The sequence below is a fragment of the uncultured Algimonas sp. genome, from assembly GCF_947498175.1.
GTDB lineage: Bacteria > Pseudomonadota > Alphaproteobacteria > Caulobacterales > Maricaulaceae > Litorimonas.
This window is the reverse complement of the sequence record NZ_CANMJB010000005.1, coordinates 111,818-225,055: the sequence shown is the minus strand read 5'-3', so window position 1 is coordinate 225,055 and position 113,238 is coordinate 111,818. Positions and strand designations below refer to the sequence as shown.

Annotated in this window: 111 protein-coding genes, 3 tRNA genes and 1 pseudogene (2 of these 115 only partly in view); 71 read left to right on the top strand and 44 right to left on the bottom strand. The window is 62.9% G+C overall.

Annotated features, from left to right (window positions below; all coding sequences use genetic code 11):
• From rplB to rimK, 21 genes are all read left to right on the top strand, one after another.
• Positions 1 to 215 carry the 3' end of a 50S ribosomal protein L2 gene (rplB, locus tag Q0718_RS10020; RefSeq protein WP_298917160.1) on the top strand. It extends 619 nt beyond the left edge of the window, so 215 of the gene's 834 nt are visible here — the last part of the coding sequence; its start codon lies off the left edge, out of view; it ends in the stop codon at positions 213 to 215.
• 14 nt (positions 216 to 229) lie between these two features.
• Positions 230 to 508, top strand: coding sequence for a 30S ribosomal protein S19 (gene rpsS / locus Q0718_RS10015; protein WP_298917157.1), 279 nt, complete (start codon positions 230 to 232; stop codon positions 506 to 508).
• Between the two features lie 5 nt (positions 509 to 513).
• Positions 514 to 897, top strand: coding sequence for a 50S ribosomal protein L22 (gene rplV / locus Q0718_RS10010; protein WP_298917154.1), 384 nt, complete (start codon positions 514 to 516; stop codon positions 895 to 897).
• Positions 897 to 1,646 carry a 30S ribosomal protein S3 gene (gene rpsC, locus Q0718_RS10005; protein ID WP_298917151.1) on the top strand — a complete coding sequence of 250 codons (750 nt, stop codon included), beginning with the start codon at positions 897 to 899 and terminating at the stop codon, positions 1,644 to 1,646. Before rplV ends, rpsC begins: the two co-directional genes overlap by 1 nt.
• A 12-nt stretch (positions 1,647 to 1,658) precedes the next feature.
• Positions 1,659 to 2,081, top strand: a complete 423-nt coding sequence (rplP, locus tag Q0718_RS10000) for a 50S ribosomal protein L16 (RefSeq protein WP_298917148.1) — start codon at positions 1,659 to 1,661, stop codon at positions 2,079 to 2,081.
• Positions 2,082 to 2,083: 2 nt separating this feature from the next.
• Positions 2,084 to 2,308 (top strand): 50S ribosomal protein L29, encoded by a 225-nt coding sequence (rpmC, locus tag Q0718_RS09995; protein ID WP_298917145.1) that lies wholly within the window; start codon positions 2,084 to 2,086, stop codon positions 2,306 to 2,308.
• Between the two features lie 4 nt (positions 2,309 to 2,312).
• Positions 2,313 to 2,543, top strand: coding sequence for a 30S ribosomal protein S17 (gene rpsQ / locus Q0718_RS09990; RefSeq protein ID WP_298917142.1), 231 nt, complete (start codon positions 2,313 to 2,315; stop codon positions 2,541 to 2,543).
• Positions 2,544 to 2,593: 50 nt separating this feature from the next.
• A complete protein-coding gene (gene rplN, locus Q0718_RS09985) occupies positions 2,594 to 2,962 on the top strand; it encodes a 50S ribosomal protein L14 (RefSeq protein ID WP_298917139.1) in 369 nt (122 codons plus the stop codon).
• A gap of 2 nt (positions 2,963 to 2,964) precedes the next feature.
• Positions 2,965 to 3,285 carry a 50S ribosomal protein L24 gene (gene rplX / locus Q0718_RS09980; protein WP_298917136.1) on the top strand — a complete coding sequence of 107 codons (321 nt, stop codon included), beginning with the start codon at positions 2,965 to 2,967 and terminating at the stop codon, positions 3,283 to 3,285.
• Entirely contained in the window at positions 3,278 to 3,832 is a 555-nt protein-coding gene (rplE, locus tag Q0718_RS09975; protein ID WP_298917134.1) for a 50S ribosomal protein L5, read from the top strand. Before rplX ends, rplE begins: the two co-directional genes overlap by 8 nt.
• Positions 3,833 to 3,920: 88 nt before the next feature.
• The gene (gene rpsN / locus Q0718_RS09970) at positions 3,921 to 4,226 is read left to right on the top strand and encodes a 30S ribosomal protein S14 (protein ID WP_298917131.1); all 306 of its coding nucleotides are present in this window, start codon (positions 3,921 to 3,923) and stop codon (positions 4,224 to 4,226) included.
• Between the two features lie 11 nt (positions 4,227 to 4,237).
• Positions 4,238 to 4,636, top strand: a complete 399-nt coding sequence (gene rpsH / locus Q0718_RS09965) for a 30S ribosomal protein S8 (RefSeq protein ID WP_298917130.1) — start codon at positions 4,238 to 4,240, stop codon at positions 4,634 to 4,636.
• A gap of 14 nt (positions 4,637 to 4,650) precedes the next feature.
• Positions 4,651 to 5,184, top strand: a complete 534-nt coding sequence (rplF, locus tag Q0718_RS09960) for a 50S ribosomal protein L6 (RefSeq protein WP_298917127.1) — start codon at positions 4,651 to 4,653, stop codon at positions 5,182 to 5,184.
• Entirely contained in the window at positions 5,184 to 5,537 is a 354-nt protein-coding gene (gene rplR, locus Q0718_RS09955; RefSeq protein ID WP_298917124.1) for a 50S ribosomal protein L18, read from the top strand. The genes rplF and rplR overlap by 1 nt, the downstream gene beginning before the upstream one ends.
• A 9-nt stretch (positions 5,538 to 5,546) precedes the next feature.
• Positions 5,547 to 6,128 (top strand): 30S ribosomal protein S5, encoded by a 582-nt coding sequence (rpsE, locus tag Q0718_RS09950; protein WP_366523861.1) that lies wholly within the window; start codon positions 5,547 to 5,549, stop codon positions 6,126 to 6,128.
• Positions 6,129 to 6,317, top strand: a complete 189-nt coding sequence (gene rpmD / locus Q0718_RS09945) for a 50S ribosomal protein L30 (protein WP_298917120.1) — start codon at positions 6,129 to 6,131, stop codon at positions 6,315 to 6,317. It abuts the gene before it with no gap.
• Positions 6,318 to 6,446: 129 nt separating this feature from the next.
• On the top strand, positions 6,447 to 7,298 hold the full coding sequence (gene rplO / locus Q0718_RS13720) for a 50S ribosomal protein L15 (protein ID WP_366523860.1): 852 nt from the start codon (positions 6,447 to 6,449) through the stop codon (positions 7,296 to 7,298).
• 237 nt (positions 7,299 to 7,535) lie between these two features.
• Positions 7,536 to 7,673, top strand: a complete 138-nt coding sequence (locus Q0718_RS09935; RefSeq protein WP_298917117.1) for a hypothetical protein — start codon at positions 7,536 to 7,538, stop codon at positions 7,671 to 7,673.
• A 40-nt stretch (positions 7,674 to 7,713) separates the two neighbouring features.
• Entirely contained in the window at positions 7,714 to 8,058 is a 345-nt protein-coding gene (locus tag Q0718_RS09930) for a hypothetical protein (protein WP_298917115.1), read from the top strand.
• Between the two features lie 110 nt (positions 8,059 to 8,168).
• Positions 8,169 to 8,618, top strand: coding sequence for a RimK/LysX family protein (locus Q0718_RS09925; protein WP_298917112.1), 450 nt, complete (start codon positions 8,169 to 8,171; stop codon positions 8,616 to 8,618).
• Positions 8,619 to 8,722: 104 nt separating this feature from the next.
• On the top strand, positions 8,723 to 9,607 hold the full coding sequence (gene rimK, locus Q0718_RS09920; protein WP_298917109.1) for a 30S ribosomal protein S6--L-glutamate ligase: 885 nt from the start codon (positions 8,723 to 8,725) through the stop codon (positions 9,605 to 9,607).
• Positions 9,608 to 9,663: 56 nt separating this feature from the next.
• Here rimK and Q0718_RS09915 read toward each other — a convergent pair whose 3' ends face one another.
• Positions 9,664 to 10,743 (bottom strand): DUF5694 domain-containing protein, encoded by a 1,080-nt coding sequence (locus tag Q0718_RS09915; protein ID WP_298917106.1) that lies wholly within the window; start codon positions 10,741 to 10,743, stop codon positions 9,664 to 9,666.
• A 336-nt stretch (positions 10,744 to 11,079) separates the two neighbouring features.
• On the opposite strand from Q0718_RS09915, the gene secY reads away from it, so the two are divergent.
• The 6 genes from secY (at position 11,080) to rplQ (ending at position 15,679) form a co-directional block, all read left to right on the top strand.
• Positions 11,080 to 12,453 carry a preprotein translocase subunit SecY gene (gene secY / locus Q0718_RS09910; protein ID WP_298917104.1) on the top strand — a complete coding sequence of 458 codons (1,374 nt, stop codon included), beginning with the start codon at positions 11,080 to 11,082 and terminating at the stop codon, positions 12,451 to 12,453.
• 46 nt (positions 12,454 to 12,499) lie between these two features.
• The gene (locus Q0718_RS09905; RefSeq protein WP_366523871.1) at positions 12,500 to 13,084 is read left to right on the top strand and encodes an adenylate kinase; all 585 of its coding nucleotides are present in this window, start codon (positions 12,500 to 12,502) and stop codon (positions 13,082 to 13,084) included.
• 215 nt (positions 13,085 to 13,299) lie between these two features.
• Entirely contained in the window at positions 13,300 to 13,668 is a 369-nt protein-coding gene (gene rpsM, locus Q0718_RS09900) for a 30S ribosomal protein S13 (protein WP_298917100.1), read from the top strand.
• 11 nt (positions 13,669 to 13,679) lie between these two features.
• The gene (gene rpsK / locus Q0718_RS09895) at positions 13,680 to 14,069 is read left to right on the top strand and encodes a 30S ribosomal protein S11 (RefSeq protein WP_298917097.1); all 390 of its coding nucleotides are present in this window, start codon (positions 13,680 to 13,682) and stop codon (positions 14,067 to 14,069) included.
• 118 nt (positions 14,070 to 14,187) lie between these two features.
• The gene (locus Q0718_RS09890) at positions 14,188 to 15,204 is read left to right on the top strand and encodes a DNA-directed RNA polymerase subunit alpha (protein ID WP_298917094.1); all 1,017 of its coding nucleotides are present in this window, start codon (positions 14,188 to 14,190) and stop codon (positions 15,202 to 15,204) included.
• A gap of 64 nt (positions 15,205 to 15,268) precedes the next feature.
• On the top strand, positions 15,269 to 15,679 hold the full coding sequence (gene rplQ, locus Q0718_RS09885; protein ID WP_298917091.1) for a 50S ribosomal protein L17: 411 nt from the start codon (positions 15,269 to 15,271) through the stop codon (positions 15,677 to 15,679).
• A 611-nt stretch (positions 15,680 to 16,290) separates the two neighbouring features.
• Here the strand turns inward: rplQ and Q0718_RS09880 are convergent.
• Genes Q0718_RS09880 through Q0718_RS09865 form a run of 4 tightly spaced genes read right to left on the bottom strand, consistent with a single transcriptional unit; the run spans position 16,291 to position 19,907 of the window.
• Positions 16,291 to 18,252: a DUF2207 domain-containing protein gene (locus Q0718_RS09880; RefSeq protein ID WP_298917088.1), complete on the bottom strand. Its 1,962-nt coding sequence runs from the start codon at positions 18,250 to 18,252 to the stop codon at positions 16,291 to 16,293.
• Entirely contained in the window at positions 18,249 to 18,803 is a 555-nt protein-coding gene (locus Q0718_RS09875) for a LemA family protein (RefSeq protein WP_298917085.1), read from the bottom strand. Before Q0718_RS09875 ends, Q0718_RS09880 begins: the two co-directional genes overlap by 4 nt.
• Positions 18,804 to 18,812: 9 nt before the next feature.
• On the bottom strand, positions 18,813 to 19,598 hold the full coding sequence (locus Q0718_RS09870; protein WP_298917082.1) for a sterol desaturase family protein: 786 nt from the start codon (positions 19,596 to 19,598) through the stop codon (positions 18,813 to 18,815).
• Positions 19,599 to 19,907 (bottom strand): hypothetical protein, encoded by a 309-nt coding sequence (locus tag Q0718_RS09865; protein WP_298917080.1) that lies wholly within the window; start codon positions 19,905 to 19,907, stop codon positions 19,599 to 19,601.
• 50 nt (positions 19,908 to 19,957) lie between these two features.
• Here Q0718_RS09865 and Q0718_RS09860 point away from each other — a divergent pair, with 50 nt between their 5' ends.
• Both Q0718_RS09860 and pyrF read left to right on the top strand, forming a co-directional pair.
• Complete coding sequence (locus Q0718_RS09860) at positions 19,958 to 20,779, top strand: SDR family oxidoreductase (RefSeq protein WP_298917078.1); 822 nt, start codon at positions 19,958 to 19,960, stop codon at positions 20,777 to 20,779.
• Positions 20,780 to 20,796: 17 nt separating this feature from the next.
• Positions 20,797 to 21,501, top strand: coding sequence for an orotidine-5'-phosphate decarboxylase (gene pyrF, locus Q0718_RS09855; RefSeq protein ID WP_366523870.1), 705 nt, complete (start codon positions 20,797 to 20,799; stop codon positions 21,499 to 21,501).
• Here pyrF and Q0718_RS09850 read toward each other — a convergent pair.
• From Q0718_RS09850 to Q0718_RS09840, 3 genes are all read right to left on the bottom strand, one after another.
• A complete protein-coding gene (locus Q0718_RS09850) occupies positions 21,498 to 22,010 on the bottom strand; it encodes a hypothetical protein (RefSeq protein ID WP_298917074.1) in 513 nt (170 codons plus the stop codon). The two genes, pyrF and Q0718_RS09850, sit on opposite strands and share 4 nt — an antisense overlap.
• 122 nt (positions 22,011 to 22,132) lie before the next feature.
• Positions 22,133 to 22,741, bottom strand: coding sequence for a hypothetical protein (locus Q0718_RS09845; protein WP_298917072.1), 609 nt, complete (start codon positions 22,739 to 22,741; stop codon positions 22,133 to 22,135).
• A gap of 89 nt (positions 22,742 to 22,830) precedes the next feature.
• Positions 22,831 to 23,040 (bottom strand): DUF1674 domain-containing protein, encoded by a 210-nt coding sequence (locus Q0718_RS09840; RefSeq protein WP_366523859.1) that lies wholly within the window; start codon positions 23,038 to 23,040, stop codon positions 22,831 to 22,833.
• A gap of 160 nt (positions 23,041 to 23,200) precedes the next feature.
• On the opposite strand from Q0718_RS09840, the gene Q0718_RS09835 reads away from it, so the two are divergent.
• The 8 genes from Q0718_RS09835 (at position 23,201) to Q0718_RS09800 (ending at position 34,700) form a co-directional block, all read left to right on the top strand.
• A complete protein-coding gene (locus tag Q0718_RS09835) occupies positions 23,201 to 24,811 on the top strand; it encodes a transcription antitermination factor NusB (RefSeq protein ID WP_366523858.1) in 1,611 nt (536 codons plus the stop codon).
• A 140-nt stretch (positions 24,812 to 24,951) separates the two neighbouring features.
• Positions 24,952 to 25,548: a hypothetical protein gene (locus tag Q0718_RS09830; RefSeq protein ID WP_298917066.1), complete on the top strand. Its 597-nt coding sequence runs from the start codon at positions 24,952 to 24,954 to the stop codon at positions 25,546 to 25,548.
• Positions 25,549 to 25,763: 215 nt separating this feature from the next.
• The gene (rpe, locus tag Q0718_RS09825) at positions 25,764 to 26,438 is read left to right on the top strand and encodes a ribulose-phosphate 3-epimerase (RefSeq protein WP_298917064.1); all 675 of its coding nucleotides are present in this window, start codon (positions 25,764 to 25,766) and stop codon (positions 26,436 to 26,438) included.
• Between the two features lie 11 nt (positions 26,439 to 26,449).
• The gene (locus Q0718_RS09820) at positions 26,450 to 28,147 is read left to right on the top strand and encodes a heparinase II/III family protein (RefSeq protein ID WP_298917062.1); all 1,698 of its coding nucleotides are present in this window, start codon (positions 26,450 to 26,452) and stop codon (positions 28,145 to 28,147) included.
• Positions 28,144 to 30,132: a nucleoside-diphosphate sugar epimerase/dehydratase gene (locus Q0718_RS09815; RefSeq protein ID WP_298917060.1), complete on the top strand. Its 1,989-nt coding sequence runs from the start codon at positions 28,144 to 28,146 to the stop codon at positions 30,130 to 30,132. Before Q0718_RS09820 ends, Q0718_RS09815 begins: the two co-directional genes overlap by 4 nt.
• 163 nt (positions 30,133 to 30,295) lie before the next feature.
• Positions 30,296 to 31,900, top strand: coding sequence for a bifunctional phosphoribosylaminoimidazolecarboxamide formyltransferase/IMP cyclohydrolase (gene purH, locus Q0718_RS09810; protein WP_298917197.1), 1,605 nt, complete (start codon positions 30,296 to 30,298; stop codon positions 31,898 to 31,900).
• 94 nt (positions 31,901 to 31,994) lie between these two features.
• Complete coding sequence (locus Q0718_RS09805) at positions 31,995 to 34,073, top strand: thioredoxin family protein (protein WP_298917058.1); 2,079 nt, start codon at positions 31,995 to 31,997, stop codon at positions 34,071 to 34,073.
• An 18-nt stretch (positions 34,074 to 34,091) separates the two neighbouring features.
• Positions 34,092 to 34,700, top strand: a complete 609-nt coding sequence (locus Q0718_RS09800) for a redoxin domain-containing protein (protein ID WP_298917056.1) — start codon at positions 34,092 to 34,094, stop codon at positions 34,698 to 34,700.
• A gap of 52 nt (positions 34,701 to 34,752) precedes the next feature.
• Here the strand turns inward: Q0718_RS09800 and hslV are convergent, their stop codons facing one another.
• The 6 genes from hslV to trxA form a co-directional block, all read right to left on the bottom strand.
• The gene (gene hslV, locus Q0718_RS09795; RefSeq protein WP_298917054.1) at positions 34,753 to 35,307 is read right to left on the bottom strand and encodes an ATP-dependent protease subunit HslV; all 555 of its coding nucleotides are present in this window, start codon (positions 35,305 to 35,307) and stop codon (positions 34,753 to 34,755) included.
• A 54-nt stretch (positions 35,308 to 35,361) separates the two neighbouring features.
• A complete protein-coding gene (locus Q0718_RS09790; protein ID WP_298917052.1) occupies positions 35,362 to 36,276 on the bottom strand; it encodes a D-Ala-D-Ala carboxypeptidase family metallohydrolase in 915 nt (304 codons plus the stop codon).
• Positions 36,276 to 38,165 carry a L,D-transpeptidase family protein gene (locus Q0718_RS09785; protein ID WP_298917050.1) on the bottom strand — a complete coding sequence of 630 codons (1,890 nt, stop codon included), beginning with the start codon at positions 38,163 to 38,165 and terminating at the stop codon, positions 36,276 to 36,278. Before Q0718_RS09785 ends, Q0718_RS09790 begins: the two co-directional genes overlap by 1 nt.
• 119 nt (positions 38,166 to 38,284) lie before the next feature.
• A complete protein-coding gene (locus tag Q0718_RS09780; RefSeq protein WP_366523869.1) occupies positions 38,285 to 38,434 on the bottom strand; it encodes a Trm112 family protein in 150 nt (49 codons plus the stop codon).
• Between the two features lie 51 nt (positions 38,435 to 38,485).
• Positions 38,486 to 39,163, bottom strand: coding sequence for an LON peptidase substrate-binding domain-containing protein (locus Q0718_RS09775; RefSeq protein ID WP_298917046.1), 678 nt, complete (start codon positions 39,161 to 39,163; stop codon positions 38,486 to 38,488).
• Positions 39,164 to 39,183: 20 nt separating this feature from the next.
• Complete coding sequence (gene trxA / locus Q0718_RS09770; RefSeq protein WP_298917044.1) at positions 39,184 to 40,080, bottom strand: thioredoxin; 897 nt, start codon at positions 40,078 to 40,080, stop codon at positions 39,184 to 39,186.
• 148 nt (positions 40,081 to 40,228) lie between these two features.
• Here trxA and Q0718_RS09765 point away from each other — a divergent pair, with 148 nt between their 5' ends.
• The gene (locus Q0718_RS09765; protein WP_298917042.1) at positions 40,229 to 41,998 is read left to right on the top strand and encodes an ATP-binding protein; all 1,770 of its coding nucleotides are present in this window, start codon (positions 40,229 to 40,231) and stop codon (positions 41,996 to 41,998) included.
• Here the strand turns inward: Q0718_RS09765 and Q0718_RS09760 are convergent.
• Complete coding sequence (locus Q0718_RS09760; RefSeq protein WP_298917040.1) at positions 41,981 to 42,499, bottom strand: prolyl-tRNA synthetase associated domain-containing protein; 519 nt, start codon at positions 42,497 to 42,499, stop codon at positions 41,981 to 41,983. The genes Q0718_RS09765 and Q0718_RS09760 overlap by 18 nt on opposite strands.
• Positions 42,500 to 42,595: 96 nt before the next feature.
• Between Q0718_RS09760 and Q0718_RS09755 the strand changes: the two genes are divergently transcribed.
• A tRNA-Gly gene (locus Q0718_RS09755) sits at positions 42,596 to 42,670 on the top strand.
• A gap of 293 nt (positions 42,671 to 42,963) precedes the next feature.
• A complete protein-coding gene (locus tag Q0718_RS09750) occupies positions 42,964 to 44,808 on the top strand; it encodes a gamma-glutamyltransferase family protein (protein ID WP_298917039.1) in 1,845 nt (614 codons plus the stop codon).
• A 25-nt stretch (positions 44,809 to 44,833) separates the two neighbouring features.
• On the opposite strand, the gene Q0718_RS09745 is transcribed toward Q0718_RS09750, so the two are convergent.
• Positions 44,834 to 46,273 (bottom strand): helix-turn-helix domain-containing protein, encoded by a 1,440-nt coding sequence (locus Q0718_RS09745; protein WP_298917037.1) that lies wholly within the window; start codon positions 46,271 to 46,273, stop codon positions 44,834 to 44,836.
• Between the two features lie 144 nt (positions 46,274 to 46,417).
• On the opposite strand from Q0718_RS09745, the gene aceB reads away from it, so the two are divergent.
• The 3 genes from aceB to Q0718_RS09730 all read left to right on the top strand — a co-directional run bounded on the left by aceB (position 46,418) and on the right by Q0718_RS09730 (position 51,095).
• Complete coding sequence (gene aceB / locus Q0718_RS09740; RefSeq protein ID WP_298917035.1) at positions 46,418 to 48,049, top strand: malate synthase A; 1,632 nt, start codon at positions 46,418 to 46,420, stop codon at positions 48,047 to 48,049.
• A 1-nt stretch (position 48,050) separates the two neighbouring features.
• Complete coding sequence (locus tag Q0718_RS09735; RefSeq protein ID WP_298917033.1) at positions 48,051 to 49,646, top strand: isocitrate lyase; 1,596 nt, start codon at positions 48,051 to 48,053, stop codon at positions 49,644 to 49,646.
• A gap of 339 nt (positions 49,647 to 49,985) precedes the next feature.
• Positions 49,986 to 51,095, top strand: a complete 1,110-nt coding sequence (locus tag Q0718_RS09730; RefSeq protein WP_298917031.1) for an alpha/beta fold hydrolase — start codon at positions 49,986 to 49,988, stop codon at positions 51,093 to 51,095.
• On the opposite strand, the gene Q0718_RS09725 is transcribed toward Q0718_RS09730, so the two are convergent.
• From Q0718_RS09725 to Q0718_RS09715, 3 genes are read right to left on the bottom strand one after another with little or no spacing between them, the layout of a single operon-like run.
• Positions 51,092 to 51,244, bottom strand: coding sequence for a hypothetical protein (locus Q0718_RS09725; RefSeq protein WP_298917028.1), 153 nt, complete (start codon positions 51,242 to 51,244; stop codon positions 51,092 to 51,094). The genes Q0718_RS09730 and Q0718_RS09725 overlap by 4 nt on opposite strands.
• Before the next feature lie 36 nt (positions 51,245 to 51,280).
• Positions 51,281 to 51,463 carry a CoA transferase gene (locus Q0718_RS09720; RefSeq protein WP_298917025.1) on the bottom strand — a complete coding sequence of 61 codons (183 nt, stop codon included), beginning with the start codon at positions 51,461 to 51,463 and terminating at the stop codon, positions 51,281 to 51,283.
• A complete protein-coding gene (locus Q0718_RS09715; RefSeq protein ID WP_298917023.1) occupies positions 51,460 to 52,212 on the bottom strand; it encodes a hypothetical protein in 753 nt (250 codons plus the stop codon). Before Q0718_RS09715 ends, Q0718_RS09720 begins: the two co-directional genes overlap by 4 nt.
• Positions 52,213 to 52,314: 102 nt before the next feature.
• Here Q0718_RS09715 and Q0718_RS09710 point away from each other — a divergent pair, with 102 nt between their 5' ends.
• Positions 52,315 to 53,349, top strand: a complete 1,035-nt coding sequence (locus Q0718_RS09710) for an enolase C-terminal domain-like protein (protein WP_298917020.1) — start codon at positions 52,315 to 52,317, stop codon at positions 53,347 to 53,349.
• Positions 53,333 to 54,343 carry a DUF1611 domain-containing protein gene (locus tag Q0718_RS09705; RefSeq protein ID WP_298917019.1) on the top strand — a complete coding sequence of 337 codons (1,011 nt, stop codon included), beginning with the start codon at positions 53,333 to 53,335 and terminating at the stop codon, positions 54,341 to 54,343. The genes Q0718_RS09710 and Q0718_RS09705 overlap by 17 nt, the downstream gene beginning before the upstream one ends.
• On the opposite strand, the gene Q0718_RS09700 is transcribed toward Q0718_RS09705, so the two are convergent.
• A complete protein-coding gene (locus tag Q0718_RS09700; protein ID WP_298917017.1) occupies positions 54,340 to 55,398 on the bottom strand; it encodes an esterase-like activity of phytase family protein in 1,059 nt (352 codons plus the stop codon). The genes Q0718_RS09705 and Q0718_RS09700 overlap by 4 nt on opposite strands.
• Before the next feature lie 118 nt (positions 55,399 to 55,516).
• On the opposite strand from Q0718_RS09700, the gene Q0718_RS09695 reads away from it, so the two are divergent.
• The 5 genes from Q0718_RS09695 to Q0718_RS09675 all read left to right on the top strand — a co-directional run bounded on the left by Q0718_RS09695 (position 55,517) and on the right by Q0718_RS09675 (position 64,264).
• Positions 55,517 to 55,591, top strand: a tRNA-Gly gene (locus Q0718_RS09695).
• Positions 55,592 to 55,928: 337 nt separating this feature from the next.
• Positions 55,929 to 59,615 carry a TonB-dependent receptor gene (locus Q0718_RS09690; protein WP_298917014.1) on the top strand — a complete coding sequence of 1,229 codons (3,687 nt, stop codon included), beginning with the start codon at positions 55,929 to 55,931 and terminating at the stop codon, positions 59,613 to 59,615.
• 57 nt (positions 59,616 to 59,672) lie between these two features.
• Positions 59,673 to 60,161 (top strand): sigma-70 family RNA polymerase sigma factor, encoded by a 489-nt coding sequence (locus Q0718_RS09685; RefSeq protein WP_298917011.1) that lies wholly within the window; start codon positions 59,673 to 59,675, stop codon positions 60,159 to 60,161.
• Positions 60,158 to 61,237, top strand: a complete 1,080-nt coding sequence (locus Q0718_RS09680; RefSeq protein WP_298917008.1) for a FecR domain-containing protein — start codon at positions 60,158 to 60,160, stop codon at positions 61,235 to 61,237. Before Q0718_RS09685 ends, Q0718_RS09680 begins: the two co-directional genes overlap by 4 nt.
• A gap of 84 nt (positions 61,238 to 61,321) precedes the next feature.
• Entirely contained in the window at positions 61,322 to 64,264 is a 2,943-nt protein-coding gene (locus Q0718_RS09675; RefSeq protein ID WP_298917005.1) for a pitrilysin family protein, read from the top strand.
• 20 nt (positions 64,265 to 64,284) lie between these two features.
• On the opposite strand, the gene Q0718_RS09670 is transcribed toward Q0718_RS09675, so the two are convergent.
• Complete coding sequence (locus tag Q0718_RS09670; RefSeq protein ID WP_298917002.1) at positions 64,285 to 65,934, bottom strand: iron ABC transporter permease; 1,650 nt, start codon at positions 65,932 to 65,934, stop codon at positions 64,285 to 64,287.
• Between the two features lie 113 nt (positions 65,935 to 66,047).
• Here Q0718_RS09670 and Q0718_RS09665 point away from each other — a divergent pair, with 113 nt between their 5' ends.
• The 3 genes from Q0718_RS09665 to Q0718_RS09655 all read left to right on the top strand — a co-directional run bounded on the left by Q0718_RS09665 (position 66,048) and on the right by Q0718_RS09655 (position 70,818).
• Positions 66,048 to 67,073 carry an ABC transporter ATP-binding protein gene (locus tag Q0718_RS09665; RefSeq protein ID WP_298916999.1) on the top strand — a complete coding sequence of 342 codons (1,026 nt, stop codon included), beginning with the start codon at positions 66,048 to 66,050 and terminating at the stop codon, positions 67,071 to 67,073.
• Between the two features lie 124 nt (positions 67,074 to 67,197).
• Complete coding sequence (locus Q0718_RS09660) at positions 67,198 to 68,286, top strand: Fe(3+) ABC transporter substrate-binding protein (RefSeq protein ID WP_298916997.1); 1,089 nt, start codon at positions 67,198 to 67,200, stop codon at positions 68,284 to 68,286.
• Positions 68,287 to 68,406: 120 nt separating this feature from the next.
• Positions 68,407 to 70,818, top strand: a complete 2,412-nt coding sequence (locus Q0718_RS09655) for a prolyl oligopeptidase family serine peptidase (RefSeq protein ID WP_298916995.1) — start codon at positions 68,407 to 68,409, stop codon at positions 70,816 to 70,818.
• 61 nt (positions 70,819 to 70,879) lie between these two features.
• Here Q0718_RS09655 and Q0718_RS09650 read toward each other — a convergent pair whose 3' ends face one another.
• Positions 70,880 to 71,611: a histidine kinase gene (locus tag Q0718_RS09650; protein ID WP_298916992.1), complete on the bottom strand. Its 732-nt coding sequence runs from the start codon at positions 71,609 to 71,611 to the stop codon at positions 70,880 to 70,882.
• Here Q0718_RS09650 and Q0718_RS09645 point away from each other — a divergent pair.
• Positions 71,600 to 72,727 carry a sugar porter family MFS transporter gene (locus Q0718_RS09645; protein ID WP_298916988.1) on the top strand — a complete coding sequence of 376 codons (1,128 nt, stop codon included), beginning with the start codon at positions 71,600 to 71,602 and terminating at the stop codon, positions 72,725 to 72,727. The genes Q0718_RS09650 and Q0718_RS09645 overlap by 12 nt on opposite strands.
• A 116-nt stretch (positions 72,728 to 72,843) precedes the next feature.
• Here Q0718_RS09645 and Q0718_RS09640 read toward each other — a convergent pair whose 3' ends face one another.
• From Q0718_RS09640 to Q0718_RS09625, 4 genes are all read right to left on the bottom strand, one after another.
• Entirely contained in the window at positions 72,844 to 73,581 is a 738-nt protein-coding gene (locus Q0718_RS09640) for an ATP-binding cassette domain-containing protein (RefSeq protein WP_298916985.1), read from the bottom strand.
• 4 nt (positions 73,582 to 73,585) lie between these two features.
• Positions 73,586 to 74,680 carry an iron ABC transporter permease gene (locus Q0718_RS09635; protein WP_298916982.1) on the bottom strand — a complete coding sequence of 365 codons (1,095 nt, stop codon included), beginning with the start codon at positions 74,678 to 74,680 and terminating at the stop codon, positions 73,586 to 73,588.
• 5 nt (positions 74,681 to 74,685) lie between these two features.
• Positions 74,686 to 75,492 (bottom strand): helical backbone metal receptor, encoded by an 807-nt coding sequence (locus Q0718_RS09630; protein WP_298917194.1) that lies wholly within the window; start codon positions 75,490 to 75,492, stop codon positions 74,686 to 74,688.
• A gap of 92 nt (positions 75,493 to 75,584) precedes the next feature.
• Positions 75,585 to 76,643, bottom strand: coding sequence for a ChuX/HutX family heme-like substrate-binding protein (locus Q0718_RS09625; RefSeq protein ID WP_298916980.1), 1,059 nt, complete (start codon positions 76,641 to 76,643; stop codon positions 75,585 to 75,587).
• A gap of 150 nt (positions 76,644 to 76,793) precedes the next feature.
• On the opposite strand from Q0718_RS09625, the gene Q0718_RS09620 reads away from it, so the two are divergent.
• Positions 76,794 to 78,965, top strand: coding sequence for a TonB-dependent receptor (locus Q0718_RS09620; RefSeq protein ID WP_298916977.1), 2,172 nt, complete (start codon positions 76,794 to 76,796; stop codon positions 78,963 to 78,965).
• Positions 78,966 to 79,023: 58 nt separating this feature from the next.
• Here the strand turns inward: Q0718_RS09620 and Q0718_RS09615 are convergent, their stop codons facing one another.
• On the bottom strand, positions 79,024 to 79,146 hold the full coding sequence (locus Q0718_RS09615) for a hypothetical protein (RefSeq protein ID WP_298916974.1): 123 nt from the start codon (positions 79,144 to 79,146) through the stop codon (positions 79,024 to 79,026).
• A 501-nt stretch (positions 79,147 to 79,647) separates the two neighbouring features.
• Between Q0718_RS09615 and Q0718_RS09610 the strand changes: the two genes are divergently transcribed.
• Positions 79,648 to 80,502: a ChaN family lipoprotein gene (locus tag Q0718_RS09610; RefSeq protein ID WP_298916971.1), complete on the top strand. Its 855-nt coding sequence runs from the start codon at positions 79,648 to 79,650 to the stop codon at positions 80,500 to 80,502.
• Positions 80,503 to 81,177: 675 nt separating this feature from the next.
• Here Q0718_RS09610 and Q0718_RS09605 read toward each other — a convergent pair.
• Positions 81,178 to 81,486, bottom strand: a complete 309-nt coding sequence (locus Q0718_RS09605; protein ID WP_298916968.1) for a DUF6538 domain-containing protein — start codon at positions 81,484 to 81,486, stop codon at positions 81,178 to 81,180.
• Positions 81,487 to 82,481: 995 nt separating this feature from the next.
• On the opposite strand from Q0718_RS09605, the gene Q0718_RS09600 reads away from it, so the two are divergent.
• A complete protein-coding gene (locus Q0718_RS09600; protein ID WP_298916965.1) occupies positions 82,482 to 83,111 on the top strand; it encodes a TetR/AcrR family transcriptional regulator in 630 nt (209 codons plus the stop codon).
• A gap of 97 nt (positions 83,112 to 83,208) precedes the next feature.
• On the opposite strand, the gene Q0718_RS09595 is transcribed toward Q0718_RS09600, so the two are convergent.
• The 7 genes from Q0718_RS09595 to Q0718_RS09565 form a co-directional block, all read right to left on the bottom strand.
• Positions 83,209 to 83,343 carry a hypothetical protein gene (locus Q0718_RS09595; protein WP_298916962.1) on the bottom strand — a complete coding sequence of 45 codons (135 nt, stop codon included), beginning with the start codon at positions 83,341 to 83,343 and terminating at the stop codon, positions 83,209 to 83,211.
• Positions 83,344 to 83,354: 11 nt separating this feature from the next.
• Positions 83,355 to 84,785: an efflux transporter outer membrane subunit gene (locus Q0718_RS09590; protein ID WP_298916959.1), complete on the bottom strand. Its 1,431-nt coding sequence runs from the start codon at positions 84,783 to 84,785 to the stop codon at positions 83,355 to 83,357.
• Positions 84,782 to 87,955, bottom strand: a complete 3,174-nt coding sequence (locus Q0718_RS09585; protein ID WP_298916956.1) for an efflux RND transporter permease subunit — start codon at positions 87,953 to 87,955, stop codon at positions 84,782 to 84,784. The genes Q0718_RS09590 and Q0718_RS09585 overlap by 4 nt, the downstream gene beginning before the upstream one ends.
• 6 nt (positions 87,956 to 87,961) lie before the next feature.
• A complete protein-coding gene (locus Q0718_RS09580; RefSeq protein ID WP_298916953.1) occupies positions 87,962 to 89,050 on the bottom strand; it encodes an efflux RND transporter periplasmic adaptor subunit in 1,089 nt (362 codons plus the stop codon).
• A gap of 185 nt (positions 89,051 to 89,235) precedes the next feature.
• Positions 89,236 to 89,892 carry a TetR/AcrR family transcriptional regulator gene (locus Q0718_RS09575; protein ID WP_298916952.1) on the bottom strand — a complete coding sequence of 219 codons (657 nt, stop codon included), beginning with the start codon at positions 89,890 to 89,892 and terminating at the stop codon, positions 89,236 to 89,238.
• Positions 89,882 to 90,865, bottom strand: a complete 984-nt coding sequence (locus Q0718_RS09570; protein ID WP_298916950.1) for a lipid A deacylase LpxR family protein — start codon at positions 90,863 to 90,865, stop codon at positions 89,882 to 89,884. The genes Q0718_RS09575 and Q0718_RS09570 overlap by 11 nt, the downstream gene beginning before the upstream one ends.
• Positions 90,862 to 91,338 carry a hypothetical protein gene (locus Q0718_RS09565; protein WP_298916947.1) on the bottom strand — a complete coding sequence of 159 codons (477 nt, stop codon included), beginning with the start codon at positions 91,336 to 91,338 and terminating at the stop codon, positions 90,862 to 90,864. The genes Q0718_RS09570 and Q0718_RS09565 overlap by 4 nt, the downstream gene beginning before the upstream one ends.
• 43 nt (positions 91,339 to 91,381) lie before the next feature.
• Here Q0718_RS09565 and Q0718_RS09560 point away from each other — a divergent pair, with 43 nt between their 5' ends.
• From Q0718_RS09560 to Q0718_RS09530, 7 genes and pseudogenes are all read left to right on the top strand, one after another.
• Positions 91,382 to 92,008 carry a TetR/AcrR family transcriptional regulator gene (locus Q0718_RS09560; protein WP_298916944.1) on the top strand — a complete coding sequence of 209 codons (627 nt, stop codon included), beginning with the start codon at positions 91,382 to 91,384 and terminating at the stop codon, positions 92,006 to 92,008.
• Complete coding sequence (locus tag Q0718_RS09555) at positions 92,005 to 92,961, top strand: HlyD family efflux transporter periplasmic adaptor subunit (protein WP_298916941.1); 957 nt, start codon at positions 92,005 to 92,007, stop codon at positions 92,959 to 92,961. Before Q0718_RS09560 ends, Q0718_RS09555 begins: the two co-directional genes overlap by 4 nt.
• On the top strand, positions 92,958 to 93,896 hold the full coding sequence (locus Q0718_RS09550; RefSeq protein ID WP_298916938.1) for an ABC transporter ATP-binding protein: 939 nt from the start codon (positions 92,958 to 92,960) through the stop codon (positions 93,894 to 93,896). Before Q0718_RS09555 ends, Q0718_RS09550 begins: the two co-directional genes overlap by 4 nt.
• Before the next feature lie 13 nt (positions 93,897 to 93,909).
• Positions 93,910 to 94,413 (top strand): ABC transporter permease, encoded by a 504-nt coding sequence (locus tag Q0718_RS09545; RefSeq protein WP_298916935.1) that lies wholly within the window; start codon positions 93,910 to 93,912, stop codon positions 94,411 to 94,413.
• Positions 94,350 to 95,390, top strand: a complete 1,041-nt coding sequence (locus Q0718_RS09540) for an ABC transporter permease (RefSeq protein WP_298916932.1) — start codon at positions 94,350 to 94,352, stop codon at positions 95,388 to 95,390. Before Q0718_RS09545 ends, Q0718_RS09540 begins: the two co-directional genes overlap by 64 nt.
• Positions 95,293 to 95,682: pseudogene (locus tag Q0718_RS09535) on the top strand (TolC family protein); the annotation flags it as partial. The gene Q0718_RS09540 and the pseudogene Q0718_RS09535, both read left to right, overlap by 98 nt.
• Positions 95,665 to 96,474 (top strand): TolC family protein, encoded by an 810-nt coding sequence (locus Q0718_RS09530; RefSeq protein WP_366523868.1) that lies wholly within the window; start codon positions 95,665 to 95,667, stop codon positions 96,472 to 96,474. The pseudogene Q0718_RS09535 and the gene Q0718_RS09530, both read left to right, overlap by 18 nt.
• A gap of 479 nt (positions 96,475 to 96,953) precedes the next feature.
• On the opposite strand, the gene Q0718_RS09525 is transcribed toward Q0718_RS09530, so the two are convergent.
• From Q0718_RS09525 to Q0718_RS09515, 3 genes are all read right to left on the bottom strand, one after another.
• Positions 96,954 to 97,346, bottom strand: a complete 393-nt coding sequence (locus Q0718_RS09525) for a RidA family protein (RefSeq protein WP_298916929.1) — start codon at positions 97,344 to 97,346, stop codon at positions 96,954 to 96,956.
• Between the two features lie 15 nt (positions 97,347 to 97,361).
• Positions 97,362 to 99,164 carry a serine hydrolase domain-containing protein gene (locus Q0718_RS09520; protein ID WP_298916927.1) on the bottom strand — a complete coding sequence of 601 codons (1,803 nt, stop codon included), beginning with the start codon at positions 99,162 to 99,164 and terminating at the stop codon, positions 97,362 to 97,364.
• Between the two features lie 155 nt (positions 99,165 to 99,319).
• Positions 99,320 to 101,674 carry a TonB-dependent receptor gene (locus Q0718_RS09515; protein WP_298916898.1) on the bottom strand — a complete coding sequence of 785 codons (2,355 nt, stop codon included), beginning with the start codon at positions 101,672 to 101,674 and terminating at the stop codon, positions 99,320 to 99,322.
• A gap of 155 nt (positions 101,675 to 101,829) precedes the next feature.
• Here Q0718_RS09515 and Q0718_RS09510 point away from each other — a divergent pair, with 155 nt between their 5' ends.
• From Q0718_RS09510 to Q0718_RS09495, 4 genes are read left to right on the top strand one after another with little or no spacing between them, the layout of a single operon-like run.
• On the top strand, positions 101,830 to 102,432 hold the full coding sequence (locus tag Q0718_RS09510; RefSeq protein WP_298916895.1) for an XRE family transcriptional regulator: 603 nt from the start codon (positions 101,830 to 101,832) through the stop codon (positions 102,430 to 102,432).
• Between the two features lie 58 nt (positions 102,433 to 102,490).
• Entirely contained in the window at positions 102,491 to 103,675 is a 1,185-nt protein-coding gene (locus tag Q0718_RS09505; RefSeq protein ID WP_298916893.1) for an FAD-dependent oxidoreductase, read from the top strand.
• Positions 103,672 to 105,138, top strand: coding sequence for a M81 family metallopeptidase (locus tag Q0718_RS09500; RefSeq protein WP_298916891.1), 1,467 nt, complete (start codon positions 103,672 to 103,674; stop codon positions 105,136 to 105,138). Before Q0718_RS09505 ends, Q0718_RS09500 begins: the two co-directional genes overlap by 4 nt.
• Positions 105,135 to 106,634, top strand: a complete 1,500-nt coding sequence (locus Q0718_RS09495) for a hypothetical protein (RefSeq protein WP_298916888.1) — start codon at positions 105,135 to 105,137, stop codon at positions 106,632 to 106,634. The genes Q0718_RS09500 and Q0718_RS09495 overlap by 4 nt, the downstream gene beginning before the upstream one ends.
• 35 nt (positions 106,635 to 106,669) lie before the next feature.
• Here Q0718_RS09495 and Q0718_RS09490 read toward each other — a convergent pair whose 3' ends face one another.
• On the bottom strand, positions 106,670 to 107,017 hold the full coding sequence (locus Q0718_RS09490) for a hypothetical protein (RefSeq protein WP_298916885.1): 348 nt from the start codon (positions 107,015 to 107,017) through the stop codon (positions 106,670 to 106,672).
• Positions 107,018 to 107,028: 11 nt separating this feature from the next.
• Positions 107,029 to 108,336: an MFS transporter gene (locus Q0718_RS09485; RefSeq protein ID WP_298916882.1), complete on the bottom strand. Its 1,308-nt coding sequence runs from the start codon at positions 108,334 to 108,336 to the stop codon at positions 107,029 to 107,031.
• 111 nt (positions 108,337 to 108,447) lie between these two features.
• Between Q0718_RS09485 and Q0718_RS09480 the strand changes: the two genes are divergently transcribed.
• Both Q0718_RS09480 and Q0718_RS09475 read left to right on the top strand, forming a co-directional pair.
• A complete protein-coding gene (locus Q0718_RS09480) occupies positions 108,448 to 109,632 on the top strand; it encodes an alpha-hydroxy acid oxidase (protein ID WP_298916879.1) in 1,185 nt (394 codons plus the stop codon).
• Between the two features lie 41 nt (positions 109,633 to 109,673).
• Entirely contained in the window at positions 109,674 to 110,510 is an 837-nt protein-coding gene (locus Q0718_RS09475) for a sterol desaturase family protein (RefSeq protein ID WP_298916876.1), read from the top strand.
• Here the strand turns inward: Q0718_RS09475 and Q0718_RS09470 are convergent.
• The gene (locus tag Q0718_RS09470) at positions 110,484 to 110,840 is read right to left on the bottom strand and encodes a hypothetical protein (RefSeq protein WP_298916873.1); all 357 of its coding nucleotides are present in this window, start codon (positions 110,838 to 110,840) and stop codon (positions 110,484 to 110,486) included. The genes Q0718_RS09475 and Q0718_RS09470 overlap by 27 nt on opposite strands.
• 309 nt (positions 110,841 to 111,149) lie before the next feature.
• Positions 111,150 to 111,236 (bottom strand) — tRNA-Leu (locus Q0718_RS09465).
• Between the two features lie 144 nt (positions 111,237 to 111,380).
• Here Q0718_RS09465 and Q0718_RS09460 point away from each other — a divergent pair.
• The gene (locus Q0718_RS09460) at positions 111,381 to 112,073 is read left to right on the top strand and encodes an aspartate/glutamate racemase family protein (RefSeq protein WP_366523867.1); all 693 of its coding nucleotides are present in this window, start codon (positions 111,381 to 111,383) and stop codon (positions 112,071 to 112,073) included.
• Here the strand turns inward: Q0718_RS09460 and Q0718_RS09455 are convergent.
• Both Q0718_RS09455 and Q0718_RS09450 read right to left on the bottom strand, forming a co-directional pair.
• Entirely contained in the window at positions 112,070 to 112,777 is a 708-nt protein-coding gene (locus Q0718_RS09455; protein ID WP_298916868.1) for an NAD-dependent deacylase, read from the bottom strand. The two genes, Q0718_RS09460 and Q0718_RS09455, sit on opposite strands and share 4 nt — an antisense overlap.
• Positions 112,778 to 112,780: 3 nt before the next feature.
• On the bottom strand, positions 112,781 to 113,238 hold the final stretch of the coding sequence (locus Q0718_RS09450; protein ID WP_298916865.1) for a histidine kinase dimerization/phosphoacceptor domain -containing protein. It continues 667 nt past the right edge of the window; 458 of the gene's 1,125 nt are visible here — the last part of the coding sequence; the start codon falls outside the window, past its right edge; its stop codon occupies positions 112,781 to 112,783.

The following is a 113,238-nucleotide window of genomic DNA, read 5'->3' as shown; positions in this document are numbered from 1 at the left end:
CCGGCCGCAAGCGTTGGTTGGGGGTTCGCCCATCCGTTCGCGGCGTGGCCATGAACCCGGTCGATCACCCGCATGGTGGCGGCGAAGGCCGGACCTCCGGTGGTCGTCACCCGGTGACGCCCTGGGGTAAGCCGACCAAGGGCGCGCGCACGCGGTCCAACAAGTCGACCGACAAATTCATCATCCGTTCGCGTCACGCGAAGAAGAAACGCTAGGAAGGGCCCGGACTATGCCACGCTCCGTATGGAAAGGCCCGTTTGTCGACGGGTATCTGCTCAAGAAGGCCGAGGCGTCCCACGCCGAAGGTCGCCGCAAGCCGATCAAGACCTGGTCGCGCCGCTCCACCATCATGCCGAATTTCGTCGGGCTGACCTTTCAGGTCCACAATGGCCGCAAGTTCGTGCCCGTTCTGGTGGACGAAGACATGGTCGGTCACAAGCTCGGCGAATTCGCGCCGACGCGCACCTATTACGGCCACACGGCCGATAAAAAAGCCAAGCGGAGATAGACCCGATGGCCAAACAGAAACAAGCTCGTCGGCTCGCCGACAACGAGGCTCGCGCAAAGCTGCGCATGATCCGCATCTCGCCGCAGAAGCTGAACCTCGTGGCTCAGCTCATCCGCGGCAAGAAAGTGGACGCGGCGCTCGCCGATCTGGAATTCTCGCACAAGCGGATTTCCGGTGAAGTGAAGAAGGTGTTGGAGTCCGCCATTGCGAACGCCGAGAACAATCACAATCTGGACATCGACAATCTGATCGTTTCCGAAGCCTATGTCGGCAAGAACTTCGTGATGAAGCGCTTCCGGGCCCGGGCCCGGGGTCGCGGCGCGCGGATCCTCAAGCCGTTCTCGGAGCTCACCATCGTCGTGAAAGAAGTCGAAGAGGAGGCCGCATAATGGGTCAGAAGATCAATCCGATCGGCCTTCGCCTCGGCATCAACCGCACCTGGCAGTCGCGCTGGTACGCCAACACGAACGAGTTCGGCGACCTGTTGCACCAGGATCTGGCGATCCGGTCCTTCCTGCTCAACGAGCTGAAGAACGCCTCCGTGTCCCGCATCGTCATTGAGCGTCCGCACAAGACCTGCCGCATCACTATCTACACGGCGCGTCCGGGTGTGGTGATCGGCAAGAAGGGCGCCGACATCGAAGCGCTGCGCCAGCGCGTCGCCTCCATGGTGGACGGCGAAGTGTTCATCAATCTGGTCGAAGTCCGCAAGCCGGAAGTCGACGCCAATCTGGTGGCCGAGGGCATCGCCCAGCAGCTGGAACGCCGCGTCTCCTTCCGCCGCGCTATGAAGCGTTCGCTGCAAAGCGCGATGCGCATGGGTGCCAAGGGCTGCAAGATCCGTCTCGGCGGACGTCTGGGCGGCGCGGAAATCGCGCGCGTCGAACAGTATCAGGAAGGGGCCGTGCCGCTGCACACGCTGCGCGCCGACATCGACTACGGAACGGCCCGAGCCATGACGACGATGGGCATCATCGGCATCAAGGTGTGGATCAACAAAGGCGAGATCATGGAGCATGACCCCTATGCCCATGAGCGCCGCATGACCGAGCAGGGCGACACACGCTCCCGCGGAAACGATCGCAATCGCGGTGGTGACCGGGGTGGACGCGACCGCCGTCCCGCTCGCGCGAACTAGGAGGCTTCCGCTATGCGTCAGCCAAAAAGAACCAAGTTCCGCAAGGCTTTTAAGGGCCGGATCAAGGGAACGGCCAAGGGCGGCACCGCGCTGACCTTCGGCTCCTACGGTCTGAAGGCTCTGGAGCCCGAGCGGGTGACCGCGCGTCAGATCGAGGCGACCCGCCGTGCGATCACGCGTCACATGAAACGCGCCGGCCGCGTTTGGATCCGGATCTTCCCGGATGTGCCCGTGACCAAGAAGCCCACCGAAGTCCGCATGGGTAAAGGTAAGGGTTCGGTCGAGTTCTGGGCCTGCAAGGTCAAGCCGGGCCGGATCATGTTCGAAATCGACGGCGTCTCCGATGACGTCGCGCGCGAAGCGTTGCGCCTGGGCGCCGCCAAGCTGCCGATCAAGACGAAGATTGTCACGCGTCCGGGTGAGGGAGCGAACTAGCCATGGCCGACAAGAATCTCAAAGTGGACGAGCTGCGCCAGCTCTCCGACGACCAGCTGTCCGACACGTTGCTGACCCTGAAGAAGGAGCAGTTCAACCTGCGCTTCCAGGACGCGACCGGCCAGCTGCAAAGCACGGCGCGCGTCCGCGAAGTCCGTCGGGCCGTCGCGCGCGTCAAGACACTGCAGAACCAGCGTAAAGCTGACGCCAAGAAAACGGAGGCGTAAGCGCATGCCCAAACGTATTCTGTCCGGGACCGTCGTGTCCGACAAGGGTGAGAAGACCATCGTGGTCAAGGTGGAGCGTCAGTTCCTGCATCCGCTGCTGAAGAAAACCATTCGCCGGTCCAAGCGTTACCACGCCCACGACGAAGCCAACGCCCACAAGGTCGGCGACAAGGTGCGCATCATCGAATGTCCGCCCAAGAGCAAGACCAAGACCTGGGAAGTCGTCACGGCATAAGGCTCGCGCCTCCTGTCACGACGATACTCCCAAGCTTAAGGAAGAAACCCATGATTCAGATGCAATCCAATCTGGATGTCGCGGACAATAGCGGCGCCCGCCGTGTCCAGTGCATCAAGGTGCTGGGCGGCTCCAAGCGCCGCTACGCCCATGTCGGCGACACCATCGTCGTGTCCGTCAAGGAAGCGATTCCGCGCGGCAAGGTCAAGAAGGGCGACGTGCGCAAGGCCGTCGTCGTTCGTGTCCGCAAGGACATCCAGCGCCGCGACGGCTCCGTGATCCGTTTCGACGGCAATGCGGCCGTCATCATCAACAATAATGGCGAGCCGATCGGCACGCGGATCTTCGGCCCGGTTCCCCGCGAACTGCGCGCCAAGAACCACATGAAGATCGTGTCGCTGGCACCGGAGGTGCTGTAGTCATGGCTGCGAAGATCAAGAAGGGCGACTATGTCGTCGTGATCGCGGGTGCCGACAAGGGCAAGAAGGGCAACGTCCTTCGCGTGATCCCGAAGGAACATCGCGTCGTCGTCGAAGGGGTGCGCGTCGTCAAACGCCACGTCCGCCCCAGCCAGGTCGATCCCGAAGGCGGCATCCGCACCTTCGAGGCGCCGATCCACATTTCCAACGTCGCCCACATCGATCCGAAGGACGATGTGCCGACCCGCGTCGGTTTCAAGACGCTCAAGGACGGCCAGAAAGTGCGCGTCGCCCGCAAATCCGGGGAGGTCATCGATGTCTAAGCCTTACGAACCCCGCCTCGCGGCCGTCTATCGCGACGAGATCCGTCCTGCGCTCAAGGAACAGTTCGGCTACACGAACGAGCTGCAGATTCCCAAGGTCGAGAAAGTCGTCCTGAACATGGGTCTGGGCGAAGGCGTCGCCGACAAGAAGAAGGTCGAAGCCGCCATCGAGGAGCTGTCGCTCATCGCCGGCCAGAAGCCTCTGCCGACGACGTCGAAGAAATCCATCGCCGGTTTCAAGCTGCGCGACGGCATGGTCATCGGCGCCAAGGTCACGCTGCGGCGCGACCGGATGTGGGAATTCATCGACCGTCTGACCAACATCGCCCTGCCGCGCGTGCGCGACTTTCGCGGACTGAACGCCAAGTCGTTCGACGGCAACGGGAACTTCGCCATGGGTCTGAACGACCTGCTGGTCTTCCCGGAAATCAATTACGACAAGTCCGATGCCACCCGCGGGATGGATATCGTGGTGCAGACAAGCGCCCGGACGGACGAAGAAGCAAAGGCATTGCTGGCCGCGCTCAACTTCCCTTTCCCCAAATGATGGGCCCCGAGGGATTTCGGGTTGGAAGTAGAGCGAACGCAGCGAGCGAAGCGGGCCTTTGATGGCGCCGCAACAGGAGAAAATTTGAATGGCTAAAGTCAGTTCAGTCGAGCGCAACATGAAGCGCCAGCGCATGGTGGCCCAATATGCCGCCAAGCGCGCGCTGCTCAAGGATATTGCGCGCAACAAGGATCTTCCGGTCGAAGAGCGGTTCGCCGCGCAGTTGAAGCTCGCTTCGCTGCCGCGCAATTCCGCCCCGTCGCGCGTGCGCAACCGGTGCCAGGTCACGGGCCGTCCGCGCGGTTACTATCGCAAGATGAAAATGAGCCGGATCGCCCTGCGCGAACTCGGCAGCCAGGGTCTGATCCCCGGTCTCACCAAGTCCAGCTGGTAGGAGGACAGGACATGTCTTTTTCCGATCCCCTCGGCGATATGCTCACCCGCATCCGCAATGCCATCATGCGCGGCCGCTCGTCCGTCACGACGCCGGCGTCGAACCTGCGCGGCCGCGTCCTCGACGTGCTGGCCGACGAAGGTTTCATTCGCGGCTATTCCGAAGCCAAGAACGACAAGGGTTTCCGCGTCTTCGAGGTCGAGCTGAAATATTTCGAAGGCGAAGCGGTCATCCGCGAGATCAAGCGCATCTCCAAGCCGGGCCGCCGCGTCTATTCATCCGTCAAGACCCTGCCGCAAGTGCGCAACGGTCTCGGCATCTCCATCCTGTCCACGCCCAAGGGCGTCATGAGCGACACCGCTGCCCGCGAAAACAATGTCGGCGGCGAAGTCCTCTGCCAGGTCTCTTAAGGAAAGGGCGAACCATGTCACGTATCGGCAAAAAGCCCGTCACGGTGCCAAGCGGCGTCACGCTGACGCAAACCGGCCAGACCGTGTCCGTCAAAGGTCCGAAGGGCGAGCTGTCCTTCACGCTTCCGGACGTCGTCAAAGGCTCGTTCGCCGACAATGAGCTGAGTCTCGATGTCGCCGACGGCGCCAAGAATGGCAGCGCCATGTGGGGCATGGCCCGCACCATGGTCGCCAACATGATCGAAGGCGTCACGAACGGCTACACCAAGGCGCTGGAACTGCGCGGCGTGGGCTACCGGGCCCAGGCCAAGGGCACCGGCATCACCATGCAGCTGGGCTATTCCCACGACGTCAACTACACGCCGCCCGAAGGCATCAAGATCGAGGCGCCCAAGCCGACCTCGATCGTCGTGTCGGGTATCGACAAGCAGAAAGTCGGCCAGGTCGCCGCGGAAATCCGCGCCTTCCGCAAGCCCGAGCCCTACAAGGGCAAGGGCGTGCGCTATGTCGGCGAATATGTGCGCCAGAAAGAAGGGAAGAAGAAATAATGGCTTCCTCCGCTCACAAATCCATGAAGCGCCGCGCGCAACGCGTGCGCCGCCGCCTCAAGAAACACAGCCAGGGCCGTCCGCGTCTCTCGGTTCACCGGTCGGACAAGAACATCTCCGTCCAGGTCATCGACGATGCACGCGGCGTGACCGTCGCGTCGGCGTCGACGCTCGAAGACAAGAGCCAAAAGGGCGGCGACATGGCCGCCGCGAGCCGCATCGGCAAGCTCATCGCCGAGCGGTCGACCAAGGCCGGCGTGACCGACGTGGTCTTCGACCGCGGCGCCTACCTCTATCATGGCCGCGTCAAGGCGCTGGCCGATGCCGCGCGCGAAGCCGGCCTGAAGTTTTAAGGAACGATCATGGCAGGAAGAAACGATAATCGCGGCGGTGGCCGCGGCCGGGGTCGCGACGACGACAATGACGGCATGGTCGACCGGTTGGTCCACATCAACCGCGTGGCCAAGACGGTCAAAGGCGGCCGGAACATGAGCTTCGCCGCTCTGGTCATCGTCGGTGACGAAAACGGCCGGGTCGGCTTCGGCAAGGGCAAGGCCCGCGAAGTGCCCGAAGCGATCCGCAAGGCGACCGAGGAAGCCAAGAAGACGATGATCCGCGTGCCGCTGCGCGAAGGCCGCACGCTGCATCACGATGTCAAGGGCCGTCACGGCGCTGGCAAGATCATGATGCGGGCGGCGCCTCCCGGAACGGGCGTGATCGCCGGGGGTCCGATGCGCGCCGTCATGGAATGCCTCGGCGTCCAGGACGTCGTCGCCAAGTCCAACGGCACGTCCAACCCGTACAACATGATCCGGGCGACGTTCGACGGCCTGAAGCGGATGGAATCTCCGCGGACCGTGGCCGCCAAGCGTGGCAAGAAGGTCGCCGACATCATCGAACGCCGCAATGACGGCGCGTCGGCCCCGGAAGCGTTGGAGGCTTAAGTGGCTAGTAAAAAGACACTCAAGGTTCGCCAGACGGGCTCGCCGATCCGCCGCAAGCCGGACCAGCGTGCCACCCTGGTCGGTCTCGGACTGAACAAGATGGGCCGCGTGCGCGAACTCGAAGACACGCCGTCCGTGCGCGGCATGATCGCCAAGGTCTCCCACATGGTGGAGATCGTCGAAGAGTAGCGCCCGCGCTGCTTTCGTTTTCAAGAGGGGCGCGGCTATCCGCGCTCTTTTCACTCCTAAGCCGGACAGATCCGGCGACGCCGAAGCGGGCATCCCGAGCGGAGCCGTAGGCGGAGAAAGGCAAGAACAATGCGTCTCAACGAACTGAGCGACAATCCCGGCGCCACAAAACAGCGCAAGCGCGTCGGTCGCGGTATCGGCTCCGGAAAGGGCAAGACCGCCGGTCGTGGCGTCAAGGGTCAGAAGTCCCGCAGCGGTGTTTCGATCAACGGCTTCGAGGGCGGCCAGATGCCGATCCATATGCGCCTGCCCAAACGCGGCTTCAACAAGCCCAACCGCAAGCGCTATGCCGAACTTTCCATCGCCAATCTCGAACGCGCCATCCAGTCCGGCAAGATCAAGAAAGGCGACAAGCTCGACGCCGAAGCGCTCGTGCGCGCCGGCGTGATCCGCCGCGCCCATGACGGCGTGCGCATCATCGGCAATGGCGAGTTGTCGAGTGCGCTCGACCTGCACGTCGCTTCCGCCACCAAGGGCGCGTTGGGCATCGTCGAAGGGGCCAAGGGAAGCATCACGGTCGTCGAAGGCAAGCCTGAGCGCGTGACGCGCGACAAGGGCGTGGTCGCGAAAGCCGCAGAGACCGCCAAGAAGGCCGTGAAGAAAACGGCCAAGAAAGCCGTCGCCAAGACGGCTGCCGCCGTCGAAGATGCAGCCGAAGCCGTCTCCGACGCCGCCGATGCCGTGGCCGACAAGGCCGGCGATGTGGCTGAGAAAGTGGCGCCGAAGAAGAAAGCTCCGGCCAAGAAGAAACCGGCCGCCAAAGCGAAAGCCCCGGCCAAGACGGCGCCCGCCAAAAAGGCTTCGCCCAAGAAAGCCCCGGCCAAGGCCGATACGGCCGCCAAGGCGAAGAAGGCTCCGGCCAAGAAAGCGCCAGCCAAGAAGAAAACGCCTGCCGCCAAGAAGAAATCGTCTGACGAATAGGCTCTGGGCGGCGGTGGATTCCGCACCGAGGACTTCATCAAGCACAAGTCCAACGCATTCCGGATCTTGTAAAAACGATCAACAAGACCCGTCACAATCGTGGCGGGTCTTTTCGTTTCGGCCTTTTCGACATGAGCGAACGGCGCGGCCCATTGCGCCAATCAGCCGGATTCGATTGGCATCGACGCGTTGAGGTCCCGTTGGTCCCCGATGCCGGCAATGTGCCATAAGCTCGTTATGCCGAAGCTGTTCCGCTCCTATATCGATCATGTCAGCCGACCGAGGGCGATCCTTGGCTACGGTGCGGCGACAATCGTACTGACCCTGATATTCGGTTTCGTCATGACGATCTGGGATTTCAGGGGTCGTCGATGAGACGGTTCGCCCCGCTGACGTTGCCGCTTATGTGGCGGAGATGACGGACGCGCAGCGCCGCGCGCATCTATGGCTGACCGGTACGGTCGATATCGTCTACCCGTTTGCCTATTCGGCTTTTTTCGTCGGGGTGTTCCGACGGTTCCTGCCGAGCCGGTTTGGATGGGTCATGATCGCGGTTGCATTGGCTGTCGTGCCGTTCGACCTGATCGAAGGCTTCGCACAGCTCCTCATTCTGAATGGCGGTTTGGACTATCTCGGCGTGAAAGCGATCGCGACGTCTCTCAAGCTCGCTCTCTACATTCCGGCATTGGGTCTCGCCATGGGCCTCCTGATCGTGGCAGGTGTCCGGTGGATGAGGCGTGCCGAAAAGGCCCCGGTCTGACTCCGGATGCCGATATGGATACTCGTTCCACGGTTCATACCGCTACCGGTTCGCGTCATCACGCTTTCGCCGTTGCATGATGCTCGGCCCGGCCTCGGAAAAGGATAGGCATGACGGATAGTCCGCTCATTACAATCGGTTGGCGCGAAGTCGTGGCGCTGCCGTCCCTCAGCGTTCAGTCCCTCAAGGTGAAAGCCGATACAGGCGCGAAGACGTCGGCCCTGCATGCGCATAACGTCTTGCCCGTGACGGTGGACGGCCGGGACTATGTGCAGTTCGGTGTCGACTGCGTGTCCACCGATATTTGGCAGCGCCACGTTCTGCCGGTCCATGCCATGCGGTCGGTCAAGAATTCGGGCGGGCAGATCGATGTGCGCTACTCGGTCGAAACGGTTCTGTCCTTCGGCGGGCAGGAGCATGTGATCGAACTGACCTTGGCCGACCGCACGCGCATGCGCTACGACATGATCCTGGGTCGGCGGGCGATGCGGGCCTGCAACATGATCGTCGACCCCAGCCGCTCCTACCTTCTCGGCAAGCCGTCTTCAACGAACGGGTAGGAGCGCTCATCTAGGTGAGGCGGCTTTGGAACGGAAAGACGTGCCGGGCGCTGTAGGACCAGAACTCCGTACCGGCCGGTCCGGACATCCGATCGGAACGCCCCATGAAAATCGCCCTCTTCACCCGCAACGGCAATCTCTATTCGCATAAGCGCCTGCGTGAAGCGGCCGAGGCTCGCGGCCACGAAATCAACGCCATCGACCACATGAAGTGCCTCGTGGATGTCAGCTCCGACGGCGCTCGCTTGCTCTATAAAGGGACGCCGCTGCTCGATTACGATGCTTTGATCCCGCGCATCGGCGCGTCCGTCACCTATTACGGCACCACCATCGTGCGGCAGATGGAAGTCATGGGCGTCTTCGCGCTCAACCCCTCGCTCGGCATAACGCAATCGCGCGACAAGCTGCGCAGCCTGCAACTCATGTCCGAACGCGGCATCGGCATGCCGCGCACCATTTTCACCCATCGCGACGACTATCCGGGCGAAGAGATCGGCCTGCTGGGCGGTGCGCCCGTCGTGTTGAAGGTCACGGAAGGCACGCACGGCGTCGGGGTGATGCTGCTCAAGGACGACAGTTCGGCCAAGGCGGTCATGCAGGCATTCGCCGGCACCGAGTCCGACATCATCCTGCAGGAATTCATCGAGGAAGCCGGCGGCGAAGACGTGCGCTGTCTGGTCGTGGGCGACGAAGTCGTGGCCGCCATGCTGCGCAAGGGCAAGGAGGGCGACTTCCGCTCCAACCTGCACCAGGGCGGCAGTGCGACCGTGACCGAGATCAGCGACATGGAACGTTCCACCGCGCTCGCCTGCGCCCGCGCCATGGGTCTGGAAATGTGCGGCGTGGACCTGCTCCGCTCCGACCGCGGGCCGGTGGTCATGGAAGTCAACTCCTCGCCCGGCCTGAAAGGCATCGAAACTGCCACGGGCATCGACGTCGCCGATAAGGTCATCGCCCACATCGAAACGCGCCTGTCGGGACGGAGTTAGGTCGCGGACCGCCGCAGAGGCTTGGCCGGTCGCAAATGCATCGGGTCTTCATCCGGTCATGGCGATTTCAAAACGGTATCCGTGCTCACGATCTCCACATCGTGCATCTGATCGAGATAGGCTTCGAAATAGGGTTTATGCGACACGCCGACGATGGATAGAACGCGCCCGCCGGGGTCCGTTTTCGCCGCATCCATGATTAGCGACACCATGCGCAGGTTCCGGGCCTGCCATCCCATGGTGTATTGACGCCCATACCTGTCCGGCTCGGAATCGTTCATGGTCCGTGTCCAGTCGCATTCCATCTGCCCACGCTGGTAATCCACACTGTTATAGTCCCGGTAGGCCCCCAGCAGATCGCCGCCGGTCAGTTTCGCTTTCGCGGCTTCGACATGGGCGCCGCACGGCTCGCCGTCACCGCGCCAAAGCGTTTCGATGCGTGCGCCGTATGCCGCCTGATCGTCCTCGGTTCTGAAATAGGAGCCGTGGTCGTCGGCTGGAAAAACGCGTTCGAGCCCGAGCCGCGCTGCAAGCCGCGCCGCGATGGACCGGCTCTCGTTCAGCGACCCGCTTCGCGCGTTCAGCAAAGCGACGGATTGGGGCCCGAGTCCGTCTCGCGCCATGCGGTCCGCTTCGTTCAGGCGGAGCCATTGCACCAGAGCCGAGTCGGGATCCTCGCTTGCGATGAATGCGGCTGCAAGGGCGCGGCGCTGTGCCGCCGTGGGAGCTTCCGGCCAATCCGACAAAGCCTGGCGGGCCTGGAAGCTCGCTTCCGCGACGGACAGGCCTGACTCTTTGCGAAAAGGCGCCCCGTCGAAACAGTAATTCTCGGCATAGCCCTCATGTTCGCGCACAAAGGCGCGCGCCCGGTGACACGTCATGCCCGAAGAGTTTTCGACCGTGATGACGTCGGGCCTGTAAGCTGCCAGACGCTCGATCAGAGGCTCCAGGTCATTCTGCGACAGCGTGTCGTCATGACGGGATAGATGGACCGTTCCCAACACCATGACCTGCGTCGGCTGGACGGTCAGCGCCGGATCCACGCCGCTGAAATTCAAGGCGCCATCAGGAAGACCATCATGAGCGCAAGAGGCCAGCATGATCATTGCGGCCGGAAGTCCGAAAAGATGTTTCATACAGACCGTCACCAGAACAGAGAGGATTGTGATCTATCACTAGCAGTGGCCATGCATTCGGCAAGTGGCCACCGACCGAGTTTCGGAGGCTTGCCGTTCCAAGTTTGAAGGCGCTCGAAGCGACTCGCGACAAAACCCTAAAGTCGCGGTGTTGCAAGCGGCGCTCATCACGAACGCTGCGACCAGCCACATAGCCCCCTTCACACGCCATCCCTCGCTTGCTAGGGGCGCGGACTTCACGACGGGGCTTTCGCCGACAGGCGGTCGTCCCCACTTGGGATGACGGATGTTCGCGCCGATGACCGGCGCGCCTCCGCGACAAGGGACCTCCCCATCATGGTATCAGCCGCCGAACAGCTCGCGCAGAATTTCCGGCCCGGAACTTTCTTCAAGGCCAAGGAGCTGCAACAGCGTTTGCTGTTCACGCTCGGCATCCTCATCATCTACCGGCTCGGCACCTACATTCCGGTGCCGGGGGTCGATCTCGCCGTCTTTTCGGGCTTTCTCGACGGCGGCACGGCCGGAGGATTCGGCGACAGGCTGAACATGTTCGCGGGCGGGGCGGTCGAACGCATGGCCGTCTTCGCGCTCAATGTGATGCCTTACATCTCCGCGTCGATCATCATGACGCTGATGAAAGGCTCGATCCCGTCGCTCAAGGAGCTGGACAAGGAAGGTCAGCAAGGCCGCCAGCAGATCAACCAGTACACGCGCTATCTCACCCTCGTGCTCGCTGCGTTCCAGGCCTTCGGCGTCGCCAAGCTGATCGAGACGTCCGGCGCCGCGATCGATCCGGGCCTGTTCTTCCAGGCGTCCACCGTCATCACGCTGGTCGGCGGGACAATGTTCCTGATGTGGCTCGGCGAACAGGTGACGGCGCGCGGCGTCGGCAACGGCGTATCGCTCATCATCTTCGCCGGCATCGTGGCGGAATTGCCGCGCGCCATCTTCCAGGTGTTTTCGCTCAACAGCACGTCCTCGGTCGTCTCGACCCAGCTGCTCATCCTGCTGATCGTGATGTTCATCGCCCTGTCCATGCTGATCGTCTATGTCGAACGCGCGCAGCGGCGTTTGCTGGTGCAGTATCCCAAGCGCCAGATGGCGCGCGGCCGCCAGTTCGGCGGCGAGAGTTCCTTCATGCCGCTGAAGCTGAACACGGCCGGGGTGATCCCGCCCATCTTCGCCAGCTCCCTGCTGATCCTGCCCACCACGCTCGCCCCGCTCATGCTGGGCGCCGACGGTCAGGGTGCGTCGGGCATCGCAACGACGCTGCTGGCGGCGTTGGGCTACGGCCAGCCCATCTATCTGGCGCTCTACGGTCTTCTGATCATCTTCTTCTGCTACTTCTACGTTCCTTACGTCTTCAAGCCCGACGACGTGGCCGACAATCTGCGCAAGAATGGCGGCTTCCTGCCGGGCATCCGTCCGGGCGCGCGCACGGCCGACTATCTGACCTACGTCCTGTCGCGCCTGACGTTCATCGGGGCGGTCTATGTCGCCTTCGTCTGCGTCGTTCCGGAATTGGTGATCGCGCAGAATGACGGGATCCCGCCTTCGGTGGCGATGCTGATCGGCGGGATGAGCCTGCTCATCATCGTGTCGGTCACGCTGGACACGGTCGCGCAGATCCAGTCGCACCTGATCGCACACCAGTATGAGGGCCTGATCAAGAAGTCGCGCATGCGCCGACGGTCCAAGGGCAAGACGTAGGAATCCTTGAGGGGGAGTGAGCGTCATGGCGATGCACGATAGAAAACTGAACATCATCCTGTTCGGCCCGCCTGCAGCCGGGAAAGGCACGCAGGCCAAGACGCTCGTCGAGAATCACGGCCTGGTGCAGCTTTCGACCGGCGACATGCTGCGCGCCGCCGTCGCGTCGGGGTCGGAACTGGGCGAGCGGGTCAAGCAGATCATGGACCGGGGCGACCTTGTATCCGATGACATCGTCATCGCCCTGATCGAGGACCGGATCGAATCCAGCCCCGACGCCGCCGGCTTCATCTATGACGGCTTCCCGCGCACCGTGCCGCAGGCCGAAGCCCTCGATGCCGCACTGACGAAACGCGACATGGGGATCGATTCGGTGATCCGTCTCAAGGTGGACGACGCCGCGCTGATGGAGCGCATCAAGACCCGGTTTGCCGAACAGGGCCGCAAGGACGACAATCCGGACAGTTTCAAGGTCCGCCTGGACAATTACAATGAACAGACCGCGCCGCTGCTGCCCTATTATGCCGCGCAAGGGAAATTGGCCGAAGTGGACGGTATGCGCGCCATCGAGGACGTCTCCGCCCAGATCGCCGACGTTCTGGACATGGTGACGAACGCCGCGGCGTGCTGAGCGGGAGTCTCCGTCCCGCAGCCTGCAGGATGCTGCACCGCCCCGGTTGACGGCACGCGCACCTGCGCCTAAAGGACCGCCTTCGCGACGCGGCGGCGCGTAATCCGCCCGTTTCCTTATGGGAAAACCTAACCAGAGGCCCAGCGCAAGCGGGCCGAAGCGTCCCCCGGCCGATCGTGGCGCAAGGGCCGCCAGGCGAAGAGGAACGAACCGATATGGCTCGTATAGCCGGGGTCAACATCCCCACCAACAAGCGCGTCAAGATCGCGCTCACCTACATTCACGGGATCGGTCCGGCCACGGCCGCCGGCATCACCAAGGCCGTGGGCATCGCCGACGACCGCCGCGTGCAGGACCTGACCGACGCCGAAGTGCTTTCCATTCGCGAAGCCATCGACCGCGACCACATGGTCGAAGGCGATCTGCGCCGCGAAGTCAGCCAGAATATCAAGCGCCTGATGGATATGGGCAACTATCGCGGCCTGCGCCACCGCCGTGGCCTGCCGGTTCGCGGACAGCGCACCCACACCAATGCCCGCACCCGCAAGGGTCCCGCCAAAGCCATCGCCGGCAAGAAGAAGTAGGACCAGGAACAATGGCCAAGGAACCCGGTCGCATCCGCCGCGCGGATCGCAAGAACATCACGTCGGGCGTCGCGCACGTCGCTTCGACCTTCAACAACACCATCATCACCATCACGGATGCGCAAGGCAACGCTGTCGCCTGGAGTTCCGCTGGCGCCATGGGCTTCAAGGGGTCGCGCAAATCGACACCTTACGCCGCCCAGGTTGCGGCCGAAGACGCCGCCAAGAAGGCGATGGAGCACGGCATGAACACGCTGGAAGTCAATGTGAACGGTCCCGGTTCGGGCCGCGAATCGGCGGTCCGCGCGCTGCAGGCGACGGGCTTCACCATCACGACCATCCGCGACGTGACGCCGATCCCGCACAATGGTTGCCGCGCGCCCAAACGCCGCCGCGTCTAATCTGAGCTTCCCCGCGACGGCCTTTTGCGGTCGCTCGCACCTACAGCGCCAACCGGGAGACGTTCCGGCTCGGCGCTTCGCCTCTTGCGAGAGGCACGTCCCAGGAGAAGGACACGTAATGATTGAAAAGAATTGGCAGGAACTGATCCGTCCGATCAACCCGGAAATCGAGCCGGGCCGCAACCCCGAACGCAAGGCCACAATCACGGCCGAACCGCTGGAGCGCGGCTTCGGCATGACGCTGGGCAATTCGCTGCGCCGCGTGCTGCTGTCTTCCCTGCAGGGCTCGGCCGTCTCGGCCGTGCAGATCGACGGGATTGTCCACGAATTCACGTCCATTCCGGGTGTTCGCGAGGACGTGACTAACATCATCCTCAATCTGAAGGGCCTGACGGTCCGCCTGCACAATGAAGGGCCGAAAAAGGTTCTGCTGCGCAAGACCGGTTCGGGCCCCGTGACGGGTCATGACATTGAGGAGTCGGCCGATGTCGAGATCCTCAACAAGGACCACATCATCTGCACTGCGGACGAAGGTGCGGACATCCGCATGGAACTGACGATCACGTCGGGCAAGGGCTATGTCGCCGCGGCCGCATCGCGCCCCGAAGACGCGCCGATCGGTCTGATCAGCGTCGATGCGCTCTATTCGCCCGTCAAGCGTGTCGCCTACCGCGTGGAAGATACGCGCGAAGGCCAGGTGCTGGACTATGACAAGCTGCTGATCGACATCGAGACCAACGGGGCCGTCACGCCCGAAGACGCCGTGGCCGTGGCCGCGCGCATCCTGCAGGACCAGTTCCAGGTGTTCGTGAACTTCGACGATCCGGAAGACACGGTTCGCGGCGAAGAGAAACCCGAACTCGACTTCAATCCGGCGCTGCTGCGCAAGGTGGACGAGCTCGAATTGTCCGTCCGTTCGGCCAACTGCCTGAAGAACGACAACATCGTCTATATCGGCGACCTAATCCAGAAGAGCGAAGCCGAAATGCTCCGCACGCCGAACTTCGGCCGCAAGTCCCTGAACGAGATCAAGGAAGTGCTCGCCGCCATGGGCCTGCACCTTGGCATGGACGCGCCGAACTGGCCGCCGGAAAACATCGAAGAACTCGCCAAGAAATACGACGACCACATCTAGGCTCCCGCCTGATAATGGACGCACGTTTTAAAGCTGCCACAGCTTGAATTGAAGGAATAGTCAAATGCGCCATCGCATTGCCCACCGCAAACTGAACCGCACCGCCAGCCACCGCAAGGCCATGTTCGCCAACATGTCCTCTTCCCTGGTCGAGCACGAGCAGATTGTCACAACCCTGCCAAAGGCCAAGGAGCTCCGCCCCTTCGTGGAGAAGCTTGTCACGCTGGCCAAGAAGGGCGATCTGAACTCCCGCCGCATCGCCATCGCGCGCATGCGCAACAAGGATCAGGCCAAGAAACTCTTCGACGTCATCGGCCCGCGCTATGCGGATCGGTCCGGCGGCTATATCCGCGTCATGAAGGCGGGCTTCCGCTACGGCGACAACGCCCCCATGGCCGTCATCGAATTCGTTGACCGCGACGAAGACGCCAAAGGCAAGATCGACCGCGAACGCGCCGACACTGTCGACGCGTAACTTCCCAGACTGGTTCCACGGATTTTGCGTCCCCGATAGGGGCCAAAGGCCGCGAACCGGCCCGTCGCAAATGCCGCCCATCGGCTGTTCCTTTCAATGCATGAAAGGGACTGGTGCGGGGCAAGCCCAGACAGGCCCTGACCGCCCATCCTGCTATGATCCTCATTCCGGACTTGATCCGGGTTCCATCGCCTAACCTTACCGGCTAGGTCAGCCGTCCTGTTGTGGAGCCCGGGGTGGCGCTATGAAGGTTAGCTGAGGCATGAGCAGACAGGCCTCGAACAGATCTCCTGCCAGACTGTCTGAACTCTTTCAGAATACACCGTTCATCCCTCTGGAACGTCCGGCCAGTCTCAATGAAGGCCGGTGCGCGACACGCACTCACCGCGACGTGACTCCCGATGCCCGGTCGCATTTGAGGCCATACCCGAAAGCCCTGGCCCTTACGCCGCGCTCCGTCGCTCAACTCCGAAAGCCGAACGAAACGGCAAGCGATGGACCCCGGGGTCGAGCCTGGGGTGAGGAGGGGAGAAGGTCGTCCTTGGTTTTCATGACCGGGGATGGAGAAAGGCGAGGAGATGAATGGGCCGCAGCGCGCTTGGCAAATGGGACTACCAGCCTCCGCCCCCGCCGCCGCCCCCGCCGCCGCCGGAAAACCCGCCGCCGCCCGATCCCGAACTGAAACCGGAACTGGAGCCGGAACCGCTGCTCTGGCTGACCGGGGCGGCCGCCGCGACGCCTGAAGTCAGCGTCTTGTTGAGCGAGCGGGTGAAGTCGACGGGATCGCCCCGGCCCGACAGCATGTCGCCGTGGGCGTAGGCGGGACGGTATTCGGCCGCTTCGCGCGGCAAGGATGTCTCGAACTGCTTCGTCCACGGCTTTTCCACGCCCAGCGCCATGGCGTAGGGCAGGAAGCGTTCATACAGTTCGACCGTCATGGCGGGCGGACGTCCCGACACGGGATCGGCCATGTTGAGCCGGTCTTTCTCGGCCGTCTCCAGATAGAGCTTGAAGCCCTCGATCTCGGCGCCGACCTTCGCGCCGTGCTTCGTCGGCGCTGGCAGAAGGATGAAGAACAGGATATTGAGGCCGAGCAGGCCCGCGAAAAGGCCGAGCGCCAATGGCGTGCTCTTGGCTACGGGCTGGAGGAAGACGAGTGCGGCGAGGACGACGGACAGAAGCACGCCCAGCAGGATCCAGCCCAGATTGTGGCGATGATAGTCCGAGCCGTAGCGTTCGCCCATGATCCTGTGGAATTTCATGACGCCGCGGTGGAAAGCCGTATCGGTCCCGCCGTCCAGGACGAGCGTACCGTCGCGACCGTCCATCAACGCATCGATCAGCACGTGCGCATCCGGATGAAGCGCTCCGTCGGATAATTGACGGATGGTGGTGCGCGTTTTGTCCGCTTCGATATCCAGAACGCCTTGCCCGCCCAGATGCATCAGCATGGCGGACAGCGCGTCGAACCCGCGAAAGCCCTTATGGTGGATGTAATGCACGGCAGCCGAACTATAGGAGCGGCGGCCCTTGCGAGGCGGCGCGTAGCGGGGAAACACAGGCGGCTTCTGCGGATCGCGCCCGATCCGGTGCCACAGCACACCGTAATAGAGCAGGATCGCCGCGCCGCCGAGACCGAGCAGGATCGCCGCGCCGCGGCGGATCCAGAAAAAGGCCTGTTTTTCCGCCGCGCTCATCGGTGCGATGACGCCCGGTGCGATGGAGGCGGAGACCGTCAGACCCGCCCGTGACGGCAAGGGCTGCGTGGTTTCGAAGGTTACGGTTCCTCCGTCGACCTCCGCCCTGGCGTTTTGCGCCCGGCTACCGAACGGGCCGGTGGTGAAAGCGACGTCCGTGACGGTTGCGCCGTCCGGGAACCGCACCGTTGCGCGGGCCCGGTCGATGGGGAAAGAAAAATAAGTGCCGGTCGCGTTCCAAAAGAGCTCATCGCGGTCGTCGTGGCGACGGATCCGGTCGGCGACACTGTAACGGATGCGGTACGTGTAGGGTCCGGGCCGCAGGAAATAGTTTTGCCGCCCGAGCCTGAACGTGACGGCATTGCCGTTATACGATGTGGTGACGCTCTCCGGCTCTCCGTCGCGCGTGACTTCCAGCAGGCGGTAGTCGTAATCCAGCGTCACGCCCATGAAGGTGTAGCGCGCCGGGAGTTCGCGGAAAATGCCGCGCCGGATGTCACGGCCGGCGGCAACGAGGTCGATTGTCTCGGTCACGACGATGTCGCCCGATGTCGCCACGTCGATCTCGACATCGAACAGCGTGATGGCTTCGCGCATCGTGTCGTCGCGCAGGTCTGCATTATGACCCGTTCCGAAAGGATCGAAGACGGGGCCGTCGCGTTCGGCCTTCATCCGGTCGATTGTGTTCTGGAGTTCCGGGTCCGGCGCATCCTGTCGCGCGGATATATCCTCGAACATCCGGATCAATTCGTCACGCGGGTCTTCGCGCAGAAGCGTCGGCTCCGGCTCCGGCGCGGGCGTTTCCGGGTCGGGCGTCTGTGCGGCGGCCAGAGCGGCCCAGACCAAGGCCAGCAGCAGTCCGAGCCAGACTCTCACGCGTCGAACTCCACACCGGGTACGGAAGCTTCGGCCGGATCGATCTCGAAATAGAGCTGCCGTTCGAATCCGAACGGCCCGGCGATCAGATTGAATGGCACGGTGCCGACGGCCGTGTTCAGCTCCCGCACGGCGCCGTTATAGAAGCGGCGGGCCATTTCGATCCTGTCCTCGGTCGCGGACAGCTGCTCTTGCAGGTCGAGGAAGTTCTCGCTGGCACGCAAATCCGGATAGTTTTCGGCCAGTGCGATCAGGCGCGAGGCGTCCCGTTCGACACGGCCTTCCGCTACGCCGCGCGCGCCGACATCGTCCCCGGCCGATAGCGCCGCCCGGCGGGCGCGCACGACATCTTCGAACAGGTCGCGCTCGTGCTCGGCATAGGCGCGCACCGTCTCGACCAGGCGCGGGATCAGGTCGGCCCGGCGCTTGAGCTGCACATCGATGTCCGACCAGCCATTATTGGCCATCTGGCGCAGGCCGACAAGCCGGTTGAAAATCAGCACTCCGCCCAGAACCAACGCGGCGAGGACGATCAGGAGGGCCCAGAACATGAGACCAGCCTAGGGCTTGCGCCTCGCAAAGGGAAGGACCAGCGAGGCGACCAGACGGGCGGGCCGCTCCGTCTGGTGGTCCGACAGGCCGAGTGTCAGCGGCATGGCCGCCTGGCCGCGATAGGTGCCGAACAGCCGGTCCCAAACGGACAGGTTGAAGCCGTAATTGCTGTCGGTTTCGGTATGGCGCACGGAATGATGGATCCGGTGCATGGCGGGCGTGACGATGAGGCGACGCAGCGCGCGGTCCAGACGCCGCGGCAGAGCCGTGTTGCTGTGCGTGAAAATGGACGTGGCGTTCAGCACGACCTCGAACGCGATCACGGCCAGCACCGACGGACCGAGCGCAAGGATGACGAGCGCTTTCCACAGCAGGCTGATCCCGATCTCGACCGGATGGAACCGTACGCCGGTCGTTGCGTCCAGGTCGCGGTCCGTGTGATGGACGCTATGCAGGCGCCACAGCCAGGGTACGTGGTGAAAGGCGACATGCTGCGCCCAGACGGCGAAGTCGAGCAGCACGACGGCGAGCGCGCCTTCCATCCAGGGGTCGAAGGACAGGACATTGAACAGGCCCCACCCTTGCGCGCTGGCGGCCGCCGCCACGCTGACGGCCAGCACCGGCGCCATCAGCGCGCTGACGACCGTGCCGAGAACGGACAGGGACAGATTGGTGCGCCAACGGGCCAAGCGGGGCAGAACGCGGGTGCGGGCCGGAACGACGCATTCCAATGCGGTGAACAGCAGCAGGACGCCGATGAAGGCGCCGAGCCGGATCAGCCCGGCCGTCTCCAATTACATGCAGCCCTTCTTGCGCCGGGCCAGCGCGATGGAGCGGCGTTCGCGGTCCTGTCCGACTTCGTAGGGGCGGGGATCGTCGCGCAGGCCGACATTGCGCGATCCCTCGTTGCGCCGTTCCAGTTCGCTGCGGTCGGCGAAGACGATTTCCTGCGTCAGCGGGCGGAAGCTTTCGGCCAATTGGCCAAGCTGTTCGCAATCATAGGCCATATATTTCTCAGGATCGGCTTCCCTGAAATCCAGCGTCTTGCAACCGCCGAGCAACGCTGCGGCGATTAGGATGGGGGAGAGCGTTTGCCATGTCATGATCGGACGTTTAGCAAGCGGCCGGGCGGGTGGAAACACATAAAGGGGTCATGATGGCAGATGCGGTGCGGCGGACCATGCTCATCACCGGCGCGTCGGCGGGGATCGGCGCGGCGCTGGCGCGCGACTATGCGCGGCGCGGCTGGGACCTGGTCGTGACCGCGCGGCGGACCGAGCGGCTCGAAGCGCTCAGGACCGAGATCGGAGGCGCATACGGCGTCCGCGTTGCCTGCGTCACGGCCGACCTGATGGAAGACGGCGCCGTGGACGGATTGCTGGCAGAGATCGCCGGGCAGGGGCTGACGATCGACGGGCTGGTCAACAATGCGGGCTACGGCCATCCCGGGTTGTTCCTGGACAGTTCCTGGGAAGAGCATGAGCGCTTCAACCGGCTGATGGTGGGCGTGGTCGTCGAAGCGACCCACAAGCTGCTGCCGGGCATGGTGGAGCGCGGTTTCGGGCGCGTCATGAACGTGGCCAGCCTGGCTGGGCACATGCCGGGCAGTCGGGGCCATACGCTCTATGCCGCGGTGAAAGCCTATCTGATCAAATTCAGCCAGAGCTTGAATGTCGAGCTGGACGGTACGGGCGTGCATGTATCCGCGCTCTGCCCCGGCTTCACGCTGACGGAATTCCACGACGTCAACAGCACGCGCGACGGCATCGACCGGCTGCCGGGATATATGGTGATGAGCGCAGAAGAGTGCGCGCGGCTGGGCGCGGACGCGCTGGAGGACAATGTCGACGTCTTCATTCCGGGCAAGGTCAACCGGACCATCGCCCGGCTGGGCCGGGTCCTGCCGCAGCAACGCGTCAAGCGCATGATGCTGAAGCGCTCGGAAAGTTACCGAAACATGGGAGATGGCCGATGACGGCGCTGGCACAGGACATCCGGACGGATGAGCGCGTCTTCGTGGCGCTCGACCTGCCGGGCGTGGACGAGGCGCGTGCCATGGTCGACCGGCTCGGCGACGCCGTGGCGAGCTACAAGATCGGTCTGCAGCTGCTTCCCGTCGGCGGGGTGCAACTGGGCCGCGACCTGCGCGCCATGGGCAAGAACGTGTTCCTGGATTTCAAATTCCATGACATCGACGCGACCGTCGAAAAGGCGACGGCGTCCGTCGCTGGGCTGGATGCGCAACTGCTGACCGTCCATGCACGGCCGGACGTGATGCGGGCGGCCGTGAAGGGCAAGGGCGGGGCAAGCCTGAAGATCCTCGGCGTAACCGTGCTGACCTCGCTCGACAAGCAGGCGCTGGAGGATATCGGCTATAATGACAATGCCGAAGACCTGGTCATGCGCCGCGTGCGGCAAGCATTGGAAGCGGGTGTGGACGGGGTCGTGGCATCGCCGCTCGAAGCGGCGGCGATCCGGGCTGCGGTGCCGGACGGGTTCCTAGTGGTGACGCCGGGCGTGCGTCCGCGCGGCACGGCGGCGGGCGACCAGAAACGCATCGCCACCCCGGCGGACGCGCTGGCGTCCGGCGCCTCGCACCTGGTGATCGGCCGACCCGTGACGCAGGCGTCCGACCCTGTCGCCGCGGCCCGCGCCGTGATGGCGGAGATCGCCGGCGTGGATTTCAGGACGCGCTAATAGCCGTAACGGGACCTGTAGCGCCGTTTGTAAGGCGCGGGCGCACATGCTGCACTGACACAGACCGGATAGGGCACTGGCACGACCGGCCGCACGACCCGGTAATAAGTCGGGGGCGGCGCAGGGCGATGGATAATGACGGGCGGGCTGATGATGGGCGGTCTGACGATGACGGGGCGCTTCACGACGGGACGGTGGATGACGGGGGCGGGCCGCTTGACGATCGTGTAGCAGTTCACCGTTTTGTGAACCGCGACATTGCACGGAACCGGGTCGGGACGATGCTTGATGGGCGGCTGGTGTCTGGCCACGCATTTCGATTGATGATCGAAATAGGACGATAGGGGCGGTAGGGTGGACGTGCCCGTCACCGGACCGTCACAGCGCACGCAGGGCTTGACCGGTGCGGGGTCGACGATACGGCAATGGGTCGCTTGCGCGGTTCCCGAAAGGCCGAGCGTGCCGAAAAGGCCGACGGTTCCCAACATGGTCTTGATGAGTCGTGACACGGTCGCGCCCTTCTTTTCGTACGTCGGCCCGGACGGCCCCGTTCGAAAGAAAGGCGTGCAACGATTGTGCCAGACGGGTCTTCAACCGAAAAGTCTCGCTATGATCCGGCGAAGTGCGGCGCCTATGATCCGTACCGGCGACCGGTCAGAGCGCGGGGGACTGGGTGTTGCGCGACGGGTCGGGGTGGAAGCGGGCGTCCGCCCGCCAGTGCTGCGGTCCCGGCGCAGGGCGTCCAGCGCACCGGTCCGGGCGCCGGCGGAACCACGCGGCAGGTCGGCGCTGCGATGGGCCGATAGACAGGCGGGCGGTGGATCGTAGGCGCCGCGACGATTGGAGGCCGGATGACGGGTTGCGGGATTGCGGGCGCTTTGATGACGGGCGCGGCGGCCGCACCGGAGCGGCAATAGGTCGTGCTGCCGGGATAGCAGCCGGATGTGAAGGCGACGGGCGCGTCCGGCAGGCCGACCGTTGCGTCCAGGCCGTGGATGCGGGTGATGGACACATGCGGCAGACGCTGAAAGTGGACGCTGTCGAGGAAATCGTAAGGCGTGCGGTTTTCGACCGTACCCGGTCCGCCATGTCCGACCGGTGCGGGCATCAAGGCCAGACCCGCATCGCAACCGGGCGACCCGGCAACGTTGCAGGCCTCGCCCGGATTGGCGACGGCGCCTGTCGGACATAGCAGCGCCAGCAGGCCGCCGACACCCAGTAAAGCCTTCTTGATGGCCATCTCGTCACTCCCGCCTGTTGCGCTGAAGGTCGTTGCCGCCGGCGCGAAGATTCACCTGTCGGGCGTGTCAGCGACGCGGAGGGAGGCGTTTAGAAATCGTAGGCGATGCCGCCCCGTTCCCAATCGCCGTAACGCGTCGGCTCCTCGCCGCTCGGGCCGTTGCGTTCGGTCGGACGATCCGTGTCGGCACGGGCTTCACGCCGTCGCGCGGCGGCCTCTTGCAGGGCGCGCTTGGCGGCGGGCGTCAAGGCCTTGCCGGGGGCGGCGTTTTCCGGTGTATCGGACAATGTCTCTGACATGCCCGACAGGTAGGAAGACCGACCCGAAACGTCAAACCGGACACGATGTCCCGCTGTGCCGATCCGTTACAGTCCAAGCCTGAAAATCGCATGAATCCCACGCTAGGACGATGTTTACCATGACGCATCTTTTCCAGGCAGCTATCCGCTGGCTGCCGGAATGACGGGCTGTCGCAGCGGGATGGACCCTTGGATGGCTCTGCCCTATGCGCGCGCCATGTCAGACACCCCATCCCGACCAGACCGCCCGCGCGGACCCAAACGCTCATCGCAAGGCGGCGGACCCGATCGCCGGAAACCGGGTGGATCCCGCAAAGGCGCTAAAGGCAGCCAAAGTGACAAAGGCGGCAGAGACGGCAAAGGGCGTGGCGACGGACCGAAAGGCGCCTACGGCAAGGGCGGCGGGCGCGGGCGAGCCGATGCCAAGCCGGCCGGTGGATCCTATCGCAAGTCTGCGCGACCGGACCTGTCCAACGCCCAGCGGGCGCGCAAGGCGGCGGCCATGGCGGTCGCCGACGTACTGGGGCGCGGCTTCCGGTTGGAAAGCTCTCTGGCCAAGAACCCGGCGCTGGACGGGCTCGACCCGCGCGACCGGGCGTTTGCGCGTGCCATCGCCGCGACGACCCTGCGTCGGCTGGGCCAGATCGATGCCGTGCTGGCCCCGCTGGTCAAGCGCCCGCCGCCCGGCCGCGTGCAGGCTTTCCTGCAAACGGCCACGGCACAGATGGTCTTCATGGACGTCGCGCCGCACGCCGCGGTCGGCGACACGGTCACGTTGGTGAAGGCGGACAGCAAGGGCGAACCCTTTTCCGGCTTGGTCAATGCCGTGCTGCGCAAGGTGGCCGAAACGGGCAAGGCGGACGCGGCCCAGGTGCCACCGGTCAAGAACTTTCCGGGCTGGCTGCGTTCCGAATGGGACCGGCTCTACGGCAAGGCGGTCGTACGCCGCATGGCGGTGCTGCTCGCATCCGCGCCGCCGTTCGACCTGTCCGTCAAATCCGGTCCCGAAAGCTGGGCCGCGCGGCTGGAAGGTAAGGTGCTGGCCGATTACACTGTCCGGCTGGACACGATCGGCAACGTCGCCAAACTGGACGGATATGAAGATGGGGACTGGTGGGCTCAGGATGTCTCCGCCGCTCTTCCCGCCCGCCTGCTCGAACAAGCCAGCGGTGGACTGTCCGGAAAACGCGTTGCGGACCTGTGTGCCGCACCGGGCGGCAAGACGATGCAACTCGTCGCCATGGGGGCGTCGGTCACGGCTATCGACCTGTCAGAAGCGAGAACCGAACGGCTGTCCCGCAATCTGGCGCGGACCAAGATGGAGGCCGAGATCGTCACGGCGGACCTGACGGAGTACACGCCGGAGGAGACGTTCGACGCGGTGCTGCTCGACGCGCCCTGTTCCGCAACGGGCACGTTCCGGCGTCACCCGGATGTGCTCTACAATCGGCGCGAACGCGATATTACGCCTCTGACCCGACTCCAGGACAAGCTGCTCAAGCATGCGGCGAAATGCGTATCGCCGGGCGGCACGCTGCTTTACTCGGTCTGTTCGCTGCAGGACCGCGAGGGGGCAGCGCGCGTGTCGAAGTTCCTCAAGACCGCACCGGATTTCAGCCTCGTGGCAATCGATGCGGTGCCGGGTCTGGACCTGCCGGACAGCCGGTTGGAGGGCGGGATGTTGCGCGTCCTGCCACCCGATGCGCCGGACGGCCGGGGCATGGACGGATTCTTCATCGCGGTCCTGAGGCGAGGCGAAGACGCGGCCTGAGAGAGGCGTTGCATCCGCTATTTGCGGCCGGGCAGCGCGTCCTAAAGGCCGTATTAACTCGGCCCGTCTAGGGCAGAGGCCGAACTGGCACGAAACTTGAAGCGGACCGCAAAGCGATGTGTCAAAATGGGAGGCTCACGATGAGCACGAAACAGATTTTCCGCAACGGTCTGATGGCGACCGCCGGACTAGCCGCGCTGGGCTTGACCGCCTGCGCCAATACCAGCCCCCACTATGGCGGGGCCACCGTCTATGATTACGAAGGCATTCCCTGCGGCGTGAACTGCGCACCGGGCGTGGTCGCCGCGGCGCCGATCCGCTCCGCGCCGGTCGTCGCCACCACTCATTACGGCTATGAAGGCGTGACGTGCGGCACGCGCTGCGGCGTCGCCACCACCGGTGTCGTCTCCAGAGGCGTCTCGACAGGCGTCGTGTCGTCGCATGTGGCTTCACCGACGTTCTCGAGCGAAGTTGCCCCCTGTCCGGCCGGAACCACCCCGCAGCCCGATGGCTCCTGCCTTCAGTCTTCCGGTTTTTCGAGCTATTCCAGCACTTACACGCCGCCGGTCACGACCTATTCCGGGACGACCTCGACCTACATCGCCCCGGAACTGACGACCGAATGCTGCGCTCCCGTGACGACATCCACCTATGTAGCCCCGTCCACGACCACCACCTATGGCGGTTACGCGACATCGGGCGGAGGCTCTTCCACCTATCTGCCGATCCGCAAATAGGCGGGTCCACCATGGCGGGTTTGGTGCCCGCATGACGCATCATGCCCGGTCCGGCCCTCATGGGGCCGGACCGGGCTTTTTGTATGCGCGCGTTGCGGAAGAGGAAATGCGCTGCTAATCGGTCCGCAACCGGGACGGTGTTTTCGCGTGCGGCGAAAACCGGCCTTCAACCGCCAACCCATGGAATCCCGATCCATGGCATCCAAAGGCAGCCCGTGAGCGACGTTCTCATATCCCCGTCCATCTTGTCGGCCGATTTCGCCGCGCTCGGCCGTGCCGTCGCCGATGTCGACGCCGCTGGGGCCGACCTGATCCATGTCGACGTGATGGATGGCCATTACGTGCCCAACATCACGATCGGCCCGGCCGTCGTGAAGGCGCTGCGACCGCATTCCGCCAAACCGTTCGACGTCCATCTGATGATCGCGCCGGCCGACCCCTTTATCGATGCCTTCGTCGATGCGGGCGCGGATTATCTGTCGATCCACCCCGATGCCGGACCGCACCCGCACCGCAGCCTGCAGGCCATCCGCGACCGGGGCGCGAAACCGGGACTCGTTCTCAATCCGGGCACGCCCGTCCAGGTCGTGGAACCGCTGATCGATCTGCTGGACTTGATCCTGGTGATGAGCGTCAATCCCGGTTTTGGCGGCCAGAGCTTCATCGACAGCCAGCTGTCCAAGATCGAGACCCTGCGCGCCATGATAGACCGGACGGGCCGGGACATCGTTTTGGAAGTGGATGGCGGGGTCAATCCGCAAACGGCGCCGCGTTGCATCGCGGCCGGGGCGACTGCGTTGGTCGCCGGCAGTGCCGTGTTCAAGGGCGCGGGAAGCTTGTCGCAGAACATCGACGCCCTGCGAGGCGGCGTCGGCCGCGCAGCCGCTTAAGGCGCTTTGGCTTGTCCCGCCGGATCGGCATAACGGATGCGTTGAAAGCCCGTCTGGGCGACGGCGCCGCTCAAGCGCTCACGGCTCTGCGGCCTTACCGCAAGGGCGGCCGCGCCCCGACGTTCAAACCTGTCGACGTTCCACCCCGGCACGCCGATGCCGCAAGGGGCGCGGCCCTGATCGAAGGCCGCTGGACCTATGGCGGCCAGACCATCGATGTCGGATCGCACGGCCACCCTTTTTCCGTCTCGCTGCCATCGGAACGGTTCGCCGGCTGGATCCATGGGTTCGCCTGGTTGAGCGACGTTCTCGGCGCGGCAGGGGGGCAAGCCAAAGCCGTGCAGCTTGTCCGGCAATGGACGGAAGCGTTCCCCGGAGGCAGCCCGTTCGTGTTCTCGCCCGATCTGCTGGCACGGCGGACCTTCGAATGGGGATGCGCCCTGGACCGGATCACCGGTCCGGACGACGTCGTCGCGGCGCGCTACGCATTGCAGGTGCGGCGCTTGCGCCGTCTGTTGTCCCGCGTCTCCGACGGGACGGGTTCGCTGCGGGCGCAGGCCTCGCTGACGATCTTCGGCGCCCGCCTAGCCGACCGCGGCGACGCTGTCTTCGAACGCGCGCTCGATGCGCTGGACGCCGAAATCGCGGTCCAGATTCTGCCGGACGGCGGTCATGTCAGCCGCTCCCCCGCCGCGACATTCGAAGCGCTCGATACGCTTCTCCAAGTGGATGGCGTGCTGCAGGCGGTCGGCGTGGAAGGATCGCGGGCGCTGGACCGCGCCATCGACCGTTTGTTGCCGATGCTGGCGACGTTGCGCCACACCGATGGCGGCCTGGCCCTGTTCCATGGCGGTCACGAGGAGGATCCGGCTCACATCGACGCTCTGCTGGAGCGCCGCGAAGGCGAGGTCCAGGCCTTTGCCTACGGTCCGCATACCGGATATCACAGATTGGAGGCGGGTGGCAGCATCGTCCTGCTGGATACGGCCAGCGTCCCTCCGCGGCCTTACGATCTGCAAGCGCATCTCGCCCCGCTCGCCATGGAAGTCTCGACCGCCGACGGGCGCCTCATAACCAGCTGCGGATGGCATCCCGGCGCGGCTCCGGCCTGGCGCCGCCCGGTGCGTGCCAGCGCGGCGCACTCCACCTTGACGCTGGACGATCGCTCGCCGGGAGAGATTCTCGAAACCGGCTTCATGGCCGACGCGCTCGGTCCCGCCGTCTCCGACGTGCCGGACAATGTACAGGCGCGCCGCAAGGAGCAGAGCAGCGGTATCTGGTTGGAGAGTTCCCATGACGGCTATAAGGACGTGCACGGCCTGGTGCACAAGCGCCGCATCTTTGTCGGGGAGACAGGCGATGACATACGCGGCGAAGACAGCCTGTTCGTGCCGGTCGGAGACGTCCCCCTGTCGCGCGATCCGGTGCCTTTCGCTTTGCGATTCCATTTCCATCCCGAGGTCCGCGTGAGCTTGGCGCAGGATCTGTCCAGTGCGCTTCTCGTTCAGAAAGGGAAGGCGGGCTGGCGATTCCGGACGGATGGCGGGCCGCTCGTGGTCGAACCGTCCGTCTATCTGGGGGCGGGCCCGCGCCCGTTGCGGTGCCAGCAATTGGTGATTTCCGGCCGCGCGCTGGGCGACGGCGACGGGCAGGGACGCGAAAACCGCGTACGCTGGTCGCTGCGCCGCCTGAAAGGGCGCACAGGGTGAGGCGCGCCGTCCGCAAACATGCGCCGCGCCAGGCGAAGTCGCTCCTGACCATCGTCACGGTCCTGTCCACGGACGCGCTCATGGCGGCTTTGGCGATGTTCGTCGCCGTCCGTTTGCGCTATGATGTGCTGGGGATTCCGATCAACGCCAATATCGACTACCGCTCGGCGGCCGTCACCGGTCTAGCGGCACTGGCCGTGTGGGTGGTCATGCGGCAGGACCGGCTGATCTGGCGGTTCACATCGTTGACCGATTTCCGGCGTTTGTTCGTCGGCGTCGTGATCGTCATGGCGATCGTGCCGCTGATCATGTTCCTGGGTTTCGAACGCGGAGAGTTCTTCCCGCGCACGGCTCCCTTCATCGCCGGCGTTCTGTTCGCCCTGGGCATCGTCCTGTCGCGACTGATCTCCATGGTGGTGAGGAACGGCGACGTGCGCGCGCTTTACCGTTCGCCCTCGGGCTACAATCACGATGCCATACTGGTTGGCCAGGCATCCAATTTGTACAACTACCTTCGCGACAATTCGCGCCATGACCGGACCAAGGGTTTCAACCCGGTCGCCCTGATCGAAACGTCGGGCCAGTATGCCGGGCGTTCGATCCGGTCCGTGCCCATCCTGGGCGGTACATCCGATCTGTCGGACATCTACCCCCCGCTTGCCGCCCGGCGGGACCATCCGCTGCATATCCTATCGCTCGATCCGTCGCCGGACCGGCGTCAGACACAGCAACTCATCAAGGTGGCGGCCGAACTCGGCGCCCCGCTATCGCGTTCGGTATCCGGATCCAACTCGGCCCTGACCCGCTTCGAAGCCGCCGACCTGATCGGGCGCGAACCGCGCCTGCTCGACATGACGCCGGTTTCGGAAATGATTTCGGGCAAGCGGGTGCTCGTGACCGGGGCGGGCGGTTCGATCGGCTCGGAACTGTCCACCCAGATCGCCCGGCTGGCCCCGAGCCGTCTGGCGCTAGTAGACGCCAGCGAACTCAACTTGTTCAATCTGGAGCGCGAACTGACGCCGATGCAGCCTTTCGGCCAATCCGCGCCATGGCGGACCTATCTGGGCGATGTCTGCAACCGGGGCCGGATGGCCGAGATCTTCAAGGCCGAACGCCCGGACATCGTGCTGCATGCCGCCGCCCTGAAACACGTGCCGTCCGGCGAACGAAACCCGGTCGAGACCCTGCGCACCAATGTGCTCGGCACGCACGTGACGCTGGACATGTGCGAAATATATGGCGTGTCGCATTTCGTACTGATCTCGACCGACAAGGCCGTCGACCCCGTCAATGTCATGGGCGCGTCCAAGCGTGTCGTCGAGCTGCTGACGCTGGCGCGCCAGAGCCAGATCCCCGCGATGCACGCCTCGGCGGTGCGGTTCGGCAACGTTCTCGGTTCGACCGGATCGGTCGTCACCCTGTTCGAGGAACAGATCGCCTCGGGCGGCCCCGTCACCGTGACCCATGCCGACATGAACCGCTATTTCATGACGGTGCAGGAAGCGTCCTCGCTGGTGTTGCAGGCCGCCGCCCTGAATGCGCATGACGATTGCGACGCCCCGCACATCTACGTGCTGGAAATGGGCGAACCCGTGAACATCGCCCAGCTCGCCCGCAACCTGATCCGCCTGCGCGGAAAGGTGCCCGACGAAGACATCGAGATCCACTACACCGGTCTGCGACCCGGCGAGAAACTGTCCGAACGCCTGACCCACGGCGAGGAAATGCTGTCGCCAACATCCGTCTCCGGCGTCACGCGCTTCGACGCCTGCGTGCTCGATCCGACCGATGTGCTGCGGAACGTCGACAGTCTTCTCGACGCCATCGACCAGCGTGACAGGGGCCAGATCAAGAAGGCGTTGACAGGTCTCCTCAAGGGTTTCGTGCCGAAAGACACGCTCGACGGCCTCGCCACCAATCACGACCTGCCCGAACCGGCGGACATGCCGGGCCTAGGTGTTTCGCAACGGAATAAACCCCGGTAATCTTCAAATCAGCCACAGACGCTTGGTCCGGGTAAAAAGTCTGGATAAGCGCGCCTGCGGCTTGGCGGTTCCGGCGTGCGGGTGTTAGGCGGCGGACGCATCAAAGACGGACCGACCCATGCCCAACCCCAACCCCGATCTCCCTGCGTTCGACCCGGACAGGATGCGTCCCGTGTCACGCGCTCTTCTGAGTGTGTCGGACAAGTCGCGGCTGGTCGCGCAGGCGCAGGCTCTGGCGGAATTGGGGGTCGAGCTCGTCAGCACGGGCGGGACGAAGCGCGCCATCGCCGAGGCCGGACTGGCCGTTTCCGACGTGGCAGAGCTGACGGGTTTTCCGGAGATGATGGACGGACGCGTCAAGACGCTGCATCCGATGGTGCATGGCGGATTGCTCGGCGAGCGCGATCTGGACAGCCATGTCGCAGCGATGAGCGAGCACGATATCGCGCCGATCGATCTGTTGATCGTCAATCTCTACCCGTTCGAAGATGCCGTCGCATCGGGTGCGGATTACGAGACCTGCGTGGAGAATATCGACATTGGCGGCCCGGCCATGATCCGGGCCGGGGCGAAGAATCACGCTCATGTCGCGGTTTGTGTCGATGCGGACGATGTGGACGCCGTGATCGAGCAATTGCGTGCCCATGACGGACAGACATCCGGGACGCTGCGCCAGCGCCTGGCCCACAAGGCATTCTCGCGCACGGCGCATTACGATGCCTCGATCGGGAACTGGTTCGCGCGACAGCGCGGCGACCAGTCCCCGCCTTTCCGCACGCAGGGCGCGCGCCTGCGCCAGACCTTGCGCTACGGCGAGAACCCGCACCAGTCGGCGGCCTTCTACACGGACGGATCCAATCGTCCCGGCGTCGCGACGGCGGAACAGGTCCAGGGCAAGGCGCTGTCCTACAACAACATCAACGATACGGACGCGGCCTACGAACTGGTCGCGGAGTTCGGCGATGCGCGCCCGGCTCCCGAAGGGCAGGGCGCCCGCCCGACCGTGGCCATCGTCAAGCATGCCAATCCGTGCGGTGTGGCCACGGCCGCCGACTTTTCCACAGCCTACCGCGACGCGCTGGCCTGCGATCCGGTCAGCGCCTTCGGCGGGATCGTGGCGCTGAACGGCCTGCTGGACGAAGAGACGGCCAAAGAGATCGTGAAGGTCTTCACCGAAGTCGTCATCGCGCCCGATGCCACGGATGCGGCTGTGGCCGTCTTCGCGAAGAAGAAGAACTTGCGTCTGCTGCTGGCGGGCGGCCTGCCCGATCCGGCCAAGGCGTCACTGACCTATCGCAACGTGGCGGGCGGGGTGCTGGTGCAAGACCGCGATAGCGGCCACGCGTCGGAGGCGGACTTCAAGGTCGTCACCAAACGCGCGCCGACCGATGCCGAGCTGGCCGATCTGCGCATGGCCTGGAAAGTCGCCAAGCACGTCAAGTCCAACGCCATCGTCTATGTCAAGGACGGCGCGACGGCCGGGATCGGCGCCGGCCAGATGAGCCGTGTCGACGCTGCGCGCATCGCCGCACGCAAAGCGCAGGATGCCGCCGAGGACGCCGGATGGGACAAGCCCAGGACTGTCGGCTCCGTCGTCAGCTCGGACGCCTTCTTCCCGTTTCCCGACGGCATGCTCGCCGCCGCGAAGGCCGGCGCGACGGCCGTGATCCAGCCCGGCGGTTCGATCCGCGACCAGGACGTGATCGACGCCGCCGACGAGGCCGGGCTCGCCATGGTGTTCACAGGCATGCGCCACTTCCGTCACTGACCTTGCGCGATCGTCGTGCCTGCCTGCATCACCTTTGCGTCAAAGCGGACAGGCAGGCGTCGATTTTCCGGCGCAGCCCGCCTATAGGCTTGCCATGCGCCTTGTCCTGCTCACGCTAATCCTGTGGTTTTCGGCCGTTGCCGCTGCGCTTGGGGCCACATCCCTGCCGGTCGATACGGGCAGGGTCGAAGCGTCGCTCTTGTCGTCGCATCACCGCGTCGTGCCCGGACAGACGTTCCAGATCGCGCTCAAGACCGAGCTGGACGAGAAATGGCACACCTATTGGCGCAATCCGGGCGATAGCGGCGAACCGGTGCAGATCAGCTGGACGCTGCCGGAGACGCTCAGCGCGGGCGAGATCGTCTGGCCGCTGCCCGCACCTATCCCGACCGGTCCGATCATCAATTACGGCTTCGAAGGCGCGCCGCTCTTTCCGGTCGCCTTCACCGTCGCCGACGACGCCCCGATCGGGTCCGTTATCGAGGTGCAGGCGGATGTCTACTATCTCGTTTGCTATGACGTCTGCATTCCAGAAGACGGGACTCTGCGGCTGGTCTTGCAGGTCGCGGAGATGGCCGAACTGAACGACGGCAATGCCGCCGAGATCGTCGCAGCCATCGACGCCGCCCCGCATGAGATGGATGTCCGCGCCGCCATGCAGGCGCAGGGAGAAGCGCTGTCCCTCCAGTTCGCCGATCTGCCGGACGGCGATTTTTCGGACGCCTACTTCTTTCCCTATGACGACACGGTGCTGGTCCATTCCGACCCGCAAACCGTCACGGTTGGGTCGGACGGTGTCCGGATCGACACGACCGCCAGCTTCGGCTGGGGCGACGGCTTTTCGCAGCTTCAGCAAGGTGTTCTCGCCTTCGATCTGAACGGCGACCGCACGGGACGGATCGTGACTGTCAATCCCGGCGGCGCACTTTTGGCGATCGGGGCCGTGGGCGACGGCTCCGACACGGCAATCCGTTCCGCCTTTCCGTTGCTCGGCGCAATTCTCGGAGCCTTCATCGGCGGATTGATCCTCAACCTCATGCCATGCGTGTTTCCCGTCATTTCGCTCAAGGCGCTCAGTCTGGCCAAGTCGGCTCATGCCGAACGGGCTGTCGCGCGGCGTGAAGCGTGGGCCTATACGGCCGGAATCTTCGCGACTTTCGTCCTTCTGGTCGGGCTGCTGCTGTCGGTGAAAGCGACCGGGGCGGCACTCGGCTGGGGCTTCCAGCTACAGAACCCGGTCGTCGTCGGATTGCTGGCCCTGCTGCTGTTCGCCGTCGGGCTGAACCTGATCGGCGCATTCGAGATTTCGGGCGGTGCCTATCAGGGAACGGGCGCGACGCTGGCCGGCAAAGGCGGACTGACGGGATCGTTCTTCACGGGCACACTTGCGGTCCTCGTGGCGACGCCATGCACGGCGCCCCTCATGGCCGGGGCGATCGGCTATGCGCTGGCGCAGCCCGCCATGGTCTCGATCATTGTCTTCCTGGCGCTCGCCGCCGGGTTCGCGGCGCCTTTCGTGGTGCTGGCCTATGCGCCGGGTCTTCTGATGCGCCTGCCCAAACCGGGACCTTGGATGGTGCGCCTGCGCGAAGTTCTGGCCTTTCCGATGTTCGCCGCCGCGCTCTGGCTCGTCTGGGTCGTGGGCAACCAGGCGGGCGTGGACGGCATCGCCGTCGTGCTGATCGCCATGCTGGCATTCGCGCTCGCTGTCTGGTTGTTGCAGCGCCGGGGCGTCTGGCGCATCGCGGGCGCCGCGGCGATCGTATTGGCGCTGGCTCTGCCGTTCACGTCGCGCACGACACCGGCGGTCGCGTCCGTCGATCTGGCGACCGACGCGTGGAGCCCGGAGCGCGTGGCCGAACTCCGCGCCGAAGGCCGGGCCGTCTTCGTCGACTTCACGGCCGACTGGTGCGTGACCTGCAAGGTGAACGAACGTCTGGTATTGAAGACCGACGCGGTGCAGCAGGCCTTTTTGGACACCGATACGGCGTTCCTGGTCGCCGATTGGACCAACAAGAACGACGAAATCGCGCGCGAACTCGAAGCCTATGGCCGGGCGGGCGTGCCGCTTTACCTCTATTACGCCGCCGGTGACAATTCCGTGAGAGCGGAGGTTCTTCCTCAAATCCTGCGCACCGATCTGGTAATAGAGACCCTCAAGGGGACCCGATAACTAATCCGGAGAGTGACAATGATGAAGACCCTCGCTTTGGCGACTGCCGCCTGCCTCGCCTTTTCCACCCCTGCCTTCGCCAAGATCGCAACGGGATCGACCGTGTCCGACATGAGCGTCGTGGACAGCAACGGCGTCACTCACGCCCTATCGGACTTTGCGGGCAAGCGTGTCGTCCTGGAATGGACGAATGAGGGCTGCCCCTATGTGAAGAAGCACTACGAGACCGACAACATGCAGGACCTGCAACGCAGCGCGGCGGCGTCCGACACGGTCTGGCTGTCCGTGATTTCGTCCGCGCCCGGCAAGCAGGGCTACAAGGACGGCAATGCGGCCAACAAGTGGGCCGACAAGCATAATGTTGCCTCCACGGCGATCATTCTGGATGAGTCCGGTGAGATGGGTCAGACCTTTGCCGCGCGCACGACCCCGCACATGTACATCATCGATGCAGACCAGACATTGGTCTATCAGGGCGCGATCGACGACAACAGCTCGTCCAATCCCGAGACGATCGACGGGGCGACCAACTATGTCCGCCAGGCCCTGGCCGAACTGGATGCGGGCGAAACGGTTTCCGTCGCCGAGACACAGCCCTACGGATGTTCGGTCAAATACGCGTCCTGAGCCTGCAGATCATCTTCGCATAGGAAAAAGCCCGCCGAACCGGCGGGCTTTTTCATTCGATGGTCTCGATGGTCAGATTGTTGTTGGTGAAGACGCAGATCCGGTCGGCGATCTCCATCGCCTTGCGCGCGAGCGTTTCGGCATCCGCTTCGTATTCGGTCATGGCCAGCGCGGCGGAATAGGCATAGTTTCCGCCCGATCCGATGGCGACGATGCCCTCGTCCGGTTCGACCACATCGCCGTTGCCGGTCAGGACGAAGGTCTGGTCCTTGTCCGCCACGACCAGCATCGCTTCGAGATTGCGCAGATATTTGTCCGTACGCCAATCCTTGGTCAGCTCGACGCAGGCGCGGGCGAGCTGTGTCGGATATTGCTCCAACTTGGTTTCCAGACGTTCCAGCAGGGCGAAGGCATCGGCCGTGGCACCTGCAAATCCGGCCAGCACGTCATTGTCCTTGCCGATGCGGCGCACTTTGCGCGTCTGCGCTTTCATCACCGTGTTGCCGGCGCTGACCTGACCGTCGCCGACGACCACGACCTTGCCGTTCTTGCGGACGGACAGGATCGTCGTGCTGCGCCAGCGCTCATTGAGATAGTCAGTGTTCATGGCAGTATCCATGAGCGGGCATGTGGTCATGCCCGTGCCGGTCGTCAAGCGCGCCTAGCGACCCCAGCGAGCGGTCGTGCCGCGTCCGTCCACATGCACGAAAGGACCGTGCACGGCGTTGGCCCTGTAGGCCCCGATCCCGCCCTTGGGCAGGTTGTCGCGCGACGTGTAGAGATCCTGCGCATAGTCGTAGAGGAAGTTCGCGTCGGACTTGTTGACCTTGCCGTCGCCGTTCAGATCGTCCATCGTGCCGTTGCGCGGCTGGACATCGACATAGATGTCGGCGGCGTCGCCATACATGTGGCGCGAGAATTTCGCCGATCCGATCGCCGTATTGTAGAACGGCGTGCGGAAGCCGCTCATGACGAAAAAGGTCTCGGCCTCGATGGTGCCGTCTTCGTTCAGCGACTCCAGCAAAGCTTCGAGGCGCAGGATGTTGCTCTGGCTGACCAGGACATATTTCGGCCAATGGTCCATCTGCTGCTTGCAGAGGAACTGGCCGAGCTTGAAATGCGGCGACAGGGCGTGCTTGCGGTCTTCGGGACCGTCCAGACGGATGAACCCCTTAGGCGGATTGCGCGGATAGGTGCCGATCCGGTAGCCGTTCAGCCAACCCTTGGAATCGATGTTCGAATGCGGTTCCAGCACGAAGATGTTGATGTCCGCGACGGTCTCGCCATCGGCTTCCAGCGTGGCGGACAGGGTCTGCGCCGATGACGGCGCCCGCCATTTCGACGTCCAGCGTTCACCGTTAATGGTCAGCGTGTGGCCCTTGGGAAGCTTTATGCCGAGCCGTTTGCCCGGCATCACGGTTTCGTACCATCGGTCGAAGCGCGGGCGGTAGGCGTCGTCGTCGGCCGTGGACATGCCCGTGCGCACGACCTTGCCGTCCTGCGCGGTGGCGGGAAGGCTGTGCGAGAGAGGCACCAGGAGGGCGGCCGCGATCAGCGGCTTGATCGGCAATTTCATCATTGCGCGTTTTCCGCCGTCGGGCCGGTCTCGCCGTTCATGCCCGCATACAACGTCTCGTCAGCTTTCAGAGCGATCTTGTCGGAATAGACGCCTTCGGCCAACACGGGTTTCTCGAAGTCCTTGTAGATGTCGGCAGGGAATTCCGCCCGGCCGTCCGGACTGACGACAGCGGGCAGATAGGTCAGGTGCACGTCGACATGCTGGTCCAGATAGAACCGTTCGCGGTCGCGGCTGGCCAGCGTGGCATTGAAGACCTCGGTCGAAACGCCGTCGTCGCCATCCGTCAGCCAATTCGCCATCTTGACGGGATCGTCCAGGCGGATGCAACCCGATGACAAAGCTCGCACGTCGCGTTCGAACAGATCGCGCGCCGGCGTGTCATGCAGATAGATGGCGTGTTTGTTGGGGAAGATGATCTTCAACTGGCCGAGCGCGTTGTGCGGGCCGGGCGTCTGCACCATGCGGACCTGGCGCGATATGCCCTTTTCGTTCCAGTTGATGTTGTACGGGTCCAGTTTGGCGCCCGATGAGCGGTCATAGACGATGTAGTTGTTCGCGGCCGCGTAGCCCGGATCCTTGCGCAACTTGCGCAGTTTCTGGCGCTTGAACAAACCGATTGGCAGGAACCATTTCGGGTTCACCACGACATATTCGATCTCGTCGGAGAAGGCGATGGTCGGCGTGCGCTTCTTGCCCACGATCGTATCCATGGCGATGTCTCGCCGGTCGCCGGTCCAGGCTTCGGCGCGATAGGACGGAATGTTGACCCAGATATAGCGTTCGCCCAGATCGCCCTTGGTCCGCCAATATTCCAGGGCGGTTCCGATCCGGTCGATCTTGGACTGGACGGATTCGTTCAGCGCCGCCAGCGTGGCCGGCCCGACGATGCCGTCCTGCATCAGGCCGTGCGCGGCCTGGAAGGATTTCAGCTGGGCCTTCAGATCGTTGTCATAGACGGTCGGAGCGACACTGCCGCCGTCCTGCTTGAGCGAAGCAGGCGTGAGTTCGGCCTGGCCGGGTTCGTATCCATCGTTCATCGGCAGGGTCGTCCCATCGGCCATTTCGACATAGCCTTCCGCCGCCAGCCGCTTGCGCAGAGCCGGAACGCGCGGATCGTCCATGCCGGGTTCCAGCATATCGCCGCCCTCGGGGAATTTCATCCAGCCACCGGCTTCGGCGAACTGGCGGTAACGGGTCAGCGCCTCTTCCAGCATGCCATATTGCGGGGCGTCGGGGGCGAAGTCCTGCAGCGCCTTGATGGGGTCGCCTTCACCCGCCTGTTTCAAAGCGGCGACGAGCTCGGAGCGGGTCGGCCGGGTATCGCTCGACTTGACCATGCCGCCTTCGTCCGACAGCCCGCCGCTCTTGGCCGAGGCAAGCGCCATCCAGGTCGCGCTCAAGCGGATGTCGGCGAGCGCCTTTTCAGCGTCCGTACCCGAAAAGCGGGCATCCACGACGCCTTGCAGCTCTTCGTCCGAAATACCGGCATCAAGACCCTTGTCGCGCCAGTCCGGGCTTGCGGATAGAAGGGCTTCGGCGGCGTCGCGGCTCCATAATGGGGCGAAGACGCGCTGTGCATAGGCCTGACGGGCGGCTTCCTTGGCGCCCGGCGACACACGGTCTCCCAGCACGCTATCGATCTTGTCGTCCATGACCCGGGATTCGATCTCGGCGGCGATGCCCGTGCTTTTGGGATCGCCCAGCATGTCATCCGTCGCCCGGGCCTGATCTTCGGGGCTCTGGGCTTCGGGGTTTTGGGTCTGCGCGATGGCGGGGAGGGCGGGAACCGCCACTAGAACCGCGGCCAGAGCGGCGGCACCCACGGCAATCCGTTTCAAGCCCGGAGAACGGGCATTGTGGTCGGATGTCTGGTAAAATGATGTCATGCCGGCCCAACGGTTTGCCCATGGCGAATGTTCCCCTCCGCACTGCCACGACGAAAGTGAACTGGGCGTTTACGGACAGGATGGGCGGTGGATCACCAGAAACTGCGTTGCCGCGCGCTTCAAAGCGCTCGCGCGCGCTCGATCAGCAGGATCGGAACACCGTCGCGGATCGGATAGGCCAGCCTGGCCTTCTTGCTGATCAATTCGTGTGTGTCGCTGTCATGGACAAGCGGCCCGCGCGTCTTGGGGCAGACCAGAACGCCGAGCATCTTCGGATCGATCGGCACGGGGGCGGACTTGGTATTGCTCACGGTGAAAGCCTATTGCGTGGATTGCGTCTGGGGATCGTTCGTTCCGCCGGATGCGTAGAGATGCATCAACCCGATGAGCAGACGACGGCGTTCGTCCGAGGTTTCGGCTTCCAGCAGCGATTGCTTGTCCTCAGGCGAGAACGGGCTGATCATCGCGGCCTGGTTGATGAGGACGGGCAGCGGGATTTCCGACAGGGCGGTCCAGTCCACATCGACTCCGACCGCTTTCGCCAAGGCCTTCATGGCGACCGTCAACGCCGCGCGGTCCGACCGTCCGGACTCCGACAGGGCTTCGGAAGTCTGGCGCGCGGCATGCAGGTCCGGGTCTTCTTCGAACCCGCCATAGGCGACGTCGGCTTGGCGGTAGGGTGTGCCGGTTTCCGGCAAGCCCGTGATGCGGAACCGCCGCAATCCCTTCAGCACGATCAGGTAGCGACCGTCATCGGTTTCGGAAAACTGGATGATGCGGCCCAGCCCGCCGACACTGGCGATGTCGTCGCCTTGCGGTTGGACCATGCCGATCAGCCGGTCGCCCTTCAGCGCATCGTCGATCATGTTCAGATAGCGCGGCTCGAAGATGTTGAGCGGAAGGTCGCAGACGGGCAACAGCACCGCCCCGCCCAGCGGGAAGATCGGGATGCGCGACGGTGTCGTCCGTCGGGCCAGAGATTTGTAATGCGCGCTCATCCGACCTTGATACGGGCCAGCTACGCGAAAAGGATGGATGACAGGCGTCGGCGGCCATCGATCGCAACATCGCTTTCGGGCCCTTCGGCCTCGAAGATCGTCAGCAGGAAACGCCGCGCCGCCTCGTCGTCATGCATCCGGTCGCGCCCGATGGAATATATCAGATGGTCCACGGCCTCGCCGCGTTGCCCGCGCGCCGCCAGCGCCTTGGCCAGAACCAGCCGCGCATCCAGATCGGTCGCGTCGGCATCGACAGCCGCCTGCGCATCGCGCAATTCCGTGTCTTCTTCCGCCGCGTCGGCTTGCGGCGCACCTTCGCCCAGCGACAATTCGGAGCGGATGGACGCCACCTCGGGATGCTCCGCCAGCGGGCCGGTCGCGCTCTCGACCATCTCGACGGCCATGTCGCGATTGCCCATCTCCAGATAGACGCGCGCCAACCCGGCCAGGGCGGAGCCGTTTTCCGGATCGAGTTGCAGCGCCTGGGCAAAATCCTGCGCCGCCCCGCCAGGATCGCCGGCCGTCAGGCTGTCATGCGCCCGGGCGACCAAGGTCTGCGCCTCTTCCTTCGGGTCGCTGTCACCGGACAGGCGGGCGATGAACTTCGACAATTCGGATTCGGGTTGCGCGCCCATGAAGCCGTCCACGGGCTGGCCGTCCTTGAAGCCGAAGACCGCCGGGATGGACCGCACACCGAGCTGCCCGGCCACGCCGGGATTTTCGTCGATGTTGATCTTGACGAGCTTCACCTTGCCAGCCGCGGCTTTCACCTGCCGCTCCAGCGCGGGCATGAGCTGTTTGCACGGGCCGCACCAGGGCGCCCAGAAATCGACCACGACAGGCGTGTCCTTGGACGTTTCGATGACGTCGGCCATGAAAGCGACATCGGAGGAATCTTTAACGAGTGTATCGGTCATGCCCGCTAAATGGGCGAGACACATGAAAGGTTCAACGGATGGTCGCGAGAAAGTGACGCGCCCGGCCTAACCGCATGCGCGGGTCGCCGGGATTCCGTCCGGCGGGTGCGTAAACCTGCTGTTACGATTCTTTATCTAGATAAAAGTCATGTCCGCGTCGCAGGCTACATCCCCGTTCGGTCAAACCTACCAGCTCTTGCAGGACGGTCTCACGATGCGCCTGATCGCCATCGCCTCCCTGGCGCTGGCAATCATGGCGATGGTCGATGTCTGGATCGGCGTGGCGGCGGCGGTCTTCGCGGTCCTCTGCACAGGGGTGGAACTGGTCACGTACAAAGTCTTGCACCAACGCGAACGCCGTCGACGGGCGCGCCGACTGATGCTGGGCAGCACGGCGCTTATGAGCGTGTCCTTCGCGGCCATCGGTCCGGCGCTCATATCGGGCAACGGCGTGCCGGAAGCGTTCGTCGCCGCCCTGTATCTGTCCATCATCCTGACGTTCCAGACCTTCTACTACAGTCACGACATGCGGTTCGTGCCGTTCGTGGCCGCGCCCTATTCCGTCGCGATCTGCCTCTGCATCGGTATCATGGCCCATCACGCTCTCGGAGCCGGTAACCCGGTGCTGGCGCTCATCCTCGGCATGGCCATCCCGATCTACGCCTATTTCGTCTGGAGCTTCGGCGTCTTCCTCAAAGGGCGCACCGAACGCCTGCGCAAGCTCAAGGACAAGGCGGAAGACGCCGCGCGGGCCAAAAGCGAGTTCCTCGCCAATATGAGCCACGAAATCCGCACGCCGATGAACGGCATCATCGGCATGGCCGACCTGCTGAAAGCGTCCGGCCTCACGCCCGACCAGCAGCAGCATGCCGACATCATCGCGGGGTCGGGCGAAAACCTGCTCGTCATCATCAACGACATCCTGGATTTCTCCAAACTCGAAGCCCGCCAGCTCGAACTCAGCCCCGCCCCGTTCGATCTGCGCAGGCTGGTCGAGGATGTGGCGGCGATCATCGCGCCGAAAGTCGGGGCCGGGGTGGACCTGGCGACCTGCGTCGACCCGGACATTCCGGACAGGCTGCTCGGCGATGCCGTCAGGATCCGCCAGATCCTTCTCAATCTGGCGGGCAATGCGGCGAAGTTCACCAAGACCGGGTCCATCCTGCTGAGCGTGTCCGCCGATCCGACGGTCGCGCCCGTTCCGGGTGTCGCCACCCTCAATGTGCGCATCGCCGATACGGGCATCGGCATCGAACCGGAGCAGACCGCGCGCATATTCGACAAGTTCAGCCAAGCGACGAGTGGCACATCGAAACTCTACGGCGGGACGGGGCTCGGCCTGGCGATCTGCAAGGACCTGCTGGATTTGATGGATGCGCCGATCCACGTCCGCAGCCGTCCCGCAGAGGGGTCGGTCTTCGGTTTCGACATCGCCTTGCCCGTGGCCGCGCGCGATCGCGACGCGCCGCCCGAGCCGGATTGCACACTCTCCTGCGACGGACGGACCGCCGGGCTGCTGGTCCGCAGTCCGGCCATGCACGGCGCGTTGCAGCACATGCTACAGGATTGCGGCATACGGGTCGGCGGGTGGGCGGACCTGTCGGCGGCGTTGATGTCGCTCGTCGCTTCGTTGAGGGACGGATCCGGCCCGGACCTGGTCGTCATCGACAGCCGTTTGCAGACGGCGGACGGAAAACCGGTCGCCGCCACTTTGTCTGGGCTCCCGCCCGGACGCCGTCCGGCCCTGCTGGTCCTGGGCGGCGAGATGGACGAACCCCGGCTGGCGACCGTGCCGCTGCCCGTCCGCCAAGGCACGCTCTTGCGGGCCGCCGATGCGCTGATGAGTGATGGCGACCGAACTCCGGCGGCAAGACCCGTCCTCCCGGCGGCCCGAGCCGGATCAGTCGCCGCGGGCTAGCGCCGATAGGTCCAGCAGGACCGGCTCGTGCCCCGTCGCCCGCGCGAACGTCAGCAGATCCTCCGGCCGGACCCGCGTGCTCGCCGTGTTGCGCAGCGGGTGGAACCAGACGTGATCGTGATCGAACAGCGCCTTGTCGAGGATCAGCCGGACCGCATCGTCGGCATCGTTCATGATCGAGAACACCGTGACGGAGCCGGGCCGCACGCCCAGCCTGTCGAACAGCGCGTCTTCCTGCCCGAAGGATAGCCGTTTCGTCCCGATATGCGGGTGCAGCCGGTTCAGGCGGACCCCGGTTTCTCCCAAGGCGCTGACCAACACGAAACGACCGGCCTTGTCCTTCAGGAACAGGTTCTTGGAATGGCCGCCAGGAAGCCGTGCCTTGACCGCCCGTCCGTCTTCGACCGTGAAGACGGCCGCATGCTCCTCAGTGACATGTTCGATGCCGAGACTGTCCAAAAGCGCGTAGAGCCGGGGTTCGTCGGGGTGCGGTTCCGTCATGCAAAGCGGGCTAGCGATTCATCTGCAAAAACTCAAATCTTGATGCTTGCAAGCCCGGAGGCGCGTGGATATACGCCCGGCTTCAACGACTGCGATGCGGGCGTAGCTCAGTGGTAGAGCATCACCTTGCCAAGGTGAGGGTCGAGGGTTCGAATCTCTTCGCCCGCTCCAGTCGTTATATTTCTCCCGTCATGGACTGACCCTGCAAGGTCCATCCTCCTGCGACCCCTCGCATTTCAGATTTGCGCGCATCCGCGCGGCCCTCGCATTTCAGATTTACGCGTATCCGCGCGGGAGGGGTCGACTCTCTTCGCCCGCTCCAATCGACGTAGCGGTTCGCCGTGAAGCCCGCTCTGCCTTCCGCGACACCATTGTGTCCGCCGTCCCGCTCACTATAAGCCTTCTTAAGGACACGGACGACGGGACTCCGTCTTCCTGCCGCAAAGGGTGGAATGGCCATGAGAATGATGAAACCTGCTTTGTGCGCGCTCGCTTGCGCGGCCCTGGCCAGCTTGTCGGCTTGCGCCACCGCCACATCCGTCGAGCAGCGGGCCGACGCGTCGGTCGCGACCGCCTCCGCGAGCGGCCCCGGCGACCGCATGCTGTCGGGCCGAGATCTGGGCGTGCGCAGCGCCGTCGTCGCGCCCAACGCGGCCGCCGCCACGGCCCATCCGCTCGCCACGCAGGTCGCGCTCGACGTCATGAAGGATGGCGGCACGGCGGTCGACGCAGCCATCGCGGCCAATGCCATGCTGGGCCTGGTCGAGCCCACGGGCAACGGGATCGGCGGCGATCTCTTCGCGCTAGTCTGGGACCCCGAGACGCAGGAGCTCTACGGCTATAACGGCTCGGGCCGGTCGCCCCGGGGCGCCACTCTCGCCGACATGCAGGCCGCGGCCGACAAGCACGAGGACGGCGAGGGAATCCCGCCCTTCGGCGCCGCGCCCGTCAGCGTCCCGGGCACGGTCGATGGGTGGTTCGCTCTGCACGACCGCTTCGGGTCCCTGCCCATGGGCGACATCCTCCAGCCCACCATCGACTATGGCCGCAACGGCGCGCCGATCCCGGAAGTGATCGCCTATTATTGGGGCCGTAATGAGACGCGCCTCGCCGAGGCCCATGACAGCGGCATGTTGGAAGAGTTCGCCAATGCCAAGGCGACCTTCTTCGATCCCAGCCCGCGCGAGGGCGGCCTGTTCCGCAATCCGGACCTGGCCAACACGCTGAGCGCCATCGCCGACGGCGGCCGCGACGCCTTCTACACCGGCACGCTCGCGCGGACCATGGACCGCTACATGGCGCGCATCGGCGGGTTCATGCGCTACGCGGACCTCGCCGCTCATGAGGGCGAGTGGATCGAACCGGTCTGCGTGACCTACCGCGACGAAGTCCGCCTCTGCGAGATCGGCCCGAACACGCAAGGGGTCGCGGCGCTGCAGATGCTGCAGATGCTGGAGCGGTTCGACCTGCGGAGCATGGGCTGGGGCTCGGCCGACGCGCTGATGGCGCAGGTGGAAGCCAAGCGGCTGGCCTTCGCGGACCGCGCGCTCGGCTATTCCGACTCGGCCTTCAGCGGCTTGGCGCCCGACTGGTACGTCCGGGAGGGCTACAATGCGCAGCGGGGCCGCCTGATCGATCTGTCGAAGCCGATGGCGACCGTGCCCGCCGGCTCGCCCAGCGTCGACATCAAGCTCCAGGACGGCGACACGACCTACCTCTCCGTGACCGACGCGAGCGGCATGATGGTCTCGCTGATCCAGTCCAACTACCGGGGCATGGGGTCGGGCCTCGTGCCGGACGGTCTGGGCTTCATGCTCCAGGACCGGGGGCAGCTCTTCTCCCTCGATCCGGACCATCCCAACGTGTTCGAACCGGGCAAGCGCCCGTTCCACACCATCATACCCGGCTTCGCCTACAGGAACGCCGGAGGCCGTTACGAACCTTGGCTGAGCTTCGGCCTGATGGGCGGGGGCATGCAGCCGCAAGGCCACGTGCAGATCATCCTCAACCTGGTCGATTACGACATGGGGCTGCAGGAAGCCGGGGACGCGGCGCGCTGGGAACATCGCGGCGGCTGCGAGCCGACCGACGATTTGTCGGGCAGCGGCTGTGAGTCCGAGCTCGGCACGATCTGGCTGGAAAGCGGCATCCCGGCGGCGACCCGCGCCGAACTGGAACGCCGCGGCTACGCGGTCCGCTGCTGCCAGGCCAATGCGGGCGGCTACCAGGCCATCATGCGCGACTTCGACTCCGGCGCTTGGATCGCCGCGACGGAGATGCGCAAGGACGGATCGGCGGACGGCTATTAGGCGTCGATCGGAAGACCGGCCCCGATCACGGTCCTGGGGTCTTCCGGCCTTCCTGCGCCAACGCCACCTGACCCAGCCCGCGCGCGCGTTCGTCGTGGACGGCGTCGCGGCCCAGGGGTGGATGGGCGCGTTGGGGGCAGGCGTCGCGGTCGCAGAGATAGCAGTTGGGGCCAATCGGGGTCGGCTCGCCCTGGATGTCGTCGCCGTAGACCAGCCGCCCGGCATGGGCGATGTCGCAGCCCAGCGCGATGGCGAAGCTCTGCGCGGGCGCGCGCGTCGTCCCGCCCGACCGCGTGACGCGCTTGCAGACGGTCAGGTAGCGCGCGCCATCCGGCATTTCGACCGTCTGGACCAAGGTGCGGTCGGCGTGGGCGAAGGCGTCGTGGACGTGCCAGCGCGGGCAGGCGCCGCCGAAGCGCGGGAAGGTGAAGCGTCCTTGGCTGAACCGCTTGGACAGGTTGCCGGCGATGTCGATCCGCACGAAGAAGAGCGGCACGCCGCGCGCCCCGGCCCGGGACAGCGTGGTCAGCCGGTGGGCGACCTGTTCGGCGCTGGTTCCGAACCGGTGCGCCAGCGCGTCGATGTCGTAGCGCAGATCTTCGGCTGCCTTCAGCATTGCGCCGTAGGGCATGAGCAGGGCGGCGGCGAAATAGTTGGCCAGCGTCGTGCGCATCAACCGTTCGGCCTCCGGGCGGCCCAGCGCCAGCTCCGCGATCAGCCGGTCGATCAGCGGCCGTTGCTCCAGCATGGCGAGGCGCGCGGCGACCTGAAAGCGCCGCGAGGAGTCGGGCAGGAGTTCCGATAGGTTCAACCGCCCGCTATGACGGTCGAAATAGCGCAGCATGCCGGGCAGCAGGTCGTAGGGCAGAACGCGGACCACGATGTTGTGGCGTTCGGCCAGCCGCTCGCGCAGCATCGCCATCGGTTCGCCGCGGCGCAGGCGCATCTCCTGGGCGAGCGCTTCGGCCGCCCGGTCCAGCGGATCGAAATAGTTGCGCGCCCGGTGCAGCGCGTCGCGGACCAGCTCATCCGCAGGCACAGCGGCGTCCAGCGCGTCCAGCACCTCGTCCGCCCCTTCCTCGCGCACGAGGCGGCGGCTCAGCTGCGTGTAGCGCTCATGCAGGCGGATCAGGGCGCGCGCCGTGGCAGGACTGGCCCCGACCACGTCTTCCACTTCGGATTTCGGCACCCGGTCCTGGCCCAGCGCCGGGTCGCGCAACGCGTCGAACAGCTCGCCGACCAGTTGCCGATCCGTGCCCGACGTCAGGTCCGACAGATCGATGTCGTAGGTTTCCGAAAGCTTGAGCAGCACTTTCGCACTCATGGCGCGCTGGTTGCGTTCCATCAGATTGAGGTAGCTGCCCGATATGCCGAGGTCTTCGGCCATGCGCGTCTGGGTCAGGCCGAGCTGCGTGCGCAGGCGGCGCAGGCGCGGCCCGATCAGGAGTTTCTCGGTCTTGGCCATAGGGATCGCAGCGGGATCGCAGCGCCTTTTCAATCTTATCGTATTGACTATTTTTGACTTTACAAACTCAACAAAGCAACCCCGTTTTTACAGACACGTACAAATTCGCGCGCTAACCCGACCCTCCCATCAATGGAGAGTTTCATGAACGCGCCGACCGACACGACCACGACCGCCATTCCGCGCCACCGCGTGTTGGCCAAGATGGTCGGTCCGGATGTGCCGGAGATCGAGCGCGTTCTGACCCCCGATGCGCTATTGTTCCTCGCGGACCTCGAACGCCGCTTCGGCCCGCAGCGCAAGATCCTGCTGTCGGACCGCCAGCTGCGCCAGGACCGCTACGACGACGGCGAGCTGCCGGGCACCCCGCCGGAGACGCAGCACATCCGCAACAGCGCTTGGGAGGTCGATCCGGCCCCGGCGGCGCTGACCGACCGCCGCGTCGAGATCACCGGCCCCGTCGATCGCAAGATGATGATCAACGCGCTGAATTCCGGCGCGACCCAGTTCATGGCCGATTTCGAGGACGCCAGCTCGCCCACCTTCGCCAACATGGTCGAGGGTCAGGCCAACATGATCGACTACACAAACGGCGACCTCACGCTCGAGACCGACAGGAAGAGCTACGCGGTCGGCGACGATCCGGCGACCCTGCTGGTCCGTCCGCGCGGCTGGCATCTGGAGGAGAAGAACGTCACCGTGGACGGCGCGCCCATGAGCGCCAGCCTGTTCGACTTCGGCCTGTTCTTCTTCCACAATGGCGTCAAGCTGGCCGGGTCCGATCGCGGCCCGTTCTTCTATCTGCCCAAGATGGAAAGCTATCAGGAAGCGCGCCTGTGGAACGATGTGTTCAACTTCGCGCAAGCCGCGCTCGGTGTCGAGAACGGCACGATCAAATGCACCGTCCTGATCGAAACCCTCCCGGCCGCTTTCCAGATGGAAGAGATCCTCTACGTCCTGCGCCGGCATATCACCGGGCTGAACTGCGGGCGCTGGGACTACATCTTCAGCTACATCAAGACGTTGCGGAACCATAAGCGGTTCGTCCTGCCCGACCGCGCCCAGGTCGGCATGGACCGCGATTTCCTGCGCGCCTACTCGCTTCGCCTGATCGACACCTGCCACCGCCGCGGCGCGCATGCCATGGGCGGCATGGCCGCGCAGATTCCCGTCAAGAACGACGACGCGGCCAACGACGCGGCCTTCGCCAAGATCGCGGCCGACAAGGACCGCGAAGTCCGCGCCGGTCACGACGGCACCTGGGTCGCGCACCCGGCCATGGTGGCGACGGCCCGCGAAGCGTTCGACGCGCACATGCCCGGCAAGCACCAGATCAAGCGTCAGCGCCAGCCGCGCAAGATCAGCGACGAAGCGATGCTGGAACCGCATGAGGGCACCATCACCGAAGCCGGTCTGCGCACCAATATCGAAGTCGGCATCCGCTACATCGCCGCCTGGCTGTCGGGCCGGGGCGCCGTGCCGATCCACGGCCTGATGGAAGACGCCGCGACCGCCGAGATCAGCCGCGCCCAGGTCTGGCAATGGCTGCGCCACGGCGCGGACGTCCGGATGGAGGACGGCACGACCGAGCGCATGAGCGGCACCCTCTACCGCCGCGTCTTCGACGAGGTCCTGACCGAGCTGGAAACCGAGCTGGGCGACGGTTTCGCGCCCGCCCGTTTCCCGGAGGCCGCGCGCCTGTTCACCGAGACGGCCACCTCCGCCGACCTGCCCGAATTCCTGACGATCCCCGCCTACGACATGTTGGAGACATAAGATGAGCTACACGCAAACCATCCAAGAGATCACCGTCCGCTATCCCGACGGCGTGCCCGGCGGGATCGACGTCGAAGACATCGCCCAGCTGAAGATCCAGAACACCTACGAGACGCATCTGGACATCGCCAAGGCGATGGCGACGCTGATGCGCCAGGACATGGCCCGCTACGACGCGGACACGTCGCAGTTCACGCAAAGCCTTGGCTGCTGGTCCGGCTTCCACGCCATGCAGATGATGCGCGCCATCAAGCGCCAGAAAGGCACGCTCGACCGCGCCTATGTCTATCTCTCCGGCTGGATGGTGGCGGGCCTGCGCAACAGTTTCGGCCACCTGCCCGACCAGAGCATGCACGAGAAGACGGCCGTGACGGACCTGATCGACGAGATCTACACCAGCCTGCGCCAAGCCGACGAAGTCGATCTGAACGACCTGTTCGCGGAACTGAAGGCCGCCGAGGGCGACGTCGCCCGCAAGGCGGTGATCACCAAGATCGACAATTTCGAAAGCTACGTCCGCCCGATCATCGCCGACATCGATGCGGGCTTCGGCAACGTCCATGCGACCTATCTGCTGGCCAAGGAACTGATCAAGGCGGGTGCCTGCTGCATCCAGATCGAGAACCAGGTCTCGGACGCCAAACAGTGCGGGCACCAGGACGGCAAGGTCACGGTTCCGCGCGAGGACTTCATCGAGAAGCTGCGCGCCGTGCGCATGGCGTTCGAGGAACTCGGCGTGCATGACGGCGTCATCGTCGCCCGCACGGACAGCCTTGGCGCGGGCCTGACGCAGAAGATCCCCGTCTCCCGCGAAGCCGGCGACCATGCGGCTGAGTATACGAAATGGCTCGACGCGACGCCGGTCGAAACGCTGACCGACCTGGAAGAGGGCGACGTCGCGATCCGCTTGGGCGACCAGCTCGTCAAGCCGACGCGCCTGCCCAACGGCCTCTACAAGTTCAAGCCCGATACGGGCGAGGACCGCGTGGTCGAGGATTGCATCGCGGCGCTCAACGATGGCGGCGCGGACCTGCTCTGGATCGAAACCGCGACACCGAACGTCGCGCAGATCGCCGGCATGGTGAACCGCATCCGCGAGGAAGCGCCCCACGCCAAGCTGACCTACAACAACTCGCCGTCCTTCAACTGGACGCTGAACCTGCGCAAACAGGTGCGCGAGGACTGGATCGAGCAAGGCAAGATCACCGCGGACGACTATGACGAAGCCCGCCTGATGAGTGCCGACTTCGACGACGATCCGCTCGGGATCGAAGCCGACGCCCGCCTGCAGGCCTTCCAGACGGACATCGCGCGCGAAGCCGGGGTGTTCCACAACCTCATCACCTTGCCGACCTTCCACATGGACGCGCTCGGCATGGACCGGCTGTCGGAGGGCTATTACGGCGACGAGAAGATGCTGGCCTATGTCCGCGAGGTCCAGCGCGCGGAAATCCGCGGCGGCGTCAGCGCGGTCAAGCACCAGCACGAAGTCGGCTCCGACCTGGGCGACACGTTCAAGGAAATGACCGGCGGCGACCGCGCGCTCAAGGCGGGCGGGGCGCACAACACGATGAACCAGTTCGCCAACGTCGCGTGAGGCGACATTGCCCTGACAGCTGCATCGGCGACTGAAGGAACCAGTTCGCCAACCTCGCGCGATATTCGGCCGAATGACGTTGACCAGCCGCGCCCTCGGGCGCGGTTTTTTTCTTGCCAACAGAGAAAGTAGACAGTTGTTCATGAAAACCACGAATAGCCATTGAAATACGTCAAATGTCGTTTATGTGATCTGGGGACGTCGGTGAAGGTCGTTCAACAGGTCTGAGCGGTGGATAACATGGTGCGATTGGTGCGGTCTCTTGGTCTTGTTCGGTCTGGACCGGGCAAAAAGACGTTTCATCGATGGGCTTTGCGGCCTTGCATAGCTGCTGTGACTTTGTCGGGGCTTCTTGCCTGTTCGGATGCGAACAGGGTCGATGTGAAAGCCAAGGCGTCCGCGCCGAGCGAGACCGCCGTCACGGAGCAAACCGAGGCCGAGCCATTCATATCGGAGCCTTTCGGCTTCGACTTCGAAGGAAAGCGCTATGCCGGGCTTCTGGACCAACCTCCCGGGACGGAGGCAGCAGGACTGGTCGTGTTCGTGCATGGCAGCGGCCGGTCCCATGTCTCGACGGGGCGGGCCTATATGCGCTGGCGCAAGTTTTTCGCTCAGCACGGCCTTGCCACATACGCCTATGACAAGTCGGGCAATGGCGACAGCGAAGGCGAGTTCGATTCCGAGCAGCCGGTCGAGAACTCTGCCGGAGAGGTCACAGCGGCCATACGGGCGTTGCGCGACGCCGGCGTTGCAGGCGCAGACCGGATCGGATTGTGGAGTCTCAGCCGTGGCGGATGGACGGCTCCGCTGGTCATCAAGGACGATCAGGACATAGACTTCTGGATCTCCGTCAGCGCAGCGGGGCCGCTCAGCAACATGCAACATCTGATGACGTCGAACTGGCGATTGCGGGGCTATGACGAGGATACCATCGAGACGCTGCTGGGAGAGTGGCATGAAGGCTTTGCCATCCAACTCCAAGGCGGGACCTATGAGGCGTATGTCGCCGCGACGCCCAACCTCATGGCGGATCCTTTCATGACACTCTTGCGCGGGGAATACACGCAAGAGCGCTATCTCGATTACGCCCGATTCCTGCAGGACAATCCGCCAACGCTCGACCCCGAGACGGGACTGGTCGTGTTCATTGACGATATGGACGAGATGCTGCGCGGCTTCGACTTGCCCGTGCTGGCTCAACTCGGCGAAGCTGATACGCAGATCGACTGGCGCGAGACCAAACGACTTTACGAAGAAACGATCGGTCGGTCTGGAAATCTGACGGTTGCGACCTTTCCGGACTGCAATCATTTCATGGAAATCTGCGAGGATTGCGGTTTCGGGGACAAGCTGGAAAAAGTGACCCGAACAGACACGGGCGATACATGTCCAGGCCACTTCCAATCCATGGCCGCGTTCCTGGCCGACCAAGGCTTCCCGGAACTCTAGCGACGGTTCAGCCCGCCTCCGCCCGCACTTCCGCCCCATGCTCGTCCGGCATCGACGCGGGCCGGGCCGTCGCGCGCCTCCATCACGGCATAGGTCGCGGTCAGAGGATCCAGGTGCACCACATCGTCGTCCAACAGCGTGCCACCCATCAATCCATCCGGGAAGAAAATGCATGCCCGCATCGATCATGGACAGGTCGATGCGCGACCCTCTGCCCGTGCGTTCGCGCTGGAACAGGGCGCCACGTCCGCGCCCTGTTCGCCCAGGATCATGGCCGCGTAGCTCGCCGCGATCATGGTGGACAACTCCACCACGCAGATGCCGTTCAGCGGCAGATGCGACCTGTCGGCGGCGGTCTCGGTCGTCATAGGCGGTCCTCTTCGGACCTGACGATATACGCCCGGAGAGGTTTTTCCATCGCCGCCCCAAGCGCCGCGCGGTCGAGTGGGACGGCGGAGTGGGCATCCCGGTCATAGCGCACATCCCGTCCCGCATGGGCGTAGAGCGCTTCCGCTCGCGCGCAGAGCGTTTCGGCCGAACCGCCCGACAGGATTACGCAATGATGCAGGCAGACCGCGCCGCCGTCCGGCGCGAGCGCCCAGCGCTGGGCCGTGCCGACCAGTTTGCGGCCTTCCAGCAGGATGTTGTGGTCGCCGTCGCAGAAACTGCCAGGCCGCGCGCCGGTCGTCGTCTCCAGCCCCATGGCGGCGAAACCTTGCCGCAGCGCCTCGCATAGCGCGGCATAGGTTTCGCGGATGCCGGGATGGCGCGGATGCCGGCTCAGCACGGAGATGTTGATCGTGCCCGGCCCCTGCGGAACCACGGTCCCGCCCGTGCCGCGAATGGCGACCGGCTCGGCCGTGAAATGATCGATGTCTCCCAGACGCCCGTGCTCCCGCCCCGAGACGGACAAGGCGGCCTGCGGCACCCAGTCGTACCAGAGCGCGGGCGCCGATCCGTCGCGCATCCGGCGCATATGGTGGGCCTCGCGGTCATAGACGGATTGCAGGACCGCGCCGTCGCGCGGCGGCAACGCGCCGGGGGACGGGGTGCGGACGGACGCGGTGAGGGTGTCCAGAGACCCGGAGACGGACTTCAAGGGAAAGGGCGTGGGCATGGGTCCGGATCGCCGCTATCGGTCCCACCGTCAACGCGCCGCATCGCCGCGCGGTCCGCAGGGCACCTAGTCAAGCCCGGTCCCGCTCGCTATCGCGTGCGCATGACGGACGCGGCACGGACAACACCCCTCAACATCACGGTGCGAGTGACGCAACCCGAACTGGTGCGGCCTTTCATAATTGCCACGGGCGCCCGCACGCACCAGCCCGTGCTGAGTGTCACGGTCGGCGACGGCATCCATGTCGGGCGCGGCGCGGCGACGGGCGTGCGCTATCGCGGCGAAAGCGTGGAGGCGATGCAGGCACAGCTGGCGGGACTGCCGGGCGACACGGTCCGGGAGACGCTATCCGATCACCTGCCCGCAGGGGGCGCGATGGCGGCCCTGGACGCCGCCCTGTGGGAGCTGGAGGCCGCCCGCGCGAACCGGACGGTTGCCGATCTGATCGGGGTCGATCCGCGCGCTTTGCCCAGCGCCTTCACCATCGTGCTGGATACGCCCGACGCCATGGCGGCGCAAACGTCCGCCGAGAGCTGGCGCCCGCTGTTGAAGGTCAAGCTGGGCGGCAATGCGGCGCTGGAGGCCGCCCGGATGCGTGCCGTGCGGCGTGCCGCGCCGGAGACTCGGTTGGTGATCGACGCCAACGCCGCCTGGACGCCGGAGCAACTCGGCGCGCTCGCCCCTGTCGCAAAGGACCAGGGCTACGAACTGCTCGAACAGCCCCTGCCCATGGGCGGCGAGACCGACCCCGTCTGCGCGGATGCGCTGCGGGCTGCCGGGGACATCATCCCCCTCTGCGCGGATGAAAGCCTGCAGACGCTGGCCGATCTGGACCGGGTCGCCCCGCTCTACAGCCACGTGAACATCAAGCTCGACAAATGCGGCGGGCTTACCGCAGGACTTGCCTTGCGCGACGCGGCCCGCGCGCGGGGCCTGGGGATCTTCGTGGGCTGCATGGTCGCCCCGGCCGTGGCCATTGCGCCCGCGCACCTACTGGCCCAGGGCGCGGACTATGTCGATCTGGACGGACCGTTCTGGTTCCCGGACGAACCGGTGCGGCTGGATGAGGACGGCCTGTTCACCCCCATAGATCCGGCCGTCTGGGGAGCGGGGGACCGCCATGCGGACGATCGCTAAACCCTACCTCCTGTTCCTCGGCGATGCGGGCCGGGAATTCGGCGCCAAGACGGCGCAAGGCGTGCTGCACTGGACGCCCGAAGACTGCCTGGCGCAGTTCCGCCTGCCGGGTTGCGAGATCGATCTGGGCCTGCCGGACATGGATTTTCCAATGGCACAGGCCGCGCGCGCGCGCACTGTGCTGATCGGCGTGACCAATCGGGGCGGCGTGTTGCCGGACGCTTGGGTGCCGCCTCTGGTGCAGGCGCTCGCGGCCGGGCTGGACATCGTCGCCGGACTGCATCAGCGCTTGTCGGACGTGCCGGAACTCGCGCAAGCCGCCGCCGCACATGGCCGGGCGCTGCATGATGTCCGCCACTGGCCGGGCGGGCCGATGCCTCTGGCCACGGGCCGCAAGCGGACCGGGCGCCGCGCGCTGATGGTCGGGACGGATTGCGGCGTCGGCAAGAAATTCACGGCGCTGGCCTTGCAGCGGGAGCTCGATGCGCGCGGCGTGGCCGCCACCTTCCGCCCGACGGGGCAGACGGGCGCGCTGATCGCGGGCCATGGCACCGCGCTGGACACGATTCCGGGCGACTTCATCGCCGGGGTGGCCGAAGCTCTGTCGCCCGACAACGACCCGGACCATTGGGACGTGATCGAGGGGCAGGCGACCGTCCTGCATCCCACATTCGCAGCGGTCACGACCGGGCTGGTCCATGGATCGCAGCCCGATGCGCTGATCCTCTGTCACGCGGCCGGGCGCCGGACGATGCGCGGCCTGCCGGACTGGGCCGTGCCCGGCCTGGCCGAAAGCCTGCAGGCGCATCTGACGTGCGCGCGGCTCACCAACCCGGCCGCGCGCAGCGTCGCCGTCAGCGTCAACACGAAAGGCCTTCCGGACGCGGAAGCGCGCGCGGCGATCGACCGCGCCGCGGCCGAAACAAACCTGCCCACGACCGATCCGGTGCGCTACGGCGCCGCCGTGCTGGCGGACGCCTTGCCGGGATCCTAGCGTGCGATGTCGAACCGGTAGAGCAAGGTGCGCTGCCGGTCCGAGAAATTGTCGTCGGACAGCAGGAAGACGCGCAACGCGTCTTCGGCCTCGACCAGCGCGACCCCTTCGAAATTATCAGTCGCCAGCGGCGGAGCCAGGCGGAGCGAGACAAGCGGATCGCCGCGCAAACCTTCGATGTCGAGCCGCACCCGGTTGCCGCGGTCGCGGTCATAGGCCCGGAACAGGCGCGCCGTGACCGTGCGGCCGTCGGACAGTGTCGTGCTGTCCGCGCCGACCGGGCGGTAGCCGGGATCGAGCGCGGGATCCGTGGCCGGATCGGACAGGCCGACAGTGCCGTCCGACAGAACCGTGCCCGTCACGGCGCGCCCGTCGCGCGGCTGTTCATAGGCGATGCGCATGGTGCCGGTCGCATCCAGCCACAGCGCTTCCGGACCAGCATTGGCGCGCACCCGGGTCCAGCCATAGCGTCCGGGCGGGTTCGCGACCGTCACGCCGGTCGCATTCGCGCCGCAGCGGCCCAGATCGAAAGCCAATACGCGAAAATTCCGTTCGAACGATACGAAGGCCAAGCCGCCTCGATAATCCAGCCCCTCGGCGTCCGCCGTCAGCTTGCCGGGTTTGACCAGCGGGGTCTCGAACCGCATCGGCGCGGTGGACAGCCGCCCGTCCGGCGCGCCGTCCTCCATGCCGATGCGGACGAACCGGCCCGTATCCCCCACGGCCAGCAGGTCGCCCTCCGGCCCGGCGGCCAGACCCGACAGCCCGCCGAATTCCGGACCGGGTGCATCGAACACCCAGCCGCCCGCGAAGCGAACCCGGCCGGGCAGTTGCGCGGCGACCGCGTCGGGCGCCCCCAGTCTCACGGCCTCGACCGTCGCATCCAAGGCCATGAAGGCTGTCATGGCCGGATCCCGGTCCGGGCAGGACGCGGCGCGCAGCTTCGCGGCGGCATCCTTGAACGCCCAGGGCTCGGCCGTCTGCGCGAATGCCGGGGTTGCGGTGGCGACCGTCATGGCGGCGCAGTGCGAAAGGATCGGGCGGAAACGCATCATGTCGGGCTCGTCAGCTGTCGGCGTGTCGCTTCAGATAACGCGCCGGCATGACGCCGTCATGATGCAGGTGCAGATCGCCTTGCGCCGCACCATCCTGCGGCTTAAGCATGGCGATGCGGCGGGCGTAGCTCAGGGGTAGAGCGTCAGCTTCCCAAGCTGAATGTCGTGGGTTCGAATCCCATCGCCCGCTCCAGCCGTGATACTTGCCGAAGCATCCGACCCCATGGCCGGATCAATATGGCCAGACAAATATGGCCAGATCCATCGTCCGGCGAACTCCTCATCCTCGATGTGCGCGCAGGCGCGCGCGATCGAATTCGTGATCGCCTATCGTTTGGATGAACGGCTTGAGCGGCCTCCTTCTTGCACGGTTTTTCGAAGGGCCGCTGGGCGCGTGTCAGGAAAATGTCGGATTTGCGACGTTTTCTTTTGAGGGGGCGTGTCCCGCCTGCGTTCTAATAAGTGCAGGTCCGCGAGGGGATCCAAGGATCTGCATGTTTCCGGAACGACCGGTCATCAAGGGGAGAACCATGACGAAATCGACAAATACGCATGTCTTGGCCTGTCGCGCCGTACGGTTGCTGGGCGGCGTGTCCGCGCTGAGTTTGATCTGCGCTGCGGCACAGGCCCAGCCCCTGACGCCGTCCGACGACACATTGTCGAGCGTGCTCAACAGGTTCGCCAGTGAATCCAACGTCGAAGTCATGTATTCGGCGGATGTCGGCAGCCGCCATGTCGAGGCCGAGATCGGCCTGACCGGTGATGCGCGCGCCGATCTGGGGCGTATCCTGCGTGGCACCGATCTGCGCGTCGCGGAACCCAGCCCGAATGTCTTTGTCATCACGACGACTGACATGTCGGGGACTCCGATGCAAACCGGCGCCCAGATGCAATCGCAAGGCCCAGTCGTGCAGACGGCCCAGACCGCACCAAGACCCGCGCCGACGCCTGCGCCCGTCGTGGAGGAGACACCGGCCACGGTTATGGCGGACGATTTCGATCTCGACGCCGAGACCGGCGTCATCACGGGCCAGGTCGTGGATCAGTTCTCCGGCCAGCCGCTGGCCGGCGCCATCGTCCTGATCGAAGGGCTGGGGCGCACGGAATCGACCGATACGCGCGGCTTCTACCGCTTCTCCGCCGCACCGGCCGGGCAATACAGCCTGTCCGTCAACTATCTCGGCGCCGACTTCCAGAGCCAGCGCGTCAGCGTTTCGTCCGGGGAGGAAACCCAGGCAAATTTTTCCCTGACCGATAGCGTTACCGACCAGGTCGTCGTCTACGCCAACCGCTCGGCCCTGCAGCAGGCGCTGAACCAGCAACGGGCGGCGACGAACAGCGCGACGGTGGTATCGTCGGACCTGATGGGGGATTTTCCGGCGGAGACCTTGTCCGAAGCGCTGCGGCGGGTGTCCGGCGTAACTTTCACGCGCGACGACGCGACTGGTGAGGGGGAACGGATTTCGGTTCGTGGTTTCAATGATCAGGCGATCAATATTCAACTAAACGGTATCGATTTGCAGGGGACCGGGATTGATCGGGGTATCGATTTATCTGGCTTCTTGACCGACAACATTAAGCAGGTGACTATTCAGAAGTCGCTCTTACCAAGTCAAGAGGCGACTGGCTCGGGAGGGCTTGTAGAGATCGAGACACGTTCCGGTCTCGATTATGGAGAAAGGTATCTCAATCTTGGCGCTGAGTGGCAAACGCCGTTTGTAAGCGGCTTTGGCGACGAGGTCGAACTGTCCGCGACAGGGGCTTACCAGTTGACCCCGGACTTTGGTCTGTCGGCGACAGTACAATACCGAGATTCCAAGCGAACTAACTATAACACCAATGCGTTAATGAGTTTCGACTCCGTGCTTCCGGCAGGTTTTGCTAATATATTCAGGGTGCCCGAGAGTTTTAATTTCCCATTCGACCCGGAGATTGATGAGCCGCTATATACCGGAGCGGCTTATGTCTCGCAAGATCGAGACTCCGAAAACCTAACTATGTCATTAAACGCCGCTTATGATTGGAACGACCATACGCGTTTCCGACTGGATCTACAGCAGATTGAAAGCGACGCAGTTTTTTCTCAAGCCCGCACATTGCAGAATGTTGCGCTAGCTTTCAGTCCAACACAGATGCCCGTTCCCGAATTAGGTGGTGAGATCAGGCCACGTGAATATGCTTTGGGCTTGTCGTCGAGTATCGCTCTGACAGACCAATCTGAGGATCTGACGACGCGTTCTATAAGCTTTAGAGGCGAGACCGACGTTGATAACTGGGAATTCGATTACAAGATCGGCTACTCTGATTCAGAGCGTGCAAGAAACCGATCATTCTTGAGTTTCCAGAACACGCGGAGCACCACGCAATCATTGATTGATGAATATGCGGACCCAAACACCGTTATAATCACTCAAGACGACTCCCCGGCAGTACCGCGCGTTGTAGGCGGATTTATTGACTTTGTAGGGGATGGTATTCCTATTCTCTCATTGACAGCTGCGGGTCGCGATTACGTCGATGATCCTTCTCAATATGCCCTATTGACAGCAAGCCAGGCTGATACGGTCGATACGAGCGAGAATACGGTTTTCGAACTGGATGTTCGTCGTTATTTCGGTGGATCCTATTTGGATTACATCGAGGTTGGGGGTAAGTTCGAAGACCGTGTCCGAGAAAACGGAGATGACAATCTCTCTACTACCGCTTTACAGAGTGCATTTAGCTTTGGGCGGGAGCGGCGAAATGGTCAGAGAGGTAATGTCTTTCTGTCGGAGCTGAATTCTTCCGCATACGCCTTGTCCGACTTTTCCGATATTGGGCTCGGTGTTCCGATTGGTCGCCTTAATGCGGGTTCAGGAGGCCCAATTATCGATCAGTTGTTCGATATTTACCGAGCTGAAGATGATCCATCGACTGAGATCAACGAGTCGCGTCTTCGACTCAATGATCGTAGACAGCTTACGCCTCAAGAAGACGCTCTTGCTATATCTCCAGCTGAAATTGGCGAGAAGATACTTGCGGCCTATATCGAGGCGAAGGTTGATGTCTCCGACTTGGAGATTATCGGCGGGGTCCGTTATCAGCGCGAAAAAAGGAATTCACGCCTCATCTCGACTCCCACAGTTTTTCTTCCTGGAACGGCTGTCGTAACTATTCCGCGTATCGAATTGGCGAGCGTGGGTCTCGTTGATTACATAGACGCCGAAAGTGAACAGGAGCTCTGGACGCCAAGCGTGATCGCGAATTATCGCCCCAATGAGCAAATTGTTGTACGTGGTGCATATTTTCGTTCAACGGTCCTGCCGACCATTGCGCTGCTCGCCCGCCCGACAAACTTCTTACTGGATCTTCGAACTGGTTTTGAACGGGCGCAAATTAGCGAACCCAATCCAGATCTTAAGCCAACGGTTACAGACAATTTCGACTTAGATTTGTCCTACTATTTTAAGGATAATCCAGGTTTGGTCAGACTTGGTCTTTTTTATAAGGACGTGGCGAATAACTTTACCCAGTTTAGTCAACCACTTGAGCCAACAGATGCATCGATCCGCGATCGCATTCTGGAGCGTCTGCAAGGTTTAGAGCAGATCGATCCAGCGTTGCTGAACATTCCAGACGTGACCGAATATGCCATCCGTCGTCCGATAAACGGTGAGGGTGGCGAAATCTACGGCGCCGAGTTGGAAGTCATTCGACAAATCGACTTTCTGGGTGAGAGAGCTCCAAGTTGGGTCGAAAACTTTAGTGTGGTCGGCAATCTCACCTACACGAAAAGTGAGTTCAGTGAAGTTGAAGCAGCGCGCAACGATGATGGGGAAAACGTTACTTTGCAACTTCTTGGCCCGCTTGCGGGTCAGTCGGAGTGGGCTGGAAATGCGTCGCTCCGTTATGAGGACGGTCATTTCTCCGGTAGTGTTATTTATACATACCAGTCTGCATCGTCCTTTTCACGAGATGAGTTCAACATTAATGAAATAACGCCAGGTTTCGATACTCTAGATGCCCGTCTGGCCTATCAGTTCGATGGAAAGGGCCGAATGCCGCGCATGATCGTCTATCTTGAGGGTGATGATCTATTGAGAGGGTCCAAAGATGCCGATGTCCGAAGGGCTTTCGCTTCGACATTTAGTACTTCTGATTTCGATTATTATTATCCGAGCAGTATTCAATACAACGGCGGTCGGCGGGTGACTGTCGGTGCGCGGGTTACGTTCTAGGACAAGACGATAACCGAACAACCGACATATGATGCGAACGGACATGCCGGCGCGGGGTTGGACGATCTTGACGCCAGTTTCCGCGCGCCCCTGATGCGCTATTTCCGGCGCAAGGGGTTGGGCGAGGCCGAGGCGCAGGATTTCGTCCAGGAGACGTTGATCCGAATCATTCGGAAAGGCGGGGTGGATAGGCTCGATAACCCCCAAGGCTATGTCTTCACGGTCGCGGCAAACCTTCTTCGCGACCGAGCCCGCCGGGCCAGTCACCGTGCGGCGCTGTCCCACGTCAGCGTCGATGGTGACTGGCTCACATCCGAGGCGCCGTCCGCCGACCGCCAGTTGGCGGGCCGTGAGGAACTGGCCCGCATCAAGGCCGCGATCCTGGCCTTGCCGAAGAAACCTCAGCGTGTTTTCGTGCTCAACCGTTTCGAGGGGTTGACCTACCGCGAAATCGCCGAGTTGATGGGCGTGTCGCGCAGTTCGGTCGAAAAATACATGATGGCCGCCCTCGCGCGGCTCAAGACCGTGAGAGACGAAACGTCATGACCGTGTCCGACTTTATCGATCCGCGCCCGGACTTCCCCGAAGGCGACGTGGACGCCCAGGCCGCCTATTGGGCGGCCGTTCTGGGCAGCGATCGCTGCCGCCCGGCGCAGCGCAAGTCCTTCATCCTGTGGCGCGAAGCCAGTGCGCAGAACCGCGCGGCCTACGATACGCTGATCGCAACGCTGGAAGCCTCGGACGGGGTGCGCAACGATCCGGACATTTTGGCCCTGCGCGCCGGGGCGCTCGGCCAAGGTGTCAATGCGCGACGCGGGACACGCAACGGCCTGCGCTACGGCCTGGCCGGGATCGCCGCGTCAGCGCTGTTCGTGATCGGGCTCGGCGGTTACCAAGCAGGCTGGATCCCCGCCTTCGGCTCCGGTCCCGTCATGCAGACCGCATCCGCGGACAATGCGGCGCCGATCCATCTCCTCACTTCGGTCGGCGAACGCCTGACCCGCACCCTGCCGGATGGCAGCACGGTCGAGGTCAACACGGACAGCGAAATCCGCGTCGTGCTGGCCGACCAGGCGCGCGAGATCTACATGCTGCGCGGCCAGGCAATCTTCGATGTCGCCCACGATGCCGACCGTCCCTTCATGGTCTATGCGGGCGACCGCAAGGTGACGGCGCTCGGAACGTTGTTCGAGGTCCGCCTCGACGAGGCTTCGACCCAGGTGACGCTGCTGGAAGGCAAGGTCCGGGTGGACGAAATCTCCCTCAACGATCCGGATGTCGCACCGATTGCCTCCGCGCCCGTGGAATTGTCGCCCGGCGAACGTTTCGTTTCCGCCGAGGAAGCCATGACGCAAGTCACGCCGCAGACGATCGAATCCGACCTGTCCTGGCGCCAAGGGCGGCATATCTTCGTCGATGCGCAGCTGTCGCACATCGTCTCGGAGCTGAACCGCTACACGACGCGGCAGATCGTGCTGAACGATCCCGCCATCGGCGAGCTGGAGGCAAGCGCCAACTTCAAGCTGGGTTCGACCCATTCACTCGCCGCCGCGCTGGAAGCCAATTTCGGCCTGTCCGTCACGGACGATCCGGATCGCGACCATATCATCATCGACTGGTAGGTGCCGCCGCGCCAGTCCCCATCAGGGACGCAGGTCCCTGTCTCCCGACCGGACGATACCGGCCGGAATCCAAAGGAGCCGACCATGACCCGATCCCGCAAGACCCCCCTTTCATGGAAACGATGGATCCTCTGCAGCACTGCGATCACAGGTCTGGGGTTATTGGCATTGGCCCCTTGGCAAACGGTCCGGGCGCAGGTCCAGCCTGCAGACGCGGCTCAAGCGGACGCGGCCTTCGCCGAGCTGGTTCCCGATCCCGCTCTGGTGACGGGACGGCTCGATAACGGGGTGCGCTACGCGATCCTGCCTAATGCGACCCCGCCGGGGCAAGGGGCGCTTCGCGTGCAGTTCGATGCCGGATCGCTCGCTGAAACGGAAGGCACGGAGGGGCTCGCCCATTATCTCGAACACATGGCCTTCAACGGATCCGAGAATGTCCCCGAAGGCGAGATGATCCAAATGCTGGAGCGGCTGGGCCTCAGCTTCGGCGCGGACACGAATGCCAGCACGGGTCTGGAACGCACGACCTACAAGCTCAACCTGCCCAAAACGACGGACGACATTCTCGACGCCGCCTTCATGCTGATGCGCGAAACGGCCAGCGGTCTGACGCTCGACCAAGGAGCCATCGACCGCGAACTCGGGATCATCCTGTCGGAAAAACGCACGCGCGACACGGCGGCCTACCGGGGCTGGGAAGCGCGCATGCGCTTTTTCGCACCGGGCAGCGACGTGATGGACCGTTTGCCGATCGGCACCGAAGAGGCGATCCGGTCGATCCGCTCCGACGATTTCCGCGAGTTCTACGAGGCCAACTACCATCCGGAGAAAACGTCCGTCGTTTTCGTCGGCGATGCCGACCCGGCGGATATCGAAGCGCGCATCCGCGAGACTTTCGGTGATTGGCGCGGCAAGACCGATGCCGCTCCGAAAGGGCTGGCGAGTCCTGCCGATATAGAACCCGCCCGCATCGGCATCCATGCCGAGGAGGGTGTCTTGCCGCAGGTCGTACTGGCCACCATGCGGCCTTACGTCGATCGTCCGGACACGGCCGAAACCCGCCGGGAGCGGACTTTGCGCGGATTGGCGTTCGGTATGCTCAACCAGCGTCTGCGCGCCCTGTCCGAACAGAGCGACCGGCCCTTCATCTCGGCGACGGCCGGATCCAACGCCACGCTCGACCTGACGGAAGGCGCCATCATCCAAGCGCAGATCCGGCCCGAAGACTGGCGCCAAAGTCTGAACGGCATCGAGACGGAATTACGTCGGGCGTTGCTTCATGGATTCGATCCGGCCGAATTCGACGCCCAGATCCGGCGCTACGAAGCCAGCTACGAGGCCCAGGCCGCCGGAGCCGATACGCGACCCACCACGGCGCGCATGGGCGGATTGGTCGACAGTCTTATGAACAGTGTCGCCGAAGACATCGTCTTCACACACCCCGTACAGAACCTGGCGCGATGGAACGCGCTGAAGGATACGCTCACCCTGGATCAGGTCGAAGCCGCCTTCCGCGAACGTTGGGGCGATCCCGAAGACCTGTCCGTGTTCCTGCAGCTGCCGGATGCGGACGGCATCACGCAAGCCGATGTGCGCGAGGTGCTCGACGCGAGCCGCGCCGTGCCGGTCGCTGCGCCGGACCCTATCGTTCAAGCCGAATTCGCCTACACGGATCACGGCAAGCCCGGCCGGATCGTCTCCGACAACTATCTCGAAGATGTCGACGCCCGCCTGGTGCGGTTCGACAACAATGTCGCGCTGACGGTCAAGCGGACCGACTATCAGGATGACCGCGTCAATATCAACGTCCAGTTCGGCGATGGCAATCTGTCGGCGCCCTACAAGAGCGAGGGCCTGCGCCGCATGTCATTGACCATCATGAAGGAGAGTGGCCTGGAAGCGCACAGTCCCGAAGAATTGCGGCGTCTCATGGCGGGGCGTCTGGTCCTGACGAATGCCTTCACCAATCGCGTGGACGAAGATCGATTCGCCTTCATGGTTCAGACCGTGCCGGAGGATATGCGGACGCAGCTGGACGTGTTCGCGGCCCAGCTTTCGGCGCAGGCTTTCTCCGAAGACGCCCGGCGCAATCACATCGATAAACTGAAAGCCTGGTATCCGCGCCATGACACCACCGTCGAAGGTGTGGCGGGCCGCGAAATCGCTCGCCTGATACACGGGGATGACCGGTTCGGTTTCACGTCCGAAGAGGAATTCTACACTCCCACCCTCGCCGAGATCGAAAGCTGGCTCCGGCCGCAATTGGAAAGCGGGCCCATCCAGGTGACGGTCGTCGGCGACATGGATCCGGATGTGGTCGTGCAAGCCGTTGCGGAAACGCTGGGGGCGTTGCCCTTGCGCCGACCCGTCAACGCTCCCGCCAGCGAGCTGGTGGACTCCCGGCGCGCAGTCGCCTTCCCGGACGGGGGCGGCGAGCCGGTCATCTTCCGTCACCGCGGCGACGACAATCAGGCTCAGTTGCGGCTTTACTGGCCCGCCGGAGACGGGATGGACCCGGCCTATGCGCGTCGGCTGTCGGTCCTGCGGGCCATCCTGCGAAACCGGCTGGTCAAGGATATCCGCGAAGGCGAAGCCACGACCTATTCGCCGGGCGCAGGCGCGTCCGCCAGCACCGTCTTCGACGATTTCGGCTATCTGTTCGCCGTCATGTCGCTCAAGCCAGAAGATGTGGCGCGCATGTCCGACTTAGTGCGCCGCATCGCGGGCGAGCTCGGACGCGGGACGATCAGCCAGGACGAGTTGGACCGGGCGCTGGAGCCGGTGATCCGCAAGCTCGACAGTACGGAACAGACCAATCCCTATTGGATGAACGTGCTATCGGACGCGCATGAGGACGGGCGAGGCCTGCGCAGCCACCGCACGCGGCGCGGCGATTACGCGGCCATCGACCTGACTGAGATGCGTCGTCTCGCCGTCGAGATCTTCGATGCGGACAAGATCCTGGAAGTCAGGATCCTGCCCACTGATGACGCTGGCGCGCCGGAAAGCGACGCCGCGCTGGACTAGAAGACCGGCTTGGGGCGTCTTCAGCGCTCCAGCGTCCGGTTGATCAGGATGACCGGAATAAGGCCGCACAGAATCACCAAGACAGCGGCCGTCGAGGCTTCCGCGATGCGTTCGTCGCTGGCCAGCCAATAGATGCGCGTGGCCAGCGTGTCGAAATTGAACGGTCGCAGGATCAATGTGGCGGGCAGTTCCCGCAGCGTGTCCACGAAGACCAGCAATCCGCCTGCCAACAGGCTGGGGCGCAGCAGCGGCACATGGATGCGCCGCATGACGGCGGCCGGGCTTGACCCCAGCGACCGGGCGGCCGCGTCCATCGATGGCGCGATCTGATCGAACCCCGATGACAGCGCGTTGAACGATATGGTCAGGAACCGGATCACCAGCGCGAAGACCAAAACGGCGATCGTTCCGGTCAGGAGCAGTCCGCCCTCCCATCCCAACCGGTCGGCCGCCCAGTGCGTCAGGCTGCGGTCCAGTTCGCCCAATGGAAGCAACACACCCACGGCCAGCAGGGCGCCGGGCAGAGCGTATCCGAGTGTGGAAAAGCGGATGGCGGAACGGGTCAGCGCGTTGCGTCGTGTCCGTTTGGCATAGGCCAGCGGCGCGGCCAGCAACAGGGACAGTCCGGCGACGGCCACACCGACGCTCAGCGTATTGCCGGCATAGACGAGGAAGTCCCCGCCCGGGCGGCTGTCCGGGACGTTCAGCATGTTCGTCACAAGGCTGGCGAACGGGATTGCGAAGCCGATCAGGACGGGAAGGGCACATAGGACCGCGATCAGGCGGCCTCTGGAGCTGCCGACAGGCAAGTGCCCGCTGCGGGAGCGGGTCAGGCCGGTGCCGGACACCGCGCCTTTCCGACTTGCGCTTTCGAGTGCGATGAGCGCGAACACGCAGACCAGCATGACGGCGGCGAGCTTCATCGCTTCCGGTCGGTTGCCGGCGGCCAGCCAGCTCCGGAAGATGCCGGTGCTGAAAGTTGGAATTCCGAAATAGTCGGCGACACCGAAGTCGGCAAGCGTCTCCATGAGGACGAGCGCCAGCCCGCCGACGATGGCTGGACGCGCCAAAGGCAGAGCGACGCGCATGAAGGCACGGCGGGGAGTCAAGCCTAGGCTGCGCGCCGCATGCCACTGATTGACGCATTGGCGCCCGAAGGCGGCACGCGCCAGCAGATAGACGTAAGGATAAAGGACGATCCCGAGGATGAAGGCCGCGCCCGGCAAGGTCCGGACGGCAGGGAACGCATAGTCGTCCCGGCCCCAGCCAGTCAGCTCGCGCAGCCACGACTGCACAGGCCCAAAATAATCCAGCAGATCGGTATAGACATAGGCCACAATATAGGCCGGCGCGGCGAGCGGCAGGACGAGCATCCAGGACAAGACGGACCGGCCCGGAAAATCCAGCATGGCGACGCACCAGGCCGTGCCGATGCCGATGACGGACGCAACCGCTCCGGTCAGCACCATCAGCAGGACGGTGTTGACGATGTAGAGGGGCAGGGTGGTTTGCCACAGACGCACCCAATCCTCGATCGGGATCGGAAACAGGGACAGGATGACCGTGAGCATCGGCAAGGCGACGAGCCCCGCGACCGAATAGAGTCCGAGCGTCTGCGCCAGCCCGCCCGGCCGGGCATGACGCAGTTTGGATAACGACGTGACGCTCATCAGTTTTCGATCCGCTCCGGCAATGATTTCCGCCGATGCGGATATTGCATGTGATTTGCAATGCCGATAGGAGGCTTTCGCGGTTTCCGGCGTTAGAAAGGCCTTGCATCCCCATGGGTCTGCGCTTCGAAAACATCCATTACAGCTACGGATCGGAAGCCGCGCTGAAGGGCATCAGCCTCGATGCGCGCAAAGGCGAAATCCTGTGCCTGTTAGGGCGGTCGGGATGCGGGAAATCGACTTTGCTAAACCTGACGGCCGGGTTGCTGACGATGCAGTCCGGGACAATCCGGCTGGACGGTGAGGTTCTGGCATCGCCGTCGCGCAACCCGCCGCCGGAAAAACGCAATATCGGATTGGTTTTCCAGGACGGAGCCTTGTTCCCGCATCTGAGCGTGGCGGACAATATTGGGTTCGGCGTGTCCGGCCGTGCCGCGCGCCGCCGAGTGACGATGGAGCTGCTGCACCAGATCGGGCTGCCGGATGTTGGCGGCCGCTATCCAAATACATTGTCGGGCGGGCAGCAGCAGCGCGTCGCGGTCGCCCGCGCGCTGGCGCCCGATCCGGCCATCCTGTTGCTGGATGAACCGTTCGCCAGCATTGATGTCGTGCTGCGCCGCCAGCTGCGCGAAGAGACGCGGCGCCTGGCCAAACGCCACGGTGCGACGACCATTCTCGTCACGCACGATCCGGAAGAGGCGCTCGAAGTCGCCGACCGCATCGCGGTGATGGAGGAAGGCCGCATAACGCAGGTCGGGACGGCGCGCGAGCTTTACGATGATCCGGCCTCCCTGTTCGTGGGTCTTCTGGTCGGCAACGGGACCGTCCTGCCCGCTCGTGTCACAGACGGTTATGCGGAGACGTCGTTCGGGTGCTTTTCCCTTTCGGGTCCGACAGCTGGAGCGGATGCGGGTGAGGTCGATCTGCTGATCCGCCCGCATTGCGCCGTGCTAGAGGCGGATCCCGACGGCTCCCGGATTATCGACATCCGACAGACCGGACGTAGCCAGATCGTGACGTTGCAACGCGGCGGAACGGACAGGCTCCTGCTCGAGATCGACGTGGAGCCCGAATGGGCGGTCGGACAGACCGTCCGCATCCAGCCACAAGACGGACCCTGGCCACTCTTCCCTCGCTAAGGCCTCGTCTCAGTTCTGGGTGCAATGTGGTGGCTTTTGTCTGCCGTTTTCGACTTGTCAGTCCGCCATCGCATCTGTAGATGAGAATTATTCTCAAACCTAGTTTCCCTTTACGGACTCTGCCATGCGTTTTGCTGCCTGCTTTCTCATCGCCACCGCTCTGACGGCATGCTCGCCCTCAGCCGACTCGCCCTCGACGGATCTATCGGTTGTCGCGGCCGTTGCACCGGGGGCGGAAACGCTGACGGCTCCCTCCGATGCGGGCACCGTCAATCTCTACACCTCGCGCCACTACGACACGGATCTGGCGCTCTATGACGATTTTACGAAAGAAACCGGGATCAAGGTCAACCGCATCGAAGCGGATGCCAGTTCGCTGATCGAGCGGATCGCGAGCGAAGGCGAATTCAGTCCGGCGGACCTGCTGATCACGGTCGATGCGGGCAATCTTTGGCGTGCCGAAGAAGCGGGCGTTCTGTCCAGCGTCGACTCCGAGATCCTGCGTGAGCGTGTGCCGGATTATCTGCGCGACGATGACGGTCACTGGTTCGGCCTGTCCACGCGGGCGCGCGTCATCATCTACAACAAGGAAGACGGTCTGCCGGCCGGTCTGACCGATTACGAGGATCTGGCGGACCCCGCTCATGCGGGACAGGTCTGCATGCGCTCGTCCGGCAATATCTATAATATTTCGCTATTATCATCGGTCATCGAACATGCGGGTTCGGAAGTCGCCGAAGATTGGGCGCGGGGCGTGGTCGCCAATTTCGCGCGCCGCCCGCAAAGCAACGACACCGGGCAGATCGAAGCCGTCGCCTCCGGTGAATGCGGGATTTCGGTGGTGAACACCTATTATCTGGCCCGCTACGCCCGGTCCGAAGATAAGCGTTTGAACGATATCGTCGATGCGGTCGGCATCGTCTTTCCCAACCAGGACGGCCGCGGCACGCATGTGAACATCAGTGGAGCGGGCGTCACGGCCCATGCGCCCAACCGCGACAATGCGGTCCGCTTCCTGGAATATCTGACGGAAGCCTCCGCACAGGAATATTTCGCGAACGGCAATAATGAATATCCCGTCGTGGCGGGCATGTCCGGCAATTCCGATGTTCAGGCCTTAGGGGGCTTCACGCCGGATTCCCTGAAGGTTTCGACCTTCGGTCCCAATCAAAGCGAGGCGGTCCGGATTTTCGACCGGGTCGGCTGGCAATGAAATCGAGCGGCGCGTATGTCGCGGCCATCTCGGCTTTCACCGGAATGTGTGTTCGATTCCGCTGGAACTTGCCTTATAGGCGTATAGAGTAACGAAAACGGGTTTTCGGGGGATTTATCCATGAGGCATTTGTTCACGAGCGCTGCTGCGATGGCTGGGCTGCTATTGGCCACCCATGCCCAAGCCCGTCAGCAGGACGATGGCTACCGCCTGCCGCCCGCCGAGATCGCGGACATTGTGTTGCGCGCCCCGTCGCCGAGCGTCAGCGTCTCGCCCGACGGCAAGACATTGCTGCTGCTCGAACGCGAAAGCCTGCCGCCCGTCGCCGAGTTGGCCAAGCCCATGGAACGGTTGGCGGGACAGCGCCTGGACGCTGCGACCAACGATAATTTCAATCCGCGCAATTTCGTCGGCTTGTCGCTGCAGGACATCGAATCCGGCACGGTGCGACAGGTGGCCCTGCCGCCCAATGCCGACATCGCGGATCAGAATTGGTCGCCCGACGGACGCTATGTGGCTTTCACCAACACGGTTGCCGATGGTATGTCGCTATGGGTGTTGGACACGCAGACGGCGCAGGCGCGCCAATTGCTGGAACGGGGGATCAACCTGGTCTTCGAGGAACCGCGCTGGCTGCCCGACGGGCAATTGCTGGTCTTCACGATCCCCGCCGATCGCGGCGAAAAGCCTATGCCGTCGCTGACGCCGACCGGTCCGGCCATACAGGATGCGGCCGGCGGACAGGACGCCCAAACCCGGACCTTCCAGGACCTGCTCAAGACGCCCCATGACGAAGCATTGTATAAATGGCTGGTGACAAGCCAGCCCGTGATCATGCGGCCCGACGGCAGCAGCCGGCAAACGGTCGGCGAGCCGCGTCTCTACGTCAATGCAAGCCCCTCGCCGGACGGGCGCTACCTGCTGATGGAATGGATCGACGAGCCGTTTTCCTACCAGGTGCCGTGGAGCCGTTTTCCGCGCACCTCCGCCGTGTGGACCCGTAGCGGCGATCCGGTCAGGATCATCGCGCAGCGCCCCTTGGCGGACAGCTTGCCGGTCCAGGGCGTCGTCACCGGACCCCGCAGCATCGGCTGGCACCCGACGGCGGACGCGACCCTGATGTGGGCCGAAGCCCTAGACGGCGGCGACCCGCGGGTCGAAACGGATGAGCGCGATGCGCTGATGGCGCTGTCCGCCCCGTTCGGCGGTCGCGCAGAACGCCTGCACGTGTTCGAAGACCGCTATTCGGGCTATACCGGGCTGGACGGCGACGACGACATCATCGCCTACGATTACGACCGCGACACGCGCGAAGTGCGGACCGCCCTGCTCGACGTGACGGGGTCCAACGATGCGCGCGTGATCGAGGTTCGGAACGTGCAGGACGCCTATGCCGATCCGGGCAATCCGATCACTGTCCAGAATGCCGCCGGTTTCTCCGTCGCTCATGTTGATGACGGTCATCTGTTCCTGTCCGGCGACGGTGCATCCCCGGACGGGGCGCGTCCCTTCCTGCGCCGCTTCGATCTGGAAACGTTCGAGACAGAGGAGCTGTGGCGCAATACGGGCGAGCAGTATGAGTCCGTCGTGGATCTGGTCGCAGATGATGGCAGCCGCTTCATCACCTATCACGAAAGCCCGGCATCGCCCGGCAATTTCCGTTTGCGAACGGCGGATAGCGTTCGCGCCTTGACGAACTTCGCCGACCCGCATCCGGAGCTGACCGGGATCGAGCGGGAGCTGATCACCTATGAACGTGACGACGGTGTCGAACTGTCCTCTACGCTCTACCTGCCGCCAGACTATGAAGAAGGCGACAAACTGCCCGTCGTCGTCTGGGCCTATCCGCGCGAATTTAACGATGCCGCGACGGCCGGGCAAGTGCGCGATTCCAAATACCGTTTCACGCGCATTGGCGGTTATTCGCACCTCTTCTTCCTGACGCAGGGCTACGCCGTGATGGACCGCGCCGCCATGCCGGTGGTCGGGTCCGATCCCGAAACGGTCAACGACACCTTCATCGAGCAGGTCGTCGCTTCCGCGCAAGCCGCCGTGGACGAAAGCGTGAAACGCGGTTTCGGCGACGGCGAACGCGTCGGGGTGGGCGGCCATTCCTACGGCGCCTTCATGACGGCGCATCTGCTGGCGCGCAGCGATATCTTCCGTGCTGGTATCGCGCGGTCGGGCGCTTATAACCGAACGCTCACTCCGTTCGGCTTCCAGGCGGAGCGCCGCATCTTCTGGGATGCGCCGGAGACCTACTACAAGCTGTCCCCCTTCATGGCGGCCAACAGGATCAACGAGCCGATGCTGCTGATCCATGGTGCCAAGGACAATAATTCAGGCACTTTCCCGCAACAGTCCGAACGCATGTTCGCGGCCGTCAAGGGCACTGGCGGCACGGCCCGCCTCGTCATGCTGCCGCATGAAAGCCATGGCTATCGCGGCCGGGAATCCGTCTTACACACGTTGGCCGAAATGGTCGACTGGTTCGACACGCATGTGAAAGGCGAGACGAACGATAGCGACTAGCGGGAGGCAGCGCCGCCCGCCGCGCAGTGTCGCACCTTCGGTGAATGCTGCAGGCGCTCCTCTATCCCGCCTTCGGCAATAGGATGCGAACGACGAACCGGTTTTCGTCCTGCACGACGTTGAGACCTGATTGCGCCCCATAAGCCGAAGCGAGACGGGCTCTGACATTTGCCAGACCGATCCCGCCTTCGGGTTGGTCCGGTCCGGGGGCGGAGCGAACGGAATTGGAAAGCTCGATCCTCACCGTTCCATTTTCTTCGGTGACGCGGAGATCGATATCAACATTTCCATAGCGGCTTCCGACAGAGTGTTTGACGGCATTTTCATAAAGCGGCTGGAGGAATAGCGTAGGAACCTGGACGGATAGGCAGCTTCTTTCCACGGATGTGGATGTGGATGTGGCGAGGCGGTCGCCGAACCTGACCGTTTCGATCGAAAGATACGTCTGGACGGCATCCAGCTCTTCTTCGAGCGTGTGGAACGGAACCTCTCCGGTTTCCAGCGCCATATGGAGGAACGCACCGATGCGCGACAGCATTTCCGTCGCGCCGTCCGGATCGCCGTTCTGAACCTGCGCGGAGACGGAGTTGAGCGCGTTGAGAAGAAAGTGAGGGCTGAGCTGCTGCTGGAGGGCACGCAATTGTGTGTCGCGGAATAGCTTTTCCGCTTCGGTGCGCCTGAGGCTCTCGTCCTTGGCGAGCGCCTCGGCGGATGCAGCGGCGGCTCGTGCTTCGGCGGCCAGTTCCCGCTGCTCGGACGACAGGCGGAAATATTTGATCCCATGATAGGCCATCGACCAAGCCGCGAAGACCAGGACGGACGCGAAAATCCAGCCGCCATAGTCGCGGAAAGGAATGGCCTCGCCGGTCAGTACATTGCAGAAATGGCCCCGGCCGAGGAGCGGGGCAAGATGGTTTCTCTCAACCAGCTCGGCATCGTGACGGGTTTCTTCGTGGTTTTTCTCGCGACCTATTTCATCGGCGGCGGAACCACGGCAGGTTTGAGCGATGCCGAACTGGCCGCGCGTAACAGCTACAATACTGAACAGGGCTGGCGTGTCATGTTCTGGTCAGAACTCATACCTGCGCTCGCCTTTCTGGTTCTCTTGTTCTTGATCCCGCACAGCCCGCGCTGGCTTGCCTTGAAAGGACGGACCGCTCAGGCGCTGTCAGTCTTGAAACGTTTAGGCGCAGACGATGCCGCGGCCGAAGCCGAACTCGCCGAAATCAATCGTTCGCTGACGGACGACGCCAAGAAAAAAAGCCTCGACCCCAAGGTTCTGGCAGGTCTTGGTGGTTTGGTCATGATAGGGGTTATGCTGAGCGTGTTTCAGCAAGTCACGGGTATCAACGCCATACTCTACTACGGTGCCGAAATATTCTCGAATGCGCTCGGCTACGGCCCAGAAGATGCGCTCAAGCAGCAACTCTGGCTGGGCGCCGTCAATTTCGCCTTCACTTTCATCGCCATTTTCACGGTGGATAGATGGGGGCGCAGACCGTTGCTGCTGACAGGTCTCGCTGGAATGTTCTTGGGCCTGATGTTGCTAGGATGGACCGTATTCTCGCAACAACTCGGCTTGTGGTCGCTTGCCGGAGTGCTGGTCTTCATCGCCAGTTTTGCCTTGTCCATGGGTCCGGTCGTGTGGGTGCTGATCAGCGAGATATTTCCTAACCGAGCGCGCTCTCTCGCCATGGCTATCGCGGTCGGCGCGCAGTGGTTGTTCAACGCGATTGTTTCCAACACTTTCCCGGTAGTGAACCGCAGTGCGTTGAATGCGGAAAGCTTCAACGGGGCGCTTCCTTACTTCATCTTCGCTGCCTTCTGCATAGTGGCCTGGCTGTTTGTGGCTAAGTTCGTGCCGGAAACGAAGGGTCGAAGCCTCGAAGAGATCGAAGCGGCCCTGTAACGAACCGGGTTGGCAAAGCCGTCGTTTCTTGACGGGGTTCGAGATCCGGTTGGCGTTTAGCCTTGATCGAGAGACGAGCCAGCTGTGATCCTCTGCGATTATAATCGCTTCTGCATTTATACGGCGATGTCCTCCGGATCCATGTGATACAATGCAGCAACACAATGGGCGTTGAGGTCAGAAGCGCACTCATGGGTTTCGACATTACCCTCAGCAACGAGCAGAAACCGGTCTGCATAGTGTTTCATGGCCCGGACATCATGTGCGATTATCGCTATGCCGATGCCGGCCTCCGCAGTCCGCCGAAGAACTTTCATCAGGCTGGCGGCCTGTTTCATATCGAGTGCGGCGGCCGGTTCGTCGAGCAACAGATAACCAGAGCGTCCATCTCGACCTTCGGCCTGGCAGAGTGCTTTGGCGAGAAAGACGCGTTGGCGCTCTCCTCCGGACAAGGTATTGATGTCACGCTCTGCCAGATGACTGGCATCGACGCGTGATAGAGCCCGTTCGACACTCAGGAGGCGTTTTGATGACGTCTCTCCGAAGGGCGAACGGCCTAGCCGAACCATCTCCCAGGCTTTGAAGCCAAAAGCCGGCCGAATATGTTGGGGCAGGACTGCGCGACTTGAAGCGAGATCTTTCGAAGACAGGGTGGCTATATCCGTATCTCCCAGTCTGACAGTGCCACTATCAGGCGATTGGTCGCCGGATAGAACCCGCAAGAGCGTCGTCTTTCCTGCGCCGTTCGGACCCAGTATTGCCGTAACAAGGCCAGGTTCGATGCGCGCGTCGATCTTGTCGAGAATGGTCCGAGGTCCAAAGGCGACCGTTACATCTTGGGCTGACAGGCTCATGACGTCATGCCAGCCAGGCGCGTTGGCGCGATAGCAGCCAGATAAAGAACGGCGCCCCTATCAGGCTCGTCACCACGCCTAACGGAAGTTCGGCAGGCGCGGCGACAGTTCTGGCAACGATATCCGCGATGAGAAGCAGGCTTGCGCCTAGCAAAGCCGACCCCGGCAGGACGATTCTGTTGTCGCTTCCGGCAAGCAGACGCACCAGATGCGGGGCCACCAGTCCGATGAAACCGATGATGCCGGACACCGATACGGCTGCTGCCGTGATGATGGCTGGAAGGACGACCATTCGGCGCTTGAGCTTGGCCGTGTCGCAACCGAGGTGTCGGGCCTCGTCCTCGCCGATTCCGAACAGATTGAGTGCTTCGCATTCGCGTACGAGCCACAAGGGAAGAACGATCATGACGGCCAAGGCCGGCATGATCTTGGCCCAGCTGGCGCCACCGACGCTACCCAAGGTCCAGAAAGTGATCGCACGAAGCTGGAAGTCGTCGCTCAGAAACAGCATCAGCCCTAAGCCGGATGCGGCCAGAGCGTTTACGGCAATCCCGGCGAGCAGCATGGTTGCAACATTGACCCGGCCTCGCCTGGTGCCGATCGTGTAAACCGCCGCCATCGCTGCGAGGCTGCCGATAAAGGCCATGACGGCCGTCATGACCGATGAGAGAAGGAGCGGGATTGCAGGTAGGCTCGCGCCGAAGACGATCCAGGTTGCGGCTCCCAGGGCTCCGCCTGCCGAAACCCCGATCAGCTGCGGGTCAACCAACGGGTTGCGGAATAGCCCTTGCAGCGCCGCGCCGGAGATGCCGAGAGCCAGGCCGACTGACAAAGTGAGGACCGTGCGCGGAAGGCGGATGGCAGAAACAATCGCTTCGCCTGGTGTCGTCTTGTCGGACAGACCGAGCGTTGCGGTCACACCGCCCAGAATGTCCGAGATGTCCACGTTTGCGGGTCCGATGAGGATCGAAAGGAAGGTGCTGACGACCGTAAGCAGGCAGAGAGCCGCCAGAACGACGGCCCGGCGACGATCCGCTTCCGCAGCGATGAGAGCCAGCGTTCTCAAGGGCGGCTTGGATGAAGCCGTCTCGACCGCCATCACGGTCACGGAGCGACGGGGCCCGAAGGTTCTGCAGCGGAGTGAAAGCCTTCAGCTACGAAGCTGATTGCTTCTGGCAAACGTGGCCCGAAGCCGAGCAGGAAGGTCCCATCGGAGGCGACGATGCGTCCATTCCGGGCCGCAGGAGTAAGACCGATGGCAGGATGTTCGCTCAGACCCTTCAGGCCACCTAGCTGGGTCAGCGAATGATCCATCATCATGATAACATCCGGGGCTGCGGCTGCCATCGCTTCAAAACTGTAGGCCTTGTAGCCCGAATGGGTGTCGAACACATTCCGACCGCCCGCCAATTGGATCATGGCATGGGCCGCCGTTTCCGTCCCTGCCGCCATGGGTGAGCCGTCACGACCGCTTAATAGAAATAGAACCTTGGGTTTGTCGGAGCCAGTCGTGGGCCGGGTTGCGGCCTCCATCTTTCGTGTCAGATCAGCTTCCAAAGCATCCGCCTCGGACTCCGCGCCAAGCGCATCGCCGATCATGTCGATCCGCGCCAGCAGGGCCTTTTGAGTGTATCCGGACGGAGGCACGACGATGTCGACGCCGGCGGCGCGCAACTGGTCGAGCGCCTCCGGCGGCCCCGCTTCGGCGGAGGCGATGACGAGCGTGGGCGACAGCGCAAGGATGCCTTCCGCATTCAGGGCGCGAACATAGCCGACATCGAGCAGAGCCTGAACAGAGGCCGGGTAGGAACTGGTGGAGTCGCGGGCCACGATCCGGTCCTCCGCGCCCAGAGCCACGACGATTTCCGTCAGGTCGCCGCCCAGACTGACGATGCGCTGAGGCCCGTCCATGTCGGGTGGGGCGCTGCCTGCACAAGCGATCAGACCGAATGTTGCACACGCCACAATAGCAGCGCGAGAGGCGGTTTTCGTGAATGTCATGGTTACGCTGCTTGCAATCCGGAGACGATGTCGCGCCAGCCCTGCAACTCGTCCTGGCCAGGTTTGCGCTCGCCGAAGAATTGGCAGAAGCATTTCCCGTCCGCATCATAGATTTCGACGGATGTGACGATGCCGTCGCGAGTCGGCTTCTCGACGACCCAGACGCTTTCCACGGCGCGCGTGTCGAAATGCAGATTGAAGGTGGGGTCCAGCACGTTCAGCCATGGGCCCATCATCTTGATCGTCTCGACCGGGCCCGTGTGAATCTGGATGCAGCCGGGATTGCCCGCAAAACACATGATCGGAACGGCTGTGTCCGAAGCTGCGGTCAACAACGCCTCGACCGCATTTTGTTCGACGGGCCTTGTGAACCGTCCCTTTGCCAGTCGCATACTTTGACGCCGACCGATGCCGAATTCGTTCAGCAGGCCGAAGAAGTCGTGCGTATCCTGCAGGTCTTCCCAGTGGTCCAGAAAGCCGTCTGTGTCGATGTCGGCATCCGGTTTATCTTCGCGCGGCGCGGGTAGGGGGCGTGTAGTCAGGGGGGCCGTCTGGTCCGCCATCCGGAAGTCGGTCACGATCCGGTCGAGAGGCGCCATGTCGGCATCCACCGGCATGTAGACCTTATGAACGGCGCGGCCATCCACGTCGAAAAACTGCAGACTGCGCCGCAAGCCGGAGGCCACCTGTTCCGTGACGGCGAAGGCATGACGCCAATGGCTCATGAACAGGCGAAGGTCGATATCGTGGTTCAGCACGATACCGTGGCCGGGGCCGATATTGATTTTGCCGAACTCGCCATGCTTTTCGTGAACGCACCCGCTGTTCCGTGTCAGACACATGATCCGCCCGAGCGAAGGCAGGGCGCGGATGAGGTCAGCGAAATCGCCGTCTAGCCTAACGATCCCGTCCGAGACGCGGGCAGCAAGGAGTTCGGCTTCGCTGATTCCCAACCGTTCGGCGGCATCCTTTGCCCGGAGCTTAGGGGTGTCGCGCTTCAAGGTTTCATAGCGATCCAGCACTGACGGTTTTGTAGAGTCGAGAGTGGCGGCAACGGTCATGACAGTATCCCTTAGTGAGCCAAGTGAAGGCCCCGGTTCGAATTGATCGCATAATGTTCTTGCGAGTCACTTTCAAGTGCAATAGTGCGAAGCTGAAATTGAGAATGGTTTGCAACTTATGTGGCTCGCAAGCCAACCGGAGGGATCATCATGACATTGAATCTGAAATCACGACGATGGAGCGCCGGTGTTGCCGCTCTGGCATTGGTGGGCGGTCTGGCGGCTCCAACCTATGCGCAAGTGTCTCGTGACGCCGAGTTGGACGAGAGGTCCGAAGAACAATTGTCGGCATTCGATCAGGAAGAAGACATCATCACAGTCTACGGCACGGCCAACCCCGTCACGGTTTTCGAATATCCTGGACAGGTCGGTGTCATCACGCGCGAAGACATCGAAATTTTCGCGCCCAGTTCCATTTCCGATGCCTTGCGCGATGTCCCTGGCGTCGAGTTTTCCGGAGGACCGCGCCGGACAGGCGAGACGCCGTCCATTCGCGGGCGTGGCGGAGAAAACGTTCTGATTCTTCTCGACGGAGCGCGGCAGTCCTTCATCTCGGTTCATGACGGACGGTTCTTTCTGGATCCGGATCTCGTCAAATCCGCCGAAGTCGTTAAAGGGCCGGCATCATCGCTTTACGGCTCCGGCGCAGTGGGCGGCGTTCTGGCTTTCGAGACAATCGACGCCAGTGACTTTCTCGCGGATGACGAGACGTTCGGCGCGCGCGTCCGCCTCGGCTATCAATCGGTCAATGAAGACGTCCTCGGCACGCTGACGGCCTATACACAGCAAGGCGGTCTTGACCTGGTCGGCAGTGTCGGATTGCGGACGTCCGGCGATATAGAGTTGGGTTCGGGTGCGGACTTGCCATCTGATGACGATATCCAGAACTACTTTCTCAAAGCGGGTTACGCGTTTTCGGACGCGTTCAGCGTGGAAGGCTCTTATCAAAGATTTCAAAACACGGCGGTCGAACCCAATAATGGTCAAGGCGTCGCGGTCGGAAACGACATCGAAAAGGATATCGGTACGGATACGGTCCGCTTTTCAGGACGCTTCGATCCGGTCAGCGACCTCATCGATACGACTCTGACGGCCTATTTCACCGACACGGCGGTCGAGGAGTTCGACCCGTCCATCAACCGTATGACGGTCAGGGATATCGAGACGACCGGTCTGGGACTGCGCAACAATTCCGATCTGGATCTTGGCGGGTTTGAGACCCGTCTGACATTCGGCGGAGACTGGTACAGGGATGAACAGGTCGGAACAGATAACAATAGCGCGGACAATACGCGCGCCGGAGTGCCTGACGGATCGGCGGAGTTTATCGGATTGTTTATCCAGGCTGAGGCGCGCATCGAATTCAGCGACACGCTCGATCTGCTCGTCATCCCGGGCATACGCTATGACTCCTTCGATTCTGACGCCGTCGGAGAGCAGGATGTGAGCGATACAGCCTGGTCGCCGCGACTCGCTGCCAGTCTGGGCAGCCGGAACGTTCGGGTTTTCGGGTCCTACTCCGAGGGCTTCCGCGCCCCGTCAATCAACGAACTCTATCTGGACGGTGTCCACTTTCCAGTCCCGCATCCCGTCCTGTTCAATCCAGCTCGGGGGGGCTTCGTTTTCGTGAACAACAATTTCGTGCCTAATCCCAACCTTCTTCCCGAAAAGGCTAAGAGCTATGAGGGTGGATTGTCTCTGGATTTCGATAATGTCGTTGTGCCGGGCGACACATTCCGCGCCAAGGGATCTTACTATACGAGCGACGTTACGGATCTCATCAATATCCGTGTGGATTTCGCGTTCGACCCAACCTGTTTCGCGCCGCCCGCATTCCAACCTTGCACAGCCGGAACGACTGTCAGCGACAATCTCGCCAATGCAGAACTGTCAGGATACGAGCTGGAAGCCGTCTACGAAAGTGGGCGCATCCGGATGGCAGCCGCATACGGCACGGTAGACGGTGAAGACAAAGCCAATAATGAAGACCTTGGTATACTGACCCCGGACCGCTTCTCGCTGGATACACGCGTCAAGATCCCTGAGTGGAACGCATTGACAGGCATTCGGATTCAGTCTGCCGGTACATTCGAAAGGCGTGAATTCGATACCGCCACGAATAGTCTGGTCATTGCCGAAAGTCGAAACAGATACACGGTTTTCGATCTCTACGCGAGCTGGCGACCAGAACGCCTGCGCGGCATTGGTCTGGATGTCGGAATCGATAACGTCTTCGATACAGAATATGATCGCGTTTTTGAAGGCGTCAGCGAACCGGGCCGAAGCTTCAAAGCGGCCCTGACCCTGCAGCGGAATTTCTGATGTCGACAATGTCGAAAACCCATAGCCGCTATTCCGGGCTTCGTGTGAACGACCTAGGTTACGGAGCCGGTGTCTTGATCTGGTGCGTCCGCGCCTGTGCACGGGCCACGGCCATTGTCAGCCTGTAATCGACGGCTTGAACCGGGCGCTCGGACCAGACGGCGACGAAGGACGGGTTCATTGTCTTTCCCTCATACAGGCAATGGCGCAGGCCGGGCGTCGAATGATGCATCTATCGCACCCCGGTGTCCTGGGTGTGACCCATGACGAAATCGCCTTGGTCTCGGGCATGAACGCCGCTCAGCAAAAATTTAGTCTACAGCGTGATGCCCAGCTGAGCTTGCTTCTGGGCGCGCCGCCTGCGCCAGACTTATCCGACGCGGTCCAACGCCTCGCTGGACTGTTCCTGAGGTCCGGGCATCCGGTCCTAACGCCTGATATATCTGTGAAAGTCAAACCTCGAACACTCAACCCATCTTCCGAAAAAGGATCCGCTAATGTGCACTCACTTTTCAAATGAAACGGTCGCGTCTTGGTTGGATAGCCAGATTGCGGTGATGGATTGCTGGCTGGAAAGCGAAACCCTGAACCGACCGGATGACTTTCGTCTAATGGAAACTCTGCAGACCCATAGAAACTGGCTGAAGCGAGAACGTCGGTTGCTCTCCGGCCTTCCAACAGAATGCATCGCTATGGAAGCCGCAGAGTGACAGCGTCCGCGTTTCGCTCACTGTCGGTCATCGTTCTGGCAGGTTTGGCCGCCTGTCAGACATACCCGCACCCGGAGGGGGCAGACTGGATATCAAGCCTCTCTGGAGCGGACATCATCATTCTGGGCGAGACGCATGATAATGCGCAACATCACAGCATCCAAGCCGAGGTCATTCATCGGGTCGAACCGGACGCCGTAATTTTCGAAATGGTTCCCATCACGAAGACGGAGGTGGCAGACGCAGCGCGGGCGCGCGGCACAGACTTGCGCGAAGCCTTGGGGTGGGATGAGTCCGGCTGGCCCGACTGGGAGATCTATGAACCGGTCTTCGATGCGGCATCGTCCAGCCGAATCGTCGGCGCGGGCGTGGCGCGGGATGATGTCCACCGGTCGATGAAAGAAGGCGCTCAATCCGTGTCGAACCTCCCCCCGGACTATGGTCTGGGCGAGAGTCTATCCCAGAAAGACACTGAAGATCTGACCCAGATGTTCATCGATTCCCATTGCGGCATGATCACTTCGGAAACGGCCCGGTCCATGATCGAGGCGCAGCGACTGCGCGACGCCGTCTTCGCCATGCGGACGCTCGAAGCCCATGCCCTGTCACCCGGCCCAGCTCCAGTCGTGCTGATCACCGGCACGGGCCATGCTCGCAAGGACAGGGGCGTGCCCGGAGTTCTTCAGCAGGTCATGCCGAACGCATCCGTTGTGGTTGTTGGACTGCTCGAGCAAGGGAGCGGCCTGGATTCGTCTCTCTTCGATATTGTTCAGGTAACGAAACCATCTGAGCGAGAAGATCCCTGTGCCGCATTTCAACGGGATTAAGATACAAAAGCTGCATGAAATACCGGATGCCGAAACGTAGCCCGTCTCGGCGGACGATGTAGTGTTGTTACTTGAAAATCTGCGAGGGAGCGCAAGATCGATGGTTTTGGCCAACCGCGGCGGACTACGGATACAGCCTATTCGTTTCTCTTTTGAGTAAAATGGAAATGTGTTCTGCTTCGAAAACGTATGAATCTGGCAGTGGCTTTCGAGAAAAGTTGGACCAGAGGGGCTGTATCTACAATTTGGAGCCGTGGCCATGTATAAATGTGCTAGTCACTAAACCGACTCCGCTGAAAGCATGTCTTACACATACGGCATATTTAACCGTGCGCGACTGACGCTTTTACACAAAAGCTAGACTCACCATTGGTAGTAGCGAAACCAATCAGGTTTAGATGGTCGTGGCTGCCATTGCAGAGTTTTCAGTAAGCCTTTCGTTTGCTCCACGCAAATTTGACCTTGCGCCAGTTTTCGCGTTGGATAGGCGCCTTACCCTTATGGTCCCCGACCTTGATCTTGTGGCAATAAAGATCGAAGGCTTCGCTCATCCGAACAGAAAGTTTCGTAGCAATGCCGAGCAGCGCGTCCGCTTCGGACGATCGTTGTGCTTTGCCGAGACTCCGCTCCATTAGGATGATGCATGCGATGAGTTCGTATGTGGCGTGGCTTCCGTCAGCTCCTCGACAGGTAATACATGAACCCTCGCGCCAGAGCGCGGGCTTTGGCGGCTTCGTACCGCCCCAAAGCTGGATGGACAGCAAAGGAAGAGTCGAACGCCCTGAGCGACACCCAGAGTTGTTCATCGGCTTCGGAAAAGCCGTCTTGGCGTCCACGGGCCACTTCGCGCGATCCCGTGTCCAAGACCAATTTGATGAGAGTGCGACTGTCCACGTCGCGGTAGCAATTTGGCACGCGCCGGACGTAGTAATAACGGCCTTTGCGCAGTTTCAGATATTGATCGAGGTGTTTCATCTCAGACATGATTGTAGCTCTTTTGTGTCCCAAAGTGTGGTCCAAAATAAAAGCTGATCTGAGGGCAGGTGAGGCTGGATGAGGATTGCTGTAATGTTTTCAAACGCCTACAGACCACACAACCTGAAGAATTGGTGCCCAGAAGAGGCACAATGCCTCAACTATAAATCCAATCATAACAGACGCTTGTGAGAACTAAAGCGCAAAATGTATCACACGATGAGTAGTGTTATGTAGCACATAGCTGACGAATCAGTTGAGCATGTGATTGATTGGATTGAGCTCTGGGAGATAGAGCGCTAATTGTATATTAAATTCTTTCCGTGTCGTGACCGTCAATTAGTTCAGATAGTAGGTGTTAAGCAGCTGGTCGGGATCGAGGCTTTACCGGCTCCAGCTACGATCCAACGCCCTGTCCTTCCAGAGCATGACAGTGTCGTGTTACAGGTTGTCGGTCCAAGCCGCAGTCTCAACCTATGCCGTGTTGCTGATCATGGGTTCTGTCCGCACCGGTATCGGCCGACGAACCGCTGCGCCGTTCACAGTTTCTTTCACGGTGAGTCAACTGATCGGCAAGGCCGGATTTTCGGGAAATTTGCCAGACAACCCATCATGATCGAGTCGACAGCGGGATCGTTCACGTCGGCGCTCGGCGCAGGTGCTATGGAGCAGCCAATGATCAGAAGTCCGGCTGATGCGACGAGGGCCGTCTTGAAAGATAGGCTAGGAGAATGGCGAAGTGTGATCATACATCCCGATATGATGATAGACGAGGCATGTCATACGGTCTGTCGCGGACGCTGTCCGGCTTTGTCGACTTTAGCGCGGTCCGAATTAGGCGAAAGCGAGTTCCATGGGCATTTCTGATTGATACCGATCACGATATCAGAGGCGCGTGTTCTGTGCCGTTTGCGCAAGTTGAGAAGCGGCATAACTGCTTAGATGCTAGGCTGCAGTACTGTTCCGTATTGTAAGGCTTGCCCAGTAAGTGCTACTGCTCTGCGATGTCGAAAAGCACTATAAAGCAAAAAACGACTCCGAAGCGTGATCCTGAAACACGGATCATCGCGGCGGGGCGAAAGCTGTTCCTGAAGCATGGCTATTCCGGTGTGACGACGGACATGCTGGTCCGGGAGGCGAGTGCCTCCAAAGCGACGCTGTACAAATATTTCCCTGACAAGGCAGCTATCCTCGTAAAGGTGCTGGAGCGGGAGGGCGACACATTTATGGTTGCGCCCGACGACCTGCCGGATGAGCGGGAAGCATATCTCGATGCTTTGAAAGGCTTCGGGACCGGACTGCTCACACTTCTGTCCAAACGGGAAATCCGTGGATTCGAACATCTCGTCATAACGGAGTCGCGACACATTCCCGATATCGCGGCCGAGTTCTACAAGGCGACTTACGACCGGACGTTCGAAAACCTGACGAGGCTGATCGGTGCGGGATTGGAGCGGGGCTGGATCCAGTCGAAGCTGACTGCGGAGCAGGCGAGCGATGCTCTGATAAGCCTATGGGCTTCGCGTCTGCAAGATAGAGACCGATTCGGCGTGAAGCCGGATGGAAGCGAGTCTCCAGCCGATCGCGTCCATTTCGGCTTGAACTTGGTTTTCCCCGACGCTTATGGAAGTTGACCCAATCCGCCTGGTAGACCAAGTGGTCGGGGTCCGATCCGACTAAATATTTGGATGAATTCTACCAGCATCGGGAGACTCTGGGAGAAGCCGAAGCCTAGCGTAGCAGGGTCAGCGCCAACCCGAGCAAGGCTGTCGGCACGAACACGCTGATGGCGATAATGTAGACGGCGCCGCGTTGCACGGCGCTGTGAAATTCGGGATCCATATCGTCCTCCAATGTTCGATTCATCTGGCTCGCCGCTAAAATCCGCCGCCCAGGGCGGCGTAAATATCCACGGCCGCGACCGACCGCGCGGCGAGCAGTTCGGCTTTCCGACGCTCCGCCGACAGAAGCTCGGTTTCGGCCTCTAGGCTGCGGAACTGGGAGTCCTCGCCCTCTAGATAGCGCGCCTCGGCGAGGCGGCGGATGCGGGTCTGGCGCTCGATTAGATTGTCGATCCTGACCAGCGTTTCGCCGGATGTGGCGTAGCGTTCGAAGGCTGTTTCCACATCGTTGAGGCTGCGCAGCAGGGCTTGGTCGTAGACGGCCTGCGCGGCCGCAGTCTGAGCGTCGGCGATGTCGCGCTCGGCCGACAAGCGTCCGCCTGACAGAATCGGCCAGTTCAGGGCGGCCGAGATCAAGCCGCGCCGCGAATCCGCATCGAACAGCGCGTCGAGTCCGGTGGACAACAACCCGCCATCCCCCGTGAGCGAAAAGTTCGGCAAATGGTTGAGCGAAACGTTTTCCTCGTTCTTTGCGGCGGCGAGCAATTGCAAACGCGCTGCGGCGACGTCCGGGCGCCGATAGATCAGCGTGCTGGGCAATCCGGCCGGAATGCCGGTGTCATAATCCGGGATAGATGCGCCGGCGGGCAGGCGGCCTTCCATCTCCGCCGGGGCATGGCCGAGCAGGGTGGCGAGCGCATAGCGCAGCAGTGTGACCTGTCCGGTGACTTGGAGGCGTTCGGCTTCCACGCCCTCGATCCGGGCCCCGACCTGAAGCAAGTCGAACTCCGCCGAGAGCCCGACCTCCACGAGCTGGCGGGTCAAATCTTCCGTATCGCGCAGGGCCGCGAGGGTCTGGTCGATCGCCACGAGATCGGCCTCGGCGGCGCGCAGCCGGATATAGGTTCGGCCCGTATCGGCCTTCAGGCCTAGTTGGACCGCGTCGGCCAAGGCTTCCATCGCCTCGGCGCGCGCCTCGCCTGCCTCGACCGACAAGGCGTTGCGTGACCAGATGTCGGGCTCCCATGCCGCGACGCCGCCAAGCGAGAAAAAGGACTGTTCCAGGTCGACGCCGGGGATCTGGCCCTGGGGACCGGGTCCTTCCGCGCTGAGCCGTTCGCGCCCCGCATTGGGCGTGGCGGATAGTTGGATGCGGCTGCGAGACCCGATCACGCCGATGACGGCGCGGGCTTCGCGAAGGCGGGCCTGGGCCTCGTCGACCGCCGGGTTGTTGGCGATCACCTCGTCCAATAGGGCAACGAGCAGCGGGTCGTCGAACCCAGCCCAGAAGGCGACGTCGTCCAGCGGCGCGCTGGCGGCGGGCGCGGCCGTCGCAATTGTGCGGTCCGTCCAGCCAGCCTGTGCGGCCGCGTCGGTGGCAAGGGTTTCCGATGCGCCGTTGTGCAGTGTGGAGCAGCCAGAGAGCAGCATCGCGCCGAGCGCGACGCCTTGGATGAGGCGGGTCATACCGGGACTCCCTTCGGCTCGGTCCCGGAGCTGTGTTCTTCCGCCTTCACCGGCTCATCCCAGGTGTCGCCGACGCGGTTGAACAGGGCGTAGAGCACCGGAACGACACCCAGCGCGATCAGCGTGCCGATGCCCAGCCCGAAGGCCACGGCGACAGAAAGGCTGTAGAACAGGACGTCCTTGGCGATGATCAGTGGCATGAGGCCGAGGATCGTGGTGATGGTCGTGGTCAGGATGGGCTGTAGCCGCCGGACACTGGCGTCGATCACCACGTCGCGCGGCGAGCCATGAACCTCGTCTTCGTCGTCGCTTCTGCTTTGCTTCGCAGCGTCCAGCGTCCGTTCGATCTGGTCGATCAGCACGATGGCATTGATCACGATGATGCCGAACAGGGTAAACAGGCCGAGGATGACCATGAAGCCGAACGTGCCGCCCATGAGTGTCAGGCCGATACCGACGCCGATGGTCGACAAAGGCAGGATCAGCAGAATGATCGCGACGTTGCGCCATTTGCCGAACTGCACGAGCAGTAACAGCAGGATCAGGCCGAGCGCCAGCGGCGCATTGGCGGCGATCGCGGCTTGGGCGTCGCGGGAATCCGCAATGGTGCCGTCGAACTCGATCGTGTGGCCGGGCTCCAATCGGTCGCGCAGGGCTTCGATGTCGTCCGCGATCATGGGCATGAGGTCCTGCGGCGTGACCGCCACGTTCTTGCCCTCGATGGTCAGCGTGCGGACGAAATTCTCCCGCTCGATCCGGCCCAGACTGTTGGACAGGCGGATGTCGGCGACCTGTTTGAGCGGCACGCCGCCTTGCGCTTGCGGGGGATAGAGCAGGAAGCTCTCCAGGAACTCGACGGATTCGCGCTCGGAGTCTGTCGCGCGCAGGACAATATCCACTCTGTCGTCATCGTCGCGCAGGGTGGTCACGGGCAGGCCTTCGGTCAACACCGCGAGCCCATTCGCAATGGCGCGAGGGGTTAACCCGACCTGGCGCGCCCGCACCGGGTCAATGTCCACGACCAGCCGGTCGCGGCCATTATACCAGTCGGACCAGACATAGTCGCTGCCATCGACCGATTGCAGGATGCGGATCATTTCATCTCCGATCTCGGTGAGATGGGCGACGTCGGAGCCCTTGACCTGGATCTGGATGGTGTTGGGATCCTGCGGGCCGAGGAACATCTTATTGACGCGCAACAGGGCTTCAGGAACGGCAGCACGCAACTCTTCTCGCAGCGACTCGATATAGGGCTGCATGGCGTCCTGGGACTCCACGATGGCGACCGCGAAGCCGACATTCGGGCCCGGCTCGACCGGTTCCAGCGACAGCACGAAGCGCGGCCCGCCGAAGCCGACATAGCCGACCGTATTGGCAATCTCGGGATAGCGTTCATCGTCGTTGAGGATGGCCATGACCGTCTGCATGGCGTCGTCCGTATTCCGGGTGGAGCTGCCTTCCGGCAGGTCGAGATAGACAAGGATCTGCTTGCGGTCCGAGTCCGGAAAGAACTTCTCCGGCGTGTTGGTTATGAGGTAGCCGCCGCCCGCGAAGCTGACGGCCAGCACGGCGAAGAAGGCCGGCCATGCCTTCATCAGCACGCGCAACGCTTCCGCGTAACGGTCTTCCAACCAGATGAAGAAGCGGCGAATCAGGCGCGGGTTCTTTTCCGCTTGCTCCGTCGGGGCCTTGACGAAGAAGTAGCAGAGGATCGGCGTCAGGGTGAAGGCGATGATCCACGATACGCCCAGGGCGATCACGATGACCTGGGATATGGACAGCGTGTATTCGCCCGCATCGTGCGGAGCGAGCGCGAGCGGCAGAAAGAACACCATCGTCGTCAGGGACGACAGCAGCAGGGGCAGGGCGAACTTCTCGCTTGTCTCCCGGATCGCTGCCTTTCGTTCGCTGCCTTCGCCGATGCGGCGCTGGAAATGTTCCGCCACGACGATGCCGTTATCCACTAGCAGGCCGAGCGACAGCACGATGGTCGCCAACGACATGCGCTGCAGAGGAATGCCCATGAGGGACATGATCGCCACGGTGACGAGAATGACAATGGGTACGATGGAGCCCACGACCAGTCCCGTGCGGAAGCCCAGAAAGATGACGACGACGGCTAGCACGACGACGAGGGTCTGCAGAACGTTAAGGGTCACGCCGTACACCGCCGAGCGCACCTGGTCAGCTTGATAGGTGATGATGTCGATGTCGATCCCGCGCGGGAGCTGCTGGATCAGTTCGTCCAGCTTCGCGCTGGCCACCTTGGAATAGTTTATCGCGCTCTGGTCGGGGTCCATGACGACGGACAGGACGAGGGCGGGCTTTTCATTGAAATAGGCCCGCCGCGTGACGGGATCCTCGAAGCCGCGCTCGACGGTCGCGAAATCACCGAGCCGGAATATACGCAACTCCCCGTCGGGTGCGCGCGAGCGGATCAGTGTTTCGCGCACATCATCGACGGAGTCGAAAAGGCCGGTCGGCTCGATAGGGTAGCGGCGATCTGCGGCAATGATGCTGCCGCCCGATGCAATGAGGTTTTCTGACGCTAATGCGCTGGTGATGTCGCGCGCCGAGACGGCCGCCGCCTCAAGGTCGGAATTTCGCAGGGTGACATAGATTTTTTCTTCGATGTTGCCGAGCACCTCGACCCTGCGGGTGCCAGGAACCGTACGCATCCGGTCGCGCAGGATTTGCGCATAGTCGTAGAGTTCGTCGAGGCTGTAATCGTCCGACGTAATGGCGGCTGTGATGACGGCCACGTCGCCGAATTCGTCGTCCAAGATGATCGGACCCATGGTGGACGGCAGGTCGGGCCGCGCCGCATCGATGGCCTCGGACAGCTCGTCCCAGATTTGATCCAGTTCCTTATACTCGAACAGGACATCGACCTGAATGAGGACGGTGGAGTCGGAAATGGTGGTGCGGACTTCCTCGATCTCGGCGATCGTGGATATTTGTTCCTCCAGCGGCCGGGCGACCAGGCGCTCCATGCGCTCAGCCGACAGTCCTGGATGGACGGCTACGATCGCCGCCGTGCGGATCAGCAGGTTCGGATCCTCGCGGGCCGGCATCTGGAAATACTGGGCCACGCCGAGCGCCATCGCGGCCAGGACGACGAAATAGACGACCTTGCGTCGCGTGAAGGCCCATATCGTATAATTACCCACCCGACCCTAGCCTCCGAAATCCGTCGCAGCCCGGTTCACCACCCGGACCGTCTCGCCGTCCATGACCTGGGCCGCGCCGCGTGCGACAATGCGGTCACCGGCTTGGAGTGGGGAGCGGATGATATAGCTGTCATCGTTGAGTTCGAGCGGTTCAATCCCGACGCGGCGCACCAAGCCGCCGTCACTGATGGAATAGACATAGTAGTTGTCCCGACCGTCGGACTGGACGGCTGAGCTCGGGACCCGCTGCGAGCGGAGCGCGCCATCCATGCCGCGTGAGCGGATTTCCACGGCCATGCCGGAGCGGAGTTCCTCGCTGTCGGCAATGGACAGCACGACAGGAAACGACAGGGTGGAACGCGCCGAGGCCCCGATTTCCGTCACGACGCCGTCATAGTCCCGGTCCAGGGCGGGCAAGTAGACAGGATAGGATTGCCCGATCTCGAACCGTCCAATAGCCGCTTCGGGGACGCCGACTTCGGCCTCGAGGCGGTCGGACGCGGGCGCGAGACGCAATATGGGCACGCTGGGGGAGACGACCTGGCCGGGTTCGATCAGACGTCTAACGATCCTACCATCATAGGGCGCGCGCAGCACGGTATCGGACAGGCTGTCGCGCGCCGTATCAAGACCGGCCTGCGCGGCCTTGACCCCGGCTTTTGCCGCATCGAGCCGGGCGGTCGTGGCATCCAGTGCGGCGGCGGAAATCGCCCCCGAACCCGCAAGGCGTTCACGGCGGTCGAAGCTGCTCTGGGCGTCGGCCAGTTCAGCCTCCGCACGGGCAAGGTCGGCCTCGGCCCGGCTGACCGCGAGCCTGAAAGTCGCGGGCTCGATCGTGGCGAGGCGCTCGCCTTTTACGAACGCCGTTCCGATATCGCCGGACATGGTCTGAACCGTCCCGCCGACCTCGAAGGCGACGTTGGTGGTTTCCGGATCGGACAGGGTTCCAACGAGCGACAGCGTCCGGCTGCCGGACCAGACCGTCACGAATGCGGCTTCCACGGGCCTTCCGGATTGGCGGTCGCCGTAGCTATTGTCTTCGGGAATGCCCGAGTCCTGGCTGCACGCGATCAGGAGCGGAAAAGATATGCCCACGGCTGCAATGCGAAAGGCCGACAGGACCGTTTGGAGTGAAGGCCTGTCGGGGCGCAAAGCAGCCGTGGGCCGCCTCCACCAGCCACGGGCGGAGGCGGAGGGGAGGGCCGTCTCCTGGAAGGCTTTCGAGGCGGCGAAGGGGAGAACCGGCTCGGAAACGCGTGTGGCGGTGGGCGTTGGGTGTGTCATTGAAAGTGGCTCGTGGTAGAGGGCGTGCTGGGACGGACTTGGGACGCCTGTCCGCCCAGGCCGGCAAGGCAGAAGATGGTGTCCTGCCCTTCCGCTTTCAGCCAGGCGGTCTCAGTCACATCGGCGTAGAAGAGGGTGTTGAGGAACAGCAGACGCAGCAGGGCGCGCGACGACAGACCGTCCGGGTTGTTCGAAGGAGTCGCAAGCGGACCGAGAACGGTCAGATATTCCTGATGCCCGTAGGACAAGTCGCGGAAGAAGCGGTGGAACTGCACCAGGTCGGTAATGCTGCGATGCTTGATGATCTGAATGGCGACCGAAACGGGGTTGGATGCCAGCTCGTGCAGGAAGTGTTCGAGCGCGCGCCTGAACACCGTCCGCGTCAACCCGCTCTCGGATGGAGGACCCATGCGCACCCGGGAGACTGCATCTGCGACCAGCGCATCGAGAAGCTGGTCCTTGGATTCGAAGGTCAGGTAGAGCGTTCCCTTTGCGATGCCCGCCCGTTTCGCAATGTCCTCCATGCGCGCATTATGAACGCCTTGGGCGGCGATCGACGCACGGGCGGCGGCGAGGATCGGAACGACCCTGCGGTCCAAAAGCGAGGCGCCGTCGTCGCAAACGGTGTCGGAGTGATGAATGTCAGAAGGCATGGGCGAGTCCGATCGCGCCGAAAGACGTGGATTCGTCTTGTGTTTCGAATTCGTCGGTCCGGAAGATATGGGTATAGGAGATCTTCCACGATCCCCGCTGGAAGACCGCGCCGACTTGGAGGTCGGCGATAAGGGGTTCGCTGTCCACGCTCGTGCTGTCCCGGAAGGTGTTTCCATCCAGGAAGATGTTGCGGGCGACGGCGCGGCCTTCGATCCCGGCGAACACGAACCAGGATTGCCGACGCTCTCCGAACATTCCGGCGCTTTGTATAGCTGGCTGGATCCGGGGCGGACCCGAATCGTTTTGAAGGCCCTGCCCGATGCGCAGGGTTGCGCCCGCATTGGCGTGAATGAAGACATTGCCGAGCGCTCCGCCATAGTGTGGCGCGAGCGACATTTCCAATCCGGCACGTTCCTCGTGAAGCCAGACCCGGCCCGCCTGATAGGTGAGCGTTAGGGCGGGCTCGTTCTTGAGCTGAAAGTCCCATCCTTCCGGATCCTCGGCGCCGATGAGGTCGTGCACAAATTCCTGAGTGTGGTCTGCGAGCGAGGCCGGCCCCACAACGCCCAAAGAGATTTCGAGGACTCCGTAGCGGTCGCTTGAGATTCCGGCGAGCCCGACGCTGCCATAGAGCCAGCCTGCATAGGGCCGGTCGAGCGGGTCCGGGACCTCCAATCCGATATCCTTAGGCGTATACATGTTCTGGCCGAAGGTGAAGATGGCGCGGTAGCGGGCCCCGTCCTCGAACAGGCCGCTGCCTTCGCCGAGTGCGACCATCCAGTCCGGTGTCTTGTCGCCCGGAGGCGAGAAGCCCGCGCGGAATCCGTTCGTATAGTGCTTATCCGTATTCGCGAACGTGTCGTTCTCGACGGCAACGGCAACGATCGTCCGGTCGTCCGGAGACGCGAAAGCCGCGTCGGCCAGGCCGCACAGCCCGACGGCGAGGAGCGTATGCGCGGCACGCGCTTTCATGACTCAGGCTCTGTCTTGGAAGCGCGGGCATCCGCGCGTTTCCCGGCCCGGGGCAGGGACGCGACAGCGCCGATATAGAGCGGCTCGGCATTTTGAGATCCGGCCGCCTTGCCGGAGCGGGTCTTGGCCTGTTTGACGGCTCTGTCGGTCGGCTTGCGCCGCATTGCGCCAACGATGTCATCGACGACCATCATGATGCCGGCGATCAACATGGATGCAAGTCCCATCAAAACGAAGCAGGTCATGTCGAGCACGATCCGCATTGTCTCGCGCGGCGTCCGTCGGCTTTGCGAGACGGACTGCCGAACCCGCTCGCGGCGTCGTCCCGGAATAGTCGGCGGAGCAGGGAGGCGACGCCCATTCGAGTACGGCCCGGTCGTGGAGCACTGCGTGATATCGGGTTCGCAAGACATGAACAGTACCGTACAGTACATATCGTACTTATGCAACATCTTTTCGTTAACAGGCATCAAGAAAACTGCTTGATATATCTGACTGGTCGGTTATTTAAAGGGCATGACACTTCGCGCCCGCACTCCAAAAGCCAAGTCCGACAGGGAGCGTCTGCTCCTGTCGGCCGCGCTCAACGTCTTCTTTTCGAAGGGGTTTCAAGCAGCGCGTATGCAGGACATCGCCGAGGAGGCGGGCCTGTCGAAGGGTACGGTCTATATCTACTTCGGGAGCAAGGAGGAGGTTTTCCAAGCTCTGATCGATACGCTCGCCAAGCCGAATGTGGAGCATATTCAGACACTCCTTCAGACGGCTCCAACCGTTACACAAGGACTCCGGATGATGAACGGTTTCGCCCGGCAACTGATCGTGGAAACGGACATGCCGAAGTTCCTGAAGGTGCTCGTCGGGGAGTCACAGCTCTTTCCGGAAATCGTCGCAGACTATCATGCCGAAGTCATCAATCCGACGCTTCAGCTAATGGAGCGGCGTCTCGACGAAGTCGTCGACTCGGGCGAACTCGCAGTTCCCGACACGCACATCGCCGCGCGGCAGATCATGACGCCCGTCATTTTCAGCGGCCTGTGGGAGAGCGTTTTCTCAAAGACACAGACGCTCGACTATGCGGCGCTGCTCTCCGCCCACGTCGAGGCGCTGCTGTGTGCCTGGGCACCCAAGGACACGACATCATGACATTGAAAGCCACGTCTTCCTGTCTCGCCCTGGCAACGCTTTGCCTCGCGGGCTGCAATGCAGACGTCGCGTCTGATGCCACTTCGGGCATCGGCTACGTCGAAGCCGACTGGACCTATATAGCCGCGCCCCAGAACGGCACGCTTGTCGGTGTTTCCGTCGAAGAGGGCGCCCGCATATCGGCCGGGCAGGCGCTCTTCACTCTTGATACGCGCGATGAAGTGGCCGCCTTGGCGGCGGCCGAAGCGCGTCTGGCGCAGCTGGAAAGCGAAGCCCGCGACACGCAGACCGGCGCGCGCGATCCGGAAATCCGCGCCCTGCAAGCCGAGGTCGCCGATGCGCGCGCCGCGCTGCGTCAGGCCGAACGCGAGCGAGAGCGTCTCCTGCCCCTGATCGAGCAGGGTTTGGAGCCCGCCAACCGGATGATTTCCCTCGATGCGGCCGTAGAGCGGGCGCAGGCGCGTTTGTCGGCCGCGCGCGAACAGGTCGCTGTCGCCCGCCAGCCAGGACGAACCGACCAGCAGGACGCCCGACTGGCCGCCGTGGAAACCGCGCTCAGCCAGGTCGATTCTGCCCGCCTTGTCCTCGAAGAAAGACAGGTCAGCGCGCAGGCCAACGGTCTGGTCGAGGAAGTCTTCGGCCGGACGGGCGAGCACCTGAACGCCGGACAGCCCGTGCTCGCCATCCGGGAGACGGACGGCATCAAAATACGTTTTTACGTCCCGCAGGCGCAGCTACCCGCCATCGACATCGGCACCATCGTCCGGGTCGCGGCAGACGGACTGAATACATTCGTTCAAGCCGAAGTGACGCATATTGCGTCCGAGGCCGAATTCACCCCGCCCGTGATTTATAGCCAGGAGACGCGCGACAAGCTCGTCTTCCTGGTGGAAGCCGAGCCTGGCCGGGTAGATGGCCTGCGTCCGGGCCTGCCCGTGGATGTGGACTGGTGAGTGCGCTCGCCATCGACGTGCGCGGACTGGTCAAGCTCTTCGGCGACAAAACGGCCGTCCAGGATGTGGACCTGCAAGTGCCCAAGGGCGAAGTATGGGGCTTTCTCGGGCCCAACGGTTCCGGCAAGACCACGACCATCCGCATGATCTGCGGGCTGCTGCACCCGACCGAAGGAGAAGGCACGGCGCTGGGCTTCGACATCATCCGCCAGGCGCGCGAGATAAAGCTGCGCACCGGCTACATGATCCAGAAGTTCTCTTTCTGGCAGGACATGACGATCCGGGAAAACATCGAGTTCGTGGGCCGTCTCTACCGGATGCCCAATCTAAAAGAGACGGTCGACCGGACCCTCGCCGATCTGGGCCTGACCAACCGCCAGAAGCAGATGGCGGGTGCCCTGTCAGGCGGCTGGAAGCAGCGCATGGCGCTGGCCGCCATCAGCATGCACGACCCCGAACTGCTCCTGCTGGACGAACCTACCGCTGGCGTCGACCCGCAGGCGCGCCGCGATTTCTGGGACGAGATCCACCGCCTGACGACCGAGAAGGGCGTCACCGTCTTCGTCTCGACCCACTACATGGACGAGGCCGAACGCTGCGACAAGATCGTCTACCTCGCCGCCGGTCGGAAGGTCACGGAAGGCACGGTCGCGGAGATCATCGCGCGGTCGGGCCTGCACACCTACCGCGCCGAAGGGACCGGTATCCGCCGCCTCGCGCGCCAGTTCGAAGCCATGCCCGGCGTGGAGGACGCCTCCTATTTCGGGGCCGCGCTGCATGTCAGCGGCACGGACCCGGCGGCCTTACGCCGCGCCGTGGACCGCGTGTCAGAGGATGGCCGCGTGCAATGGACCGAGGTTCGCCCGTCGCTGGAAGACGCCTTCATCGCCATGACCCAGCGTGCGGGCGTCGACGCCCGCTTCGCAGCGGCCTGAGAAAGGACGACTTATGGGCGGATTCCTAAGTCGCGTCTGGGCCATCCTGATGAAGGAGCTCGTGCAGGTCCGCCGCGACCGGCTGACCTTCGCCATGATGTTCGTCATTCCGATCGCGCAGCTGATCCTGTTCGGCTACGCCATCAACACCGATCCCAAGAACCTGCCCACGGCGGTTCTGGTCGAGGAACAGAGCCCCGTCATCCGTACGATGCTCAAGGGCATGGAAACGTCGGACTATTTCGACTTCGTGCTGCAGACGGACGATCCGCGCGAATCCGATACGCTGCTGGCGTCCGGCAAAGTATCCTTCGTTATTTCGTTCCCCGCCGGTTTCACGGAACGGCTAGTGCGCGGCGAGCGTCCGCAGATCCTGATCGAGGCAGACGCGACCGATCCGTCGGCCTCGTCCGGTGCGGTGGGCCGTGCCGAGGCCATCTTCACGCGCGCTCTGTGCGTCACGACCTGGACGGGCCGCTCGCGCCCGTCGCGCAAGGCCCGCCGCCCTTCGAACTGATTGTCCACAACCGTTACAACGAAGAAGCCATCACGCAGTACAATATCGTGCCAGGCCTTCTGGGTGTCATCCTGACCATGACGCTCGTCATGATCACCGGCATGGCACTGACCAAGGAGGGCGAGCGCGGCACGCTGGAGAACCTGCTGGCTATGCCCGCAAAGCCGCTGGAAGTGATGATCGGCAAAATCATTCCCTATCTGGGCATCGGCATCGTCCAGACCGCCGTCATCCTGATCGCTGCGCGGCTGCTCTTCGGCGTGCCGTTCGTCGGTAGCTTTGCCTTGCTGTCGCTCGGCATCGCTATATTCGTCATCGCCAACCTGTCGCTTGGCTTCACCTTCTCGACCATCGCCAAATCGCAGATGCAGGCCATGCAATTGACCTTCTTCTTCTTCCTGCCGTCGCTGCTGCTGTCCGGCTTCATGTTTCCATTCCTCGGCATGCCGAAATGGGCGCAGATGATCGGCGAACTCCTGCCGCTGACCCATTTCCTGCGCGTCGTCCGGGGCGTGATGCTCAAAGGTGTTCGGATAAGCGAAGTGCAGACCTCCCTGCTGGCCATGTGCACTTTCATCCTCGTGGTCGGGGTCGTCGCCATGTTCCGCTACAGACAGACATTGGACTATGCCGATGCGACACCTCTTCCTTGCCGCCTCACTGATCGCCCTGTCTGGCTGCGCGTCCTTGCAGAAACCCGACCGTGCCCCGGATCGTCTTGCGACCCCGATGACCGAATGGTCGCCCTACATGCAAGCCTTGGCTGCACGGGATGGGGCGAGCGCACCAAGCGCCTGGGACGCTTTCTCCGACGCGCCGCTCGACGCCCTCATCCGGGACGCGCTCGCCTCCGACCCCGACCTCACCGCTGCCCGCGAGCGCATCGCCGAAGCGCGCGCCCTGGGCCGGGCGGACCTGGCGCGGTTTTGGCCGCAACTCTCCGTGGGCAGCAGTGTCCAAGGCCAGCGAGCGTCTGAGAACTCCGTCATTCCAGCCGGACGCGTGCCCGGCTTCGAAGCCGAGAACATGGTCTATGACGTCGGTTTCGACGCAAGCTGGGAGCTGGACCTCTGGGACCGCAAAGAGCTCACCGGTGAGAGTTCCGAAGCGCGCATCCTGGCCGCTCAGGTCCGCGAACGCGGTTCGCGCGCCGCTTTGGCAGCCGAAATAGCCCGGTCCTATGTCCAGATGCGCGGCGCGCAGGCGGGACTGGCGCAGTTGGAAAATATTCGCGCTGTCCAATCTCGCCTAGTGGACCGGACGGCGATCCGTCGCGATGCAGGAGAGGCGTCCGACCTCGACGTGGAGCGGGCTCGGGCGCGACTCGCCGCCTATGATGCATTGCGTCCCCTCTATGACGGCGAAGTGCGTCGCGCCGTCTTGCAGCTCGCCGTGCTGTCCGGGCGCGGCGCGGAGTCCGCAGCTTCCATAGCGGAGCGTTCCGGCGATCTGCCGACCGTGCCGGACAGGTTCGCCATCGAAAGCGTCGCCGCCGCGCTCGCCACGCGCGCCGACATTCGAGCGGCCGAAGCGGACTACGTTGTCGCGGCGCGCCGGGTAGACCTTGCCGCACTCGCGGACCGCCCAGTGTTCTCGCTGTTCGGCGCGGCCGGTGTGGAGAGCGTGTCGCTGGACGACCTGCTCGATCCCGAAAGTCTGGTCGGCGCGATCGGTGCGCTGGCCGACTGGACACTGCTGGACGGCGGCGCGAACGAGGCGGAACTGGACGCACAGACCGCCCGCCTGAGACAGGCCGGGGCCGCCTATCGATCCGCCGTCCGCGACGCCTTGCTGGATGCGGAGCGCGCGGCCGTGGACTTGCTTGCCGCGCGTGAGCGCACGGACACGCAGATCGCGCTAATACAACGCCGCGCCCGCGTCGCCGACATGGAACGCCGCCGCTTCGACGCAGGCGAGGGAACGCTGCTGCGCATCGACGAAGCCAGGCTGGAGGTGGCCGAGGCCCGGCTCAACCTCATGGAGGCGCGGACTGATCAAGCCCTGGAGTTCATCGCAATCATCAAAGCAGCCGCACCCGCATCGCTTATACCGAAAGCATAAGATCTTTTCAGAACCAATTGGAGGCGGTCAGGGCGATCAAAGACTCCAAACCCATGCGCCCTAAGGGGTCAAGATACTCAACTGGCGCCCTATTCCCACGCAGGGCCAGAGTCGGTCGTGATTTTTAGAAAAAACTTCATTCGCAAGAAAGAACAGGAGGGCGAAATTTCTCGGTGGGAAGACCCAGCAACATTGACGTTTCGCCCGGGTCGTGATGCCGGAAAATGGTGCCGCAGAAGAGGCACGATGCACCCCTTGTAAAAGTATATATATATCAATAAATTAGATTGGTTTCCAATGGAATTGCATTACAGTACAATCGCGATTTGTAGCACATTGTTTCAACAAGTCCGAGAGTTTTATAGACCTACTTTGCATCATCAATTCGTTGTATAAATCGACTTAACAAACCAAGAGATGATAAACAGTCAGCTCATAATATTCGGTGGAAAGATCTGAATGATGTGTCGCGTGGAAGTTTATGTAAATGACTCAACCTCTGCGATAGCCTCAAGTTCGACGAGGGCTCCGGGTATCAGGAGCTGGCTGACGACCATGGACCGGGCAGGTGGAACCGCACCGAAACGTTCCGCATAAACGGCGTTGAACTCCGAGAAGTCTTCCGGGCGTGTCAGCCATCCGGTAATCTTCACGATATTTTCCAAGGATAAGTCTGCTTCGTTCAATAGACGCTCGATATTGTCGAGGGCGGCGCCGGTCTGCTCCCTAATGCCTCCCGCCACCAGTCCACTTCCGTCAGCGCAGAAACCGAGTTGACCGGACACGAACACCAGTCCGCCTGTCTGGATTGCGGGACTCAGGGGGACAGCGACGCCGTTGGGCAATGTCAGGGGCGGTGCGAGAGGGTGCATAGATCTGTTCTTGGGTCAGAGTGCGAGTGAGAGATCGAAAAGGTCGTGCATCCAGCCATAGGCTGCGAATGCGGCGAAGCCTGCTAGAATGAATGATAGAGCGGTCACCAACGCTGCGTTCCAACTTACAATCTCTCCTTTATCAGCGGAGCGTAGAAACAAGCTGCGTCCGATAAGGATGATGCTAGCGACTGGCCCGATCAGGGAGAAACCGCTCACCAGCTGCATGAGACGGAGGCGGGGCCGGAAGGTGGAGTTGAATCCATCAAGCTCCGTCGTAACCATCGCGGCCCACTCCGCCCATAAAAATAGACCGGAGAAAGCACTCAGAACTCCGATGCCAACCACGCCAGTCAGGACGACGTCGCGAACAGCCAAGCTTCGGAACGATCGCCACATGAGACCGACCAGAACGACCAGCAGGCCGAAACCGACGCCCAGGCCGGCCTTCGCCACAGTCTGTAGCGTCTTCGCCGTGTGCTTCGAGCGATGCCAGGGCCTGTGTTCGAGAACCTGGATCGGCCGAAGATCGTCTCCAGCGAGCCGCCAGGTTCCGTCATCCCCCTGCCATACGGCCAAGCGGATGCGGCGGTCATTTTGCGCCCGGAACAAACCGTCTCCGGAATAGACGAAGCGGCGCGGTACTCCATCGTTTCCGCGCAAACTCGATATGGTGAGAATGCCGTCTTCCGACACTTCCACATCCGCTTGGGTCAGGGTTTCCAGCAATCTTCCTGGTCCGTCGAAGTAGCGGCGGCTCAGCGCATAGGGGCCGGAGGGCGGCCGGTCCGCGTCCGGAATCGTCTGCGGCCGGAGAGACCTCTCGGTTCCGACACGCGGCGCGAGGTGCGTGTCGATGATGGACCAGACAAGATCGCGTTGAATCGCGCGCCCTGCCGCGCCTCCGTTCATCGAAACGAACAGTCCAATCCCTGTGTCTGGAAAGAGGATCATGTTGGTGAGGAAATGGAAGGTCGCGCCTCCATGACCCACGGCACGGATGCCGGCACGGGACTCCTCATAGAAGCCCAGCGCCATGCCGGGGAGATCCGGATGCATCGCGACCTGACGCGACAGCATCAGATCGCGGGTTTCGGAAGACATAAGGATCGGGTCTTCAGCCAGAAGGTCAGCCATGAAGCTGGCCATGTCGGCGGCGGTCGAAGACGCACCCCCGGCTGCATACGGTCCCAGGATTTCGAAGGGCTGGGCCTGTCCGGCCTGGTAGCCGACGGCCTGGTTTGGATCCTCTTGGCGAGCTGCCGACTGGTCGAAGCTCGTGTTGTCCATGCCGAGCGGCTCGAAAATCCGCTCTTTCGCCAAAGAGGCGAAGTCCGTCCCCGTCACGGCTTCGCAGGCCAGCGCAACAAGGCTCGCACCGTAATTGCTGTAGGCCGGAACCTTGTCCGCGTTCTGACGCCGGTCCGGCACGGGAGAGCCGCGCAAATACTTTTCTGTACGCATCGGGGCGTCCGCGATGACATTGCTGTAGCGTTCCTCGAAGCCGGCCGTGTGGGTCAAAACCTCCCGCACGGTCGGCCCGGCATCTTCTGGTCCCGCACCGGTCAGATCGGCCCCGGCATAGCGGGCGATCGGCGCATCCAGATCCAGCTGATCCGACTCCACGAGTTGGAGTGCGATCACATAGATGAACGTTTTCGAGACCGAGCCGAGCCGGAACAGGGATGTCTCCGGGTCTGCTGGCACGGAGGGGTCCATGACGGCTAGGCCGAAACCTCTAAGGGTCACCGCGTCTTCGGGCCCAACCAGCGCTATTACAGCCCCTGGAATACCGTCCGCGTCCATGCGTTCGGTCACGATTGGGTCCAGAGTCGCCATGATTGCGGTCGGATCTGCATTTTGGGCCGCAGCGGACGAAAAAAAGCCTGCGATCCAGATGAAGACCGCAGGCACAAGGTAAGCATATCGAAGGGAGGACATGCCGGAACTGTGACAGATTATGGGTCGCCGCGTCAGTAGCGGACCGTGAGATCGACGCCGATCGACCGCGGTGCGTTCACGGACGCGAAGATTGGGTTGAAGTCGATCGGCGCGCCGTTGGCGTCGAAGCCGGTCGGCGCGATGACGCTCGATGTCGCGGCGGTCTGTTCGATATCGTTGAAGACATTGTCCATGAAAAGGGTGATGGCAAAAGTGTCGTTCTCGATGCCGACGCCGATGTTCAGCAACTCCAACGAATCCAGCTTCGTGCTGGGCACGTTCTGCGGCTGGGAGAAGCGTTCGCCGATATAGGAGAAGGCAGCCTGCGTCTTCGCTGCCCACCCAGACGACCCGATCGGCACGTTGGACTGATAACCCAAGGAGAAGCTCAGATTCGGCTGGTTGCCCGCTTCGCTGCCTTCCGGAACATCCACGAAGGAAATCGGCAGCCCGGACACGCTCGAGAAGTCGTCCGTGAACTCCGTATCGAGCAGGGTGAGGTTGCCGAACAAGTCGATGGCATCGCTCAGCTTGAAGTTGGTTTCCAACTCAAGTCCATAGATGCGCTGGTCCGCGCCGTTCAGCACGGCATTGGCGGGCAGGGCAACCGTAATCTGCGTGTCGTCATATTTGGAGTAGAACGCCCCGACATTGAGGATCCAGCGGCCGTCCATGAGCGTGTTCTTTAATCCGGCGTCGATGGATAGGATGTCGTCCTCTTCGATCCGCAGAAGGTCGAAGAAGCGGTCTTCGTTGATGCTGCCGTCCGGGTTGAGCGCCAGAGGACGGATAGAGGAGGGCGAATTCAGATTGCCGTTGCGCACGCCCGTCGCGATGTTGGCATAAAGAAGCGTGTCGTCGCTGACGTCGAACTCGATCCCACCGCGAGGCAGGAACTTGCCGAGATTGAACTCGAAAGTCGTGTCGAGCCCGACGGAAGTCAGGTCCGCGACCGAGTCCGTGAACGGAACGGGTCCGGGGTTGCCTTGCAGGATGAAGCCGATGTCGACCACGTTCTGTTCGTTGAGCGTATTCTCGAAACTCTCGTCCACATAACGCGCACCGGCCGTCAGGCGCAGCCGGTCATTGACCTCAAGCGTCCCTTCGAGAAAGCCGGACAGTTGCGTGACGTCGATCGTGTTGGACTGGAAAGCGATGTTTTCAGATTGCGGCGTCACGGCCGTCAGCAAACCGGGCGAATTGACCCGCGCGATGCGGTCCAGATCCGTTTGCTGGTAGAATAGACCTGCCGTGAAGTTCAGAGACCCTTCCCAATTGGTGACCGCGCGGAATTCCTGGCTGAACGTTTCTTCGGACCTTTCCGCGAACGAGAAGGACGTTGTGTCGAAGCCCGGGAAGAAGGGCGGCAAGCCGAACGTGTTGGCGGCGCTGAAGGCCGCGAGGACCGTATCGCGCGTGTAGAGGCCCGTGATCGAGGACAGCTCGATATTTCCCAAATCGTAGGTAACCCGGCCCGAATAGAGGTCGAAATCGTCTTCCGTGCGACCGCTTAGCGGGGCGGAGGCGAACGTCAGGTCGTCCGGGTCGGAACCGATGTCGATCTGGGTCTGTTCGCCGATCTCGTCGCGCGACACGAAGGCGGACAGCCGCACTTCGAGATTGTCCGTCGGGCGGGCCAGCATGGTCGCCCGGCCGCCAAAGGTCTCGTAATCGTTGATGTCGTCTTCGCCCAGAGTCGGGTTGTCGATGAAACCGCCATCGTCGCGGTAAAAGCCCATGACCCGGAAGCCGAGCTTGTCAGGCACGGCGATGAAGGAGGTCGCGTTCTCCACACGGTAGGCGAGGCTGCCATCTTCGTAGTCCGAGACGCGGCTGTGAGCGATGCCCGTGATCCTAGGCCCGGAGAGGTCCGGGTCGGCCGTGAAGTAACGCACCGCGCCACCGACCGCGCCTTCGCCAAACAAGGTCGGCTGCGGGCCGCGCAGGAACTCAACGCGGCTCATATCGAAGAAGTTGAAGTCGCGTTGCGAACTGCCCGGCGTAACCACTGCAATGTCGTCCACGAAGATAGAGACGAGCGGACTGGTCGTGAACGTGTCCCCGTTACTGTACTGAGCGTTCTGCACGCCGCGAATGGAGATGTCGTTCGTGTTGGGCTGAATCTTGATGACTTGAACCCCAGCGATAGTGCGGGCCAAGTCCTGGAAATCCTCAAGACCCCGTTCCTGGATCTGCGTCCCGCTAATGGCGCCGACCGATAGTCCGATGTCCTGGACGGTCTCTTCCCGGAAGCGGGCCGTGACGATGATCTCGTCGACTATGGCGGGTTCGGCGGATTCGTTCGCATCTTGTGCAGATGCGCTTGCTCCTATGGCGGCGAAGGACACTCCCATGAGCATGGCTGATATGTGAGTTTTGTAACGCATGGTTCCTCTCCCCAGAACGCAGTTGCTTATGCGGGAAGAGATACACAAAAGTTTCGTATAGTAAACATAATTTCGTTAATGGCCTATGTTTGCCATCCCCTCCATTGTCTCTTAGGCAGGGTTCGCATCAGAAAATATGGGAGATGCTCTGACTTATGGCCAAAGCCGTTCAACTGGGGCGTTCGCTCAAGGCTCTTCGAGCCGCGAATGGCTGGAGCCTGGCAGAGGTCAGCCGCAGGACCTCCATTTCCATCTCCACCCTATCCAAGGTCGAAAACGGCCTGCTGTCGCTGACTTACGACAAATTGATCGGATTGAGCGAGGGGCTGGATGTGGACGTCTCTGTCTTCTTCAACAAAGCCGGCATCAATCCCGATCCCACGCCCCTGGGGCGCAGGAGCTTGGACGATATTGGCGGCGGAGAGATCATCGACACGCCGAATTACCAGTACAGATACCTCCACACAGATCTGTCCAACAAGCAGCTCATCCCGGTCATTGTGGAGCACACCACCCGCACGATCGAGGATTTCGGTCCGCTCGTGAAGCATACGGGCGAGGAATTCGTACATGTCCTGTCGGGCCGGATAGAGGTCCACACCGAACTTTATGCTCCCAAAATCCTAGGGCCCGGCGAGTCGGTCTACATCGACAGCAATATGGGCCACGCATATCTCTGCGTCAGCGAGGAGCCGGCCCAAACTCTATCGGTCTGCGTGTCCGATCCGACCCAAAGTGCCGATGACCATCCAAATTGAACGGCGTCTTGTTTCTTAAACGAAAATAGTTTCATATGGTCCATGCGAGGGGAGAGCTATGGACCAATATCGATTTGCGATCATCGGTGCCGGAATGGCCGGAGCGTCTATGGCGGCGTTCCTGCCCCATTCGGGACGTTCCGTCCTGATCGAAGCCGAAGCGGCCCCAGGATATCACACGACGGGTCGCTCTGCGGCCATTTACTCCAAGGTCTATGGCAATGCATTGATCCGTGCCCTGTCTGCCGCCAGCGAGGATTTCTTTCAGTCTCCGCCTGTTGGGTTCTCCGATCACCCTTTGCTGACACGCCGCGGCACGCTCTTCTTAGCCGATGAGACGCAGGGGGGCAGTCTGGACAAGCTCGAAGTCGAAGCGGCGGCAGCCGGGGCTGAAACGACCCGCCTGTCAGCGACTGAGGCCGTTCAGCGTGTCTCTATCTTGAAACCGCAAAGCATTTCGCAAGCTCTGTGGGAGCCGGGCGCCATGGACATGGATGTCGAGGCCATTCATCGCGGGTTTCTGAAAATGGCCAAGGCGCGAGGTGTGGCAACGCTGTGCAATGCGCGGGTAACAGATCTCCGCCGCCGATCCGGCGGAGCAGGATGGGTCGTGACGGCTGGCGATGACGTCTTCGAGGCGGACATCCTCGTCAACGCGTCGGGCGCTTGGGGCGACGTGTTGGCAAAAGCGGCCGGAGTCAGACCGATGAATCTCAATCCTTTGCGTCGTACGGCCATGATCGTCGCCCCGCCGGAGTGTACGGATGTGTCGAAGTGGCCTCTGGTCCTCGATGTGGACGAGCAGTTCTACTTCAAGCCCGAAGCGGGCAAACTCCTTCTTTCACCGGCGGACGAAACGCCCAGCTTTCCCTGCGATGCGTTTCCCGAAGAGATAGACGTCGCAATCGGAGTGGATCGCATCCAGCAGGTGGCGGACCTGCCCGTGAGACGCATCGAGCATCAATGGGCTGGGCTGCGGACCTTCGCGCCAGACAGGTCACCCGTCGTGGGTTTTGACCGGAACGCTCCAGACTTTTTCTGGCTGGTCGGCCAAGGGGGCTACGGCATTCAAACGGCAGCGGCGCTGGGACGCGTCGCGGCAGCCTTGGCGGCTCGGAAGCCGATCCCCGCCGAGATCGCCGATTTTGGCGTTAGCGAAGCGGCTCTGGACCCGGACCGGTTCAGACTGTCCGCATCGCGTTTTTCGGGATCCGGCGCTCAAGACGTGTCGGTCGCCCGGTGAGGATCTTCACGGCCAACCTCGTCACGGAGACCAACACGTTCTCGCCGATCGCCACCACGCAAGAGGCTTTCGAGGAAGCCGGCCTCTATCACGGCACGGTCACGGTCGAGGCGCCCGACAGCTATCAAGCCACGGCTCTGAACGTCTGGAGAACCCTTGGCGAGCGGGATGGCGCAACGGTCGTGGAGGGTCTTGCCACTTTCGCCCAGCCCGCAGGCCGGATGCCGGACGCCGTGTTCGAGGCGTTTCGGGACGAGATTCTCGCGCAATGTTCCGGAGCGACAACCGGAGACGCGGTCCTGCTGTGCCTGCACGGCGCAATGGCGTCGCAGACACATGACGATTGCGAGGGGGCGCTGTTGCAAAGCCTGCGCGCTCAAGTCGGGCCGGACGTTTTCATCGGGGCGGTCCTTGATCCGCACTGCCATTTCACGCCCGCTATGATGACTGGCGCAGGTGCTCTAGTCGGTTTCAAGGAATACCCTCACAGCGACATCGTCGACCGGGCAGCCGACCTTTACCGCATTGCAAAGGGCTGGTTCGACGGCGCCGTCCAGCCCGTCATGTCTGTGTTCGACTGCAACATGGTCGGCTTCTATCCGACGGACCCGGAGCCGATGCGCAGCTTCGTCGACAGCATGTCCGCCGGCGAACAGGAACCGGGCATTTTGTCCATTTCTCTCTGTCACGGATTTCCTTGGGCGGATGTGCGCCATGTCGGGACGAAGGTCTGGGTCGTGGCAGACGGAGACAGGGACTTGGCCGCCCGGACCGCGGAAACGTTCGGCCAGAAGTTCCTGGGCTTGCGAGAAGCCCTGCGCACCCGGCCGACTTCGCTCGCGGATGCGCTTGATAAGGTCCAAACATGCGAAGGAGGCCCGGTCGTGATCGCAGATGTCGCCGACAATGCGGGAGGCGGAGCCCCTGCAGATTCCACCTTCATTCTCGAAGCCTTAAGAGACCGGAAGATGGAGGCGGTTTCAGGAGCCTACCATGCCCCGCTCATCGTCGCGCAAGCCGGAGAAGCTGGCCTGGGAGCGAAGATCGATTTCACGCTGGGCGGGCGTTGGCCCGTCTCCGGTCCCGCGCTTCGGCTGACGGGGCGGGTGATGGCGTTGTCCGGCGACCACGACCAATCCGGACTGTCGGGATCGCGCACGCCCTTAAGTGCGTCGGCCTGGATCCATGTGGACGGCATCGACTTGCTGCTCACCTCGATACGGAGCCAGGTCTTCCATCCCGATGCATTTACCGGAATGGGTATGGAGTTGGAGACGGCACGCCTGATCGTCGTCAAGTCGTCCTACCATTTCGAAGCGGGGTTCCGCCCCCTCGCTACGCGCATCATCCACGTCACGACGCCCGGAACACTCGACCTCGATTTCGCCAATCTGCCCTATACGAAAAGGGCGCTCGACTACTGGCCGCGCGTGGACGCCGGACCAGTAAAGGACATGCCATGACGTTTCTGGAAGTCATCTTGGTGGTCCTGGTGACCCTTGTCGTCGCCGGAGTGCCGCGTTCCGTCTTCACGCGCGACAAAGCTTGGCTATGGGCCGCCATGGGACTGGCCGTGGTGACGATCCTCCATGTCGTTGTGGACATGCCGCGTTGGCAGATGGTGCCCACTTATGCGTTCACGCTCGTCGCCACGGGTCTTGCGTTTTGGCGTCATCGGCGCGGCCCGGTCGTCCGCCGAGGATGGGCCCGCGCGCTGACTGTGGCGCTTGCCGGGTTTGCTGGCGTTCTGGCCCTTTTGCCGCCCAGCGTGCTTCCGGTCCCGTCCATTGCGGCTCCCTCGGGTCCGCATGCCATCGGCGTGCGGACCGTGCTTCTGACGGACCTGTCCCGCGTGGACGGACCGGCCGGCGGGAGCGGTCAGGCGCGCGAGGTGTTGGTCCGTCTGTGGTACCCAGCCGAGCCGAACACCGGGGGCGAGCGTCTCGACTACATGACAAAGGCGGAAGCCCGCGCGCTGAGCGGGCGTCTACAGAATGCCGACGAAGGCTTCGTACTGTCGCATATGCGCCGCATCGAGCTGTCGGCACGCATAGATGCCGACCCGGCTGAGGGGTCGTTTCCAGTGCTCCTCTTCAGCCATGGGTTTTCCGGCATCCTAAACCAGAGCGCGGCGATCCTGCAGGATCTTGTTAGTCACGGCTACATCGTCGTCGCCATCGGTCACCCGGGCGGGGCGGCGGTGCTGGAATATCCCGACGGTCGGGTGCGCACGCTCGCCGAATTAAATCTCGGCGAGGCTTTACTCGACGACGAGATGATGCAGATCGTGAAGACAATGCAGGCAGAGACCGACTTCGACCTGTACCGCGCAAATGTGGAGCGGTCCCTGGAGCGCACCGCCATGCTGGCCCCCTTTGCGGACCAGTGGAGCGCGGATCAGCGCTTCGTCATCGATACGCTTGAAGAAGAAGGGTTCGGCGATCTGTCGGGCGTCATGGACACGTCCCGGATCGGCGTGTTCGGCCACAGTTTCGGGGGATCGGCCTCGGTCCTGACCTGCCAGTCGGACCCGCGCTGCGACGCCGTTCTGAATCTCGACGGGCAGCAATATGGCGGTCTCATGGACGAGACGGTTCGGCCGCCCTTCCTCATGATCTACACGGACCATGCAAGCGCAGGCGTGCTTTACAACGATGTGGCCTATGGATCGGTGCCCGGCCGCCCCGCTTTCGACGCCGTCATCGTTCGCGACACGGGCCATCACGACGCGACCGAACTGGCCACGCTGCTAGCCCAGCCCGTGAAGGCGCATTTGCCCAAGAACCCGGCTTTCGGACCTCGCTCCGCAAAGGAGTCGTCGCGGACCTTCGCCGCATTGGTGCGCGGGTTCTTCGATCAGCATCTGAGAGGTGAGACGGGAGCCCTTGAACGATCAATCGACGGCTCGAGCGCCGTGGACCGGCACACGCCGAACTTCGTGCCGTCGGACGAGACCTAACGGCTTGAGTCTAGTCGCCCAGAAGCACTTTCGGACTACCCCGCATCGGCACAGGCAAAGACGCTTCGCGTGACGCCGGTTTCGACAAAGTCGACACGGGCCGGATCGAGGCGGTCCAGTTGTTCTTGGACCAAGGCTTCATCCGCGTTGTCGATCCGGTAGAGCTCGACAAAGACGTCCTGCTCGGTGTCTACAAGGTCAAGGTCCAGCATTTCGGTGGCAACGCAATCGCAATGCTCGCGACCGCCTTCGGGGTCTTCGGACAGACAGATCTCGACGAGTTGCGCCGCAGTCCCTTTGAGCGACGAGTTGACGGTATCCGGTCCCTCTTCGCCGCATGATACAAGCAAGGCGGCGCTGATGATGAATATATGAAGGCGCATTGTCAGACCTATTACCGTTGAACCAGCACCTCGTTCCGCACCGAGCGGCGCAGCAAGCCAAAGCCGATCACCGCAGCCACGGCCGTGAGCAGTAGGCAGAGCGCCGTCGCCCATTGCAGACCATCCGGGTCGCCGGGGCGCATGTCGGACAACATACCGACCGCTACGGCGACAACCGACACGGCGCTGTATTCCAGCAATTTGGCGACCGCGACGATCCGGCCGCGCATCTCGTTCGGGGCCATGGCCTGGATCAGCACGGGCGTCAGGCCGTAGGCTGCGAACGCCGGGAGCAACATCGCGCCATAGACCAATGCCACCGACAGGGACGTGTCTGTGAACCATCCGGCGATCCCGATGGCCAAGGCCGCTGCGCTTCCCGCCACGGCGGCGGTAACGGTCGGTCGGTCCGGATCCCACCGCGCGAACCATCGCGGCAGGCGAGACACGAGCAGCCCTCCGGCGATACTGGCGAATGCGACGACCCAACCCAGGCTGAAGGCCGCGTCCTGCGGGCTCAGCCCGTAGCCCCGCTGCAGGATGGCGGGCAACCAGGCCAGGATGCTCTGTGCCAGCGCCCCGATGGCCGACAGCCCAAGTGCTGCATAGGCGAACGGTTTGGCGTGGCGTTTTACATGGGCGAAGGCTTCCGCGAACCCCGTTCCCGCGCCGGAAACTTCCTGCCGCGCGGGCTCGCGCATCAGAAAGTAGGCAGCTGCCAGGATGAAACCAGGCAGGCCGACCACGACAAAGGTCTGCCGCCAGCTTTCCTGCAACCCGAACATGATGCTGTCATGGCTGTCCAGCCAGCCGATTGCGATGCCGCCGAATATCATGGCCAGGCTCGCGCCCAGCAAAGCGCTTGCGACATAGGCCCCGAAGGCTGTCGCGCGCCGATCGGGGCGAAACAGGTCGGGGATGAGCGAAAACACGGCCGGGATCAGACAGGCTTCGCCGACACCGACACCGATCCGCGCGAGAAACATCCATCCGAAGGACGGCGCCAGCCCGCAGCCGATGGTTGCCGCCGACCAGACGACCATGCCCGCAATGATGAGGTTGCGGCGGTTGGTGCTGTCCACCATCCAGCCGAGAGGCAACGCGGCGAGCGCGTAGAACAGTGCGAAGGCCGGGCCCTGTAAAAGTCCGATCTGAGTATCCGTCAGTGACAGATCGGCCTTCACCGGTTCGACGAGCAAGGCTAGGACCTGACGGTCGATGAAGGCCAGAAGTACCGCCAGAATGAGCAGAATCAGCGCGAACCAAGCCGACCTGTCGGACGGGTAGGCGGACAATGTCTGCGGTGTTTGCGATGTCATTCCGTGTCTCCCCGGGCAAGCTGTGTCCACACAGCACAGGGCGGTCAACATATTTTTCGTTTACGAAACATCCGTTATGAGGCACGGATGACCTGAAGGGGGAGGGATGACATGCCGATCGATGCGCCCAAAGGCAGGTCTGTCGTCAATATCGGCGATCTGCGCCGCCGCGCCTATCGTCGCCTGCCCGCTCCGGCCTATCACTATCTGGACGGCGGCGCCGACGACGAACGAACGCTGGCGCGCAACATGGCGGCGTTCGAGGACGTCCGGCTTCTGCCTCGTATTCTTCGTCCGATCGCATCCGTCGATACGGCGACAACCCTTTTCGGGAAGACCGTGGCCGCCCCTCTCATGCTCTCGCCCACGGGACTGACGCGGCTGTTCCACCGCGCGGCCGAACCCGCTGTCGCGCGCGCCGCCGCGGCGGCGGGTTTGCCCTACAGCCTGTCGACCATGGGCACGACGTCGATGGAAACGATCGCGGCGATCGGCGACAATCCAAAGATCTTTCAACTTTACATCTTCCGGGACCGAGGGCTGACGGAAGACCTTCTGACGCGCGCCAAGGCCTCCGGGTTCGATGCGATTTGCCTGACGGTGGACACCGCCATAGCCGGTAACCGGGAGCGTGATCACCGCACCGGCATGACCATACCGCCAAAGTTTGGCGCGCGATCTTTCTTCCAATTCGCCGCACGCCCTCGCTGGTCGCTGCCGACCGCGTGGGACCAGTTGCGCGGCCGGGGCTTCCGCCTACCGAACGTGGAAGGACGCGTCGACGCGCTCAAGAACGAGGCCCTGTCGCTAATCGGATACGTAAACAGCCAGTTCGATCCAGATCTGACGTGGGACGACTTTGCGTGGCTACGCGAACATTGGACCGGCACGCTCATCATAAAGGGCCTGCTCGCCCCGGACGACTGCATCCGGGCGGTGGAAATGGGAGCGGATGCGATCATGATCTCGAACCATGGCGGGCGACAACTGGACGATGTTCCGGCCCCGGTGGAGATGCTGCCCAAAATCCGGGATGCCATCGGTGGCCAGGCGGAGCTGATCGTCGATGGCGGTATTCGTCGCGGATCGGACATTTTCAAAGCCCTCGCGCTCGGAGCCGACGCCTGTTCGGTCGGACGGCCCTATCTCTACGGTCTCGCGGCGGACGGCGAGCGGGGCGTCGCCAAGGCGCTGCATATTCTCACGTCGGAGTTCGCTCGGACGATGGCGCTTGCAGGGGCGCGGACGGTCTCCGGCATTGATGGAGGCTACCTCGTGGGCATGGATAAGCGCTGATGGACCGTCTTTCTCAATTTTTAGACCTTCTCGTTTCGCTAATGGGCGGACTCGTCGCCTTGGGGGCATTCATCTGCGCCGTCGTCGCAGAGCGGCTTTACTACAGGCTCGCCGGGCGCACCGACTATGATGACGCCAGTGCCATGGGGTCGCTCGGCGTGTTCCTGATCTCGCTAGTCATGCGCATCGCTTTCACACTGCTCCTGCCGATCGGCGTGGTGCTACTGGCGTCCGAGGCTGCACCTCTCGACATTCCGGTCGCCTGGTGGTCCTGGCTCGCCGCCTTTCTGCTCGTGGAACTCTGCTGGTACGTGGACCACCGCCTGCAGCATCGTGTCGGTCTGTTATGGGCGATGCACCACGTCCACCATTCCGCGGAACGTTTGCACATGGCGGCGGCCTCGCGCGCCTTCATCCTCGACGGTGTGTTGCGGGCGGAGCTCATTGGCCTCGTTGCGCTGGCCGGCTTCTCCCCGGCTCAGATCATTCCCATCATCATCCTGTCGGACATCTTCGGCATCTTTTCGCACAGCGAAGCGATCCGGAAGCTGGGCTGGCTGGACCGCTGGCTGGCCACGCCTGCCAACCACCGGGTCCACCATGCTAGCAATCCGGAATATATCGACCGGAATTACGGGCATGTCTTAATGCTGTGGGACCGTCTGCTTGGTACGTTCGAACCGGAAACGCTTAAGCCGAGATTTGGCGTGACGGAACCAATAGATACGAACAACCCGCTCCGCATCTATGGTGGTGGTTTCGTGTGGATGAGGCGAAAATTAGCCGCGTGCGACACGCTAGGGCAGAAGTTCGAGTGCTTGTGGCGTCCGCCGGAGTGGTCTCCGTCTTGCTCAGGAGACACGGATCTCGCTCGATAAAGGCCTTTGGTCTGAGCGCAACATAGCTGGATCGTGAGTGGCTGTGCGATGGACTTTTTTAGAGACCTGCGGCTCAGATTTGTTGCAATAGGCGGCAAACGCTTCTGTGATTTTAACGGAGACGGGCTGCACTGAACCAGACATGGCTTCGCCATCTGCCACGGCAAGCGGAGACTTATTGTCGATGTGCTTGAGGCGTTCGAGTATCTCATCAAGAGTTGCCTCTCCGATGAGTTCTTCGACCGGAACACAGATGAACCCTCGCGACATGGCCCGTTGGCGAGCAGCCTCGTAACGGTCCACGGCTTTGGCAATGGAGCCCGCGCTCATGGATCGTCACAACGCGTCGTTAGCTTGCACGAGGGAATCGCGACGAGTGCGTGCGATCTCTAGAGAACACGTCTCCAAGGCTATGCGGACAATGCCGCGCGGGTCGACTGAATGGTACTTGATTGGCACGCGGCGATGATAGGACTATCGGCCACCGCAGCTAATGAGGTATTATTTGGGCCTCTTCATGACATGTGTTATGTATCACGGTTTGTGGCACAATCTTGCAAGAAACGGCAGGTTCGCGGGACGCGACGGTATAAAAACCCATTGAAACCAATAACTTGACCGGGTCGTGATGCCGGAAAATGGTGCCCAGAAGAGGACTCGAACCTCCACGTCCATACGGACACCAGCACCTGAAGCTGGCGCGTCTACCAATTCCGCCATCTGGGCACGTCATCGGCAAGGCGCGCCGAATAGGGAAGGGCGGGGGCAGCGTCAACGAGTTTGTGTGGCGCGGTTGCAGTTGGCTGGGCAGGAAGGTCGGACGGTGGTAACAAGGCCGCCATGAACACGCCGATGCCGTCGATACCCGCCATGAAGACGATCGGGGTGCTGGGAGGAATGAGCACGGCCTCGACCCTGCAATATTACGAGCTGCTCTGCCGGTTGACGACGGAGCGCCTCGGAGGACTGCACAGTCCGCGTCTTTTGATCCGGTCGGTCGATTTCGGGCTTGTCGCGCACCTGCAGGCGCAGGGCGCATGGGATGCGCTGGGCGACATGCTGGCGGAACGAGCGGAAAAGCTGGAGCGCGGCGGCGCGGACATGATCGTGCTGGCGACCAACACGATGCACAAGGTCGTGCCGCGCATGATGCGCGACGTGTCTGTGTCGCTGATCCATATCGCCGACGCCACGGCGGCGCGCATTCTGGCGGGCGGGTTCTCGCATCCCGGACTGATCGGCACGCGCTTCACGATGGAAGACCGCTTCTATCTCGACCGGCTGCGCGGCGAGGGGTTGCAACCCGTCGTGCCGGGCGCGGACGACCGGACAGCGGTCCACGACATCATCTACGAAGAACTTTGCCGCCACGAAGTCACCGAGGAGAGCCGGGCGGCCTTCGTCGCGATCGCCGGACGCCTGAAGCGCATGGGCGCGGACTGCCTGATCCTCGGCTGCACGGAAGTCGGGCTGTTGCTGGATGCGGATAACAGCCCGCTTCCCGTCTTCGACACGACGCGGATCCATTGCGAGGCGGCGCTGGACGCCGCGCTGGCCGGTTAGCTCAAACCTGCCAGCACTTCGCCCGCCCATTCCGGCACCAGCGTTCCGGCGGGGCCGTGTCGGGCATCGGCGAAATGGGGCGTGCCGAGCGAGGGCTCCAGATTGAGTTCGAGCGTCTGCAGCCCGTGCGCGCGGGCGGCGTGGACGAAACCGGCGGCCGGATAGACGGCGCCCGACGTGCCGATGGAGACGAAGCGGTCGGCGCACGCCAACTCCGTTTCGATCCGCTCCATCCGGTAGGGCATTTCGCCGAACCAGACGATGTCCGGGCGCGGTCCGCCGATCGTGCCGCAGGCCGGACAGGAGCTATCCGGTGTCAGCGCGCCGTCAACGGTCCAGCGATGTCCGCAGGCCGCGCAAAGCCCGCCCGTCAGTTCGCCGTGCATGTGGATCACGTCGCGCGCCCCGCCGCGTTCGTGCAGATCGTCGACATTCTGCGTGACGAGCACGAGCGCGCCGCCGCGGTCGCGCAAGGCGCCCTGCAACCGTCCCAGCGCTTTGTGCGCCGCATTCGGCGCGGCGTCAGACAGGGCCGCGCGGCGTTCATTGTAGAAGCGCTGGACGAGGGCCGGATCGCGCGCGAACGCTTCGGGCGTGGCGACATCCTCGACACGGTGCGTTTCCCACAGGCCGTCATTGTCGCGGAATGTCTTCAAGCCGGATTCGGCGCTGATTCCGGCGCCGGTCAGCACGAATATCCGCAAGGCTCAGGCCGGGATGTCGAGTGTGAAGATCGTGCCGCCATCGGGCGGGCTGTCGCACGACATCGTCGCGCCGAGCTGGCTGACATGCAGCTGGACAATGCGCGTGCCGAGTCCGGTTTCCATCTGGGCTTGGATCTGCGACGCCTCCTGCGAGGCGCCGATCACGCAACCGCCGCGGCCATTGTCGCGCACGCTCATGCGCAGATTGTCTGGCGCCGTCTGGTGCAAGACCAGTTCGACCATGCCGCCCCGGTCGGTAAAGGCGTGCTTGAAGGCGTTCGTGACCAGTTCAGCGGCGATCATGCCGAGCGAAACGGCCATTTCGCTGTCCATGCTGACAGCTTCGACATCGACCGTCAGGGCGACATCGTTGCGGGTCAGCGCGTCCGTCACATCTTCGGCGATGGTGGGCAGATATTTGTCCAGCGACACGGTCGTGATGTCGGCCGCGCTCTGCAGGC

Coding starts and splice junctions, on each gene's coding strand:
- Q0718_RS09860 (WP_298917078.1), top strand. CDS start 19,958: ATGATGGCAGATGCGGTGCGGCGGACCATGCTCATCACCGGCGCGTCG.
- Q0718_RS09700 (WP_298917017.1), bottom strand. CDS start 55,398: ATGATGCGTTTCCGCCCGATCCTTTCGCACTGCGCCGCCATGACGGTC.
- Q0718_RS09545 (WP_298916935.1), top strand. CDS start 93,910: ATGGGCGGATTCCTAAGTCGCGTCTGGGCCATCCTGATGAAGGAGCTC.
- rpsK (WP_298917097.1), top strand. CDS start 13,680: ATGGCCAAGGAACCCGGTCGCATCCGCCGCGCGGATCGCAAGAACATC.
- rpsS (WP_298917157.1), top strand. CDS start 230: ATGCCACGCTCCGTATGGAAAGGCCCGTTTGTCGACGGGTATCTGCTC.
- secY (WP_298917104.1), top strand. CDS start 11,080: ATGGTATCAGCCGCCGAACAGCTCGCGCAGAATTTCCGGCCCGGAACT.
- Q0718_RS09650 (WP_298916992.1), bottom strand. CDS start 71,611: ATGGCCTATCATGGGATCAAATATTTCCGCCTGTCGTCCGAGCAGCGG.
- Q0718_RS09830 (WP_298917066.1), top strand. CDS start 24,952: ATGAGCACGAAACAGATTTTCCGCAACGGTCTGATGGCGACCGCCGGA.
- rplX (WP_298917136.1), top strand. CDS start 2,965: ATGGCTGCGAAGATCAAGAAGGGCGACTATGTCGTCGTGATCGCGGGT.
- Q0718_RS09760 (WP_298917040.1), bottom strand. CDS start 42,499: ATGACGGAACCGCACCCCGACGAACCCCGGCTCTACGCGCTTTTGGAC.
- Q0718_RS09725 (WP_298917028.1), bottom strand. CDS start 51,244: ATGGGTGGCACGCTGTTGGACGACGATGTGGTGCACCTGGATCCTCTG.
- rpmC (WP_298917145.1), top strand. CDS start 2,084: ATGGCCGACAAGAATCTCAAAGTGGACGAGCTGCGCCAGCTCTCCGAC.
- rpsQ (WP_298917142.1), top strand. CDS start 2,313: ATGCCCAAACGTATTCTGTCCGGGACCGTCGTGTCCGACAAGGGTGAG.
- rplF (WP_298917127.1), top strand. CDS start 4,651: ATGTCACGTATCGGCAAAAAGCCCGTCACGGTGCCAAGCGGCGTCACG.
- Q0718_RS09645 (WP_298916988.1), top strand. CDS start 71,600: ATGATAGGCCATCGACCAAGCCGCGAAGACCAGGACGGACGCGAAAAT.
- Q0718_RS09515 (WP_298916898.1), bottom strand. CDS start 101,674: ATGCGTTACAAAACTCACATATCAGCCATGCTCATGGGAGTGTCCTTC.
- Q0718_RS09640 (WP_298916985.1), bottom strand. CDS start 73,581: ATGAGCCTGTCAGCCCAAGATGTAACGGTCGCCTTTGGACCTCGGACC.
- Q0718_RS09720 (WP_298917025.1), bottom strand. CDS start 51,463: ATGACGACCGAGACCGCCGCCGACAGGTCGCATCTGCCGCTGAACGGC.
- rplQ (WP_298917091.1), top strand. CDS start 15,269: ATGCGCCATCGCATTGCCCACCGCAAACTGAACCGCACCGCCAGCCAC.
- Q0718_RS09490 (WP_298916885.1), bottom strand. CDS start 107,017: ATGCGCCTTCATATATTCATCATCAGCGCCGCCTTGCTTGTATCATGC.
- Q0718_RS09485 (WP_298916882.1), bottom strand. CDS start 108,336: ATGACATCGCAAACACCGCAGACATTGTCCGCCTACCCGTCCGACAGG.
- purH (WP_298917197.1), top strand. CDS start 30,296: ATGCGTCCCGTGTCACGCGCTCTTCTGAGTGTGTCGGACAAGTCGCGG.
- Q0718_RS09665 (WP_298916999.1), top strand. CDS start 66,048: ATGGGTCTGCGCTTCGAAAACATCCATTACAGCTACGGATCGGAAGCC.
- rpsH (WP_298917130.1), top strand. CDS start 4,238: ATGTCTTTTTCCGATCCCCTCGGCGATATGCTCACCCGCATCCGCAAT.
- Q0718_RS09670 (WP_298917002.1), bottom strand. CDS start 65,934: ATGAGCGTCACGTCGTTATCCAAACTGCGTCATGCCCGGCCGGGCGGG.
- Q0718_RS09480 (WP_298916879.1), top strand. CDS start 108,448: ATGCCGATCGATGCGCCCAAAGGCAGGTCTGTCGTCAATATCGGCGAT.
- Q0718_RS09925 (WP_298917112.1), top strand. CDS start 8,169: ATGACGGATAGTCCGCTCATTACAATCGGTTGGCGCGAAGTCGTGGCG.
- Q0718_RS09595 (WP_298916962.1), bottom strand. CDS start 83,343: ATGAATCGAACATTGGAGGACGATATGGATCCCGAATTTCACAGCGCC.
- trxA (WP_298917044.1), bottom strand. CDS start 40,080: ATGACCGATACACTCGTTAAAGATTCCTCCGATGTCGCTTTCATGGCC.
- Q0718_RS09775 (WP_298917046.1), bottom strand. CDS start 39,163: ATGAGCGCGCATTACAAATCTCTGGCCCGACGGACGACACCGTCGCGC.
- Q0718_RS09745 (WP_298917037.1), bottom strand. CDS start 46,273: ATGGCCAAGACCGAGAAACTCCTGATCGGGCCGCGCCTGCGCCGCCTG.
- rplO (WP_366523860.1), top strand. CDS start 6,447: ATGCGTCTCAACGAACTGAGCGACAATCCCGGCGCCACAAAACAGCGC.
- rpsC (WP_298917151.1), top strand. CDS start 897: ATGGGTCAGAAGATCAATCCGATCGGCCTTCGCCTCGGCATCAACCGC.
- rplR (WP_298917124.1), top strand. CDS start 5,184: ATGGCTTCCTCCGCTCACAAATCCATGAAGCGCCGCGCGCAACGCGTG.
- Q0718_RS09835 (WP_366523858.1), top strand. CDS start 23,201: ATGACGGGCTGTCGCAGCGGGATGGACCCTTGGATGGCTCTGCCCTAT.
- hslV (WP_298917054.1), bottom strand. CDS start 35,307: ATGAACACTGACTATCTCAATGAGCGCTGGCGCAGCACGACGATCCTG.
- Q0718_RS09790 (WP_298917052.1), bottom strand. CDS start 36,276: ATGAAATTGCCGATCAAGCCGCTGATCGCGGCCGCCCTCCTGGTGCCT.
- Q0718_RS09475 (WP_298916876.1), top strand. CDS start 109,674: ATGGGCGGACTCGTCGCCTTGGGGGCATTCATCTGCGCCGTCGTCGCA.
- Q0718_RS09675 (WP_298917005.1), top strand. CDS start 61,322: ATGACCCGATCCCGCAAGACCCCCCTTTCATGGAAACGATGGATCCTC.
- rpsN (WP_298917131.1), top strand. CDS start 3,921: ATGGCTAAAGTCAGTTCAGTCGAGCGCAACATGAAGCGCCAGCGCATG.
- rplE (WP_298917134.1), top strand. CDS start 3,278: ATGTCTAAGCCTTACGAACCCCGCCTCGCGGCCGTCTATCGCGACGAG.
- rplV (WP_298917154.1), top strand. CDS start 514: ATGGCCAAACAGAAACAAGCTCGTCGGCTCGCCGACAACGAGGCTCGC.
- Q0718_RS09555 (WP_298916941.1), top strand. CDS start 92,005: ATGACATTGAAAGCCACGTCTTCCTGTCTCGCCCTGGCAACGCTTTGC.
- Q0718_RS09660 (WP_298916997.1), top strand. CDS start 67,198: ATGCGTTTTGCTGCCTGCTTTCTCATCGCCACCGCTCTGACGGCATGC.
- Q0718_RS09470 (WP_298916873.1), bottom strand. CDS start 110,840: ATGAGCGCGGGCTCCATTGCCAAAGCCGTGGACCGTTACGAGGCTGCT.
- Q0718_RS09710 (WP_298917020.1), top strand. CDS start 52,315: ATGACGGACGCGGCACGGACAACACCCCTCAACATCACGGTGCGAGTG.
- Q0718_RS09495 (WP_298916888.1), top strand. CDS start 105,135: ATGACGTTTCTGGAAGTCATCTTGGTGGTCCTGGTGACCCTTGTCGTC.
- Q0718_RS09600 (WP_298916965.1), top strand. CDS start 82,482: ATGTCGAAAAGCACTATAAAGCAAAAAACGACTCCGAAGCGTGATCCT.
- Q0718_RS09615 (WP_298916974.1), bottom strand. CDS start 79,146: ATGAACCCGTCCTTCGTCGCCGTCTGGTCCGAGCGCCCGGTTCAAGCC.
- Q0718_RS09750 (WP_298917039.1), top strand. CDS start 42,964: ATGATGAAACCTGCTTTGTGCGCGCTCGCTTGCGCGGCCCTGGCCAGC.
- Q0718_RS09765 (WP_298917042.1), top strand. CDS start 40,229: ATGTCCGCGTCGCAGGCTACATCCCCGTTCGGTCAAACCTACCAGCTC.
- Q0718_RS09625 (WP_298916980.1), bottom strand. CDS start 76,643: ATGACCGTTGCCGCCACTCTCGACTCTACAAAACCGTCAGTGCTGGAT.
- Q0718_RS09705 (WP_298917019.1), top strand. CDS start 53,333: ATGCGGACGATCGCTAAACCCTACCTCCTGTTCCTCGGCGATGCGGGC.
- Q0718_RS09680 (WP_298917008.1), top strand. CDS start 60,158: ATGACCGTGTCCGACTTTATCGATCCGCGCCCGGACTTCCCCGAAGGC.
- Q0718_RS09915 (WP_298917106.1), bottom strand. CDS start 10,743: ATGAAACATCTTTTCGGACTTCCGGCCGCAATGATCATGCTGGCCTCT.
- Q0718_RS09460 (WP_366523867.1), top strand. CDS start 111,381: ATGAAGACGATCGGGGTGCTGGGAGGAATGAGCACGGCCTCGACCCTG.
- Q0718_RS09780 (WP_366523869.1), bottom strand. CDS start 38,434: ATGCTCGGCGTTCTGGTCTGCCCCAAGACGCGCGGGCCGCTTGTCCAT.
- Q0718_RS09935 (WP_298917117.1), top strand. CDS start 7,536: ATGCCGAAGCTGTTCCGCTCCTATATCGATCATGTCAGCCGACCGAGG.
- Q0718_RS09840 (WP_366523859.1), bottom strand. CDS start 23,040: ATGTCAGAGACATTGTCCGATACACCGGAAAACGCCGCCCCCGGCAAG.
- rplN (WP_298917139.1), top strand. CDS start 2,594: ATGATTCAGATGCAATCCAATCTGGATGTCGCGGACAATAGCGGCGCC.
- Q0718_RS09875 (WP_298917085.1), bottom strand. CDS start 18,803: ATGTTCTGGGCCCTCCTGATCGTCCTCGCCGCGTTGGTTCTGGGCGGA.
- aceB (WP_298917035.1), top strand. CDS start 46,418: ATGAACGCGCCGACCGACACGACCACGACCGCCATTCCGCGCCACCGC.
- Q0718_RS09525 (WP_298916929.1), bottom strand. CDS start 97,346: ATGCACCCTCTCGCACCGCCCCTGACATTGCCCAACGGCGTCGCTGTC.
- Q0718_RS09690 (WP_298917014.1), top strand. CDS start 55,929: ATGACGAAATCGACAAATACGCATGTCTTGGCCTGTCGCGCCGTACGG.
- Q0718_RS09620 (WP_298916977.1), top strand. CDS start 76,794: ATGACATTGAATCTGAAATCACGACGATGGAGCGCCGGTGTTGCCGCT.
- Q0718_RS09890 (WP_298917094.1), top strand. CDS start 14,188: ATGATTGAAAAGAATTGGCAGGAACTGATCCGTCCGATCAACCCGGAA.
- Q0718_RS09735 (WP_298917033.1), top strand. CDS start 48,051: ATGAGCTACACGCAAACCATCCAAGAGATCACCGTCCGCTATCCCGAC.
- Q0718_RS09510 (WP_298916895.1), top strand. CDS start 101,830: ATGGCCAAAGCCGTTCAACTGGGGCGTTCGCTCAAGGCTCTTCGAGCC.
- Q0718_RS09590 (WP_298916959.1), bottom strand. CDS start 84,785: ATGACCCGCCTCATCCAAGGCGTCGCGCTCGGCGCGATGCTGCTCTCT.
- Q0718_RS09575 (WP_298916952.1), bottom strand. CDS start 89,892: ATGCCTTCTGACATTCATCACTCCGACACCGTTTGCGACGACGGCGCC.
- rpsE (WP_366523861.1), top strand. CDS start 5,547: ATGGCAGGAAGAAACGATAATCGCGGCGGTGGCCGCGGCCGGGGTCGC.
- Q0718_RS09845 (WP_298917072.1), bottom strand. CDS start 22,741: ATGGCCATCAAGAAGGCTTTACTGGGTGTCGGCGGCCTGCTGGCGCTG.
- Q0718_RS09560 (WP_298916944.1), top strand. CDS start 91,382: ATGACACTTCGCGCCCGCACTCCAAAAGCCAAGTCCGACAGGGAGCGT.
- rplP (WP_298917148.1), top strand. CDS start 1,659: ATGCGTCAGCCAAAAAGAACCAAGTTCCGCAAGGCTTTTAAGGGCCGG.
- Q0718_RS09655 (WP_298916995.1), top strand. CDS start 68,407: ATGAGGCATTTGTTCACGAGCGCTGCTGCGATGGCTGGGCTGCTATTG.
- Q0718_RS09570 (WP_298916950.1), bottom strand. CDS start 90,865: ATGAAAGCGCGTGCCGCGCATACGCTCCTCGCCGTCGGGCTGTGCGGC.
- Q0718_RS09635 (WP_298916982.1), bottom strand. CDS start 74,680: ATGGCGGTCGAGACGGCTTCATCCAAGCCGCCCTTGAGAACGCTGGCT.
- Q0718_RS09715 (WP_298917023.1), bottom strand. CDS start 52,212: ATGCCCACGCCCTTTCCCTTGAAGTCCGTCTCCGGGTCTCTGGACACC.
- Q0718_RS09930 (WP_298917115.1), top strand. CDS start 7,714: ATGACGGACGCGCAGCGCCGCGCGCATCTATGGCTGACCGGTACGGTC.
- Q0718_RS09505 (WP_298916893.1), top strand. CDS start 102,491: ATGGACCAATATCGATTTGCGATCATCGGTGCCGGAATGGCCGGAGCG.
- Q0718_RS09785 (WP_298917050.1), bottom strand. CDS start 38,165: ATGACATCATTTTACCAGACATCCGACCACAATGCCCGTTCTCCGGGC.
- Q0718_RS09865 (WP_298917080.1), bottom strand. CDS start 19,907: ATGACATGGCAAACGCTCTCCCCCATCCTAATCGCCGCAGCGTTGCTC.
- rimK (WP_298917109.1), top strand. CDS start 8,723: ATGAAAATCGCCCTCTTCACCCGCAACGGCAATCTCTATTCGCATAAG.
- Q0718_RS09630 (WP_298917194.1), bottom strand. CDS start 75,492: ATGGACGGGCCTCAGCGCATCGTCAGTCTGGGCGGCGACCTGACGGAA.
- Q0718_RS09805 (WP_298917058.1), top strand. CDS start 31,995: ATGCGCCTTGTCCTGCTCACGCTAATCCTGTGGTTTTCGGCCGTTGCC.
- Q0718_RS09800 (WP_298917056.1), top strand. CDS start 34,092: ATGATGAAGACCCTCGCTTTGGCGACTGCCGCCTGCCTCGCCTTTTCC.
- rpsM (WP_298917100.1), top strand. CDS start 13,300: ATGGCTCGTATAGCCGGGGTCAACATCCCCACCAACAAGCGCGTCAAG.
- Q0718_RS09610 (WP_298916971.1), top strand. CDS start 79,648: ATGCATCGCTATGGAAGCCGCAGAGTGACAGCGTCCGCGTTTCGCTCA.
- Q0718_RS09605 (WP_298916968.1), bottom strand. CDS start 81,486: ATGTCTGAGATGAAACACCTCGATCAATATCTGAAACTGCGCAAAGGC.